Origin of the sequence: Alishewanella agri BL06, from assembly GCF_000272005.1 — a bacterium.
Lineage (GTDB): Bacteria > Pseudomonadota > Gammaproteobacteria > Enterobacterales > Alteromonadaceae > Alishewanella > Alishewanella agri.
The window spans coordinates 171,862-287,204 of the sequence record NZ_AKKU01000011.1 but is presented as its reverse complement, the minus strand read 5'-3'; the positions used below and the strand labels follow the sequence as shown (position 1 = coordinate 287,204).

The window sequence follows — 115,343 nt, the reverse complement described above, 5'->3', positions numbered from 1 at the left end:
ATATGCCGTGCGGCATAAAATCGATACTTCTCCCTGAATTTATTTCTCTAAAAAATTGGGCAAGAGCTTTAGAATCGACAGATGTTACACCGCTTTTACTTTCAAACCAGTGAGCGACATCATGGTGATACATGCTGTTAAAATACGAAGCAACATCGAACTGAATACTGTGTTTGAAGTTGGAAGAGCATTCTGCCAATTCTTGTTTATATGTAGAGTAAGCAATGTGAACCGGAATATGTTTTCCTTTCTCGAATCGATAGCCAAAGCTCCTTCTAAACTCACTTACCTCTGGACGAAAAATACCTCGATTTCGATAAACCAAGTCATATAAAAAGTATTCCGCTATTGGGTCGAGCTTTACAGTTCGACGCAGATGTCCTTGTGGCTTCGTCGCAAATACTCTTTGCTGAGGCAAAAAATTATCCGCGGGATGTGAGTCACTTAAAATTTTTTGATAGATGTAATCGGAGATTTCAGTGCTATGTTTCTGCACTAAAAGTAAGTTAGTTTTGAGCGGGAATAATGTTCCCGCGAAATCATCTTCAAAGAATTTCACTGTTGATGTCACTAAACCCTCCGGTTACCACATCAGATTACACCAGCACCTGTTACTTAGAGGCCGACATACCAACAATACGCTGCATGCTTTGCATTAGTGATGACTTAAATGCTTCATCGCCGGCAAACAGCTTGTAGAACTCCAAATCATCTTTACGCCGCTGTAGCATGATTTCTTTAAACAGCTTTTCAAAAGCGAGGTTCTGGCTATGTGGATCGGCATTGTTTTGGTACTTATCTTTGAAATCTGGATGCGCTTTGATTGACTCGGCCATACTTAGCAACCGAACCCGCTGCTCTTCTGGTGTTGCGCTCCAGCCTTGGAACCAGCGCTCGTTGAAGCTTCGTACAATTTCGTCTAGTGGATCTTTTTGCTTATCACCGCCATGAGCACCACGCGGGTTAGGGTTCTGCGGGTCCAGCTCTGTTTCGGCACTATCCAGTTCTATTGTATGACCCAGTTTAACGCGCTGGAGGCCATAGGAGCTTAGGTCAACTGAATCCAGCAGCTCATCCAGCAGCTCTGCATCTGGATCTTCCACTTTAAGCTTGGGAATGAGGAATTTTAGGAACCAGAATAGCTTTTCCCATGCGGCTATTTCATAGGGCATGATTGAGGCCATCTGGCCGTAAATCTTCACAAATTGCTTGGCTTTGATTTTAAAATCAGCCTTTGCATCATTTTCTAATTCTAGCTCAATGTTAAATCGTGCTGCGGCAATATCGATGAGCGGACTAAGCCGCTGTGCATCTTCGTCGTTGAAATAGCGTTTTATGAATTCTTCAACTTCCATCCATTCGTATACACCGACTTCATCCATCTCGTCTTTCAGTTCGTGTAAAACGTTAATATCGGTGGCTTCAGATAAAGAGGTTGAGGTATAAAAATCATCAAATGCGGTTTTGATGTCGTCAACCGAGTTAAAGAAGTCCAGCACAAAAAGGTCTTCCGTCTTTTTACCCCACTTAGGTGCCGCACGATTTAACCGGGATAGGGTTTGCACACAGAGTACACTGGCCAACTTTTTATCAACGTACATAGCGCAAAGTTTCGGTTGGTCAAAACCTGTCAGGTATTTGTTGGCCACAATTAGCAAACGATACTCATCGGTATCAAACTTGTCTTTGGTATCGGCTTCGGAAAATCCGTTTATATCAGCTTCGGTATACTCAACTCCATCAACCTCTTTGGTGCCAGAAAATGCAATTACAGCCTTAAACGGATTGCCTTGCCCAGCCAAAATCCGGGTGATGGCTTTGTAATATCGAATAGCCGTTTCAATGTTTTGGGTGACCACCATCCCTTTGGCTTTGCCTTTTAGTTTCTTGGCATTTACCACGTGCGGGATAAAATGGTCCAGCATTATTTCGGCTTTGATATCGATGGTCTGTTGACTGCGCTCTACATAAGCTCTAAGCTTTTTTTGCGCCTTCTTCGTATCGAACTCCGGGTTATCCTCGATGGACTTTTCAATCTCGTAATAGCTTTTATAGGTGGTGTAATTAGCTAACACGTCAAGGATAAAGCCTTCCTCAATTGCCTGCTTCATGGAGTACAGATCGAAAGGTTTATAGCTGCCGTCAGCCTGCCTTTGGCCAAATTTTTCCAACGTTGTGTTCTTGGGGGTCGCTGTAAATGCAAGATACGACGCATTACCACGCATTTTGCGTGATTTCATGGCCTGTAAAATTTTATCTTGTGCGTCTTCAGCTTCTTCCACTTCAGCACGCCCCATTGCTCTGTTCATATTGTCATGAGCGGAACCAGATTGTGAACTGTGCGCCTCGTCAATGATCACCGCAAACCGCTTGTCACTTAAATCAGCAATGCCATCAATGATGAACGGGAACTTCTGAATGGTGGTGATGATGATCTTTTTGCCGTTTTCCAATGCAGACTTAAGTTCGGAAGATTTGTGTGCAGGCGCGACAATGTTTTTCACCTCAGAAAACTCTTTGATGTTATCGCGAAGCTGTTTGTCTAACAGGCGTCTGTCGGTGACCACAATAACAGAATCAAATAACGGCTGATCCAAGCCACGGCTGCCGGGAACCTTATCGGAAACAGGGTAAGTTTCAATTAGCTGGTAAGCCGCCCATGTAATCGAGTTCGATTTACCTGAGCCTGCTGAGTGTTGAATTAGGTAAGTTTGTCCCACACCGTTCTCAGCGGCATGGCCAACCAATCGCCTGACCACATCCATTTGATGGTAACGAGGGAAGAACAAAGTGCGTTTATTCAGTGGGTCTTTGCTGGTGCCGTCCAGTCTGACGAAATGCTGGATAATGTTCGCTAAGCTCTCTTTCTGGAACACTTCTTCCCATAAATAAGCTGTTTTATGCCCATTATCGTTTGGCGGATTGCCTTGCCCTAAGTTGTGCCCCTTGTTGAACGGCAAGAAGAAAGTGCTTTTTCCTGCCAATTTGGTGGTCATATACACTTCATCGGTATCTACCGCCATATGCACCAAGCAGCGGCCAAAGTTCAACAGTGGCTGGTTGGTATCCCTGTCTTCACGATATTGTTTTTGGCCATGATACCGTGCTGTTTGGTTTGTCCATGCATTTTTAAGCTCCAGCGTTATTAATGGTATGCCATTGATAAACAATACCATGTCGATTTCTTGCAGTGGGTTAGCTAAGGAGTAACGCAGTTGGCGGGTACAGCTAAACAGGTTGGCAGCAAAGTGTTGTTTAACTTTATCACTGCTGCTAGCCAATGGTGCTGGATACATCAGGTTAAAGTGGGCATCATCGACGCTTAGGCCTTTTTTAAGCAAATGCAGAATGCCGTGTTTCTTAATCAGCCTGTCAAAACGTTCATAAATTTTGCGCTGCCAGTCATTGGGGTTATTGCGCTTAACTTTGTCGAGTTCATCTTCCTGTGTTTTTTCCAGAAATGCCCAGAAGAATCGCTCATCCAGCGCAAACTGCATATTAAAGTCGGATGGTTGGCCAATACGATAAAGCCGATTGTTAAAGTCGGGGCTGGCTTCCTGCACGCCAGCTTTTAGCTCTTCCAAGCACGTGCCCGTCAGATACTTTTCAATAGCCGATTCCAGTGCCTGTTCATTCGTTTGGCTAACCATCTTACCTCCTTGTTATGCCACTTTGATTTTGCCTGTAACAGCACTATTGATCAGTGTGGTTTTGTATTCTCTTAGTTTTTCAATCTGTTGTGATAGTATCTTTGACGAGTTTTCTATTTCCACTGATTTACAATTAATATATTCCACTAGAGCTTTTTGTTCATCAAGTGGTGGCAATACAACAGGAATATTAGCAATATCTGACATATTGAAATGCAATACTGTCGAACCTGCTGACAGGAAATCAATATATGTTCTTCCAATTGATGAATATATAAGTGCGACACCAAATTCAGGTACTAATCTAGTTCTATCTACCTTAAGCCATACCATTCTTTGGCCAAGACATAGTTTTAGGTCTTCTGGAACTGTACACGCCTCGCCCGCTGGAGCCTCCCTTGTTAGAAGAATATCACCGGGAGTTGGAATTCCCCGTCTAGTCCATTCTTTATAACCTTTAGCATGGGTATACTTAGCACCAGTTAAGTTAATTTTTCCATCCTTTACATTAGTGGTTCTTACAACAAAAAATTCTTCTTCATCAACAAATGGTGCAGTTTTATGTTCACAATCGACAATTCCTTTTAAAGAATATTTAATTGGCTCATAGTGCCAATGCTTAGGGATACGGCCAATCCACTCCACACCTGAGTCTTTCATTGGCACGTTGGGATCAAGGCCTTGGGTGACTGCTTGCTGGATAATGATCTGCTTACGCTCTTTTAAAAGCGCGATTTGTTGTTCTTTAATGGCAATTGCTTCGTCAATCTGAGCGGTTTTTTGGTCAAGATAATCAGCGACAGCGATTTGAATAGATTCAGAGATATCAAAGACAGGGAGTCGTTTGAAATCGAGAAAACTCAGGTTTTGTCTCAACCCTGAACCAAATTTGTAAATGACCTTGGTAGTGTCGAGAGAGTGCAGGTAATAATGCAGAAAGCGAGAGTTAAATCCGCGCCTAACTTTGAGATTGAGATAAGCACTTGTGATTATACCGTTATCTTTCGCTAAGCCTGTTCTCAAACTTACTTTATCATTTTGAAGATCGGTGCAGCGGACAATAATGTCATTTGGTTCAACTAACTGGTAAGTTTCAAATGACTCAGGAACAAGACCAACGAGCTTTTCTTCAGGCTTAATAACTATCTTGCCGTAACTTAAGGACAGAACAGTATTTTCCTTCATCCCTTTGTTGTTCCGTTTATTTTCGGTAAAAGCAACAAATCCGGGCTTTAAATTCCAGTCACTTGGAATATTGCCAAGCCACTCAACTCCTGAATCTTTGTAAGATGCATATTTAGGCATTGAGTCCATTAGGCCTCTCCCTGAACGTCAGCAACATCAATTCCTAAAATCTGTGCTATTAGGCCTTCGGCCTTTTGCTCAAGTCCAATAATATCCTTGGCGACTTCTTCCAGTGAACGAAGTGGTTTGTGCTGATAGAAGTACTTATTAAAGCTGATCTCGTAGCCTATTTTGGTACTGTCCAGATTGATCCATGCCTCGTCCACATGCGGCTTCACTTCGGCGAGGAAGTAGCGATAGATACTATCCTTTAGGGGGATAGACTCTGCATCTCGTAAATCTGTACTGGCTTCATAGGTAACATACTCGGCTGCTTTGCCTGTAGGGTAATAGCCATAGTCTGGCAGTTGGTCTTTACTGCAACCAAGGTGGTCAAGCAGTTCATCCAGTTTACTGCCTGAAAGTTTCACCACCTTTTTCACGACTTTCTCAGCGCTTTCGTCGTACCAGCTAACGGCATTCAAAATGGCATTTTTTTCTGGGCCTGTGAGTTTAAACTTACTTGGTTTAAGTACCGCATCTACTTTATCTTTAAAAAGGTTAAAGTCGTTGAATTCTTCTGAACCAATCTCCGCCATCAATAGCGCTGCCGCTTCTAAAATTTCACGCAATTTTTGCCAGTATTTTTCATCCAGCAATTTGACTTTTGCTTTGGCATTGATACTGATGTCATTTTCATCACACCATTCAATGATGTCTTTACTGATGGCTTTTAAGAAGCCTTTTTCATAAACTTTATCGCCATGCAGTTCAAACAAGTGCTCCATGACCTCTGACAACGATTTATCGAAACGTAGTGATGCAATAGCCTCTGGCGTGAACTTGGCTTTACGGCGATCAGGCCGTTCAATCGTAACTTTGTAGTAGCCAAAGTCGCCGTTATCGAATACTTGGCTAGCGATACCGATAGGGTCGTTGTTCTCGTCTAACTTACGCTCTATGGCTGCACAATCCAGATAAGTTCGGGTGATTTCTTCGATATGCTCCGGGGCAAATTCACAGTTTTTGTTACCCAGATTCTTACGCAGTTTACGATATAGTAAGCTGGCGTCGATAAGTTGCACCTTACCTTTGCGGTTGGCCGGCTTCTTGTTATTTAACAGCCAGATGTAGGTAGTAATTCCCGTGTTGTAAAACAGGTTGTTAGGTAATTGCACAATAGCGTCGAGCATATCGTTTTCGATGATAAAGCGGCGAATATTGCTCTCACCACCACCTGCATCGCCAGTAAACAAACTGGAACCATTATGAACGGACGCAATACGGCTACCCAGAGGGCTAACATCTGGAGACTTCATTTTGCTGACCATTTCCATCAGGAACAACAACTGCCCATCACTAGAACGTGGCGTAGCATCCGCAGTTTCTTTATTACCCCAGTAATCTTTCAGCTCAACTTTGAAACGGGGATCAATAATCTCGCCGTTATCTTTGATGTTCTTCTGCTCTGACGTCCAGCTTTTGCCATAAGGCGGGTTGGATAACATAAAGTCGAATCGATCTGAGGCGAACTCGTCGGTTGATAGGGTAGAACCCACTTTGATGTTTTCCGGGTTGTTACCCTTGATCATCATGTCGGACTTACAGATGGCGTAAGTCTCGTCGTTGATTTCTTTACCGAATAAATAAATATCACGATTGGACGCTGGGTATTTTTCATCAATAAAGTTTTGCGATTCAGTCAGCATGCCGCCGCTACCGCATGCGGGGTCGTAAATAGAGATAGTTAGCGGTAGTGAATCCTTTATTGGATCAAACACAAGGTGCGTCATCAGCTCTATTACTTCACGGGGAGTGAAGTGTTCACCAGCTTCCTCGTTATTTTCTTCATTAAACTTGCGGATCAGCTCTTCGAAAACGTAGCCCATGCCCAAGTTGGTCAGCGCTGGCAGTTTATTGCCTTCAGGGTCTTCCGCTGGGTTAGGTGTGAGGTTGATGTAAGGCGAGACAAACTTTTCCAACACGTCTAAAAGTACATCTTTCCCAGCCATATGGCGGATTTTTGACTTCAGTTCGAATAGCTCAATGATTTCTTTTACGTTGGCACTGAAACCGTTGAGGTATTCTTCGAAGTTAGCCAGCAAGATCTGTTGGTTATTGGTGGCTGTATCTTTCAGGCTTTGCAGCGTCCATTTCGAAATATTGTAGAACACCTGTCCAGACGCATGCTTTAAAGCCTCGTCATCCAGCTCAGTGGCTTCCATCTCTTCTTTTTGGTACTTAACTTCCTCAAGTACCGCTTCTTTACTTGCTTCGAGCAGTGTATCGAGACGACGTAATACCACCATTGGTAAAATAACATCCCGGTACTTACCGCGAACATAAACATCGCGTAAACAGTCGTCGGCAATCGACCAGATGAAAGACACTAATTTGTTATGTACGCTGTGATCCATTGATTAAACCTCGTGAGCGTCGCTGCTCATTAATGCTGTTCGTGATATTCAGATAGGCCGGGAGCTAAACTTCTGCTCTCAACACCATATAACGTGTGATGATTGTTCAGCCATAGCTGATAATGGAAGCCTTCAAGACTGTGATCTTCAGTACAATCAACGTTCCAATGTCTTAGCCAATAGCCTGCTACCGTAGCCCTGACCGCTATCTTTAATTTGCCGTCTTTCATATTGAAATCGTGAATAATGGTTTCTGGCTTTTTGACGTTTTTACGATTTGGATGTGGCACAAGCTCCAGATCTACCATTCGATTCCACTGATGATCCTGATTTTTCACTTCTGCTTTTACTCGTACATCGTGTTCTATTTCAGCCGACTCAAACCGTGTAAGGGCGTAGACGCGATACTTATCTTCATTGTCATTTTTGTCAGGATCAAATGCTCTTAAATACCAGTGAATGCCGTTATCAAATATGGCTAGTGGAAATAGAAGTTTGTCAGATTGACCGCTTTTCAAAGCATGATACGTTACTCTAAGCGCTACTGAAGAGGAAATCGCACGGGTGACAGCGGATAAGATATCCACCGTTGGATAGGCTAATCTCGGAGGACTCATCACACCGTCAAACTCGGAAAGTCCCAGTGCTTCGGCGACTTTGGTCGTGCGTAACTTTGATAACGCGCTTTGAATAGAAAAAGCAAAAAGAGGTTCGAAGGTGTCTTCGTTGATTTCGTACTTCTTCGTTTTTTGATTCAGCGTAAGATTTTGCTCCGCATACTCACGGTAGAGCCTTATATCTCGTGTGGCAGCGGCTTCGCCTAACCCAAAACGTTCGGTTAAATCAGCACGGGAGACCCACCCCCGAAAACGCAGCATAAACTCAAGGTACTCAAGCCTGTCGTGCACATTCTTAGGTAACTCACTGATGTCTTTCATGCATTTCCTACCTGAATTTATAGTTCTAATGAGCACATAGTAAAACAAAAATTATAACTTTACATCATCAAAATGATCAGATATAAAGTAAATAAGTATCGCATGGTGTGATGCTTATGTGATTGGTCTACAGATGCAGGAGTCCTGAAATGGCGACAAATGGCAAATCCGGTGATAACAGAAGACATGGCGCGGTGAGAGATCGCTCGCAAACTCAAACCCCAAGTGGGCACTGGGTGAAGCGGGACACTGATACCGGGCAATTCATGGATGTAAAAACCAGTGACAAGACACCTTTTAAAGGGGTGCGCAAAGAAAAATAGGCATTGGGTAAAACCAATGCCTTTTTTGTGAAACATGCACTAGACCATTGGCAGATGGTTTGATGCAGGCTGAGCTTTGAGTGATTAGCCCTTTAGATAAGCTCGTAAACCGATATACATCTCGTTTATGAGCTTATCTGCTGTTGTTTTGCAATTCAATACTTCCCTCTGAATTTAAACCTTATTGCGCCAATAACAGCGCTAATTAATTATGGAGGTGCGTATGCACCCAGTATTTGAAGTATTTAGAAGTAACAGCAACAACCAATACTATTTTCGCCTCAAAGCGGAAAATGGCCAGATAATCTTATCCAGTGAAGGCTATACGACCAAAGAGAATTGTCTAAATGGTGTTGCCTCTGTGAAGTTGAATTCCCCATTTGACTCAAATTATCTCAGGCTAACCGCTAATAATGGTCAGTATTACTTTAACCTTAAGTCTATGCACAACAGCCAGATTATCGGCACGAGCGAGCTATATGTTTCGCAACAAGGCCGTGAAAATGGCATCGACTCGGTGAAGCGGAATGCACCATTAGCAAATGTCGTTGATCTTTCAATTCAACAGGCTAGAGCGTAATGCTCTAGCTTTTCACGGAGATTATGAATGACAACGAGAATACCTTTTACAGAAGACATTCGAGCTAAGGTGCTAGAGAAAACAAATACGCGCTGCCACATTTGCCATAAAACATTAGCCAAGAAAAACTATGGTGTTATTGGCATGAGGGGCGCGTGGGAGATAGATCATTCTATCCCCATTTCCAAAGGGGGGACTAATCACCTAAATAATCTATACGCTGCATGCATTCCATGTAATCGTAAAAAAGGCAATAGCAGTAGTATGGTTGCCAGAAAGCCACATGGCTTATTAGTCGCACCGCTATCAAAAAAGGCCAAAGAGCAACGCCAAAATAGCAGGGCTTTGGCAGGCTTTGCCGTGGGTGCAGGATTTGGCTCAATCTTTGGCCCTTTGGGTATTGTCATTGGTGGTTCGCTGGGCTCTTTGGTAGGAGGTGCCAATGACTAAATTTGCCGAAGTCGCTGACGCTTTGAGAATTGAATATAAAACACACAAGTGGAATTACCTCTCTTTTATCCTATTTACGTTTGCGTGCTTTGCTATTGCTTATATAGCTGAATCCTTAGGTATTGCGGCTATGATCAATAACCTTGTGGGGAGTGATTTCAGTTTGTCACGACAGATTAGGCTAGCACCGCTGGAGCATTTTGCGCCAACTACCATAGTTTATAGTGTGGCATTACTTTTCTTGCTTGTATCTTGCTGTCGGTTAGTTTTTGGCACCAATGAGCGTGTTGCCGGCTTCGTTAAGCAAAAGTTGTTGAATCCAATTGTGGCTTTTTTTTCATCGCTCTGTCGGGCGATGATCGGCGTTTTACTGGCTGTCACACTACTGAATCTGATGTTGGATTTTGATAGCTTGCTTTGGATATTTTTTCTCTTTTCACTCATCTTTCCCATATTAGTAATGTCGGCTAATCAGTCGATGGGGAAGTTGTTACAACCAATAGAAGGTTTGACTTTCGATACAGGATTTTGGGGGACGAGAGCGGTTGGACTATTGATGATTACAATAGCGTTACTCTCCAGCCTTGGGGTTTATGGACTCGAATTGATCGGAAATAAGCTCTTTTGAGAGCGTTTCCGACCGCAAATCTTTGGCTGAAATCTCTTTTCGTAACAAGTCGCGACCATCTTTTGTTTCTAGCAGTTCCAGTGCGCTGGACACCTTAAGCCATTTTGAAAATACCGATGCATTTTTATACTTCAATGACAATCCTGACGCTTTTAGACGTCGCGTTTTTGATAAATACCTTTGGATATCCATTGCACGAAAAAATGGCCGCGTAATTGATAATTCAGGTTATCTAAATTTCGTAAAATTTCTATGAGATCACCTATGTTGAGAGATAAGTTAAGCGGGTTAATTAAAAGCCCAGACCTTGAACGAATGTCGTTAATCTTATCAAAACACAATATTTTCAGGCACAGCGTCCTTAATTTACCAATATTTACCAGTTTGGTGACGGGGAAATAGCCCAGAATTTTTTATCAGCTACTCAGATCTGAGTGGTTTCAGCCTGATTAAAACTTTTACCTCAAAGCATCACGAATGAATATCGGCTTACTCCTAAAAACGGACTTTAATGCCTGTATAGTTAATTGTCTGCAATTGGCACAAAGCAGCATTACTTCACAACTGAATTGTTTACATACCACGCCCAAGGCTTCTAACCCACTATCGCAGGACCGACTCCGGTACGCAAGCATACCGGAGTCGAGGGATCGTGTAATGACAAAGAGTGCGGCTAGCGCCAATGATTGGGATAACTCTGATATTAGCGAGTAACTCTGGTCGAGTAGCGTCAGTTAATGCTATACCCCGAGTTAGATCCTGAGGGGGCTTTTGAATTTTTCTGGAATTCCGGCTCGAAAGGTGTACTATGTACCTTGTTTGACTTGCAAGGAGGTAGGTCGTGGCATGGCATGCTATCGAGTTTATTGAAACAACTCTCTTTACTAAGCAGATAAAGCAACTTGCTACCGATGACGAGTTAAGGGCGCTACAGGAAGAACTGATAGCTCAGCCGACGAAAGGCGATTTGATCGCCGGTACCGGCGGGCTACGAAAGGTTAGAATGGCAACGGATAACCAAGGTAAAAGTAGTAGCGCCAGAGTGATCTATTTTTTAGCTACGGCTGAGGTTATCTACTTGCTACTAGCCTATGCGAAGAATGAAAAAGAGAGCCTTACCGCAGCGGAAAAGGCGGAGTTAAAGCAGTTAACCCGGATACTTAAAGGCGAGGTGTAGTATGAGTATCTTTAATGAACTAAAGGATTCTCTGACTGAGGCAGTGGACATTAAACAAGGCCGCAAACCGGCGAGCCGGGTGACCCGCTATGAGGTGGCCGATGTCAAAGCCTTACGAGAGCGTCTGGCTATCACGCAGGCGCAATTAGCACAGGCACTGGGTACCAGCGTTGATACGATTAAAAGCTGGGAAAGCAAGCGGCGTAACCCAACGGGTCTGGCGGCGAAAGTGCTGGCGACGATTCAGGATAACCCGGAGTTTTATCGCCAACTGGCTGAGCATTAAATTTGTTATCTCCCGGATCCAAGCCATCGTTGGCCTTACTGTAATATCGCGATCCAAGATTGCAACGCCGGCTTGGCAAGCAAACCGGCGTTGCTGTTAGGTCACTAAACTGCTAGTCAGCGTATTTCTTGGCTTTAAGTGACGTTACCGACTTAACCAGCTTACTAAACTGCCGCTCTTTTTCACGGCGTTCATGCAAAGATGCCGCATTACGTGCTTGTTCGGCATTAAGTTTCTGGTAGTTGGCGAGCCGTCTGGCGTCTAACTCCCCCCGCGCGATAGCCTGTTGTACCGCACAGCCTGGCTCAGTCTGATGCTGGCAGTTGCTAAAGCGGCACTCGCTGGCCAGGGCATCAATGTCGGCAAAGGTGCGGCGAATACCGGCATCGCAGTCTGTCAGTTGCAGTTCGCGCATACCGGGCGTATCAATGAGTACCGCGCCGGCGGCAGTAAAGTGCATCGAGCGGGCGGTGGTGGTATGCCGGCCTTTGCTGTCATCAGTGCGGATAGCCGCGGTTTTTTGTGCCGTATTGCCGGTCAGGGTATTTACCAGGGTTGATTTACCCACCCCAGACGAACCTACTACCGCCAGCGTATTACCAAGTCGGCACCAGTGCTGTAATTTGCTACTGCAACTGCTGTCGAGGGCATTCACAACCTCGACCAGCAGCATAGAGTCAAGCTTAGTAACCTGCTGGATATAGGCGTCCACATCGGCGCAAAGATCTGCCTTGGTCAGCACCAATAATGGCTCGGCACCGGCTTCGTGCGCCAGTGCCAGATAACGCTCAATACGGCTTAAGTTAAAGTCGTGGTTTAACGAGCAAACGATAAGCAACGTATCAACGTTGGCGGCAATCAGCTGTTCGACCAGCTGGCTACCAGCGGCTTTACGTTTAAACAGCGACTTTCGTGTTAATAAGCGGATAAAATTGCCAGCTTGATCCAATAGCAGCCAATCGCCAATCGTCATCGCAGGTAAGGCCGGGCTGGTGGTTAAATGGCCAGGTCCTTGCTGCGTCATTAGCTGATAGCCACTGCGATGATGCGCTGTGACGCGGGCGATTAGCGCCTGTTCAAATTCTGCCAGCGTCAGTTGTTGTTGAAAAAAGGCTTGCCAGCCCAGTTGTGGTAAAGTTAAGGCTAAGTTCATTGCATTTCCTTCTGCGCACAGCTAAGCACTGCGCACACAGTAAAAATGGTGAGGAACTCTGGAAAAGTTAAGGTAACCCGAATGGGCTTTCAGAGATCCCGGTCAGCAAACACCGGGCTAAGGCAGGTGAAATTAAAAAGCGAAAAGTTTAACTTACGCCGCAGCCTTCGCCGGGTGGGTAATTACTGCAATCATCAAACTCTCCTTCTTAATTTAGAACACGGTGAAATTATAGCAGCAGTAAAGTGATATCGCTATTTGGTGGTGGGTGTCTTGTAAGCTGTTTTATCAAGCTTATTGCTGAATAATATTCGATCTGGAAGAAAGTTTCTGATCCTATTGCTTTAACAGTTTGAGAGTTGAGCGATTTTGACCCCCAAAATTGACGTGTTCTGTCCTTGCGGTTGTGTAGATGTTCCCTAGTATAGGAGCAACGACAAGGTAAGGAATATGTTATGAAACTACAACAACAAAAATATCGCCTTAAGCTGTGCCAACCCGCAATACTCCCTTTGGCTGTTTTGACTGCGCTGACGGCATCTCCGATATTAGCTGACGAAACAGACGCTGAAAAGGAGAAAGCCAGAGTAATTGAAGTTATTGAAGTAACAGCTACGCGGCAAACCGAGAATCTGCAAAGAGTTCCGATAGCGGTTACCGCACTATCTGGTGCAGAGTTAGAGCAATATCAAATTCAAAATCTGGGGCAACTGGAAGCATTAGTGCCAAATTTGAATTTACATGTTGGTGATGCAGCTAATGCGGTTGTTTACATCCGGGGCGTTGGGCAGTTGGATTCTATTTCATTTAATGACCCCGGAGTGGGGATTTACCTGGATGATGTGTATTTAGGACGGGTGCAGGGCGCGTTTTTGGATGTGGTTGATCCACAGCAAATAGAGGTATTGCGTGGGCCGCAAGGTACACTTTATGGCCGTAACACTATTGGTGGAGCAGTAAAATTTACCAGTGCCCGCCCATCAGAGACTACTGAGGGGTACGTAAGTGTGTTGGCAGGCAATTATCAGCAGCGTGGTGTTAAAGCCAGCTTAACCGGGCCACTAATTGACGAGCAGCTTGCCGGACGCTTCGCTATTGCCAAAAGCAGCCGCGACGGTTTTAGCTTTAACCAATACACTGGGAAGAATGATTACGATAAGGACTCCTTAACTTGGCGCGGCAGTTTACTGTTTACTCCGGTATCAGAGTTTACTGCGTATTTAGTGTTAGATGGTTCAAATCAGAATCCTGATTACTCAAGAACGCCACACCGAGAAACGCCGATCTACTCCTTGCCTAGCGGGGATTTTTTGCCAGTAGGGGAGGACCCTTTTGTCGTCAACGCAAATTTTAACGACCGCGAAGAATTACGCACCAAAGGTGTTGCACTAACGCTAGACTATCAATTGCAGCAATCTACCCTGAAGTCGATAACGGCTTATAGGGAGATGAACTATCGTACTCACCTTGATTTAGACGGTACGCCAGATGCCAGCTTTGGTATTTACAGTTACGAAGATCAGGATCAGCTGAGTCAGGAGTTGCAGTGGTTATACCGAAGTGAATCTCTGTCATTGGTTTCGGGATTATTTTATTTTAGGGAAAATTCCTGGAGTCTTGGTGGTGCCATTGCTCCAGACTTCTTTGTACCTTTAGGGAATGGTGTATTCTTCCCATTTCCAGTGATCAGTGCCGGGTTACGTGACCAAACCAATACCAGCTATGCCGTATACAGCAATATGAGTTGGCAATTAAGCGAGCCGCTCAGTATCACTCTGGGAGCCCGTTGGACCAGCGAAAAGAAACAAGTATCTAATAGTGGAGAGGAGTTTTTTGGTACGGGTATTGATACCCCCCAAGGCATGCAGGCGGTATTCGGTACCGGTATTGGTCATAGTTTAACCGGATATGATGCGAGCCAGCGTTGGAATGATTTTTCACCACGCGCCGTACTGAACTACCAGTATTCCAGCCAAACCATGCTCTACAGTAGTGTGAGTAAAGGGTTCAAAAGCGGTGGTTTTAATGGTCGGTTAACTTCGTTCGCACAACCTTACGATCCTGAAACGCTTTGGAGCTATGAAGCCGGAGCAAAATCCTTATTGCTTAACCAGCAATTACGTTTGAACACGGCATTCTTTTACAACGATTATAAAAACTTTCAACTTAGCCGTTTTTCTATCGATCCTGATACTGGTGCCTTTCTCTCACTTTTCGAAAATTCAGGTAAAGCAACAACTTATGGTGCAGAGCTTGAGCTGCAGGCGTTACTAACCGACAGCCTGACACTGAATATGAATCTGGGCTATTTAAACGGTGGTTACGATAAATTGATAGGTGATTTCGAACAGGAAGTCAGCGATGAGCGCGAGTTGGTAAATGCGCCGCGTTGGAATGGCCGCCTTGGGTTGGATTACTGGTTTGATCTGGGCAGTCGGGGCACTTTGTCAGTGAATGCTGGTGCGAGTTTTAAAAGTAAAACTTATCTGACAGTTAGCAGCAGCGATTTGTTGGCGCAGCCAGGGTTCACCCTTTACGACCTTTATGTCAATTGGCAGAGCCAAGACGAGCGGTGGCAGCTTAACTTATTTGGTAAAAACCTTACCGACAAACGCTATCGCCAACATGGTTTTGATTTGAGCGCCTCGCCTGGTGTGCAGCTTGGCTATTACGGCGATCCCCGTACCTATGGCCTACAACTTACTTACAGGTATTTCTAATGACTATAGATTTAGCAACCGAAGCGTTATTAACGCAATTTAATCAGCAGTCTGCCACCATGCAACCACATAAACCCACTATCGAGGAATCACGGATAGGGGCGAGGGCGATGTTTTTGTCGTTGGCCGGTGACAATGAGCCGGGTTGTCAGGTTGAAGCCTTGCGACTGCCTGCGGGCACACATGATATTCCGGCACGTTTGTATCATCCGCAACAACTGCTGGTACCTGATGCCATAGTGCTCTTCATCCATGGCGGGGGCTGGAGCCTTGGCGATCTTGATTGTTATGATGGGCTGGTGCGTTCTTTATGTCAGCAAAGTGGTGTGCGTTTTTTAAGTGTTGAATATCGGCTGGCGCCTGAACATCCATATCCTGCAGGGTTAGATGATGTGAGTACCGCTCTGAGCTGGCTGCATCAGAATGCTGCTGCATTATCCATTACGACTGACAAAGTTGCTTTAATGGGCGACAGTGCTGGTGGAAATCTGGCGATAGCATTAAGTGTACGTGCTGCCCGGATGTTGAAGTTGCCAGTGGCCGCACAATACCTGATTTATCCGGTGCTGGATGTGCATCAACCACATGATGTTTATCCATCCCGAATGCAGTTTGGTAACGGTGATTATCTTCTTGCGCGCTCTGCCATTGATGATACGCGCAATTGGTATTTAACGGCGGATGAAACCAGCGACAACTCGGAAGTGTCACCGTTATTGTTGTCTCATCTCGATGACCTGCCGCCTACCAGCATATTGCTTGCCGACTTTGACCCACTTTTCGATGAGGGATACATACTGGCCGAGCGTCTAAAGTCGGTAGGATTATTGCGGCGTTTAGCTCGCTTCCCCAGTATTCACGCATTTTTTTCGTTTGGTGTATTGCCGATTTCACAGCAAGCCAGAAGCCAGTTGGCGCGACAAATTCGTGAAGATCTTTTAACGTGAAAATGCAGCACTGCAGTATCGTGCAACCGGAGGTCAAAATGTGTTTCATTAACAAACTGATAAGCTTTGTACTTTGTTCGATACTGATGTGTAGTGTTTCTAGCAGTTATGTTGCTGCGAATCCAGTACATGAAGCTTCATTTACTACTGGCATTTCGAATGGTTGGAACCGGGTAGAGCGCTGGCGGGATACCAGTGGAAACCTCTCTGCAGAGGACTTTCCAACAGATGGTAGAGGTGATCAAACCGGACAACGCGCCACGTTTTTCGGTACGTCTAAACCAAGCTCTGCGCGTTTTCTTCTTTATCACGCACCGGGCTGGAGCAGCAATACTAAGTCCGTCCCGGTGTTGTTGGTTCATGGTGCAAATCAGGACGCTGATATCGCCTGGGCTAACCCGAATGATGCCGGCGGTTATGGCTGTGGCCAGCAAACTTGTCCAAGCACTGGTTTGATGCAGTCGTTGGCAGCAGACAATTTTAAAGTGTTTGCATTATCTTTAGCTCATAAAAATGGTGATGGTTATTTCTGGGCCGAGCAAATTGCCAATGCGATAACAGTGATAAAGACAAAAACGGGTGCAAGCAAAGTGGATGTTATCACCTGGTCAAAAAGTGCATTTAATGCCCGAATGTATATCTCTTCTGTTACTCGCCCCTGGGGTACTCGTTATCGTGGGGATGTAAGACGCTTAATTATGCTTGGTGCGCCAAATAACGGTATTGACTGGTCGTTTCGTCATGGTTGGACGCATACCTTTGCGGTTTATCCCGGGTGCGGTGGTGTTATAAATGGTCCCACTGCACATACCAGCATCATGTGTTACGGTGTTTGGAATACTGGCCCGCAGTGGAGTTATGCATCAAGCTTTTTCCCGGGATCTGTGCAAATGTTGAAACGTTGGGACGCGACTTATCCGCTACCTAGTTATGAGCAAGACTGGTACACCACCTATTATGGTGGGCAGGGCTTTTATAGTGGTGGGCAGGGTATTCAAGCCTTTATGCATTTATCTTTGGTGGATCAGCTCAGGGCTGCCGGTACACCTGCCGATGTCAGAGTACATAATCTTTGTGGTGACAGAGCGAATATCGCACTGATTCATAACGAGCATACCGGGCCATCGGATGGTGTTGTTTTTGTCGCGAGCTGTAATGACAGTACTGGCATCAGTAATCACGGCGGTTCAGCGGTGTTATATTTGAACCATTTAGCTTTAGGTTGGCAGAGTTCAGGGATGACGCAAATCAGAAATTGGTTAAACGCTATCTGACCGCAACGTATATTTAACCCAAACTGTACTTTCGTACTGTTGCCAGCTGTTCTGCGCTGTGCTTTATTCATGTAATAATTCAGCACGTGCAGAGACGTTATGGCAACAGTTAACCAACGTTGCGGTGTTAGTAGGCAGATATTAGCCGAAATGATGGCCTCGCAGGGGATTTCTCTTGATACGCTAACTGCAATTAATGCAGGCGAAGAGACGGAAGATCCGGCGAACTTGCTCAGACTGCTCGAGAGATTTGCCATCGAGGTTCAGGATGAATCGCTGCATTTATCGGCCAGGCCTTTGATGCCGGGTACCAATGACTATGTACTCTCAAGCCTGAGTCACTGCCGTACAATTGAAGGGGCATGTCGGCAACTGGCTAACGCCTATAACTTTATTCATGGAGGAAATTACAATCAGGTTGAAAAAACCACAGATGCCCTCGTCTATCGAATTGATGACCGAACCTTCCCGTATGCGGCTGAGGCAGGGCAATATGTAATGTTCAACCTGGATATGGTGTTGATCTTTATTCATGCTATCGTCACCACCCTCTCTGGAGCTCCTGTCGCGCTGTTAAAAATAAAAAGTCGTAACACAGAGGCCGGGCAGTCGCCTTTGAGCACTGCCTTTCCCGAAACAGCAATTAGCTACAAAATGGGTTGTTTTGAGCTGCATTATCCTCTGACGCTGGCGGAGCTTGAAACAACACAATCATGCAATAACACGCTGAATACTGCGATGGTTTATAGTGAACTACAGCGGTTGGGAACGGTACCATCAACTGATGCCTGTCAGAGCTTTCTGGTCAGAGTTCGAGGCGCATTAGAGGCAGGCTTGCGAGACCAGCAAAGTGTTGCAAGGAGTCTCGGGTGCAGTGTCGCGACACTAAGACGCAGACTCTCCGCTTATCGCACCAGCTTTCGTCAATCCAGAGAGTTGGTACTTAACCAAGAAGCGAAACTGTTATTGACCCAACACCTGTCATTAGAGGAGATCGCAAGCAAACTGGATTTCTCAGACGTCAGAAGTTTCAAACGCGCTTTTCGAAACTGGAACGGAGTAAGTCCAAAGCAGTATTCGCTGATGAAGTTTCGCCAGCATCACCGGATTTCGGAAAGTAAACAAGTTTGATTAATAACGTTAATATTTCAGAACAAAGTAGTCTCGATTGTTAGATGTTCTTTGATGTCTGTGATTGCGACTTTGGATATGCAAGTAAACCAGAGTCGTGGAACTTTGTAATAGATTTTTAGTGTCTTAATGATAATCCTTTGGCGAGTGCGTTTTAAGCCAATCGCGCAGCGCAGCGTTCATTCGGGTTTGCCAGCCTTTGCCGGTTGGATTGAACGCCGCAACTATTGGATCTCCTGATTAGCTTATATTAATCATGCTACTTGCAGGCCTAAACGGGCTTTATGGCGCAAAGCACTAGGAACTTATTCGGCTTTGGTTTAGCGTATCGTTATCAATAAACCCACCCGGTGGCAACATACCGGTGAGATAACTGTGATGCCTATAACTTTTAAACATCTAACCGCTAAACATTCGGCATTATTGTCGCCTTTAACGGTCCTGCTAAGCTGCCTGTTACTTAGTGCGTGTGTTAATCATACGGCGCAGCGTCCTGAGACTCAGCCTGAGCCTCAGTCGTTGTCGCAAGTGAGTTACAATAGTATCTTGGCGTTGCCTGTGGCGGGGAACGGCAAAACGCTCGCCTATGGTGAAAATCCACTGCAATTTGGTCAGTTATATTTGCCTGACATAACGGCAAACTCCCCATCTCAAAAGGTGCCGTTGCTTATTTTTATTCATGGCGGTTGTTGGCTTAATGCCTTTGATATCCAGCATACGCAGGCATTTAGTGAAGCGGTTGCCGCAGCCGGTGTTGCCGTGTGGTCGATAGAATATCGTCGGGTGGGTGATGAGGGCGGCGGTTGGCCTGGCAGCTATCATGATGTGTTAGCCGCCGTTGCGCATGCCCAAACGGCATTACACCCTTATCCCATCGATGTTAATCAAGTGGTGTTAGCAGGGCACTCAGCGGGTGGGCATTTAGCGTTATTGGCGGCAGGGGCATCTGTTCAGTCGTCTAACACCGGTGCGCACGGCACGGCATTAAAGCCGATAAAAGCTGTGATTGGTCTGGCGGCGATTACGGATTTACCCAGTTATCAAAGTGATGCCACAGGCTGTCAGCGGGCTGCCCGTCAATTTATCGGCGGCAACTACCCGGATCTTGCTGAGCAATATCAAGCGGCCAGCCCCACGCAACAGCCTGCACATCCTGCCACTTTCTTACTGCATGGCGGCGCTGACAGCATAGTGCCATTGTCTCAGGCTACCGACAGCGGCCTGCCGCTTTACCTGTTAGATAACGCCGGACATTTTGATTGGATCCATCCGCAAACCGACGCCTTTCAGTATTTTTTGTTAACGCTGCAAGCATTAATCGCTAAGTGAGCCGCCTGATGTTCCAATTACCCGATTTAACGACAACGACCTTAGCTTTACTGGATGCGACAGATCCTTTGGCGGCTAAACGTGAAGAATTTGTGTTACCCAAAGACACCATTTACTTGGATGGCAACTCGCTAGGTGCGATGCCAAAGGTGGCAGCGTTGCGAGCGAATCAGGTGCTGACTGAGCAATGGTCGCAAGATTTAATTAAAAGTTGGAATAATCATAACTGGATTGATCTGCCCCATACCGTGGGTGAAAAAATCGCGCCTTTGCTGGGTGCTGCGCCGGGTCAGGTAATTTGTTGTGATTCTACCTCGGTAAATTTATTCAAAGTGTTAAGCTGCGCCATGCTGATGCAGCCGGGGCGCAGCAAAATATTATCGCAAGCGGGTAATTTCCCAACCGATCTTTACATGGTGCAGGGCTTAGCCAGTTTATTGGGCGAGCAAAATTGTCAGTTAGTGCTAGTGGATGATAGCGAAGATCCTGATGCGCTTGAGCGCGCGATCACGGCAGAGATTGCGGTATTGCTGCTAACGCAAGTCGATTTTCGCAGTGGCCGCTTACTGGATATGCAACGCTTAACCGCGCTGGCTCATGCGCAAGGCGTGTTAGTGATTTGGGACTTGGCGCACAGTGCAGGGGCCTTGCCTATTGAGCTTGACGCCTGGCAGGTAGATTTTGCGGTGGGCTGTGGCTACAAATACTTGAACGGCGGCCCCGGTGCGCCGGCGTTTTTGTATGCGGCCAGTCGTCACCATACCCATTTAACGCAACCCTTAACCGGTTGGATGGGCCATCAGGCGCCTTTTAGCTTTACAACCACCTATCAAAAAGCGCCCGGCATAGCACAATTTCTGAGTGGCACTCCGGCGATTATTGCGATGAGCGTGTTAGACGCGGCCTTAACGGTATTTGCTGATATTACTATGCAAGATGTGCGGTATAAATCGCTGGCGCTAAGTCACTGCTTTCATCAGTTAGTCGAACAACAGCCTGCTTTAGCATCCCTTAATTTAATTACGCCACTGCAACCCCACGCCAGAGGCAGCCAATTGGCTTATCAGCATCCACAGGCTTATGCACTGTGCCAAGCTTTGATCAAACGGGGTGTTATTGCTGATTTTCGGGCACCCAATATTTTACGATTAGGTTTTACGCCCTTGTATTTACGCTACGCGGATATGGGTAATGCGGTTGCGATTTTGGCCGACATTATGGATTCGCAGGAATATTTAAAGCCAGAGTATGCCGTAAAACAAAAAGTCACCTAAGGTGGTTTAAACGGCAACTCATTGCCAGATAAGCCGCTATTGAGGGGGCTACACCGCTGCTATTTTATCTGCCGCCTCTGGCTGCGGCATTGGCCGGCTAACAAACCAGCGGCCCAGCTGCCACAGCAAATACATGGATAACAGCGGAAATAGCAAAGTTTTCAGGCTGTAGATCACAATCAGTTGGATTAACTTTTCTACCATATTGTCGGAGAAGCTGCGCATTGCACCCAGCATATCACTGGCTTTGGCGGCCATTTGCCGCAGCCAGCTAACTGAGCCATCCTCTGTATTGCTCATGGGCTGATCAATTTGCTGCAAAGCAGCCGTTTCTTGGTTAAGTGCCGCTTCGGCGGCTTCGCGTTGTGGCGTAAGTACCCAATCCGACAGTTCGGCCACACCATAGGCCGTCAGAGGAATACCGATACGGATAATCAGCAACAGCGCCACAAAAAGCCGCAGCAGATAGCGGCAACTGTTGCGCCAGCTGGCAGGCCCGCATAACAGCAATGCTGCCGAGGCCAGGATGCCGCTGCCAAAGAGTGGCAAGGCGGCCAGCTGACCAAAGTGCAGTAAAAAGAGCTGCAACCCAACCGAAGTCATCGCAATCACCATCACATCCGAGTAGCGCACGGCCATATCCTGCAGTGGCTTTAATAGTTGGCCCGGTTTTACGCTGGCAACACCGACGCCAACCTCGGCTTCAGAAACAAAAGCGATACCGCGGTCAATCAGCCGCGCCGTGGCATAGGAGGCACTGCTTAGCAATAAACTTTGTTGCAAAGCCTGCTCGGCTTTTTGATCCAGTGGCGCCAGTGCCGGGTTTACTAACCGCTGTTGCAGCACACCGCTATAGAGACCAGCGGCCAGTGTAAGTAGGCAGAGCAGTAGCACCAATAGCCGCTGCCCGGTACTGAGTTTGCTGAAAAAACGCATGCTGTTCTCCGCTAAATACACTTTGGCTCAGTATTCACGATATCAGGGCTGAGATAAAGCCGTTGGCGCCACAGTAGCTTAAGTTCGTTGAGAGAGATTAACAGCAGACGGCAAATCTGCCGTGATCCTGAGCCTTACCGCGATTTCGACTCGGGTATGGTTAACCTAAAAAAGCGTAATATTTCATTAAAAAAACATGCCTGCTTATTTTGTTTTACAGCTTTTCCCGGTTGTAGTAAGGTCTGGCCGATTAGCGTTAATGGCAGTTAACGCTGTGGATTGGGAACTTTTATAACTAAGGAGCTGTGATGACTATGTTACGGACACTTTCCCGTCTGCCTTCACCAAAATTCGATCAACAGTTGGCCACCGGTGACACTCACCTTGACCAGTATCTGCAGGCTCTGGACGCTGAGTTGGTGGGGGCCAAAACGGTACGTAACCATACTTTGGCTGCAGTTCGGGAACAGCTAATCGCACAAAAAACGAGCTCAATTGCAGATGGCACGGAGGCAACAACTGCCAGTTTGGCCGCAGTACAGCAGCTCGGCCCGGCAGCAGCACGAGGTCAAGCTCAGCGTCAGGAGCGTCGTGCATTTTACGTTAATATGATGCTGAGCACCGGGCTGCCTTATGCGGTATTTATGACGCTTTTTAGCTTTAGCTCGGAGACAACGCAGGAAAGCTCATGGTCCGGATATATAGCGATGTTTATGTTTTATTTTTTGTTTTTCGGCAATGTTATGGCTGCTTATTTAACCTTTGGTCAGGCACCGGCAAAAACAACACAACGTATCGAGTCCCTTGAGCCGGGTGAGACATTAGAGGTTTTCTCGCCGCCCGCCAGTAAAGCTGCCGCCGCAATTTTGATGCTATTGATGCTGTTTGTCGGTAGTGCCGCTTTGCTTGGGATATTTAATATAGGCTTTATGGCGAGTACCCATCTTGCTGTCAATCTGTTTATGGTTTATATCGCCTGTACCGGGATCCTCGGCGCAACCATAGTAAACAACCGGCTGTTGGTACAAGGAGATACCTTGATCAAGCAAAGCTTATTCTCCAGGCAGGTAATTCCGCTTACGCGGTTAGTGGCCGTTGAGCCAGCCCCTGGCTGGCAAGCCTGGTTTCGGATTGGGTTTGGCCAGCGTTATATTTTGCATTTTTGCGATGCCGGCGGCGGCAGTATTAAAACCTCGTTGATATTAAATCATGAAATGCACAATAGTGAGCAGTTACTGACCTTGTTACAGCAGAAAGTTAAATAAGTTAGCTGATTATTTTTGTCGGATAAGGAGATGATGGGGGTTTTAAAAGGCGTGGTGTGTTGGCCGGAATAGATTTTAGTCTTTACATTGCTTAAGACCTGCGTCAGGCATAGGAAAGTATCGACGCTGAACTATATCCCGAAAATTGCCTGTTTATGCACCTTTGTTATCTGGCCGCGCTACGAATCGCAGTATCGTGTGACTCAGCCGCAAAGCCTGTCGAAGTCCGTTGCGGATTGGCCTGTCAACTTGCAGTATAGTGTTTATTGTCATTTGCTAATGCGTTAAGGGAGCCTACAGTGCGTTTAACTGCTGCATTATTATTATTACTGGCGTTGCCACTGGCCGCCGAGCCTTATTATCCGCCGGCGGGGCAGTGGGCAACGGCAGCGCCGGCGTCATTAAATGTGGATGAGCAAAAACTGGCGGACGCGGTGGCTTATGCCATTGCGAGTGAAAATCCGGCGTCGAAAGATCAGGCGATAGTGCAGGCGACAACCTTTGGCGCCAGAGAGCCCTATGATCAGATTATCGGCCCGATGGGGGTGCGCGCAGCAGCGAATGGCCTGATTATTTATCGCGGCAAAGTCATCGCGCAGTGGGGCGAGGTGGACAGCGTTGATATGACGCACAGCATCGCCAAAACCTTTTTAACCACGGTAACCGGCCTGGCCTGGCAGCGTGGGCTGATCCGCGATCTGCAGGATCGGGTTGGCCCTTATATGCCGCATGGTGTGGCTTTGTATCAGGGCGAACACAACAGCCAAATCCGTTGGGATCATCTACTGCGGCAAACCAGTGATTGGCAGGGCACGCTGTGGGGGAAACCGGACTGGGCTGATCGTCCGGAAGGAAAAACGCCGGCCGACTGGCCAAACCGCCCGTTGCGAACGCCAGGCAGTCACTATAAATACAATGATGTGCGGATAAATCTGTTAGCGCTGTCAACGCTTTACGTCTGGCGCAAACCCTTACCCGAAGTCTTAAATGAGCAAATTATGCAGCCCATTGGGGCTTCGTCTACCTGGCGTTGGTATGGCTACGATAACAGCTGGATTGAGCTGGATGGCCAGCGGGTGCAGTCGGTGTCCGGCGGCGGGCACTGGGGCGGCGGGATCTTTATTAACGCCTGGGATCTGGCGCGTTTTGGTTATTTGTTTTTACGCGATGGCCAATGGCAAGGGCAGCAACTGGTGAGCCGGGAATGGATCAGGCTGGCCAGTACGGGCGGCGTTAACCCGGAATATGGTTTTGCCAACTGGTTTTTAAACCCGGGGCGCAAAGCATTGCCCAGTGCACCTGAGACGGCGATAACCTTTCAGGGTGCCGGGCGTAATATTATTTATCTCGATCGTGAGCACGATCTGTTACTGGTTGCGCGCTGGATTGGTAATGGCGATGAGTTGAATCAACTGGTTGCTAAGGTGTTAGCGGCGCTACCGCAATAAAACCGGGTTAAAACAGTGCTGATTTTGCACAGCAAAACCTGAGATAAGTTATTTATCTCAGGTTTTGGCGGCTATCTTCTACACTTACAGGTAGAATACGCCTTTATTTGCGCGTCTGCCGTCTTTGTTCAGCGCCCACCTGTAGGATCTGTTATGAAAAAAACCTTTGCGTTAACTCACCCCAAGCTGCAACCGGCGCGTTTGGTTGACGCTATTAAACACGAAATTCGCAAATATCTGGCGCGCGAACGGCGTAAAGCGGTGCCAGCCGATAAAGACTATTGGACCTTTGATTGCCGCTTTGGCGCCTCAGAGGCGGAAGCGAAACCGATGTTCACCTCTGAAATCAATCAACATATCGATGCAGCGGCTGCGCAGCAGTGGCCGCAGTTTTATATCGAAATTCTGGCTCGCGCCTGCAATCATAAGCCGCGCCCGGATAGCGATCTTGAGTAAGCTTCACTTATAAGCTGCAGCCAGGCTGCAGAGGAATTCTTATGCAATTTTCAGCTTTAAATTTGGCACCAGACTTACTGCGTGGCTTAACGGCATGTGGTTTTAGTGAGCTTACGCCAGTGCAGGCGCAGGCGATAGTGCCGGCGCGGCGCGGCAAAGATTTACAGGTTACTGCGCAAACCATATTGATACAGCGTGACCTTTTCCTGAACCCCTTTTGCAATCAGATTTAACCTTGCAGTAACCGCATCACTAATGCGCTTTGCTTGGGTTTGTTGTTGCTGTTCTACCATTGATGTTGCCACAAAGTAGCCAATAACTAATAGCCCTAACGGTAGCCATAATGACATCAACCAACTGCGTAATGAAAACTTGGGAACTGAGATAAGTGACTTCATTTAATGCTTAGGAAGCTCCGATTGATATAAAAAGGATGGGGCTGATAATTTAGGTGGAAAGCCAAAATCAAATTTGGAAAAAAAACCACAACCGATTTGCCTGTTGGACGCGAACATCAGGAAACTGTCGCACCAGTGCGCCTGTTCTGAACTAAGTCGAGCCAACCAGTGAATTAGATACTTTTAAAATATCACTCTAAGCTCAAAAAACAAAATGCTCAATTTGGATTGTCCTATTTTGCTGAGGTATCCCCAGAAATTCTGCATTTAAAATAAAAAGTTAGGCGATTAGGGAACATTCATGGCCGTTCCCGATCTGATCTTTCGCCAAAAAAATTCAAATTGAAGTAACGCCATGAATGTTAAAACCATGCTCGCTGATTTCCTCCGATTTGTCACCCCCAAAACCATGCATAAAGCACGATTTTCTGTCTTGTTAGACGCGGTTACTGCGCTTACTAAAGACGCGCGCTGTACTGTGACCGCCATTGGGCGGGCTATGCCAGGCTCTTCTGACAAAGTCAGCATTAAGCGCGCAGACAGATTACTCAACAATGCCAATCTGCAACGGGAACTGCCTCTTATCTATGCGGCAATGACTCAGTCTATCGTGAGTAGTAAATCTCAGCCGCTCATTTTAGTTGACTGGAGCAACGCTGATACCGCGAAACGGCACTTTATACTGCGAGCCAGCATGGCCGCAGATGGCAGAGCACTGACGCTATTACAAAAAGTGGCGGCGGCAGAAGATTATACTTGCCCACATTTACACCGCGCGTTTTTAAAACAACTCAAGGCCATGTTACCCAAAGACTGCAAGCCCGTTATCGTCACCGATGCTGGCTTCAAAGTACCTTGGCTTAAACAGGTACGCAAATTAGGCTGGCATTATGTCGCCAGAGTCAGAGGCAACGTGAAACTTAAGCTTACAGAGCAAACAGAATTTATAACCGTGAATGCACTTTATAAAAAAGCTCGCGCTACACCCAAACACTTAGGCACAATCGTGCTGACTCAGACGCAGCAATATGAAACCCGCGCCATTCTGGTAGGTAAAGGCTATAAGCTATTGAAGCGCGATAGAAATAAATCTTACAAAGAACCCTGGTTATTGGTGTCATCGTTACCTGAGTGTCTTGACTATGCGGATAAAATCGCCAAATGCTACAGCAGCCGGATGCAAATTGAAGAAAGCTTCCGAGACCAAAAAAGCCCGCGCTATGGCTTAGGGAGTGACTTGCACGGCACCAAATCCAAGTCACGTTTGAACTTATTAGAGTAGCGCTTCGTTGCAATTTGATGGTCTGATGCAGGCTATGCGGGTTTGCTTCAAAACTGAAACAGGTAGACCACCATCTCAACAAAAGCGCACAACCAGGCCATGCGCTTCCTCCCAGGGGGAAAGGACCACTAAATCGGTTGGGCGAGAGCTTGAAGAGAGCTGCGCATAATTTGTGTGTGCTCCTCTTTGTTGCCACCCTCAATTTCAATTTGTGCTAAGCGACCAGAGTTTTCGACCACCATTTTACAGCGCTCATAGCGTCTTTTCTGAAAGCTGGCTAAGGCGAGTTCTGCGGTGTGCTTTGTAGCTAACTCTTCAGCAAGCACCAATGCATCCTCGATGCCAATACAGGCACCTGAAGCTAAATGAGGTGTTGTTGCATGAACTGCATCGCCGATTAGCACGATCCGATTTTTGTACCAAGGCGCCGGCATTAGCACACGTTCCAGTGGTCTATACTGGATTAACGAAGTTTCATTTAACATCGAAGCCATTTGTTGCACCAGCGGGGCAGGGAATGCTTTTAAGAGTTCTTTTAGCCCAGACAAAAAAGTCGACGGTTCGATAAAATCGTTATTTACGCGATTTTCTGTCAGGAAAAGATACATAGAATCAGCTGACATTGGATTAACGCCAACCTTTAGATGCTGACTTACCCACATCATGGTGTTGTTTACTTCTGGCAGCCGAGGCAAAACTGCCCGCCACACACCTTGTCCAATGTACTCGGGCGGCTGAGCGTTCGGAAATACAGCTTTGCGCACCTGCGATAGTAGGCCGTCTGAACCGACAACTAGATCATAGTTTGCGCTGGTACCATCAGAAAAGGTGACAACAACGCCATTCTCTGAGTTTTCAAGTTTAGAGAATGTGATACCGAGTTTAACATTAGTACCAGCCTGCCGGGTCTTCTCTGCAAGAATTTTCGCCAAAGCCGGTCGCATAATAGCGCCTGAGCCCGGTAATTCATCTCCGCCAATCGGAGGTGTAGGGATGTGAGCCAAATGCACACCGTGTGGTGCATGAATGTCCACGCCGCTATGTGCGCTGCCGGTTTTGTGAGCAGCTTGCTAATGGTCAGTTGATCAGACTGTTAGCTGATGTCACTGCGCTCCCTGAACCTATTTCAATCCTGTATCCGCAAAGCCGCCATCTTTCTCCGGCTATTCGTGCTTTTATTGACTGGTGTACAGAGATCATCAGAAATGAAGCCTATGGTTGGTGAGTCTGGCACAGAAGTGCTGGTATGCGGTAATACCTGATATTTACACATGCTATATTCTTGGGTAGAATCTGCAGCTTCTCTTTGGGGAGTAGCCGGCTTTCGAACGTTGTGTTGAAAGCGCCTGTATCAACATACTCGGTATTACCGTGGTGCAGGCAACCGAATTGGTAGGCGAGACCAACGGGCAACCCGCGCCGTCAAGGCCGGACGCATGGGCTGTTCGTTGTATGTCTTATCGGCCGGAGTAACTTCCATGAATCCTGTTTCAATTCTTTTACTTGGCCTTGCCATGTCTACCGATGCTTTTGCCGCTGCTTTGGGTAAAGGTGCGGGAATGCTTAAACCACGACTTTCAGAAGCTCTGCGTATCGGTTTGATCTTTGGTGTAGTTGAAGCCATAACTCCTGTTATCGGATGGCTGCTCGGCTCTGCAGCTTCCAGCATTATTGAAAATATCGACCACTGGATTGCCTTTGGATTGTTGTCTGCTCTTGGTGTTCATATGATTTATAAGGCCCTTAAGGCTGATGACACCGCTGAAGCAGAAAGCATGGAGAAAAAGGGATTACTACCTATTCTGCTGACAGGACTTGCAACCAGTATTGATGCTATGGCGGTAGGTGTCGGCCTTGCTTTTATCGAGGTAAACATTTTCATCATTGCAGGGGTAATCGGATTTTGTACCTTTGTGATGGTTACGATAGGCATTATGGCCGGAAGAGTTCTTGGATCGTTAATAGGAAAGCGTGCCGAAATTGCCGGAGGCATCATTCTTGTCTTAGTCGGCACGACTATCCTTTATGAACATTTGAACGCAGTATCGTAGCCAGTCATGCTGTTACAGCCAGCGGCGCACACTGGCTGTATAGCGGGTGTATTCACTACCAAACTGAGTTGTTAATATTTCTTCTTCAGGTTTAATCTGAAACATTGTCAGATACCAGATGAATACCGGAATACAGGCAAAGGCAGATAACTTACCCAGGAAAAATGCCCAGGCCAGCAACAGTAACAGAAAACCTAAGTACATAGGGTTACGGGTATAGTGATAAATCCCTGTGACAACCAATGAACTGGCTTTTGCCGGATCTGTCGGATCGACAGTAGTTCTGGCCAGCCGGAAAGCCAGAACACCTGCCAAGCAGATTATGATACCAAGCAGTGCCAGTATGGTTGTGAGCAAAAAAGATAGCGCTATGCCAGGAAGATACATTCCGGCAGGAACGGCCCACATCATACCGGCAATCAGCAAGGTTAGGGCAACTGGCGGCACTTTCAGAGCCAGTTGCTGAGAGCAGGAATGCCATCGTTTTTTATATTGAGTCATGTTATTCCGCTATGTTTTTGGCTGGAGTATAAGCCAGCAGACGCAGGGCGTTAAATACCACAATCAGTGTTGAACCTTCATGTACAGCCACCGCAGCACCGATGCCCAGCCCCATTATGGTTGCTGGCACCAGTAATGCTACGATACCAAGGCTGACAAATACATTCTGCAGAATAATGCGGCGGGTACGACGGCTTAAATCTACCGCAAAAGGCAGATGGCGCAGGTCGTCTGCCATCAGGGCAACATCTGCGGTTTCCAGTGCAACATCAGAGCCGGCTGCGCCCATGGCAATGCCGACACTGGCATTCGCCATAGCCGGTGCATCATTAACACCATCACCCACCATCGCAACCTGGGTTGTTTCGCGTAATTTACGGATAGCAGTGACTTTATCCTGTGGCATTAAATCGCCCCAGGCTTCATCCAGGCCAACTTCTTTTGCCACAGCTTCTGCAACCTGCTGGTTATCACCGGAGATCATAATCATTCTTGAGATACCCAGCTGCCGTAAGGTCGCTAACGCAGCTTTAGCGGCAGGGCGGGGGGTATCCATCAGGCCAATAGCGCCTAAATCGCGCTCTCCGTGGCGTATTGCCATAACAGTACGGCCACTGTTGCGCAAATCATTGATGGCTTCTGTTGTCTGCGGGTTTAGTGGCGCGATAGCTTGACCGGTTTCTTCATTACCAAACATCTTGGCTTTGCCAATCCAGACCGTTTTTCCATCCAGTTGTGCACTTACTCCCAAACCGGCATAGCTTTGCAGGTTTTCTGCCTGGGCTGGTTCTTTACCGGCCAGCCGTTTGCGGCCATCACGGGTGATTGCTGCGGCCAGCGGGTGGTCACTCAGTGCTTCTACTGCAACGGCTACACGCAGCAGTTCTTCTTCTGATACACCTTGTGCCACAACAATATCGGTAATATGCGGGCGGCCTTCAGTCAGCGTGCCGGTTTTATCAAACGCCATGGCGGTTAGTGCGCCCAGCTCTTCCAATGGTGCGCCGCCTTTAATTAATACGCCGCCACGGGCAGCTCTGGCAATACCGGATAATACGGCACTGGGGGTGGCAATGGCCAGTGCACAGGGGCTGGCGGCAACCAGTACCGCCATGGCACGGTAAAAACTATCGCGGAAAGGCTCGTCAATAACGACCCAGGCAAACAGCAATATCACGACCAGTCCCAGTACGGCGGGCACAAAAATACGCTCGAATTTATCGGTAAAGCGTTGAGTAGGGGACTTGCGTATCTCTGCTTCGCTCACCATCTTGACCGCACGGGCCAGAGCGGAATCGCTGGAGCGGCTGGTCACTTCTATCTCAATGGCTCCGCCACCATTTATGGTTCCGGCGAACACTTTGCTGGCAGCTTCTATAGAATCCGGGCGCTTGCGGGCAAACTCCGGATCATCAACCGGGTGTTTATCAACCGGAATACTTTCCCCGGTAACCGGCGCCTGGTTAATGCTGCTGGTGCCTTTAATCAGAAAACCGTCTGCAGGCAGGCGTTCGTTGGGGCGAACGACCACAATATCGCCCACTTCCAATGTTTCTACCGGAATTTCCAGCAGTTGCTCATTACGGCGAACCATCGCTGTTTTAGGGGCCAGCTCCGCCAGTGCTTCGATAGCCCGTTTAGCTCTGCCCATGGCGTAGTGTTCCAGCGCATGTCCCAGACTAAACAAGAACAATAACAAGGCACCTTCAGCCCAGGCACCCAAAGCAGCCGCACCAGCCGCCGCAACCAGCATCAAGGTGTCAATTTCAAAACGTTTATGGCGAAGGTTTTCAATGGCTTCACGCAGGGTAAAAAAGCCACCGAAAAAATAGGCGCTAAGGTAACAGATAAAAGGTAGCCAGGCAGGCGTACTTGCTGACACTTTACCGATAATAAAACCAGCCGCCAGCATAAAACCACTGGCAAGTGCGAACAAAAGCTCTGTATTGGCGCCTAAAAAACCGGCATGTGAATGGGGTTCTGTCTCAGAATGAGAGTGATCTTTATGTTTATCGCTCATATCGGCTCCTTATATCTCACCTTTATACTATACCCCAGTATAGTAGTTGCTGTTTTGAGCAGGATCAATTGCTGAGCAGATTTTATTTATACGCTGATAGATCATTCTGGCACTGGCTAAACAATTCAAGTTGTGTTTCTCGCATCGTGGTTTGTACGTTAAATATTGCCAGCAGGGTATGAAAAAGGTTGTCGTGGCTGGCTTTCTGTTCTGTCTGCTGCTGTATACATGAGGTGTTTACCTTTTGACCTGTGATGTAGTTTTCGGACATCCACCATAGCAGTGGTATATGTGTCTGAGCTGTGGGAGCCATCCAGTACGGTAGCCCATGCAGGTAAATGCCATTTTCGCCCAGAGATTCCCCATGATCTGAAACATATAGCATGGCGGTTTGATAGTCCTTGGCCGCTGACAACTGCTTGATAACGGTAGCCAGCAACTGGTCGGTTGCAATAATGCTGTTATCATACGCATTGATCACATCTTGCTGTGAACACAACGGTAGTTGCTTGTTTTGACATTCCGGCACAAAAGCTTTGTCGGTTATTGCACTGCGCCGGTAATACTCCGGGCCATGACTGCCCAGTTGATGAAGCACGATCAGGCGGTCTTTTGTGGCGGTATTAGCCTTGCTAAGGTAAACCGGTAGCCGCTCGGTGAGTACACTGTCCAGACACTGGCCTTTGTCACAGCTGGAGTGATTTTGTTGCTCAAATAAAAACTCTGACGGTACACGGTTGCACACGCCTTTGCAGCCTGAGTTATTATCAAGCCAAGACACTTCAACACCGGCGTGTTGCAGTATATCCAGAACATTACTGCTGTTTTTGGCAGTGCTTTCTATATAGTCGGTACGCGACAGAGCCGAAAACATACAAGGTAAAGAGTGAGCCGTAGCCGTACCGCATGATGACGCTTGTTTAAAGCTATATACAGGCAGTGCACTGAGCAGCGGGGTGGTATTTCTGACATAACCATTTAGCCCAAAGTGATCGGCCCTGGCTGTTTCTCCGACCACCAAAACAATCAGCTTGGGTTTTGTCGAGGACGTTGCCGCAGGTAGCTGTTTGGCATCGAGACCAAGCTGATTAAAACTGACCGGAAATGCCGTTTTACGGATGTTATTGGCCAACGATACTGTGGCTGACAGGGTGCTGACGGGCAGTGCCAGATAACGTACTTCGCGGAAGTTGCGAAAAAAAGGCGCTAACTGTGAGTAATTGATTGTAACAATACTGAGCAGCGTTAGTATAATCAGCAGTATTGCCGCCAGCCAGTGCAGTAAAAAGCGTTTGCTGCGCACCATTTTGGTTCGGATAACGGTAACCGCCAGCAATGGAAACAGCATCAGCTTGGTCAATTGCCACAACATCCCGCCAGACAACAACCCTTGTGCTTCAGCCGGATCGGTTTCCAGTGCATTTTGCAGCATACTTTTATCAATGACGACACCGTAACTGGTATTAAAATACAGTGCGGTTGAGCCCAGCAGAAAGAGCAATAAAAATACCGGCTTTTGTACAGGCCGGAAGCTGAACAAGGTGAGTAACAGAAAATTCAGTAAAAATAATAATGATACAAGGCTGAGTTGTAATGAATACTGGCCTGCTGCCCTGGCTTGTATGGCATCGAAAAAGGGCGTGTTCAGTAGTAGGGTCATTGCCAAAGCGCCGACAAAAGCAAACCAGAGCGGATGCCATAGTGGCGAGCTATGGTTAAATGCTATGGTTTGCCGGGGCAGGGGTACTGTTTGCAAATGTGCGGTGGGCGTTAGGTCTGACATAAGCTTTCCATAATCTACTGATATGCAACGCAGCTTATGGGGCGGTGCTTAAGAAATGCTTAAATTCCTGTGGATCCTTAACAAACTATTGCTGCTACCTATAGCAGAAAGCCCTTTAAGGGCTTTCACAAGGGATATCATCGTTGTATTTACGTTCACGATACAGGTAAGAAGGAAGTTGTACCTGTGCTAAAGCCTGCTGTTGTTGCAAGGGGCTTACCGCTTCTTCAGAGAGCGTTAATTGCTGGTGTTCACGATTATAGTTGGCACTAACCGCCTTACCATCGGGTTTCAGAATAGTAAGTTTATCCTCTGTCATCAGGGCAAACAGATTGTCAAACTGTATCAGAGCCCGCCCAGAACTGGTACTGTCCAGCAACAGATCACGTCCCGTCATCGGGTGACAGGACGATATCCCAGCCATGCTAAGCAGAGTGGGAGCCAGATCAATCTGACTACTTAAGGTTGTGAGTATTTCAGGCTGAGTGTCTGCGCCCAGAATTAGTCCTGGAATGCGAAACTTTTCCACCGGGATCAGGTTACTGCCATATACCCTGTTATCATGATCTGCTACTACCAGAAACAGCGTATCCTGCCAATAAGGGCTTTTCATTGCTTGCTCAAAAAAGCGGCCCATTGACCAGTCTGCATATTTCACTGCATTGTAAGCCGTATTTTTAGGCTCTTGGTATAGTGAAATCCGGCCGTCCGGGAATTCGAAAGGTTCATGATTGCTAGAGGAAAATATCAGGCTGAAAAACGGTTGCTGCTGTTGATGCAGGGCCAATAACTGCTGATGTGCAGTTCTGAACAAGTCTTCATCGCTGGCTCCCCAACTACCTACCAGCACCGGATTACTGATTTTAGGTAAATCCACAATCTCCTGAAAACCATTGCCGGTAAAAAAGCTACGCATATTATCAAAGTGTGCTTCGCCACCATAAATAAACTGAGTGTGGTAGCCCTGTTTTTTTAAGATGGATGCCAGAGTGGTAAAACCTTGCTGACTGTTTGACAGCTTTACCGTGCTTTGGGCCGGTGTCGGCATAAAGCCGGCAACAACCGCTTCAATACCGCGTACTGAGCGAGTACCGGTAGCATACAGATTGTCAAACCAGATGCCTTGCTGTTTCAGCTGTTCCAGCTCTGGAGTGACCGGTGCGCCGCCAAGTGATTCAACAAAGGTGGCGCCCTGGCTTTCCATCAACACTATTACTATGTTCAGCGGTTTATTACGCTGTTTTACGGCTTGTTGCCAGTGTAAGGTTGGGTATTCTGCATTATTAAAATCATATTGCTGCAGCCAGGGCCAGTTAAGGCTTAAATTCAGCATTTGTGTCTCTGGCAGTTTACCGTATATTTCGCTGGAACGGGCTTCATGTTTGAGGTTATACAAGGCAAATAAAACCGAATAGCCCGAGTTGATGACGAGAGAATTCACCATAGCATCAGAGGTAATTGCAAACAGCGCCGGGTTAGCAGGGCGGTGTGCTGTAGTGGAACGGATGCCGGCAAATACCATAAAAACCACCAGGGGCCACAGTAGTAAATGCTGGCGCAGTGGCCATACTTGCAATGTGTGCTTCGGTAGCCTTAGCGCCCGGTGCAGCAGTAGAGCGGCTGCGACAGTTAACACGGTTCCTGCCACCAGTGGCAATCGGAAGCCATGCCATAAGGTAGAGAAAACTTCTTTCGGGTATTTCAGATACTCAATGTACAAGCGGTTTGGCCGTATATCGTATTGCTGAATAAAGGCAGGGGTGGATAGTTCGATAAATGCAATAAGGATTAAACCCGTCAGGCACCACCAATAGCTAAAACGAAACCAGCTGTGCTGTAATCCGGGACGCGCCCAGCACAGCGATAACAGAACGGGTATTGCAGACCAGATACAAAGTAGAATCAGGTCGGCCCGAATCCCCTGCAGGAATATCATGCCCAATTGGTCTGTAGGTGCTACCCTGTCATATAGCCATAGCACCAGACCAAGCCGGGCCGCACTTAATAGTACCAACCCGATAAGAATCATACGTAGTAAGTAGGTGTAGGGACCGCATGTTATTTGTCGTAATACCGGGAATTTTACTGCAGAAACTTTAGTCATAGAGGCTCGCCGTACTGCCAGATAGAGTGGCTGCAAGGCTAACGAACAATGCTTAAGACTTTCTTAAGACTGTGCTTTTATACTGTTATCTCCAATCATAGGGGGGTATATGAAATCAGAGGCTAAAGGGGTTAAACGGATCATGCTGGCCGGAGTCAATTCGTGGCAAGGGCTGGCCAGTAGCTGGAGATCAGAAGCGGCAATACGGCAGGAAATTATCTTATTACTGGTATTGCTACCTGTAGCCTTGTGGGTTGATGTATCTGCGGCCGAGCGTGCGCTATTGTTATTGAGTGCATTACTGATTCTGATCGTGGAGCTATTAAATACCGGCATTGAAGTGGTGGTGGATCGCATTGGCAGTGAATATCACGAGCTAAGCGGTAAAGCGAAAGATATTGGGTCGGCAGCTGTATTAATAACGCTCGTTGCCAGTGCCGCCGTCTGGTTATGTATTTTACTCTAAGCTAGCTGGAAAAAGCCTTTATGAGATTGTTACTGGTTGAAGATGATAGCCTGCTTGCGCAGGGGTTAATTACTGCATTATCACGTATGCATTACCGGACAGAACACTGTATTACCGGTTCGCAAGCCATAGTGGCAGCAACCAGTAGCGGGTTTGATGTGATTATTCTGGATCTGGGGTTGCCAGACGGGTTGGCATTACATGTAATTAAAACCTTACGGGCTAAAAAGGTTACAACACCTATTCTGGTGCTGACGGCATGGGATCATCTTGAAACCAAGGTTGAGGCATTAAATGCCGGCGCTGATGATTATGTGCTGAAACCCTGCGATAGCAGAGAAATTGAAGCCCGTTTAAGAGTATTACTGCGGCGTTATCAGCAACGACAGCAGGACATCCTGACTTGTCAGGAAGTAGAAATGAATATGCAGCAGCATCTTTGCCGCTATCAGGGGCGGGATATAGTACTGACTTCACGTGAGTTTTTGATCCTGAAAGAGTTTATGTTACATCCGGATAAAATTCTGAGTAGACAGTATCTGGATGAACTCAGTTCGGGCTGGACAGGCGAAACAGAAAGTAACTCCATAGAGGTGCATATTCATAATATCCGTAAAAAAACTACAGCATCGCTGATAAAAACGGTCAGAGGAGTCGGTTATATGCTGGTGAGTCATCGTGAAAATTAACAGTATTCGCCGGATGCTGTTGCTCAGTGTTAATGCGGTTATCCTGTTAATGTTACTGATTACCAGCCTGAACACATGGTTTAATGTTCATCATGAAATTGACGAGTTATTTGATGCTCAGTTGGCACAGTATGCACGGTTAGTTCGTCATTTACTGGTAGAGCCCAATACTCCCCTGACTGCAGATAGTGATCACGCCATTGAAATGCCATTTTTGCTGGACGATGGCATAGAGCGTACTTCTGCAGAAGAACGGTATTCCGAGGGGCATAAGTACGAAAGCAAAATTGCAGTTCAGGTCTGGCATGAAAATGGTCAACTGTTAATCCGTTCCGGTAATGTCGGCAAAACGCCATTGTTGCCCAAACAGTCAGGTTTTCACGAGATCCGGCATAATCAATACCTGTGGATTGGCTTTAGCTTATATGTGCCTGATGAAAAAGCCTGGATCTTTACTGCGCAACGGGAAGATGTTCGGGACGAGTTAAGCTGGCATTTAACACTGAATCAGTTGTTACCGCTGGGGATAGCGATATTGCCAATAATATTACTGGTTTGGCTTGCTGTGGAATGGGGCACGAAGCCGGTGCGGGAATTATCGAAAAAGCTGGCAGAAACCAACCCTACTGAATTACAACCTATTGAGATGCCGTTGCCGCGAGAGTTAAAGCCATTCAAGGACGCTGTGAATAAACTAATGGCTGAGTTAAAAGCTTATCTTAAAAAAGAAAAAATGTTTATTGCGGATGTATCTCATGAATTAAGAACCCCGCTTAGTGTTTTACAAGTGCATACCGATAATCTGGAAAAAGCGACCGATAGCCAAGAGCAACGTACAGCGATACAAGCCATTGGAAAAAGTACACGCCGTCTGGCACACCTGGTTAAGCAGTTAATGGAAACAGAAAAACTGGAGCATAATATTGTACTGCAATATCAGGAAATTCAGCTTCTTAGGCTAACAGAAGATGCTTTGGCGTCGGTTGATTTGCCGCTAATTGATCGCGTAATTTGGGTGGTCGATATACCAAAGCAGCTACAGGTTCGTGTCGATCCTGCATTATTTCATGCTGCATTGCGTAATTTACTGGACAATGCGGCTAAGTATGCACCTGCTCAAAGTGAGGTCAGTATCAAGGCGCGTATAGAACAGCACGCTGTAGTGATAAGTGTGAGTAATGCAATTAATGGTGATATTACGCTTGAGCTAGCCCGATTGGGAGAGCGCTTTTTCCGGAGTTATGGTCATCAGGATGTTGCAGGAGCTGGCCTTGGATTATCGATTACCCGCAAAATTGTTAACTTACACGGCGGAAAGTTAGTTTTTTCACAAGACATAACCGGGCGTTTTGTAACAGAGCTCTTTTTGCCACAAACAACATAAAATAAGAGACAGCTTTTATAGCTACAGACTTGAGAAAGATTAAAACTGACTATACTATAGGGGAGTATAGTTACGGAGTACGGTATGACTCATTCAATTACCAATAAACCCAAGTTACTGACGCGGGTACGGCGGATTAAAGGTCAGGTTGAAGGGCTGGAAAAACAGCTGCTGGCCGAAGGTGATTGTAGTAAAGTACTACAGCAAATTGCTGCGGTGCGAGGTGCTATAAATGGCCTGATGACTGAGATACTGGAACACCATATTCGTGATCATCTGGCAGGCGATAACCTGGAGCCTTTACAGCGCGACGCGGATGTAGAACAGGTTATTAGCGTATTGCGCTCGTACCTTAAAAGCTAACTTCGTTAAATTAGTAAGGCGGTCATTATTTTGATAAGCAACTACGCACTGACTAAAACACCACTAAGCAGAATGTTGATGGCATTACTGCTGGTGGTGCAATTGTTATGCGTAGTTTCCAGCGCTTTCGCTGTTGAACATTCTGCTGATGATATTCATCATCAAATATCATGGTCTGACACCAGTACGGTTGTAGCCGCAGAACAATCATCATTAACTGATGCCTCACTTCATGCAGGTTGCGACCATTGTAGTCATTGCCATGCCGCACATATTGGCTTGTTTAAACCAGCTCCGGCTTTGCCGGTAATTGGTAATGAATTGCTGGTGTCTTACTTAAATTATCTACCCTCTTCCCCTAAACGAAGCATTTACCGCCCACCCATCAGCTGATTCTGTTTTTTTGGTTTTTACATTACCTATAACAGGATTTTGCTATGTTCTTAAAAATGAATTGCAAACGCTTTGCAGCGTTAGGTTTATTGGCTGCTGGCAGTGTGCTGCTGAGCCTGACAGTAAATGCCGCTGAACCTGCAACAGCAGAGTTAACGCTGCAACAGGCAGCAAAGCGGGTGTTACAACAACATCCACAGCTACACGTATTTGATTGGCGCTTAAAAGCAGCGGCGGGTCAGCAGCAATTGGCAGAGCTAACGCCAGGCTATGAACTCGGCGTGCAGGCCGATAATGCCTTTGGCACTGGTGATATGTCGGGTGTTAAAAGCCTCGAAGTTACGGTGTCGTTGTCTTCCGTTATTGAGCTTGGCGATAAGCGCCAGGCCCGGATGGCGGTGTCCAGTGCAAGTCAGGGATTATTGCTGGCGCAGCGCCAGGCCGCGAGCCTGGATTTACTGGGCGAGCTGACCCAGCGTTTTGTAACTGTGCTGACATTGCAGCAAAAAACGGCGCTGGCGGCACAAACCGTCAGTATGACTGAGCAGGCTTTAACGCTGGTGACGCAGCGGGTGCAGCGTGGTGCAGCACCGGAGGCCGAGCAACTAAGGGCGAAAGTGGCTTTTAAGCAAGCACAGTTGCAGCATGGCTTACTGCAAACCGAGCTGGATAGCAGCAAGTTGGCGCTGGTCAGTTTATGGGGGGCGGAACAAGCCGATTTTAATCAGGTTAGTGGTGATTTATTTCAGCTGGCGCAAAGCCCCTCCTTTCAAACACTTTATCAACAAGTGCTGGCAACCCCCACCGTAGAGGTCTTTGCAGCCCGGCAACGCTTGCGTGATGCTGAGCTGACACTGGCGCAAAGTCAGTCGGCGGGTGATGTACGCTGGCAGATTGGAGCCATGCGTTCACAGGAAAGCCGGGATTTTGGTTTGGTTGCCGGCGTGTCAGTGCCTTTGTTTAGTAAACAGCGTAATCAGGGTGCGATAACTGCGGCGCAGGCAGAGTCTCAGGCGGAACAGTTTGAAAAAGAAACTGCCTTGCTGGATTTACGCGCCCGCTTGTATCAGGCCTGGCAAACTCACCGTTACAGCAGTATGGCTGTGAAAGATATGCAGCGCGATATTCTGCCGGTGTTGGAGCAGGCACTACAACAAACTGAAGACGCATACCGCCGTGGCCGTTATGGCTATGCAGAGTGGATTTCTGCTCGTCAGGCACTACAGGACGCTCAGCTTGAGTTGGTTAATGCTGCCAGTACCGCACTGAGCAATCAGGTACTGATTGAACAGCTTGCCGGTGTTGCGCTTGCGGCATCACCTCTGGCGATAAAGACACCCACTCAGCTTATCACTACTGAATCAGGATCTTCCAAATGAAATATTCCGCGTTATTCCTTGCATTACTGATCGCTCAGGGTATGGCTGTTGCACCTGCTCAGGCCGGGCCGGGCCATAGCCATGATGAAAAACCGAAAACGGCACAAACAAACAGCGCTCATGCCCATGATGATAGCGGGCACGATCATGGCAGCGACCATGATGATGATCACGATGAAGCCGCAACGATTGATGCCGACATGGCAAAAAGGGTAGGGATTGAAGTGGCGACGGCAGGTGCTGGCACCATTGAACGCCATATTCCGTTATACGGTGAGCTTGTCATCCCACCTAACCGTCAGGCACAGGTGCGAGCCCGTTTTCCCGGCATGATTACCCAGATCAGGCCTACCGTGGGCGACACAGTGAAAAAAGACGAGGTGCTGGCGCTGGTGGAATCCAATGACAGCCTGCGCACTTATCCGGTTACCGCGCCGATAGCGGGGGTGTTATTACAGCAATATGCCAGTCAGGGCGAATACACAGCCGGTGAAACGTTATTTTCACTGGCAGACAGCAGCATATTGTGGGCTGAGCTGAAAGTATTCCCAGCGGCAATGGATGAGATAAAAACCGGTTTGCCGGTGCATATTGAAGCTCGCGGTGGCAGGGTTGATAGTCAGATAAGCCATATTTTGCCTGCCTCCGGCCAGCCTTATGTATTGGCGCGGGTTGCACTGGATAACAGCAACGGCCGTTTTTCTGCCGGCGAGCGGGTCAGTGCGCTGGTGGATGCTGAAATCATAGATGTTTCTCTGGTTATAGATAACAAGGCCTTACAGGATCTGGAGGGTAAGCAGGTGGTGTTTGTGCGCGAAGGCAACCGCTATGAACCGCGGCCACTGCAGCTAGGCCGCACCGATGGGCGTTATACGGAAGTGCTGTCTGGTCTGCATGCTGCTGAAGAGTATGTGGTGGTAAATAGTTATCTGATTAAGGCTGAGATCGAAAAAGCCGGCGCAGCTCACGAACACTAAAATTTGCCTGGCTGCGCTTTGGTTCTGCGGCGTTAAAAACCGGCTCAGCATGCTCATTTACCGCATGTAAACTGCGCTGCTTCGCCCGTTCTTGCCTTGCGTAACCTTTGCTCGCTCAGGCAGATGAAAAGGAGATAAACATGATTGAAGCTATCGTTCGTTTCTCGATTGAGCGGCGGTATCTGATGCTGGGCCTGATCTTGTTACTGATTGGCGCCGGGCTGTGGAGTTACCAGCGATTACCTATCGATGCAGTACCTGATATTACCAACGTACAGGTACAAATTAACACTGAAGCGCCTGGCTATTCACCTTTGGAAGCCGAGCAACGGATTACCTTTGTGGTGGAAACGGCGCTTTATGGCTTGCCAAAACTAAAATATACCCGTTCGTTGTCACGTTACGGGCTGTCACAGGTTACGGTGGTGTTTGAAGAAGGCACCGACATTTATTTTGCCCGTAACCTGCTTAATGAGCGGCTTGGCAGTATCAAGAATGCACTGCCTGCCGGACTGGAACCACAAATGGGACCCATTGCTACTGGCCTGGGTGAAATATTTGTTTATACCGTCGATGTTAAACCCGGCGCTACTGATGCAAATGGCAAACCGCTTGATGCCATGTATTTGCGTGAAGTACAGGACTGGATTATCAAACCGCAACTGGCGCAAGTGCCCGGTGTGGTTGAGGTTAATACCATCGGTGGTTATGACAAACAGTACCACGTGATGCCTGATCCGGCAAAAATGCTGGCCATGGGTGTGACATTGCCGCAACTGTCAGAGGCGCTGCTTAGCAATAATGCTAACCGTGGGGCAGGTTATATTGAGCGTAATGGCCAGCAATTACTGGTGCGTTCGCCCAGCCAGCTCAGTACTATCAGCAGTATTGAAAATGTGGTGGTAGCGCTAAATGGCTCAGTACCTATCCGGATAAAAGATGTGGCAGAAGTAGGGCTTGGTAAAGAGTTACGTACCGGTGCCGCCACCCGTGACGGCCACGAAACCGTAATGGGTACGGTGATGATGCTGCTGGGTGAAAACTCGCGGACCGTTGCCCGCGATGCTGCTCAAAAGCTGGAAGAGATAAAAGCTTCCCTGCCAGAAAATGTGATTGTTGAAGCGGTATATGACCGTACCACGCTGGTAGATAAAACCATTGCGACTGTGCAAAAAAATCTGCTGGAAGGGGCATTACTGGTCATTGTGGTGCTGTTTGTGCTGCTGGGGAATATCCGCGCGGCACTGATTACCGCCGCCGTAATCCCGCTGGCAATGTTGGCCACCATTACCGGTATGGTACAGCAAGGCGTATCAGCTAACTTGATGAGCCTGGGAGCGCTGGATTTTGGCCTGATTGTCGATGGTGCGGTGATTATTGTCGAAAACTGTATCCGGCGCTTAGGAATGGCACAACACCAAAATGGTGGCTTGCTGGCACTGCGCGAACGCTTAAACGTGGTGTTTGCTGCAACGACCGAAGTGATTAAACCCAGTTTGTTTGGGGTAGCGATTATCACGGTAGTGTATATCCCGATTTTTGCCCTGACCGGCGTTGAAGGCAAAATGTTTCACCCAATGGCCGCTACAGTAGTAATGGCATTACTGGCCGCTATGGTGCTGTCACTGACTGTGGTTCCTGCCGCCGTTGCCGTGTTTATGAGCGGTAAAATCAACGAACAGGAAAGCCGGGTTATTGTGGCTGCAAAATCACTGTATCGTCCGGTGTTGCATGCCGTAATCAAGCTGCGTTTGCTGGTTGCTGGTTTGGCAACGCTGCTGGTCGCGGTTTGTTTATGGCTTGCCACCACGCTGGGATCGGAATTTATCCCACAATTGGATGAAGGCGATATTGCCTTGCATGCGATGCGGGTAACCGGTACCGGGCTGGAGCAGTCAGTTGCAATGCAGGAAGTACTGGAGCAGCGGATTAAGCAATTTCCTGAAGTTGATAAGGTTTTTGCCAAAATTGGTACGCCGGAAGTAGCAACTGATCCGATGCCGCCGAACGTTGCAGACAACTTTGTTATTTTAAAACCGCGCAGCGAATGGCCGGATCCGCGTAAAACCAAAGCGGCGCTGGTAGCTGAAATGGAACAGGCACTGGAACAACTGCCTGGTAATAACTACGAGTTTACCCAGCCGATTCAGATGCGTTTTAACGAGCTGATTTCTGGTGTGCGTTCGGATGTGGGCATTAAAGTGTTTGGTGATGACCTGGATGTGCTGTTAAGCGTAGCAAACAGCATTGAGCAGGTTGCCAACAGTATTAGCGGCGCGGCAGATGTGAAAACAGAACAGGTATCCGGTTTACCGGTACTGTCGGTAATGCCAAAGCTAACGGCTTTATCCCGTTACGGACTAACAGTCAGCCAGTTTCAGGATATCATCGCCATGTCGATTGGTGGCGAAGAGGCGGGGCTAATCTATGAAGGTGATCGCCGGTTTCAGCTAATAGTTCGTTTACCGGAGCAAATCCGCAGTGATATTGATAGCCTGTCATGGCTGCCTATTCCAACGCCGGATGGAGGCTATGTACCGCTAAATGAAATTGCTACGCTGGATATTCAACCGGCACCGGCACAAATCAGCCGCGAAAATGGTAAGCGCCGTATTGTGGTATCGGCTAATGTGCGCGAGCGCGATCTGGGTAGCTTTGTTGCCGAACTGAAACAGCGGATTAGTGCCGACGTCACTCTGCCAGCCGGTTACTGGCTGGATTATGGCGGTACTTTTGAGCAATTGGAGTCGGCCAGTAAACGGCTGGCAATCGTAGTGCCGGTGACCTTATTGCTGATTATCGCCTTGTTGGTGATGGCGTTTAATTCGCTCAAAGATGCACTGATTATCTTTACCGGTGTGCCACTGGCACTGACGGGGGGCGTACTGGCACTGTGGCTGCGCGATATGCCGCTGTCTATTTCAGCCGGTGTCGGCTTTATTGCCTTGTCTGGTGTCGCGGTGCTGAACGGTCTGGTAATGGTATCGTTTATGCGCCAGCTATGGCAGGAAAAAGGCGATTTACTGTATGCCGTGGTTGAAGGCGCGTTGATCCGGTTACGTCCGGTATTGATGACAGCGCTGGTGGCCAGCCTGGGGTTTGTGCCAATGGCGTTGAATACCGGCACCGGGGCAGAAGTACAGCGCCCGCTGGCAACAGTAGTGATTGGCGGTATTATCTCGGCTACTTTGCTGACATTAGTAGTACTGCCGGCGTTATACCACTGGCTGCATCAGAATGACCAAAGGTTAGCTGATTAGATCGTTGTCATCCTCAATTCAATAATGTGGCAAGCGTTACCGCGGGATGACCCTATCGGTTATCCCGCGCATGCTACAACCGTATAAGGTAAAGTGTTCTGCCCTGAATTTCGTGAACTGGTGCGTAATTACCAATTACTAGTGAGTTGGCTACGCAGCAGCTAGCTTTTCTGCCGCCTCTGGCTGCGACAGCGGCCGGCTAACAAACCAGCGGCCCAGCTGCCACAGCAAATACATGGATAACAGCGGAAATAGCAAAGTTTTCAGGCTGTATACCACGATAAGCTGGATCAGCTTTTCTACCATATTGTCGGAGAAGCTGCGCATCGCGCCCAGCATATCAGTGGCTTTGGCGGCCATTTGCCGCAGCCAGCTAACTGAGCCATCCTCTGTATTGCTCATGGGCTGATCAATTTGCTGCAAAGCAGCCGTTTCGCGGTTAAGTGCCGCTTCGGCGGCTTCGCGTTGTGGCGTAAGCACCCAATCTGACAGTTCGGTCACACCATAAGCCGCCAGTGGATTACCGATACGGATAATCAGCAATAGCGCTACAAAAAGCCGCAGCAGATAGCGACAACTGTTGCGCCAGCTGGCTGGTCCGCATAACAGCAATGCCGCCGAGGCCAATATACCGCTACCAAAAAGTGGCAAGGCGGCCAGTTGACCAAAGTGCAGTAAAAAGAGCTGCAACCCAACCGAAGTCATCGCAATCACCATCACATCCGAGTAGCGTACGGCCATATCCTGTAGCGGCTTTAACAGCTGGCCCGGTTTTACGCTGGCAACACCGACGCCCACCTCGGCTTCGGAAACAAAAGCGATACCGCGGTCAATCAGCCGGGCAGTAGCAAAGGAGGCACTACTTAGCACTAAACTTTGTTGTAAAGCCTGTTCGGCTTTGTGATCCAGTGGCGCCAGGGCCGGGTTTATTAACCGCTGTTGCAGCACACCGCTATAGATCCCGGCAGCCAAGGTAAACAGGCAGAGTAGTAGCGCCAATAGCCGCTGCCCGGTACTGAGTTTGCTGAAAAAACGCATGCTGTTCTCCGCTTTCGGTCAGGATGTTCAGTATTAATGATATTCCGGCCAAGATAAAGTTCGCTCAGGCATATCGCTGCTCGTCAAAAAGGAGCGGTGAGCCAAAACCTGCAGCTCCTGACATCTTGATACTTACAGATTGCAGAGTGGACTTGCCGTATAGTACTTTCACTATTTGCTAAGGTGTTAGCGGCGTTACCTGATTAAGACGTCAGAAAATAGTATTGATTTTAAACAGGATAACCTGAGATAAGTGATTTATCTCAGGTTTTGGCGGCGATCTTCTGCACTTACAGGTAGAATACGCTTTTATTTACGCGTCTACCGTCTTTGTTCAGCGCCCACCTGTAGGATCTGTTATGAAAAAAACCTTTGCGTTAACTCACCCTAAGCTGCAACCGGCGCGTTTAGTTGACGCTATTAAACACGAAATTCGCAAATATCTGGCCCGTGAACGGCGCAAGGCGGTGCCAGCCGATAAAGACTATTGGACCTTTGATTGCCGCTTTGGCGCCTCAGAAGTGGAAGCGAAACCGATGTTCACCTCTGAAATCAATCAACATATCGACGCAGCGGCCGCGCAGCAGTGGCCGCAGTTTTATATCGAAATTCTGGCTCGTGCCTGTAATCACAAGCCACGCCCGGATAGCGATACCGAATAAGCTTCACTTATAAGCTGCAGCCAGGCTGCAGAGGAATTCTTATGCAATTTTCAGCTTTAAATTTGGCACCAGACTTACTGCGTGGCTTAACAGCATGTGGTTTTAGTGAGCTTACGCCAGTGCAGGCGCAGGCGATAGTGCCGGCGCGGCGCGGCAAAGATTTACAGGTTACTGCGCAAACCGGTACCGGTAAAACCGCGGCCTTTGCTATTCCATTATTACAACGCTTAGTAGATACGCCGCAAGCCGCGGTTGAGCGACGGCCCCGGGCGTTAATTTTAACGCCAACCCGGGAGCTTGCCGAGCAGATTGCCAATGCGATTAGTGCCTATGCCCAATTTTTGCCACTTAGCGTCACTGCGATTTATGGCGGCGTTAAAATGGGCGGGCAGGCCAGTAAATTACAGAACGGCGTTGATATCGTGGTCAGTACGCCGGGCCGCTTAATTGAGCATATGGCGCTGGGTAACGTGATCTTAAGTGACGTTGCTTTTGTGGTGCTGGATGAGGCTGATCGTATGCTTGATATGGGCTTTAGTACTGATGTGCTGAAGTTAGTGGAGATGACCGCAGCCAGCCGGCAAACACTGCTGTTTTCTGCGACCACGTCGCCGGCAGTGAATGAACTGTCTCACAAGATTTTGAAAAATCATCAGCAAATCCGGGTAGCGAAAACCAACAGCACTGCCGACACGGTGGAGCATGTGGTGTATCCGGTAGAAGAAAGTCGCAAAATCGAGTTATTTGAGCAACTGTTAGCTGAGCACAACTGGTTTCAGGTGCTGGTTTTTACCAGTACCAAAGAGCAGGCCGATCGGTTACTCGCCGATCTGCAAAAAGCTAAAGTCAATGCTGCGGTTTGTCATGCCGATAAAAGCCAGGGCAGTCGTCGCCGCGCACTGGCCGATTTTAAATCAGCCAAACTGCAGGTACTGATTGCTACTGAAGTTGCCGCCCGGGGTCTGGATATCCAGGGGCTGGATTATGTGGTGAACTTTAACTTGCCGTATTTACCGGAAGACTATGTCCACCGCATTGGTCGTACCGGCCGCGCTGGCGCCAAGGGGCAGGCGATCTCCTTTGTCAGCCGTGAAGAAGAGCAGAGCCTGGAGCGCATTCAAAAGCTGATTGGCAGTACTATTGCGCGGGTGGTGAAACCCGGCTTTGAAGTCAGCAACCGCGGCAGCTTGTTAAAAAGCATTTCGCGTAAAGTGCTTGGCACCCGCGCCAATAAAGCCAGCGCGACCCAAATTGATGTTGCCACCCCGAAAGCAAAAGCAAAAAAGCCAGCCGGCAGCGCAGCGGTAAAACCTGGTAAAGCCCGCCGCAGCTAAGCTCAATACATTCTCAGCACGCAGCGCAAACCGTTATCGTGAATGGCGGTTCTGCGCTGGCGCACCGTGCTACTTTAGTCGATAGCTTAAAGCTGTCGCACTTACAGCAGAATGCCGTTATTACAAGCAGTTACACTCAATAGTGCGGCCTGGTCAGTGTGCGGGGAATGGCATAAAAATCACGATGAATAACGCTTAGCGCTTTACTTCCTACCGCTAAGGGTTAGAATACGCGCGCTGTTCTGAGCAAAGACTACACCGCTCTGGTTATATAAGGTAATTGCAATGCATCCGATGTTAAACATCGCGGTCCGCGCTGCCCGTTTCACCGGTAACGTCATCATTTTCGTCGGTATTATGCTGGCCGGAATCCTCTGTCTGGTTTCGCAACGCCGTGTCTGTAAAACGCCCGTCCTTATGTTATCTGCCAAGCTCTTGCCTCAGTCTCAACCTCTTTATTTGCTGCGCTGTTTTATCACCCGCGTCCGCCATCTTACGGTGTATTGCCACCATGCCGGACACCCTGATAACAGCCGGCACGCCAGGGTCGGCCCAACGTATTCCTGCCTCCCTGCCAACCGCTTTTCGTTTACTACCGCTGTTTTGTCGCTGTTATCTGTCGCCCTGAGCAAGCCAGCCTTTGCTGCCTCAGGGATGCAGGGCGCTTATGGTCACTCAGGCTAAAAGACAAAACACAGTTCAGTTAACGGCAAGGTTCACTCACTTTTAATTTAAACCGTGCAATATCTAGCGGAGAGCTTTGGCAATGGTACTGACTCTGACATCCACACTGGCACTATTTGTATTAATAGCGCTGTCGACCGTGGTTTTTTTCGCAGCTAAACGTTTTAAAATGCCTTATACCGTGTTGCTGGTGCTGGTTGGCTTGCTGCTGGTGCCGATTGTCAGCTTGCCCTATGTCAGTACGGTTTTCGGCTTTATCAGCGAGATGGCGCTGACACCGGAGTTACTGTTCTTTATCTTCCTGCCGGTGCTGATTTTTGAATCCGGCTTTAATATGAACTTCCGCAAGATGGTCGATAACGCCTGGGCCATTTCGTTACTGGCGGTGGTGGGTCTCTGTATCTCGTCAGTGATGATCGGTACCTTGCTCTACTACCTGTTACCGCTGATTGGGATTGAAGTACCCTTTATTCTGACGCTGATGTTCGGTGCCATTATCTCTGCCACCGATCCGGTCGCGGTGCTGTCGATGTTTAAAGAATTTGGCGTGCCTCGCCGCTTAGGAATGATTTTTGAAGGTGAAAGTTTGTTTAACGATGGTACCGCCGTCGCCTTATTTTTTGTGTTCTTTGCCATAGCTACCGATGGTTTTAATGGCAGCGCTACGGTACTGCACGGTATCAGCGAGTTTGTCATTATGCTGACCTCGGGTGTGGTGATTGGCCTGGTGTTGGCAGGACTGTTTTCCAAAGCACTGCACTTTACCAAAAGCAATGAATTTGTAACTGTCACCTTGTTAGTGATCTCGGCCCACCTGGTGTTTATCCTGACCGAGTTGATTAACAGCCTGGGCTATTTCCACGTCTCGTCGATTATTGCGACGACTGTTGCCTCCTTATTCCTTGGTAATTACTCGCGTAATATCCTGGCGCCGAAGGTCGATGAGTACCTGAGTAAGCTGATTGAGAACATGGCTTTTATCGTTAACTCGCTGGTGTTTCTGATGGCGGGCTTATTGTTCGCCAGCCTGGGCGTTAATTTTGCTGAGCTGTGGTTACCAATCTTGCTGACAGTGGTTGTGGTGGCCGTAACCCGGATCGTCGCGGTTTATGCGGTGATGGTGCCACTTAACTGGAGTAAGGTAGAAGAAACTATTCCCGCATCGTGGAATAAGTTATTGGCCTGGGCCAGTTTGCGCGGTGCCTTGTCGATTATTATCGTGTTGATTATCCCGGAAGACTTTACGCTGGAAGGCTGGAGCCTGCCATATTCGCCACGCGATTTCCTGCTGGCACTGACCATCGGCTGTATTCTGGCGACCCTGTTTATTAAAGCGCCGATGATTGGCCCTATGATGCGCCGCTACAAAATCAATGCCGCCGAGCCACTGGAAACCGCACATCGTGCCGATCTGGGTATTTACTATCTGCTGATGGAGCGGTCACGCTTACAGGAACACCGCGCGAAAGGCTTTTTCAGTGAAGAAAAATACCAGTTTTTATTGGCGCAGGTAGAGAAAAAGCTCGGCGAAGCCAAAGCAGAACGTGAGGCTCTGATGCAGCGTTATGGCCGGACCATCTTTGTGCAGTCGCTACATCTGGCGATGGTCAATATCGAATTTACCATCCTGAAACGCTTGTATATTAATGATGAAGTCAGTTTACGGCCTTATCGCAAAATCTATAGCAAGTTGTTCTTACAGAAAGAAAAAATTGAGTATGCGCAGCATAGCCATATCGATCCGGAAGCCTTTAAAGAGCGAAAGGATATCTTTGAATGGCTGGCCAATATGATGCACACCTTGTTCAGCCGCAAGGTCAGCGAGCAGAAGTTACTGGAAGAAAAATTAGAGTATTATCGCAGCCAGATGATTGTTGCCCGCAAAGCGCTGATTATTATTGGCCTGATGCAGGATAATTTCGACGAGCCGGTATTCCAGGCAGATATTTATGCCGAAGTCACCGAGTTGTACCGGCAATATCAGGAGCGCAATGCCGGCAAACAGGCTGCCTTGACCGCACAGCACCCGCAGGTCTTATCAGCACATCTGGAGCAACTGGCGAACCGTTCGTTGGCGCAATCCGGTCAGCGGGCACTGAACTATTTACATGAGAATGGTCTGGTAACGGAAGCGGCCGAAGAAGATATCCGCCACCGGTTTGATACCAGTAATCATAGTGCCTAGCGCGGTGTTTTCGCAGCGCAGCGGCATTTAACGGGCCAGCCTGTTAAAAGCGGGTCCAACGGGTAGCAACAGGCGCGGGGTAATCAGCCGCGCCTTGTTTTTACATAGCGATCAGCAGACAGCAGAGGAGTTGTCTTTGTCTGAATTAACCAAGTCAATTGCTGCTGCCGGCACGCCAGCATCCGCCAGCTTTTCCCCCACAGTGTTAGTCTTGCCGGTGGTTGGCGCGGTCAGTTTTGTGCATTTGCTGAATGATATTATTCAGGCCATCTTGCCTGCCGTCTATCCGATGTTAAAACTGGATTATGCGCTGAGCTTTACCCAGATTGGCTTAATTACGCTGATTTTTCAGCTTACCGCATCATTATTGCAACCGGCGGTCGGCCTATACACCGATAAGCATCCCAAACCCTTGTTACTGCCACTTGGTATGGTGTTTACGCTGCTTGGTCTGGTGTTACTCAGCCTGGGGCAAAGCTTTGTCATGTTGTTGCTGGCTTCGGCACTGATCGGGTTAGGCTCGTCAACTTTTCATCCGGAAGCGTCGCGGGTAGCCCGAATGGCGTCGGGTGGTCGTTATGGCTTTGCGCAGGGGTTATTTCAGGTCGGCGGTAATGCCGGCTCGGCCCTGGGGCCATTGTTAGCGGCACTGATTATTATTCCGCGGGGCCAGGGAAGTATTGGCTGGTTTTGCCTGTTAGCAATAGTTGGCATTATGGTGCTGTTGCGCGTCAGTCGCTGGGTGGTTAGCAGTAACGCCCGTCTGCAATTGCGTGGCGCGGCAAAAAATGGCAATGGCTTAACAGTGCAGCAAACCCGGCAGGCGCTGCTGGTACTGGCGCTGCTGGTGTTTTCCAAATACGTCTATATGACCTGCCTCAGCAACTTTTACACCTTTTATCTGATTGAAAACTTTGCTGTATCCGTTGCAGATTCCCAGCTGTTTTTATTTTTATTTCTGGCTGCAGTGGCAGTGGGTACAGTGGCAGGTGGGCCTATCGGCGACAGGATAGGGCGTAAGCCGGTGATCTGGGTGTCTATTGTTGGTGCGGCGCCGTTGGCGTTGCTACTACCCTATGTCAATTTAGCCGGGGCTGCCGTGCTGACCGTGTTGATTGGCCTGATAATGTCATCGGCGTTTTCGGCTATTATCGTCTTTGCCCAGGAGTTGATGCCAGCCAAAATCGGTATGATTTCCGGCGTATTCTACGGCATGATGTTTGGCATCAGTGGCATTGCCGCCGCCTTGCTCGGCATGCTGGCCGATGCCACCAGTATCAGCACCATCTTTAAGCTTTGTGCCTGGTTTCCGCTACTGGGGATGCTGGCGTTTTGGTTACCCAGGATCCCGCGACCACAAACCTAGCACGCATAATCAGCTTTTGGTTAACCCCAGTGCTGAGCGGATAGAGTTGGCAAATTCGGTAAAGCGTTCCTGTAAGGTGCGTTTTACACTGATACTGACCGAGCCCAGTACTGAGATACCCTCAACCCGGATAAAGTGCGTTTTGGCTTGCCCCGGGCCGCCGCTGCTGACGTTATTGCTGCTGGAAGAGGCGATATTGTTCACATCGCTAATTACTGCAACGTGTTCAGGTACCTTGATCGTGACGCTGCCCAGCCAGTTTTGCACTTTTATCGTTAGCTGCGTATGGTCAAACTGCGCTTCAGAAAAATCCAGCTCAACTGAGGATAGCGCGTTAATGATGGTCAGATGTTGTGGTACCCGCCATGGGCCACTGCGCTCATCACTGCTTAATACTGAAACCAGACGATCGCAGTCAGTCGGCGCGCTTTGCGGGTGCGCCTGATTATGGCGACCCGGCGAGTTAAAATTTTGTGCCCACATAGCACGGTATTTGGCATCGGGTAATAAGGTAAGGTCAGCAACCTGTTCGGCCAAGAGCAGGTGATCATCAGAATTGGTGGCAATGTCCAGCCGCCGTTCAAAGGCTTGCTCGGAAATGACACCATGGCTGTAGTTCATAATCAGTTGATCAATGACTTCTTCCCTGATTTGAGCAACAGGCCGGTCTTGCAGTTTTACGCCTGTGGTATCAATTGCCATCTCGCTATCCTCTTGCTGGTTGTCGCCGGAGCCGGCACACAGTACTGATTGAATAGCGATCAGCATGGCCCAATTTTAGCCGTTCGAACAGGAGAAAATTGTAAGCGATTTTAACAGCCAGAAAACATCGGCCTTCTGGCTGTGGTCTACTGCCGGTTAGTTCGCGCCTGTCAGGTAAGCTTTAGTGCCAGCGTTGCAACATGCTGCCCCTGAAAGCGCGCCATATTCAGTTCTTTTGGCGAGGGTGCGCGTTTCCCATCTGCCCCGGCTATACAGGCTGCACCCAGTGGTGAACCCCCTTTAAGCTCTGAAATATCGGCCAATTCCGGACAGCTGTAAGGCAAGCCAACGATAATCATGCCATGGTGCAATAGCGTGGTATGAAAGGACTGCACTGTGGTTTCGTTGCCACCACCGGTGCCGGTAGAGGTAAAAACGCTGCCAATTTTGCCAATCAGTTTGCCTTGCGCCCAAAGCCCACCGGTTTGATCAAGAAAATTGCGCATTTGCGAGGCCATATTACCGAAGCGGGTTGGGGTACCGAAGATGATCGCATCGTAATCGGCCAGCTCAGCAGGCTTAGCTATTGCGGCTGCCTGATCCAGCTTCACACCGGCTGATTTCGCCACTTCGGGGGGCATCAGTTCCGCCACCCGCTTAATATCCACCTGCACGCCACTAACTTGTCGGGCGCCTTCGGCAACCGCATTCGCCATGGTCTCGACATGACCGTATGATGAGTAGTACAGCACCAGTAGTTTTTTCATAAGATCCTCATAAGTATATATGGCATCAAGCAGTTTAAGGTTCTGCCACAGGCCGCTGTTATCACGCCTTTGGCGACCGGCGCCGTGCCGGTGACAGTCTGGGCAGGTGCAATGTCAGCAATAAGCTTAGCTGCAATAGCCACTGCTTGCCTTATGACTCTGCCAGTTGTTTGGCATGTAACACGGCATTTTTAATGGTCTCTTGCCAAAAACTGTCGGGCTGCGCTGCTGACTTACCCGGTTTCAGCGTCCAATTCAGGGTGTAATCAAGATAAACGCCGTCGTCTTCTTCAAAGATGGTATTAGTGACAAAGCCGCTATACACCTCATCCTGATAAGATTTAAAAATCACCGTCAGGGTTAGCGGTTCGGCCACAATCAGCTCTCTGATTACTTTGCCCTGTGCCGTCTCCATTTCCCGCTCAATACAGTTGGCACTGTGTTCCCGTAGTATTGCGACCCGGACTATCCCGGGTACATATTTGTCAGGACGCCGCATTTTATCGAGCATCATGTCCCAGAGTTTATTCGCACTTGCATGCACCTTTACCCGATAGTTCACTAATGGCATAGCGGCCTCCACTGTTGGTTCTGCTACTAAGCTTAGAGGGTGTGACCGCCGTGCACTAGCGCGAGATCTGAAACAGCTGCGTTTCAAAATAGCTAGCTATAGGATAGGGGCGTTTGCCCGGGCGTCCGCGGCAAACTCTGTTGCTCACAGTTTAGGAGCTGGTTTTGCGCTGTTGACTGAGCCAGACACTGCCCAGTACCACCACAATACCGAGGATTTGCAGTACCGACAGGGCTTGCCCCAGGATCAGCCAACCCAGCATTACGGCACTTAGCGGGCTTAAAAAACCCAAAGGTGCCACCAGATTGGGACTTAGCCGGGCAATGCCCCGAAACCAAATAATGTAGGTAAAGGCGGCACCCAGCAGCCCCAGATATAAAAAACCGGCGATATTGACCAATGTCAGGGGCGGCAGAGCTGGCTCGAAAAGCCATGCCGCAGGCACTAACAGAATGCCGCCAGCCGTGAGTTGCCAGCTGGTAAAGGTCAGGGTGCTGACCGCCGGTTGCCAGCGCCGGCTCAAGACAGTGCCCAAAGCCATGGCAACGGCACTGCCGATCCCGGCTGCAATGCCCACAGGATCGAGTTTAGCCGCCGGTGTCAGAATCAGCAGGGCGACCCCGAGCATGCCAGCCACGGCAGCGATTAGTGCGCTGGTGTGAATCTTGGTGCCCAGCAATCCTCTGGATAAGACGATAACAAACAAAAACTGCATTGCCCCCAGGGTTGCAGCCACGCCTCCGGGCAAGCGGTACGCCGCGATAAATAATAACCACCAGAACACTGAAAAATTCAGGGCGCCGAGCAGAAAAATCCGGCCCAGCCAGTGTCTGTCGGGAAGTTGCCGCACCAACAGTAACAGCAGGATACCGGCCGGTAAGGCCCTTAGCATTGACGTGGTAAGCGGGTAGCCCTGTGGCAACATCTCGGTGGTGATCAGATAAGTGCTGCCCCAGATCACTGGTGCCATGCCAGTGATCAGCACGTCACGGGCGTTGCTTTCACGGTTCATTAGTTAGTCCTGTGGCTATTATTGCGCTCAGATTATCCTGTTGTCTGCTGTGCCACTAGTACTAAAATTGGCCGGGCGCTGTTTCGTTTTTACACGCTATCCGTTACCGTCGTGGCTTGTTCCGCCGCGGAACGGCGATTTAAACGGCGAGCCAGAATAGTTGGCACTATAGCTGGGTTTAAGATCTAAGCTGAACTATGCTGTGTAACGCTAATGCCCGCTGCCGGGCACGTTTTGCCAGCCTGAAGATGAGCTAGTCATGGATTTAAATGCGACCCGGTATTTCGTAAAGATTGTGCAAATGGGCAGTATCTCTGCCGCAGCCAGGGTACTGAATTTGCCGAAGGCAACCCTAAGCCGGCAATTATCAGCTCTGGAGCTGCGACTTGGCAACCGGCTACTAAACCGCTCCACCCGGGCGTTGTCGCTAACCGATTTGGGGCAGGAATACTATGCCAGCGTTGTCAGCTTAATTGACGAATTTGAGCTGGCAGAGCAGAGCTTGCTGCAGCAACATGCCGAGCCTGCAGGCCTGATCCGGATTGGTGCCACCACTGGCTACTGTCAGCATCGGATTACGCCGCTGCTACCGGGCTTTCTTACTGCGTATCCCAGGGTCCGGATTGAATTAAAGCTAAGTGAGCAACGCAGCCACATTGTGCAGGATGGGCTCGATCTTACCATCAGAATGGGGGAGTTGGCTGACTCTGAATTGTTGTGCCGCAAAATTGGTACTGTCAGACGGATCCTCTGTGCTGCTCCCGCTTATCTTGCAAAATCGGAAACGCTGGTCACTCCGGACGATCTGAGACGGCAGCAATGTGTGGTATTGTCTGCCGCGCTGGATAAATGGCAGTTTGAGAATAATATTTCGGTCAGCGTAAATTGGCAGATCGCAGCCGGTAATATGTCTAACGCCTGTCAGTTAGTGCTGGCTGGGCAAGGGATAGGGTTGCTACCTGATTTTATGGTGGCGGAATATCTTGCCACAGGGCAACTGCTCAGCTTATTGCCGGATTATCCGGCCAGCCAAACGCCGGTGAATGTGCTGTATGCCAACAGTAAAGCCAAAACAGCTGCCGCTATGGCCTTTGTTGATTATCTGGTTGCTGCGCTTTAACCTTTATATCCAACCTACGCCTGGAACCTTTAAATGACAGCTGATATTAAACAACAGATTGCCTGCATTGCCTTGCTGGTAGCCGATTATGATGAGGCGATAGCATTTTACACAGAAAAATTGGCTTTCAGCCTGCTTGAAGATACCGACTTAGGAGGCGGTAAGCGCTGGGTACGGGTTGCGCCACCAGGCTCAGGCGGTACCGCATTATTGTTAGCAAAAGCCAGTAATCCGCAACAGTTGCAGCAAGTCGGCGACCAGGCTGGCGGTCGCGTGTTTCTGTTTTTGCAAAGCAACGATTTTTGGCGGGATTATCAGCAAATGCGCGCCAACGGGGTGACATTTTATGAGGAGCCACGCGAAGAATCTTATGCGACCGTGGTGGTGTTTTCCGATTTGTATGGCAATAAGTGGGATCTAATTCAGCCCAAATGAGGTGCGCTGTCATAAAATCTTAATTTCAGGGTCACAGCAATGTCATCTGTTTTCCACACACTCAGCTTCAGAATGTTGAGGAGACTTTGCAATGGCCCGACAACTGATAGCCTCAATTCATGCGCTGGATGTGAGAACTTTTATCTGGTGTATGAGTTTAAAACAACGTGAGCGTCTGACGCGGTTTAGCCGCTACTTGTCTGCGTCAGCGGATGGGCCCTGGTACGTTATTTTAACTGCCCTGTTATTTATGCTGGAAGAAGAGTTGCCAGCGGGGCTGTTACAGGCGATGTTATTGGCCGTCAGTATTGAGCGCGCCATCTATCTGCTGGCCAAGAATTTATTTAAACGTAACCGGCCGCAGGACGCACTTGGTGATTTTCACAGTTTTATCCGACCGTCCGATCGTTTCAGTTTTCCCTCCGGCCATACCTCCTGCGCCTTTTTATTCGCGTCTTTTATGGTGTTGCTATTCCCGCAAGCGCTGCTGTTCTGGTTTGGCTGGGCGGCAGCAATTGGTATGTCCCGGGTATTTCTGGGCGTGCATTTCCCAACGGATACTTTGGTCGGCGCAATATTAGGCTTAACGGTGGCTAATTGGGCGCAAGGGACTATGGGTTTATGAAAAGTGGCTTTATGAAAAGTGGGCTTATGAAAAATGAGTCTATGAAAACTGGGCCTATAAGAATTCTGTATGGCGTACAGGCGACCGGCAATGGCCATATTACCCGGGCCAGAGTGATGCAACAGGCGTTGGCGCAGCGCAATATTGAGGTAGATTACGTTTTTTCCGGTCGTGCTAAAGATAAGTTATTTGACATGGCTCAGTTTGGCGATTACCAGGTACTACGCGGTCTGACCTTTGCCACTGAAGCCGGAAAGATCAATTACGCCAAAACGGCTATAGAGGCCAGTTTGTTAACCTTGTGGCGCGATATCAAGCAGTTGTCGCTACAACACTATGATTTAGTGATTACCGATTTTGAACCTGTTACCGCCTGGGCTGCGCGTCGTGCCGGCGTACCTTGTATTGGCCTTGGCCATCAGTATGCGTTTCAATACGCGGTGCCAAGAGCGGAAGATAACTGGGTCGCCAGTATGGTGATGCGCTGGTTTGCACCGGCCAGTATTGCGCTCGGCGCGCACTGGCATCATTTTAATGCACCGATCCTGCCACCCCTTATTCATGTTGCCGCGCCAGAGCGGCCAGTGCAGCCGGAGCAGGTATTGGTCTATCTGCCATTTGAAGACCCTAATACCGTATTGCAGCTATTGGCGCCGATTAAAGATTATCAGTTCCACTTTTTTAGTGATGGTCTTAAAGCCGGTCAGTATGGCCAAATCCAGGTGCATCCTTTTGGGCGCGAGAGCTTTCAATTGCAACTGCAAAGTGCGGCCTCGGTACTGTGTAATGCCGGCTTTGAATTAGCCAGCGAAGCTCTGCATCTGGGCAAACGCATTTTAGTGAAGCCGGTGTTTGGCCAGATGGAGCAAGCCTCGAATGCTTTGGCATTAAGTCAACTGGGTTACGGTCAGGCCTGCCGGCAACTTAGCACAGAGCGGATTGCCCAATGGCTGGCAATCGCGCCTGTGGTACAGGTGGTTTATCCGGACGTCGCTGCCGCCGTCGCAGACTGGTTACTGGCTGGTAACTGGCAGCAACCCGGGTTACTGTGTGACGAGCTGTGGCAGCAAGTGGTAGCTTCGACCCGCTAAGCTCGTCACCCCAGATGCGCTGCGGCAGTGACCCTGAGCAGTCACCCCCGGCCTGGTTGTAATGCGTTACCAGCTGTAGCGAAACAAGAAGCGCTGCTGCTGCGGGTTAGTCAAACTTACCACAACCTTGGCACCATCAGGCAGGCTTAGCCCGGCACTGAGTGTCTGCCCCGTTACAACCAGCGGTATGTCCCGTTTTTCACCGGCGGCAAGTACTGTAACTTGCCCCTGCCAGCCTGTTGGGTCAATCGCATCGCCGTGATCTGTCAGATGCAACTCTATACTCTCGCTGTGCCGGACCAGCTCCACTGCTAAATCGTGCCGGCTTTGGATCTGACCACCATGTTGTGCTTTGGCTTCGCCGTGGCTAAAAGCAGGTGTTGCCGGTAACAGGGTGACCATAGCCACGACCATTGTCATGCTCAGAATGCAGCCCGTTTTTTTCAATAACGTTAATCTCATCAGTTATACCTCAGTGTGCTGTTGTAACAGTTGTTCGGTTGCCGACCGGCCATACAGCCAGTACAGCAGGGGGGTCAGTAAAATATCCAGCAGCGTAGAGCTGAGTAAGCCGCTGAAAATTACCACGGCCACCGGATACAGAATTTCCTTGCCGGGAGCTCCGGCCGATAACAGCAGTGGCAATAACGCAAAAGCCGTTACCAGCGACGTCATTACAACGGGCGCCAAACGCTCGGCGGAACCCCGGATAATCATTTCCTGACTAAAATGCTGCTGTTCATGCCGGCACAGGTAAATATAGTGACTGATCTTGAGAATAGCGTTGCGTGCCGCGATGCCGGTGAGCGTAATAAAGCCAACAACCGACGCCACGGACAGCGATAAGCCGCTTAGCCAAATCCCCAGCACACTACCCAGTAGGGCCATTGGCATGGTGCAAAACACGATGGCAGCCAAGATCCAGGACTGGTAGCGCAGATACAGCACCAGTGCAATCAGCAGGAAGGAGACTAAGGCTAAAACAGCCACCAGCTGCATGGATTGCTCCTGCGCTAAAAACTGACCTTCGAGGCTGATAAAGCTGCCCGTAGGCAGGCTGAGGCTAGCCACTTGTTGCCGGATCTCGGCCAGTAAGGTTTTAACATCAGTGCTGTCGGCGTTGGCGTACACCACAATCCGACGGCGGCCATTTTCCCGCAGGATCTGATTCGGGCCGTCACTGGCACTGACTTCTGCCACTGCCGCCAGCGGCACCGGGCCGGCAGGGGTATCCAGCAACGCCCGGCGCAGCGCTTCCGGGCTACGTTCAGTGTCTGCCAGGCGTAGTACTACATCAAAACGTCTTACCCCGTCGATAATTTCCGCTACGACCTCGCCGTCAGTCAGTAGTTGTAGCTGCTCGATCGCCGCCCCGGGCGTTAAACCGTGTTGGGCGGCGCTGCGCTGGTTAAGTTGTACCGACAGTTGCGGGATCAGCACCTGCTGTTCCACGTTAATATCAACCAGCCCGGGGATCTCAGCCAGACGTTGTCGCAGTTGCTCAGCCGTCAGGCGCAGCTCGGCTAAATCATCACCAAAGATTTTCACCGCCAGCTGCGCCCGGACACCGGATAATAAATGATCCAGGCGGTGGGATATCGGTTGGCCGATCGCAACTTGAGCGGGCAGCACCGCGAGCTTATCCCGGATCTCCGCGAGTACGGCGTCGCGACTGCGGGTGGAAGGCGTTAAATCGATATCGATTTCACTGGAATGCACGCCTTCGGCATGTTCATCCAGCTCTGCGCGACCGGTTCGACGGCCAACCTGGCTGACCTCCGGGATTTCTAATAGCAAGCGCTCGGCCAGTAAGCCCAGCCGGTTAGCTTCCGACAAGGCAGTGCCGGGCTGATATATTACTCCCAGCACCAGGGAGCCTTCGTTAAAGGCGGGTAAAAATGCTCTTGGCATCTGTGTCAGAGACGCCAGTGCAATCAGCACCGCGCCAGCGGTCACGGCGAGTAGGCTTTTCGCGTGCGCAAAGGCCCAACGCAGCCAACGCTGCTGCCACTGTTTCAGTTGCTGGATCAGCCAGCTATCCTGGCGCTGCAGCTCTGGCCGGCCCGGTAGCAGGTAATAGCAAAGCACAGGCGTAACGGTGATGGAGACCAGCATCGAAGCCAGGATGGCGACAATATAGGCCACACCCAGCGGGCTAAATAACCGGCCTTCAATACCCGGCAGCGCAAACAGCGGCAGGAATACCAGCACTACGATCAGCGTGGCGTACAAAATGCCGGAGCGCACTTCCATGCTGGCGCGCCAAATCACGTCTAATACCGATTCTTTGCTGTCTGCCGCTCGCTGTTTCAGCCGGCGCAGCGTATTCTCAACCCCGACCACCGCATCATCGACCAGCTCACCCACAGCGATAGCCAGGCCGCCAAGCGTCATCACGTTGATGGTCATGCCGAACCAACGGAACACCAGGATGGTAACGGCAAAAGACAGCGGGATCGCCAGCAGTGAAATAAAGGTGGTGCGGCTGGACAGTAAAAACACAAACAACACGATCAGCACCATAATGGCGGCATCACGCAGCGCTTCGGTGACATTACGCACCGCGGCACTGATAAAGTCGGCCTGGCGGAACAGCACTTGCGGCGCTGCCAGTCCGGCAGGTAAACCACTTTGTAGCCCGGTCAGTGCCTGCTCGATGGCGGCGGTTACCGCAACGGTATCGGCATCAGGTTGTTTTTGGATGCTGAGGATCACGGCGCTTTGGCCATTAAAGCCGGCATCACCACGTTTTACCGCGGCGGCATAGCTGACCTCTGCCAGTTGCTGTAACAAGATGGGTTGACCGGCATGCCAGCCGACAGCCAGTAATTGCAGATCTGAGAGCTCAGTGGTCAGCGCCTGATGGCGTAACAGATATTCGCGTTGATTTAGCTCCAGAAAACCGCCGCCAGCATTACGGGCAAAGCCCTGCAGCGCTGCTTTGAGATCGGCTAAGCTGACGCCGGCAGCCGCCATTTTCGGCAGATCCGGGATCACCCGGTACTGACGCACTTCGCCACCAATCGGGATCACCTGAGATACACCCGGAATAGCCTGCAGGCGCGGGCGCAGCACAAAGTCGGCATACTCGCGGGCCTGCATCGGACCTTCTGCTACGCCGGCTTTAAGCGGCAATGCCAGCAACATAATCTCGCCCATAATAGACGATACCGGCCCCATGACCGGCGTAAGCTGTCGCGGCAGTTGTTGCTGTGCCAGGGTCAGGCGCTCTGCCACCAGTTGCCGGTTACGGTAGATATCGGTATCCCAGTCAAATTCGACATATAACAGCGAAAGTCCGATACCGGAGGTGGAACGGATCCGGCTGACGCCGGTAACACCGCTCAGCAGGTTTTCCAGTGGAAAACTGACCAACTGTTCCACTTCTTCCGGTGCCATACCTCCGGCTTCCGTCAGGATAGTGATAACCGGCTTATTCAGATCCGGGAACACATCGACCGGCAGCGATTTGGCGCTGAACAGGCCGTAAATTAATAGCAGCAGGGCAGCCAGCAGCACCAACAGCCGCTGCTCCAGGCTGCGGCGTACAATAATGTCAAACATGGTTCCTCCCGCTTAGCGGATCTGATTCAGCAGGTTGGCACCTTGTACCACCACGCGATTGTCCGCTCCCAAACCGGCGGTAATCAGCACCTCTGTGTCATTCAGCGGCATATAACGCACAATTTGCGGTAAAAAGCGCTCGGCACTCAGTTTGATCCAAACCTGCGGCAGATTCTGACTGCTGCTGACCACAGCGCTGGCGGGCAGGCGAATACCACTGAGCTGCCCGGCTTGCGCTACGACCAGCGTCACGGGTTGGCCGACAGCCAGCGGTGCCTGGGTTAGCTTAAACTGCAAACTGAGGCTACCCTGCTGGTATTGCCCAGTGCTGCCGATATATTCCAGCGTCGCTTGCGGCCAGCCTTGCAGATAGGCGTGCCCGATTTGATTGAGCAGCGCGGGCTCAGTGGTGCGGGCATCCAGCAGTAACAAAGCCGGATCAAGGATTTCAAACAGCGGTTGCCCGGCAGCCAGCCACTGGCCGCTACTCAGTTGATGCGGCTGAATAATGCCACTTAGCGGCGCGGTAAGCACTTCTGGTTGCTCCAGACCACCTTCTAACTGCCGGATTTGTTGTCGCAGGCTGTTCAGCTGCAACTGCAGCTGTTCCAGCTGTTGTTGCGCCACTAAATCGGACAACTGCTGCAGACGCTTCACATCACGCTCGGTCTGGCTGGCACTGAGGCGCAGCGCAGTTAGCTCTGCCAACTGGCTGGCCTGCTCGTAAGCCGTATCCTGGTAATATAAGTAGCCAAGAATTTGCCCGGCCTGAACGCGTTGTCCGGCAACGGGCAGGCCATTTGCCGGCGGCGCTAAACGGCCGGCACTGTTGGCTTGCACCAGGCCCCGGCCAGCTGGATGACTTTGCACTACAGCATGCAATTGCCGGGTTGGTGCTGCGGTACTGCTAACTCCCAATTGAGTGCGGATCTCAAACAAGCGTTGCTGTGCCATCGTTAACACCACACTGCCATCCGCCTGTCGGCCCAGCGGCGAATGAGTTTCGGGCGAAGTGGTTAAATGCTCGCCATCAGGACCATGCGCCCCCGGGGCGGCACTGGCAGCGGCGGCCTGTAGCCCTGCTGCGAACAACATGCTGAGATAAAATCGATTAAGCCTTTGCATTATAACCTCCGCGCCGCACGGGTTAGACCAAGCCAGTAGCCGCTGCCAGCGGCCAGCGCCAGCAGAACCAGGGCCGCTAACCAGCTACCATAGTGGCTATGTTCATGATGGTCATGCTCATGTTGATGATCATGATCATGCTCATGCTCAGAGGCATGCGGAGTGGCTGGTTGGGATGGCTGAAAACTGGCCAGCAGCAGATCAGCGTGTTCCGCGGTCAAAACGGTCAACACCAGCTCATGTTGCTGTGGTTGTTGTAGCAGCTGTAACAGTGCCGGCTCGGTTATTTCATAGTTACCTGCCTCACTGTCATAGCGGGCTTGAGCAGTTAAACCAGCACTTTCCAGCTCCAGGCTGGCATCAGCGACGGGCTGATTGCTGGCATAGTGGTGCAAATGTAACACCAGGCGATCGTCGTAGAGTTCGGCCAGCAGTTCAAACTGCTCGCTAAAGGTTTCAAAACGCGGCGCCAGCTGGGTGTTAGTGACAACGGGCCCGGCAAGGTGTTCGCCATTGGGGCCATGTGCCCCGGGTGCGGCTAACGCAGGCAAAACAGCGAGCAGCACGCTTAACAGCAAGCCGACAGTCAGCTGCTGTAGTTTAAAGCTAAACATAACAAATCCTCTGCTAAATACAGTGAAGTAAAAATTTAATCAGCAGAGTCAGGGGCGGGGAGGCCGCCATAGCAGGTTTTGCGGTGAACGCGGCCACCAGCCGGAGAAGGTTATCAGTACCAGATCCGGACGCAAATCGAGCGCTACCTCGGGCACTGTTTGCCATAGTAACTGCGCGCTGTGACAGAGATCGGCAAACACATGCCAGCGGGCTTCGGCAGAGTTTTCCAGACTAATTTGCTCGGCATCAGCGTGGTGCAGGTGCGCCTTACCAAGAAAATGCAGCAGGTCATGCCAGGATAAAGCCGCGCTGGTCTGGTGTTGATGCTCAACGGCGATACCGGCGTTATCGTTATGCAATAGCCAGTGACGTCCAGACAGCTGGACAAATAAGCTTAGCATTAACAGGCAAACCAGTATCTGGCGGAGCACGGCGAAACTCGGTGAGAAATGATAGAGGCATCACTTTAGCATGGCCATTTTACTGACACAATCTATCGCTGGCTGACGACACCCTGTCGTTTAACGTGATCTGAGAGCGAAGTTAGCCCATACTGCAAATATCAAGCATAATCAAAAATGAAAAGGGAATGGTAGCATGATAAGCCGTGGCATCTATCTGTATTGGCTGGCGCTAACGATATCAGGCTTATTGGTACCGGCTGTTGCCGATGAGGCGGTACCGGTACAGGTTGTTCAACCGCAACAACAGGGGTTAGCCGAGCAGCTGCAGTTAAGCGGCAGTCTGACGGCGCAGCAAAATGCCCAGTTGTCGAGCCGCACTGCCGGCCTGGTGGCTGAATTGCTGGTGGATGCCGGCACTGAGGTCAAGGCCGGGCAGCCGCTGTTAAAGTTAGATCCGGCGCTGGCTGAGCATGAATTGGCACAACAGCTTGCAGCGGTTAATGCGGCCCGGGTTATGTTAGCCGAGCGCCAACGTCTGGTGGCTGAAGCGGAACAACTGACCACACAACAACTGTTTCCGCAAACCGAGCTGGCAATTCGGCGCGCCCAATTAGCTGAGGCCGAAGCCTTGCTGCAACAAGCCAATGCCCGCTTAGCGCAGCAACGGGAAATTATCAGCCGGCATACCTTAACTGCACCTTTTGCCGGTGTGATTGCTCGGCGCGATACTGATCTGGGCGAGTGGTTAGCATTAGGCGCACCGGTGTTTCAGCTGGTCAGTTTATCGCCGTTGTTACTGGATATTCAGGTGCCGCAAGAATATTTTGCCAATCTTGCTAATTTGCGCCGCATCGAAGTGCGCTCGGATCTGGCGCCGCAGCAGGTGCTGAGCGGCCGGTTACTGGCCACAGTGCCGGTGGGCGATAGTAATGCCCGCAGCTTTCTGGCCCGCCTTGAAGTGACTACCGCCGATACTCCGTTACTGCCCGGCACCTCAGCCCGGGCGACCTTATATTTTGAACGTGAAGACAGCCAGGTGCTGGTGGTGCCACCCGATGCACTGTTACGTCATCCGGATGGTAACTTCAGCGTCTTTGCGATCCGCGATAATCAGGCTGACCGCTTTAATGTGCAGCTTGGCCGCAGCAGTGAGCGCGGTGTGGAAATTTTATCAGGCTTACCTGCCGGTTTACCGGTGGTGGTGCGGGGTAATGAAACCTTGCGCGCTGGCCAGCAGGTACGGATCCTGAATACCGCGCCAGCTGGTGCCAATCGTCAGGGAGCAAACTGATGCTGGATGCAGGTATTCGTCGCGGTACCATCCTGACGGTAGCCGTATTAATGGTGTGTGTGCTGGGGATAGTGGCAGCGCTGCGTATACCGGTGCAAATGATCCCTGATCTGGAAGTCCGCACTATCAGTGTGGTAACCGGTTGGCCCGGGGCGACGCCGCAGGATGTCGAAAAAGAGATCCTGATTGAGCAGGAGCGGTATTTACGCACCCTGCCAAATCTGAAACGCATGGTGTCACGCGCCAGCACCGGCTCGGCGCAAATTGAGCTGGAATTCCCGTTTGGCGTCGATGTGAATGAAGCGCTGATCCGGGTCAGCAATGCGTTAAGTCAGGTTTCCTCCTATCCGGAAAATGTCGATCAGCCGCGGCTGTTCAGCAGTTCTTTTTCCAATAACGCCTTTATGTACTTCCGACTGATGCCACTGGCCGGTAATCCGCTGAACCTTGATATGGATATGCTGCGCGACTATGCGGAGGATTTTGTCCGGCCGCAGATGGAGCGGGTGCCCGGGGTATCGGAAGTCGGGGTAAGTGGTGGTGCCGAGCGGCAAATCCAGGTCTTGGTCGATCCGGCGCGTCTGGCGCAGCGTGGCATTAGTTTAACCCAGGTGCGCGATACGATCCGTGCCCGCAACCGTGACAGCTCAGCGGGGGATATTGATAGCGGGAAAAGGCGCTATTTGTTGCGGGTAGTCGGGCGTTTTGAACAACTGTCTGAGCTGGAAAATTTGATCCTGACACAGCAGGGCGATAATCAGGTACGTCTGAAAGATGTGGCGACTTTGGTGCTGGATCACTTTGAAGTGCGGGAGTTGTCGTTTGCTGATGGTGAGCAAACACTCGGCCTGTCGGTGCGGCGCGAACCCGGCTCAAATGTCATTGCCATTAAAGAGGCGATGTTACAGGTTGTGGCCCAGATTAACCGCGATATGCTGGCCAGTAATGGTTTGCAACTGATGTTAATCAGTGATGATGTGCGCTATGTCGAAGACTCTATTAGCAATGTTTGGGTTAACCTGGCGCTGGGGGCCGCGCTGGCTACCGGGGTGATGTATCTGTTTTTACGTTCGGGTAGCGCAACCCTGGTTGGCGTGATTGGCGTGCCAATCTGTACTATTGCTGCCTTTATTGGTTTGCTCGCCTTTGGCCGTACCATTAATGTGATTTCCCTGGCCGGTATTGCCTTCGCGATAGGTATGACGCTGGATAACACCATCGTGGTGCTGGAGAGTATCGAGCAGGCGAAGCAGCGCGGTCTGGACCGGATTGAGGCCGCGATCCGCGGCGTGCGTGATGTCTGGCCGGCGGTGCTGGCGTCCACTTTGACTACCGTGCTGGTTTTTATGCCCATTCTGTTTATTGAACAGGAAGCCGGTCAACTGTATTCCGATATCGCCATTGCCATTGCGGCGGCGATTATTGCTTCTATGCTGGTAGCGGTCTTTGTGGTACCGCCGGCGATTGCCCGCTTAGGCTTTCGCAGTAACGGCAGCAGCACGACCCTGCAGGGTGCTGCTGCCCTGCCAGGCGCTAACGGCCTGATCCTGCCGTTGCTGGCAAAGCTGTTGCACTCGACACTGGCACGACGGTTAGTATTAAGCCTGACGGTCATTCTGACACTGGGTGCGGCCTGGCTATTTATGCCACCTGCCGAATATCTGCCTGAAGGTGAAGAACCGAAAGCCTTTTCGTCAATGATTGCACCGCCCGGTTATAACTTATCGGAAATGGCACAGATTGCGGAGGAGCTAAAAGCCATCTTAACCGCTCAGGTTAATGCCGATCCGGCTGCATTTGACCGGGGTGACACGGCGATGCCGCCGCTAAAGTACTATTCATTAAGTGTCTCTGTTGGTCGGATCCGGGTGTTAAGTGAGCCGGTACGACCACAGGATATTACACCGATGATGGATGCGATGACGGCATTATTCCGCCAGTATCCGGGGATGCGGGCGTTTTCATCACGTGGGTCGATTATCAGTAGCAATGACGGTGGTACCCGGGCGGTTGCGCTGGATATTTCCGGGCCGGATTTAGCGAGTTTATATGCCACTGCCGATGCGGCCTATGTTGCCGCCGGCGACTTGTTTGACCGGCCACAACTTAACTCGGAGCCGGCTTCGTTGTCACTGGATCAGCCGCTGATAGAAATCCGGCCGAATTGGCAGCGCCTGGCTGAGCTGAATTTTAGTGCCGCCGACTTTGGCTACGCGGTGTCGGCATTGAGTGATGGCGCCTTTGTCGATGAGTTCTTTTTAGCCGATGATAAGGTGGATATCTTTTTATTCAGTCAGGCCGGTGCCGGGCAGAGCCTGGCGCAACTGGCGCAAACGCCGGTGTTAACCCCCTCGGGGGCGGTGTTACCGCTAAGTAGCCTGGCGGAGCTGGTTGAAGTGGCGGATAGCGATACGTTGCGGCGGGTAGATGGCCGTCGTACGGTGACCTTGTATATTATCCCGCCGCGCTCGGTGGCGTTAGAAACCGCAGTGGACAGGGTGCGACAACAGTTAGTACCGGCATTACAGCAGCAGGGGGCTATCGCGCCCGGCGTAATGCTGGATATTTCCGGTGCTTCGGATCAACTGGATGAAACCAAAGCCGCATTAAGCAGTAATTTCCTGATTGCCGTGGTGCTGATTTATTTACTGCTGGTGGCAATTTTCAGCCACTGGGGTTATCCGCTGTTCATTCTGGCGACAGTACCACTCGGGTTAGCGGGGGCTTTGGTCGGTCTGGTGGGGATTAATGGCATCAGCGGTCTGCTCTCAACTATCGGCCTGGGCGGTTTTTATCAGCCTTTTGATATGATTACTATGCTGGGCTTCCTGATCCTGCTGGGTACAGTGGTGAATAATCCGATCCTGATTGTCGATCAAAGCCGGCATAATTTACAGCTCCCCGGCGTGTCTGTTACTGAGGCGGTGCTGCAAGCGGTAGCGACCCGCTTAAAGCCGATTTTAATGTCAACCACAACCACGGTGTTTGGTCTGGCGCCTCTGGTATTGCTGCCTGGCGAGGGCACCGAACTGTACCGCGGTGTCGGTATTATCGTGTTATGCGGCCTGATCTTTTCGACGCTGATTAGCTTAATCTTCCTGCCTGCGCTGCTGGTATCGGTATTAAAACGGCGGGAATTGTTGCGAAGCTGAGTGAGATGAGTGAATAAAAAGCGGGGAAAAATCCGAAAAACCTCCTCGCTTTTGTTTTTCGCACTGATATACTGCGCGGGTCGAGGCAAAAAGGAGTGTTGTAACCAACCTGTATGAGTTTATTAATCGCTTTTGTGGTGTTATCCATTGCGGTATCTTTTGTCTGCTCCATTTTGGAAGCTGCCCTGTTATCTATCACCCCCAGCTATATCGCCCAGCAAAAGCTGGTGCAGCCCAAGCGCTACGAAAAACTAAAACAGCTGAAAGAGAAAATTGACCAGCCGCTGGCGGCTATTCTGACCCTGAACACTGTGGCCCATACCGTGGGTGCCACTGGTGTCGGCGCACAGGTCACTATCGTCTTTGGCGACGGCTATCTGGGTATCGCGTCTGCGGTGATGACCCTACTGATTTTGGTCTTGTCAGAAATTCTGCCTAAAACCATTGGTGCCCGCTACTGGCCAAGTCTGGTGCCGGTATTGCCTGCCATGTTGAACACCATGATATTGCTGCTAAAGCCCTTTATCTGGATGTCAGACCAAATTATGAAGCTATTCGGTGGCGGCCAGCACGATCATGATTTACGTCAGGAGATAAAAGCCCTGACCATTTTAGGCCGTGAGCTGAATAAACTCGACGAAGATGAACAGCGGGTGATTGGCAACATTCTGGATCTGCACGATATTAAAGTGCGGGACATTATGACGCCGCGCACCGTCTGTGAGTATGCTAAGCCGGATGAGCCGCTGGCTGAACTGGTGGAGCGGGTTAAAAAAGATCAGTATTCGCGTTATCCGGTACTGGATGATGACGAAGCGCCTTTGGGTATCGTGTTTCGTTACGATATGTTGGAGTTTGCTGACGGCCAAACCGCAGCTGATATTATGAAGCCGGTAAAAATTATTCCGGATAAACTCAGTGTGGAACAACTGATGTCGCAGTTGATCCGCGAGCGCCAGCATCTGGCTTTGGTATACGATGAATACGGTAGCTGGATGGGCTTGGTGACCATGGAAGATGTGATTGAAGCCATTATCGGCCAGCCGATTATGGATGAGACCGACGATATCCCCAATATGCGCCGCTTTGCCAAGCGCCGCTGGGAGCATAAGCAGAAACAACTGGAAGATGTAAAATCCTGATCTTGTTGCTCAGGCAAAGCTTGAGCAACAACAAGGTTTCAGGCTAATCAAATCCAAAGTCGCAGCACCATGACTGATTCCACCCTCCAGGCTGCTGCTGGCTTTGCTACGACAAAGATATCCGCCATAGCTGGCGGCCGAGCCCAGAGTAAAAATACCCAACTCGCTGATTTGACCAGCGCTGTTATTCTGCAGCAGTTCGCCATGTTTTAGGCTAAAGACATTTTCACGGCGAATGTTAGCATTAATCGGCGCCATCAGCAGATCGGCGCTGTCATAGTGCTGATAGCGTTGCCAGCCTTGCGCGTAGCGCGCCACATTGCCACCGCCTTCTTGTTGAGTCTTGTACCAGTAGCCGGCGGCTAGTTTGGCGCGGACTGCCTCCGCTGTTAAGTCGGCAACGGCAAAGCTGGGCACGATGAGTTGTTGCAGCAGCTGCAATTGTGCCGGGCTAAGTCCAAAGCGCTGAGCGAGCTGTTGCCGCCCGCTAGGCTGCTGCAGCAAGAGTCCCAGTTGATGCTGTAACCATTTGCTGCCGCTTAACTGTCCTGCCAGATTAGGGCATTGCAGAAGATTCGTGTGCTCAAGACTCGTCCGAAATGCCCAGTAATCAGCTGCCTGTGGCAGTGGGTTATAGCCGGTGCGCCAGTACAATAAGCTTACCCGCCGTCCATCTGTCAGATAGAAACCTTTGTCTCCCCGCACCTGGCCTTGTTGTAACTGGTTTAGGGTCAGCCGTTCGGTCGCCACGCCGTGCTGGCGGACGGCTTCAGTGAGCAATTGCTGATCAAAGATATTTTGCTCCTGTTCCGCGATGACCATAACCAATAACGCGGGCTGTCCGGCAGCATTGGCAATAGCGGTTTCTGCTAACAGCTTCGCTTGAGCGGCCAATGCCGGATTATCGACATAAGGCAGTGGCAATAAGGGCGCCAATAGTTGTTGATAGCGTGCACTAAGGGGGCCCATGCCGGCGGCAATCGGATTAGATTCGACCCAACGCCATCCGCCTGCAGTTAACAGCAAATCATGCCGGCTTAAGTTGAGATTCCGGCTGGTTAAGCGAGCTGGCTCTATCGCAGACAAGGTTCGCCAGATCTCGCCTGGCACTGATGCCGAGTCTTGAAGTGCCCGGGTTTGTTGCAGTAACCAACAGGGATCACCAGCGATCCTTTCCAGCAAACGTCCAAGTAGCGTAGCCGCTGTCCTTGCCTGTTGCCACTGCGAGCTACTGAGTTGCCAGGGCGTCAGTGAAACCGGCGCCGGTACAAAACCCTTGGCCTGTTGCAAACCCAGGCGGGCGTTAATCAGCAAAGGTTGCAGTGTAGTAGCCAGTTGCTGAGGTGTGGCGATTGTTCGCAGCGACTGTGCCATCACAGACTCCTTACCGGTAACAGCAGATCAATAGCAATACCGGTGCTGCAGGCAGTAACAAGCACCACACCAATAAATGCCAACAGCAGTGGCCATTGAAAGATCTTTTTCAGGATAATCAGCTCGGGCAAACTGGCACCGGCACCACCGATTGTCAGCGCCATAACGCTGCCATAGCTCATTCCTTTACCCACTAAACTGAGGGCCAACGGGATCATTGAACTGGCGCGAACATACAGCGGAATGCCAATCACAGCGGCCAGCGGGATCAGGTACAGGCTATTGCTACCACTTAAACTGGCAAAGAATTCGGCTGGTACATAGCCATGGATCACCGCACCCGCCAGTACACCAAGTATTAAATGTGGCAGAAAGCTGCGGGTATCTTTAATTGCCCGCAGCCATAAGTGGCTCCAGTACTGCCATGACCAATACTTTATCGCTACTATGGCCTGGGAGCTATTACAGCAAGACTGCTCTGCTGCAGGTAGCCTAACGTAACGGGAAAAGCCCAGTTGTGATAACAGCAGGCCAGACAAGACCGCAATACTAAGCACGCCCGTTGCGTATAGCAGAGTGAGTTTGGCGCCAAACACGGAAAACAGCAGGGCAACCAGGATTGGATTAAGCAAGGGGGAGGTGAGTAAGAAGGTCATCACCGGGCCAAAGGCTGCATTGGCACGCAGCATACCGACTAACATCGGCAGAGTGGAGCAGCTGCAAAAGGGTGTAATAGCGCCCAGGGCAGCGGCGGTAAAGTAACCTTTGCCACCGGCTAATAAGGCCTGGATCCGCTGTGCCGGAAAGCGATCCTGCAGCTGGTACACCAGCATACTAATCAAGACAAAGAGTATCAGCAGCTCGCTAAGGGTACCGATAAAAAATTGCACACTGACATAAAACGCATCTGACATAAAACCTCCACAGGTTAGTTAGCACACACAGATATTTCCGTGATTGTGGAAATATATTATTTCTACAAACATGGAAATGTCAAATGATATTTCCAAGTTTGTGGAAATTATTTCGGGAGGGCGTTACACTAGCGCTGTTAGCAACTCAGGACCTGGAGTAAAGATGAGTCTGGAATTGGAGCAGGCTGCAGCGCAGTTGGCAGAATTGGGGCATCCAACCCGATTAGGCATTTTTCGGATTTTGGTGCGTGCTGGTCATCAGGGCGTTGCGGTTGGCGAGATCCAGCAGGCTTTAGATATTCCAAATTCAACGCTGTCACATCATTTAAGCCGGATGACCAAAGTCGGTTTAATGGCACAACGCCGGGATGGCCGCACCTTATATTGCAGTTTGCTTTTTAACAACGTCGAGACCTTGTTAGCATTTTTATATGATGAGTGTTGCCTCGGTTTGCCCTCGGCTTCAGCTTCACAAAGCAGTTGTTGTGACTAATACTGGCTAGCACCGCTGTAAAAAGTGGCGATAGACGGTAGCACTTTGCTTTGGGATCTCCAGCATCGGTAAATGACCAATCCCTTCAAAAACCTGCAGTTGGAGTTGCGGTAGCTGTTGCTGCCAAAGTGCTACAGCACTGATATCGATCAGTTGGTCTGCTTCGCCCCAACATAATAAAACCGGTACCTTAATCTGCGCCAGCTCTGCCGCTGTTAAGCGGGAATCGAAAAAATCAGCAAAGATAGCAGCAAGTAATGCCCGTTGTTGCTGGTAGCGGCAGGCAATGCCTTTTAGCATCAGCTGTGGAATATAGGGTGGCCTGGCCATCGATAGGGCGTAGAATCGCCTAAAGTCGGCAAAATCCAGCTGTAAAAAAGGGTTTAAGCCCTGGCGTACTTGCTGTTCTAACTGACTTGGCGTAGCGGAGCTAAGCCCAGCAGGATCTTGTAGTGCCAGGGAGAGCACCTGCGCCGGATAGCGGCTGGCAAAGACGGTGGCTAAAAAACCGCCCATCGAATTCCCAATCAGATGCACCTGTGGCAGGTGCAGCGTCGCCAAAAATAATGCCAGTCGCTCTGCTTGTCTGGGCATACTATGATTGGCATCAGCGGCAAAGGGTGTTTCACCATGACCAGGTAAGTCTGGGATCAATAACTGATAGTGACGCCGCAGCTGACGGGCAAAACGCAGCCAGATACTTTTATCGGCGCTAAAGCCATGTAGCAATACCAGTGTTGGTTTACCGGGGTTGGCATACCAGTAATAGTCGATGGTTAGCTCGCCAATATCAGCTTGCCTGCGGCGCAGGCCATAGCAGTAAGCTTCGGCAGCCATGCTTTGTTTATACAACCATAAACCGAATTGGGCCCGACGGCTGCAGCAAGGGCTGACTGATGATGTCGCGCTGTGACTAAAGTCCATTTTTTTGCCAGGAGTCTAACGGGTGAAAACTCACTTTAGCCGGTCAGTCGCCAGAGGTAAAGCTTTGAAGTACCGCCGGTTAGCCCGGCGGTAGAGGATGCAGAATTAGTTAGATGGCATTACCACGGTATCTAACACATGGATCACACCATTGCTGGTCTCTATGTCGGTAGCGATAACTTTGGCGCCGTTAACAAATACATTGCCGTCTTTCACTTCAATGTTAAGGTCCTGCCCCTGTACGGTCTTGGCGGATGTCAGATTAACCACATCAGCGGCCATCACTTTACCGGCTACCACGTGGTACGTCAGGACATTGGTCAATGCGGCTTTATCGGCTACCAGCGCGTTTAAATCAGCCGCAGGGATCTTGGCAAAGGCGGCATCATTTGGGGCGAAAACAGTGAACGGACCTTTGCCTTTTAAGGTATCAACCAGCTCAGCCGCTTGCACTGCAGTGACCAGCGTAGTGAAGCTACCTGCAGCTACAGCAGTATCGACGATGTCGGCTTTTGCTTTGTGGTTGTGTGCCTGAGCAGTAAACAGTAATGAGCCGGCAAAGAGTGAACAAGCGATCAAGTGTGACAGTTTCATAACGTTTCCTTTTTCAACTTAGGTTGGGTTCGGGCGCATACAACAAGCGTTCGCGCCACAAGGTTCGGGTAATAAAACGCCAGTTGTTGAAAAAAGGATCAGATTTATATTTTTTCGGGACGGGAAAACTAAAACAGAATTAACAACGTAACGCCAGCAACTCCCAACCCGATCACTTTATCCACACGTCTCCGGTACCGGCCCGACCAGTTTATCCACAGGTCTCCGGTACCGGTCTGACCAGTCTGCAGTGCTTAATCCCGCTTAATACAGACAAAAAGCGCATTGCCGGCTTGCTGATCCCAGGGTTGGATCCGCTCATAATCATGCGCCAGAATATGAATCTCAAAGTAGGGGGCAAGTAGCGCTTGCAGTTGGGTAAAACTCACAGCAACCATCGGGTGTTCGTCTTGCTAATATTGATGCTCTGACGCCGTTGTTTTGCTGATTTGTAGTTTAAGAGCTTGTTGTTCGCCGTTACCGCTGTAGTACCAGGCCGACGCAAAGTCGAAACGGCTATCTTGATATGAGGTACTGTGGCTAACCGCACTAAGGTTACAGATTTTATCTTTATCAACGGCATTAAAACAAAATATGCCACCCGCGTTTAATGCCTGCCAGGCTTGCTTGATGCAAGCACTCAGCTGCGCAACGCTACCACTGTAATGGATGGAGTAAAGAAAGCAGGTAATTAAATCAACTGGCTGGCTAAGTTCGAAGGTACACATATCGCCGAGTTTAAATGTCGCTTCAGGGCAGCGTGCCTGGGCTAACGCTAACATAGGTTGATTTAAATCTAATCCTTGCGACGTAAAACCGGCATCTAGGAAATGCCGGATATGTGGTCCGGTGCCACAAGCCAGATCCAGATGTTGAATACCGCTATTGCCAAAGAGTTGCTGTAAGCGGATGATGCCATGACTTTGCTGTAAATAGTTAATATCACAACACATTAAGTCGTAATAGCCCGACAAATCGGTGTAGAGTGCGTTAGTAGCCTGCATATTAAGCGTCGGACGACAAAGGGTGGCGCATTTTATAGCAGTTTTCAGCGATAGCGAAGTGAAACTCTGGTGCGGGTTGAATAAAGTCGGCATCTCGAGGCGGTGTTAATGAATTATTCGGTGTTGCTGGTCCTACCGGTACCGGAGACCTGTGGATAAACTGGTCGGGCCGGTACCGGAGACGTGTGGATAAGTGGGGTTGGGATGGTGTTGCTTGCGTTATTGCCGGATTTTTTGCTGCTCTTAAGTGGTACTGCGCTGCGGCGGGTGCTACCTGTCGGCGGCTGGCAGGCATTGGATACGCTGAATTTTTATTTGTTGTTTCCGGCGTTGATCTTTGTCAGTGCGCTGGGGGCACCACCGGCAGGCGCTGATATCGCGATTCTGGCACCTGGGATCTGGGGCATTATGTTGTTTGCCTGCCTGCTCGGTTGGCTGGTGCGCGGCTGGGGGCCTGGGCGGTTTCTGGATTTTGCCGCACTGTGGCAAACCGCCTGGCGCTTTAATACGGCTTTGGCGATGGTGATGGTGCAAGCGCTGCCCGCCGAGCATCGGGCGCTGATGTCGATCGCGATTGGTTTAGCAGTTCCGGTAGCCAATATTCTCGCCGTTGGGGTGTTATCGCGTGGTCAGGGATTGGGGTTTACGAAATCGGTTAGGTTGATTGCGACAAACCCTTTTCTGTTGGCGAGTCTGGCTGGTTTATGCTGTTCGCTGTTTGCGCTGACACTGCCTCATATTCTGATGTTGGCATTACAAAAACTGGCACAAGCCGCGATTCCGCTAGCGCTGTTATCAATTGGAGCTGCTATGCAGTGGCAGGCGCTGTGGCGGCTGGGCCGGTTTGCAGCTGCGCTAAACAGCATCAAGTTAGTGCTGATGCCGGCAGCTATGTTGGTAGTTTGTTACTGGCTGGCCGTGCCCAGTGGTCCGGCGATGGTATTGATTTTATTTGCCGCCTTGCCTACTGCTTCTGCAGCGCATGTGTTGGCGTCGGTTTATGGTGCCGATCGTCAGCCTGTTGCCACCGTGATTGCTCAGTCCACTATGCTGGGGTGTTTGACGCTACCGCTCTGGCTGTTATTGTTATTTCACTTCTATCCCGCTTAGCCGGTTCGAGAGTTAACAACCCGATACCATTGGGCACCCGGCACCCGAGCTGTTCAAGTCAACGGGCGTTGAGCGCTGGCTGGCTAAGGTTAACTAACTGGTAAAGTTAGATAAAATGTTCTAAGGTAACGGTTACCTTGGTTTTAAGGAGATATGGATGTCAGCTGTTATTACCCTGAGCAAAATAGTTATCAAGCTGGTGTTGGCCCTATTTGTCGTCGGCGGGTTGGGCTACTTATTGTTACTGGCGTTAAACTGGCAAGACGAAGCACCGTCAGTTCCGGCACTGGCGTTGCAACAACAGTTGCTGTCAGAGCCGGTCGCTGGCAATGGCTATCAGCGCTATCAGGCGCAGCAAGCGGCTTTGAAAACCCAGGATAACACTACGCTGCAGCAATTATTTGCCGGTTGTAACCAGGCAGGTTGCCCGGCCTTAGCGGCTGCAGACACGACGCAACTTGAGCAGCTGCTACTGGAGAACACGACTTTATTGGCGTTCTATCAGCAGTTGCTAAGCAGCAACCATTGGCAAGAACCAGTGCTTGCCAGTGCCGATGAACTGCCGGCTTTTCAGCCGCTATTAAATGGGCAGCGCCTGCATTTGCTGCAGATTTATCTATTGGCACAGCAAGGTCACTGGTTGCAGGTTGAGCAGCTGTTAGCGGCCGATCTTAAGTTCTGGCGCAATCTACTGACCGAGAATCGTTACCTGTTAACCAAGATGATTAGTAGTGCCGCCATCGAGCGTCATTTTAATCTGGCGCTACAGCTTACCAACTTACCAAAGCCGGCAGAGACGCCATTTAACATCACGCCCTGGCAGCAACCTTTTACTGAATCTGAACTCAGTTTAAGCAAGGCGCTGGCTGGCGAGTGGCAGCTGACAGAGCAAGGCATTACCGCGGCGCTGCATGATACGTCGGATTTAAACTTTTTAGAGAAACTTGGTTTAACTCTGGTTCGCCCGTTATACCAACCGCAAGCCAGCAGTAACGAGTTAGCCTTGCTGCTAAGCTGTCCGCAAACAGAGGCGGTAGCTGAGCTAAGCTGGTATCAGTGGTTCTATAATCCACTGGGTAAAATGATCAATCGCGTCTCAATGCCACCCTGTGACGATTATCTGCACCGGCTGGCACAACTGGAACAGCAGCGGCAACAACTCCAGGCCCGTTTATAACAGCATAGTACCAGCCAGCGGTTTAGCGGGCTGGTACTATCCCGCCTGCTCAGCTGCACTGAATTCACTAAAAAAATCAGCGCTTGCTCAGCTTTTCCTCATGTCTTTTCGCCGCTAAGACCACAGACTCAGCATGCTTGCTAACTTTCGATTTGGAGTGAACTATGACTATGCTGCAGCACCTAACGCATTTTTGGCGTAACCCCTGGCGGATGATACTTTGGGGAACTGTTGTTTCCTTGCTGCTGTTACCTTTGATAGCGATGCAATTTACGACTGAAGTGAACTGGACCGGATCAGACTTTGTGATTGCCGGGATCTTACTTGGCGGCACCGCCTTGCTGATAGAACTGGGTTGTCGTTGCTGTGCCGATCTGTCCGGACGCGCCGGTTGGGCACTACTGGTGCTGACCTCCTTAGTGCTCATCTGGATTAATCTGGCTGTTGGCATTATAGGCAGTGAAGATAATCCGGCTAATTTACTTTATCTGATCGTGTTGGCGTCGGTAGTCCTTGGCGCGGTATGGGTGCGCTTTCAGGCGCAGGCCATGAGCCGGGTGCTTTATCTGACGGCTGGGCTGCAACTGGGGGTGGAAATTGTTATTCAGTTGGCGGGGTTGGGCGCTGCGCCGGTAATTAATGTCGCCTTTATGTTGCTATGGCTGTTAGCTGCGGGTCTGTTGCGAAATTCTGGCGCCAGCAAGACTGCAACTGAGGCATAATAGTGAAAATGATGGTGCAGCGGTTTTTTGATGGAGTCAAACAGCCTGATGGTGGCACAGTGTTATCAGTTCGCAGAATTTGAATTAGAGCCAGCGCAGCGCCAGTTACGCTGTGCCGGGGTGCCGGTTGAGCTAAACAGTCGTTATTTGGATGCCTTGCAGTTATTACTGCAAAACGCCGGTAAACTGGTTAGTAAACAACAATTTTTTGAGCAAGTCTGGCCCGGCCTGGTGGTGAGTGATGAAGCACTCACCCAGTGTATCCGCACACTACGTCGGGTACTGCAGGATAGCGCCAGTGCGCCGCGTTTTATTGAAACCGTGCCTAAACATGGTTATCGCTTTATCGCTGCCGTAAGCTGGCAAAGCGCCGCTGATAGCAGTGCGAGTCTGTTAGCTGAACAGGTGCCAGTCAAGAAGGATGTCGTCGCCTCACTACAGTTCTGGCAGCATTTAGCGCAGGGATTGGCGGGGGCGGCTATTGCCGGGCTGTTTGGCGGTGCCGTATATGGTTTACTGGCTGCTGCACAATTGTCTTTTGCTGGTCGCGAGGCCATAGCGCTGGGACTGGTTTTACTCAGTATTACGCTATTGCTGGCACTTTTGGCTGGTGGCGCCGTCGCTGCCGCGCTCAGCGCGGCAATGGTGTGGGGGCAAGCCCGGGCAGCCGTTATCCTGCTCAGCGGTGTTAGTGGTGGGCTGCTGGTGGGTAGCTTTGTCAGCTTGTTGTTGCATGAAGTGTTGCAACTGTTTTTTGGCCGCAGTCCGGCACAAATTACCGGCGCCGGCGAAGGCGCGGCGATTGGACTGGCAACCGCGCTCAGTTGCCTGTTGTTACTGCGCTTTCCCGGCAAATGGCATGGTGTATATGCGGTGTTACCGGCGCTGCTTATCGCGTTAATCCTGAGTCAAAATGGTGGTGTGTTACTGGCGGGCAGCCTGGTACAGCTGGCGGCACAGTTTCCTGATGCCGCGCTGGCGACCGTGGCGAGTGAAGCCTTGCTACGAAATCAGGGGCACAATGGGTGGGTGCATCTAAGTGCGATGTTAGAAGCGGCCTTGTTTTGTGCCGGTGTCAGCCTGGCGTTATCGCGCTCCTGGCTGCGTGTTAAGCAGAGAAATTTATGATTGAAATACAACGTGATCCGCTCACTAGTCAGGATATTCAGGATCTGCTGAATGAACATCTTGCTGATATGTATGCGACGTCGCCGCCAGAGAGTGTGCATGCGCTGGATATCGAACGGTTAAAAGCACCCGATATCGTGTTTTGGAGCGCCCGGCAGGGCGGGCAGCTGCTGGGCTGTATTGCGCTTAAGCACCATACTGCTGCTATGGCAGAAATTAAATCGATGCGTACTGCCAAAGCCGCCCGTGGTAAAGGGGTGGCGAAAGCCCTGCTGGCACACTTAGAACAGTTTGCTACAGCAGAGGGCGTTAGTATGCTGTATCTGGAAACCGGCGCTGAGCCATATTTTACTGCAGCGCGACAGCTGTACCTAAGCCATGGTTATCAGGTTTGCGGGCCCTTTGCCGATTATCAGCCGGACCCGCTTAGCGTTTTTATGCAAAAAGCCCTTTAATCCTGTTTTGGTACTGGTGCTGCCAGCTTTTTCTGCTGCGGCTCCGGCTGCTCGCTTAACTGTTGCTGCTGTGCTTCGATAGCCTGCTGCAGCTGTTGCTTGGGTGCATCAATTAGCTGCTGTTTTTGTGCATCAATGGCTTGCTCAAGTTGCTGCTTGGGCGCTTCGATTAGCTGCTGTTTTTGCGCATCAATGGCTTTCTCAAGTTGCTGCTTGGGCGCATCAATTAGCTGCTGTTTTTGTGCCTCAAGAGCTTGCTGCAGCTGCTGTTGCGGCTGTTCAAGTAATTGTTGTTTTTGCTGTTGCAGTAATTTTTCCGGATTGCTGGCCATTTTGGCGTAATCTACCAGCTCATCTGGCCACACTGGCAGCACAGTTTTCGCCTTTTTCTCTACCGCTTCGGCGAAAATCTCTGTAACACCGCCTTTACTGATTAATACCGCCATCTGGTTGGTTTCGGCATTCCAGACAAAGCCCGCTTTTTCAGCCAGCTGCGGTAGCGGCGTATAGTTGGACGCAACATAAAACAGCGGCCCTTGCTGTTTGATCTCATCTGCCGTGTTCAGCAAAGATACTGCCGTTTGGTAATGCTCGCCCAGTAAGGGTTCCAGCCGCTTTTTAATCAGCGGTTGCTCAAATAAATTTACCTCTTTAGGATCGAGGCCCACCATGGGTTTAATCATGGCCCACATCAGCTGGCCCTGAGGTGATAATAACAAGGCTGGCGCAACACAGGCGCTTAACAATAACGCTGCTATTAACAACAAGCTTAGGCGCACGGCAGCGCACTTGTTTACGACATAAGTGAACATAGTTTTTGAATACCTGAATGGTGTTAGGATTTGAGGGTTGAATTGAGCCGGAACCGGATCGCGCGCACTCTAGCACGGCGCTGAATGTTGCGCCAGTCCGCTAAATTCTATTCTTTAGCTTGTTGCTGCAGATAACTGATAAAGCCCCGTGCCGTTGCGCTTTGCGGGGTATCCCGGCGCCAGACTAGGTACCATTGCCGGGCGATTGGGAAGCCGGCGACATCCAGTGTCGTTAGTCCGTTTGTGGTGCTTGACCAGGCCGGTTGATTGACGGCCAAATCTGACAGCACCGCAATACCAAGCCCGGCCGCTACCGCATGTTTAATTGCCTCGTTACTGCCCAGGCTCATCACTATATTCGGCTGAAATTGTTGCTCGGCAAAAAATTGCGCCGTGACTTTGCGGGTACCACTGCCGGCTTCCCGCATTAACCAGCGTTCGCTGCTAAGTTCGTTTAGGCGCAACTTTTTATTGCTTAGCGGATGGTTCGCCGGGGCTATAACAATCAAGTTGTTGGTTTGAAAGGCCTGGCTGTCCAAATCCAGCTCTGCTGGCGGTAGCATCATTACCGTCAGATCGTCCAGTCCCTGGCTTAGTCGCTGCACAATACGATCGCGGTTTTCAACACTGAGTTCAATTTCAATGCCTGGATAGGCGCGCGCGAAAGGGCCCAGCAGATCCGGGACAAAGTATTCGGCTGTGGTGACCGCGGCAATTTTTAGCTTGCCGCGCACCAAACCATGAATTGCCGCCAGCTCGGATTCCAGCCGCTGCCAGCAGCCAGCGAGCTCGCGTACCGTTTGATACAGTAATTTACCGGCCTGAGTTAAACGGATCTGACGGCCACTTTGCTCAAATAGCGGCTCACCCAGGGTTTCTGCCAGCTCTTTCAGTTGCACTGATACCGTAGGCTGGCTAACAAAGAGCTCACGCGCAGCCTGGGTTACCGATAACAAGCGGGCACTGGCTTCGAAGGCGCGCAGTTGTTGCGGCGTAATACGTTGAAAACGGGCGAGGGTACTGGCTGGCATCGGTAAGTTGGCTCCGGCTTGGTAACCTATAGATTTTAAGCTATGGATAAGATTAAAACTAAATATTTTTCTTAATGATTTAACTGCTCTACAGTGCCGGCATAGCAACCACAGTTGGAGAAGTTGAGATGCAAGCTAAGCAACACATGCACTTAGAGGCAATAGAGCAGAGCGAAAAGGTACCGGTAACCGTCGCACTGGGCGATGGCATAGGGCCGGAAATTGTCCAGGCGACGCTGAAAATTCTAACGGCAGCTGGGGCGCGGATCGCGCCGGAATATATCGATATTGGTGAGCAGCTTTATCTCGCCGGCCATAGCTCTGGCATAGCGCCACAGGCTTGGACTTCCTTACGCCGTAACCGGGTATTTCTGAAAGGCCCAGTGACAACACCAAGTGGCGACGGCTACAAAAGTCTGAATGTGACCATCCGTAAAACCCTGGGCTTGTATGCTAATGTGCGGCCCTGCGTCAGTTATGCGCCCTTTGTGGCGACTCTGCATCCGCAGTTAGACATCGTCATAGTGCGGGAGAATGAGGAGGATCTTTACGCTGGTATTGAGCATCGGCAGACTGACGAGGTGTTTCAGTGTTTAAAGCTGATTAGCCGCCCGGGCTGCGAAAAGATTGTGCGCTACGCCTTTGACTATGCCCGCAGCCACGGCCGGAAAAAAGTTACCTGCATGGTCAAAGATAATATTATGAAGATGACAGATGGCCTGTTCTATAAAGTGTTTCAGGAGATATCCGTCGAATACCCGGAGATCGTGGCAGAACGCTATATTATTGATATCGGTGCTGCACGTTTAGCTACCCAGCCCGGGCGTTTTGATGTCATTGTGACGCCCAATTTGTATGGCGATATTCTCAGTGATATCACTGCCGAAATGACGGGTAGCGTTGGGCTGGCACCCAGTGCCAATATTGGTGATAGTATCGCGATGTTTGAGGCAATACATGGCAGCGCACCCGATATTGCCGGCCAAGGCATCGCCAATCCCAGCGGTTTATTACTGGCAGCGGTGATGATGCTGGTGCATATCAAACAAGCCGAAGTGGCAGCGCGCATTCATAATGCCTGGTTAGCCACCCTGGAAGAGGGGATCCATACCGCTGATTTGCACAGCACGAATAGTCAGCGCCTGGTCAGTACTAACGAGTTTGCTGAGGCGGTGATTCAGCGCTTGGGTCAACTACCAGAGAGCTTTAAGGCCGTGAGTTATCAAAATGCTGCTGAGCCAATTCAACCGACTTTCCGATATCAGCGCGCACAGCCGGCGCAAAAAGTGTTATTGGGGGTGGATGTGTTTTTACATGAAAGTCAGTTTTCACCAGAGCAGCTGGCAAGTCGGCTACTCAACTTAACCGATGGGGTGTTACATCTGCAGATGATTACCAATCGTGGGGTCAAAGTTTGGCCACAAGGTTATCCGGAAACCTTTTGCACTGACCACTGGCGCTGCAGATTTATGGCTCAGACGCCAGAGCAGCCGGTGAGTCAGCGCGATCTGATTAAGCTGCTCTCGGTGTTGACTGAGCTGGGGTTAGATGTGATAAAAATTGAAAATCTGTTTAGCTTTAACGGTGAGCGCGGCTTCGCACTGGGGCAGGGGCAGTAGTCGCGCCTTATTGCCTACTTAATGTTATAAAAGCGGCGCCATGCAGAGCAGATGCTGGCGTCGCAATTTATTGCTGTAATGGGACCTGCAGCATGATGCTGAATGTTTGGCCGACTTGCCGGGTCTGATATGACCACTGATGTAGCTCCAGGATCCGCTGCACAATCGACAAGCCCAACCCTGAACCTGTCAGTTGCTGGTGCTCCGGAGCTCGGTAAAAGCGCTCGCCAAGCCGGGGAGTATCAAGTATTACCGAGCAGTTGTTGCTTAAAGTCAGTTCCAGTTTCTGCTGGGTCAATGAGGTTATCTTTAGCACCACTTCAGTATCAGCTGGCGCATACTTGGCCGCATTTTCAAACAGGTTACGCAGCGCTACCTGTAACAGTGTCGTGTCAGCCTGCACCTGATAACCCGCAGCCCGGCAAGCATCAAGGTCGGCTAATTGCCAGATCACTTTTTGCAGCAGGGCAGGTGCAACCTGGTGCAGGCTGGCTTCCAGTAAGTCCGCCAGCGGTTGTGAACGTAACGCCAGTTTCGGGTGTTCTAATCGCGCCAGCGCCAGCAGTTGATTGGTCAGATGGCTCATCCGTTCACTGCCTTGTTTAATGGCAGTCACCGCGGCATCCTGTTCCGCAGTAAGTGGTGTTTGTGCCAGATTTTGGGCATGCAAACTGATAATACTCAGTGGCGTGCGCAGTTCATGCGAGGCATCAGCAATAAAACGTTTCTCGCGCTGCATATGTTGCTCAATCGCCTCTAACAACTGGTTAATCGCGGTGACAACCTGAGTCAGTTCAGCCGGCATCGGGCTATTGATCGGTTGCAGCTGCTCCGGTTTGGTATGGCTGAGCTGCTGTTGCAGTTGTTTTAACGGCTTTAAGCCGCGCCGCACCAGATAAAGGGTTAGCAGACTCAGTGGTAAGATCAAAAACAGAACAGGGCGGATCTGGGTTAGGGCGATGCTATAGCTCAGTTCCTCGCGTACCGCTTCGCGTTGGCTGCTAACGATTTGCACCCCCAGCTCATCCAGACGTAGGGTAAAGTTGATCCACAGATCACCATTTTCAGTGTGATATTCGCTAAAACCGGTTTTACGCACCGGCCGCATCGGCTGTTGCAGGTTGGCGGTATGTAAAATCAGCTGCTGATCATTGCGCCAAATTTGAATGGCGATATTACTCTCATATTTGTAGCCGGTAAGAAAGCGCTCACTCAGTTCTGCCTGGCCTTTGACCAGTTCATCCAAATGCGCTACCGGGATCAGTACCGGTGTATCTTGCTGTAATAAAGTGGGATTGGCTTGTAATACACCCGCAGTTAAGCGGGCGCTTTGCGCCAACTGGGCATCAAAAACTTCATCGATTTCATGCAGGCTTTGCTGATAACTGATATAGCCGGTCAGGCTTAATACCGCGATCACCAACAAATTTAGCAGTAAAACTAACCGGGTTTGAATACTCAGTGGCTTCATACTTGCCCCGGCAGCAGATAGCCGATACCGCGCACGGTTTTAATAAGCTCCGGGTGCAGCTTTTTGCGCAGGTTATGAATATGCACTTCAATGGCATTACTTTCGGTATCGCCATCCCAGCCCACACTCAGCTCTTCCAGATGCTGGCGGCTTAAAATCTTATCTTTATGCTGCAGAAAGTCTTTTAACAGTAAAAATTCGCGCCGGGTTAAATTCACGGTTTTCCCGGCATATTCGCAGCTATGTTTCACTAAATCGAGTAGCAGTTCGCCATGCTGCAGCACATCATGCCGCCGCTCGGCTTTGCGGCGTAACAGTACCCGAATGCGCGCTTCCAACTCCCGCACATCAAAGGGTTTTACCATATAGTCATCAGCACCGTCGTTTAACAGTTGCAGCTTGGTGTCAATTTGATCCAGCGCCGTCAGTACCAGCACCGGCAGTTGATGCTGTTGTGCGCGTAGCTGTTGTAAGATTTTACCGGCAAAGCCATCGGGTAGGCCTAAATCCAGGATCATTAAATCAAACTCCGCATTATCCAGCGCCTGTAGGGCTTGCTTACCGGTGCGGCAATGTTCGGTTTGATAACTGGCCCGCGCCAAGGCTGTAACTATGCCCTGTGCCAGCAAGTTGTCGTCTTCTACCAGTAAGATCCGCATGCCATTTATCCGTTTACGGTCAGTCTGTTAACTATAACCAGATTAACCTCACTTACTTAAGAAATTCTTAAGTTTTTCATCCTAAGCTGACGCCAACTTCTTGTTGGAGCCTAGATTATGACTCGCGTACTGCAGCCGATAAAACGCGCCGGCCCTTATTTGCCGTTATTGGTTTTTTTTGTGGTGACGCTACTGCTGTTAAGCGCTAGCCGGCTTGGCTTAGTACTTTGGCAATTCGACCGGGTAACGGCTGTAGCTGATATTGGCATCATATTACTGCAGGGAGTAAGAGCCGATCTGATTTTTATTGGCCTGTGGCTGGCAATACCGTTATTACTTGCCCCCTTACTGGCGCGACAGAGTAGTTTTAAGGTCTGGCTAAAGTTAAATCATCTCTGGTTATTACTGGGGCTGGCACTGGTGCTGTTGCTGGAAGTCTCGACGCCGCAATTTATTATGCAATACGACGTTAGACCAAACCGGCTTTATATTGAATATTTAAAATATCCGAAAGAGGTGTTTGGTACGCTATGGCAAGGTTATCGCGGTATGCTGCTTGGCGGTGTGCTGGCCCTATTAGTTCTATTATGGCTGGGCAATCTGGCGCTGCGGCGGGTCCTAGCGCACACGCAACCTTTTGCCCGCTACCGCAGTTTGCTGCTTAGCTGGCCGCTGCTGGTTTTTTTAACCTTTGCGGCTATTCGCTCGACCACAGAGCACCGCCCAGCTAATCCGGCGTTGTTTGCCATTACCGGCGATGCGATGGTGAACTCGCTGATTATCAACTCGCCGTACTCGGTGCTGTATGCCATCTATAGCCTGAAACATGAAGCCCGCTCCAGTGAGATCTATGGCAAGTTGCCACAGCAGGAGATGCTTGAGTTGGCGCTGGATTGGCCATGGTTAAAACACCTGGAGTTTAACGATCCACAATTGCCTACTCTGGCACTTCGCCAGCCGGCAATGGAACGTGCGCAGCCGCTTAATCTGGTGATTATTCTGGAAGAAAGCCTGGGCGCAACCTTTGTGAAAAGTCTGGGTGGCTTGCCGGTAACGCCAGAGCTGGAACAGCTTAAAAACGACGGCTGGTGGTTTGACAATATGTATGCCACCGGTACTCGCTCAGTGCGCGGTATTGAAGCGGTAGTCGCGGGTTTTCCGCCGACACCGGCGCAAAGCGTGGTGAAACTCTCCGGCGCGCAGCAAAATTTTTATACCCTGGCCAGTACCTTACAACAGCAAGGTTTTCATACCAGCTTTGTGTACGGTGGCGAAGCGCATTTTGACAATATGCGCGGCTTTTTTACCGGTAATGGCTTTAGCGAAGTGATCGATTTACCGAAAATGCTTAAGCCGGAGTTTGTTGGCAGCTGGGGCGCCAGTGATGAAGATTTATTTAATGCGGCAGCTAAACATTTAGCGGAAATGTCCGCTCAGCAAAAGCCATTCTTCAGTTTGATTTTTACCTCGTCCAATCACGAACCCTTTGAATTTCCTGACAATAAAATCGCGCTGTACGATAGCGAGAAAGCGACCGTCAATAATGCCGTAAAATATGCCGACTATGCGCTGGGTAAATTTATTGCACAGGCAAAACAGCAAGCGTATTGGCACAATACGCTGTTTGTTATCGTCGCCGACCACGATAACCGGGTGTATGGTAATAGTTTGGTACCGGTACATAAATTTCAGATCCCGGCGCTGATGTTAGGTGCGGATCTGAAGCCAAAAACTATTAGCAGCCTGGCCAGCCAGATTGATTTAGCACCTACGATCTTATCTTTAATAGGCATCAGTGCACAAACGCCGCTGCTTGGCCGGGATTTTAGCCGCGATGCTGAGTCGCCGGGCCGGGCGCTGCTGCAGTTTGATCAATATTTTGCCCTGTTAGAGCAGCAAAGCGCCAACGAAGCGGCAGTGACGATATTAAAACCGGATGGTAGCAGTGTTGCTGCGCGCTATTTGCTCGATGATAAACAACTGGTGCTGACAGACGCTGCTGCCAAGCCGGCAGCACAGCGCCGGGCACTGGCGCAGGTGTTACTGCCATCCTGGTTATATCGGGAGCAGCGCTATCGCTTAGTAACAGAATGATGGCGGTGGGCCCAAATAAAAATGCCGGCTAAACCGGCATTTTACGTTTTAAGCTACAGCTGATCTTAGTTATTAATATTTTGCCCGCACCGGGTTTAGCTTTTAATTTTGCTACGCGCTTTAGTCAGCGCTTGCTCAATCTCTTGCCGGCGTCCGGCATCGGCGTCTTCACGGCCAGGGCGCGGCGGCGCCAGTAAGGCTTTTTCCAGTACCGCCACGGCGGCCTTATATTCTTTTTGTTGCAGTAAAAAATCACCGTAAAAATAATTACTGTCGATACCGTCAGGGTTAACCTCCAGGCCTTTTAGCAAATATTCGCGGGCCTTTTTATCGCTACCAAAGCCGACAGGCCAACCTGGTACCTGATAATACAGCGAACCCAGGCTGGTATAGGCCGAGCCATCCAGCGCTTTCTCATCCTGCTTTAGCGCCTGTTCAAATAGCTTTTTCGCGGTTTTAACTTCGCTAAGCGCATCCAAACCGCCGACACTGCCGGCATAGGTGGCGCGGATAATACCTTCCCAAATCAGGTAGCGGGCATCCTCAGGGTGAGCTTTTACGGCAGCTTGGGCGGCGCTAACCAGTTCGGCGAAAGCCTGTTCCTGGGTTTTACCGCTTTGCTGATACTTTACGCTGGCCCACTGCTGCTGAATCTGACTCAGTTCGCTTGTTACTGCGGACGGCGAGGTTTCTGCCTGTACCGAACCCAACAGCAAGCTGGCGGTCAGTACAGTCAGGGCTACTAGTGAAGACGATTTTTTCATTTGCATGCTCCTTTAACGCCTGCAGGGGTAGTTTTAATGCTTTGGGTTAACCCGGGAGTTTTACGCCGGGCGAATTGTTTAATAACAGTAAGTTGTTTGCGCAGTGCTTTATCCAGTAAGGCTGGCAGCAGCGCATTGAGCCGGATAAACAGTCGCTCCGGCATACCAAGGTTCTGATCCTGCATCTGTTTTGCGATTAACTGGTTTAGAATTTGGGATGCTACCCAATCTGGTTGATCGGTTTTGCTACCCAGCGCCTGATTCAGCTCCTGTGCTGCCAGGGTGTTCATACTGGTTTGGGTAGCCCGGGGTGCGATATAGCAAAATTGCAGGGCGGTATCGGCCATTTCCCGGCGCAGCGCCTGCACAAAATGCTTTAGCGCGGCTTTGCTGGCACCATAGGCGGCATAGCCCGGATAGCCGATAGCACCCAGTGTTGAGCCGACATAAACTAAGCGTGCCTGAGGTGTCAGCCTGGGTAGCAGGGCGCGGGTGAGTAGTATCGGCAGCAGCGTGTTTAGTTCAAATAGCCGGTGTATCGCTGTTGGATCCTGCTGTTCAAACAACGCAAAATCGTTATAACCTGCGGCGAAGATCACGCCATCCAGCTTATCCGGTAGCGCCAGCAGTAAATGCTCGCGGCCGGCAAAATTGCTGAGATCGGCGGCCACACACTGGGTTTTAGTGGCCAGTTGCGTTGCTAACCGCTGCAGGGGGACTAGATTGCGCCCGCTAATAATCAGGTTCGCGCCCTGTGCCGCGAGTTGCTTCGCCAGTGCGGCACCAATACCGCCACTGGCACCGAGCAGCAGTAGTGTTTGGCCCTGTAGGGCAGCGGCGCTCATGCCGCCACCTTAGCCGCAGGTGCGGCTTCAATACTGCGGAAGATATTGCCATACAGCTGATAAAATACCTTTGCAGCATGCACAATCGCTTGCTGATCGGTTGCATCGCTAATGGTGTCCATCAGTTTTTCAAAAAAGCTCAGATGTTCAATATCCAAACTGCCGTGCGAGCGTAAATAACTAAAGGCTTTGTTGGGTAACTGTAGCTGCTGCTGAATAATCTCAGCGGCACCGGTGGCGAGGTTAACGCTGGTGCCTTCCAGTACCAACACCATGCCAAAGAACGCCAGCGGGTTGCCTCGCAGCACAGTGTCATAGGCGTAGGCAACCATCAGTTCGGTAGCAAGGCGCGGTGTGCCGTGGCGTACTTGCTCTTTGTCGGCGCCGGTCGCTGCAAGATCATTCAGCACCCATTCCTGATGACCCAGCTCTTCTTCGATATATTCAGCAATGGCTTCGCGGTAATATTCCTGGGCACTGCTTAGCCTGCTGCCAACAGCCATCAGCAATGGCACTGTGTGCTTAACATGATGGTAAGCTTCCGTTAGAAACGCCTGATACTCGGCGAGCGTAAAGCTTTGTTGCTTAAGGCAGCGCTGGATCAACGGTGCACTTAACAAATACTCGCGTTCGGCCTGGGTTTGCTCAATTAATTGCTGATAAAAGCTCATCGCGATGCTCCTGGTTTAGCGGCACAAGCACTGGCTCTGCCGTTGTTGGGGTAAGGTGGTAAAGTTGCTCAATAGGTTGTTGGTACCGCGCCAGAATATGTTGGCGGCGCAGCCGGCCGTTATCGGTAAGTTGCTGGTTTTGACTGCTAAAGGGTTCATTTAGCAGCAAGACGGTACGAATTTGTGCATAATCCGGGAGCCGGGCGTTAAGTGCCTGTAGCTGCGTGCTAAGCTCTGTCAACTGCCTGGCCGATCTCGGCACTATCAGTGCACTTAGCCAGGGCTTGGCATCACCGCATACCATGGCCTGGGCGATCGCCGGGCAAAGCTGTAGCTCAGCTTCCAGCCATTCCGGCGAGATATTACGGCCAAAGCTGCTGATCAACAGTTGTTTGCTGCGCCCGTCAATTTTCAGATAACCTTCGCTGTCCAGTTGCCCCAAATCGCCGGTCGCTAACCAAGAGTCGGCGTCGCGCGGTGCTTCACCTAAATAGCCAGCATAAAGCTGACCTTTTACTTCAATCTGGCCCGCGTTAATCCGCAGTTGTATATGAGGTAGCGCTTTGCCGACGCTACCGGGCCGATTCACCGCAGGTAAGTTTAAAGCCAGCACAGAGCCAGCTTCGGATAAACCGTAGCCCTGATAGACAGGTAGCCCCAGCTGTGCGGCCTGTGCCAGTAGTGCCGGTGCACAGTGCGCACCACCAACGGCAATAAAACGAAAACTTGCTGCCAGTGCCGGTTGCTGCTGGCAAATCAACAGCAGCGCCTGCAGCAACTGTGGCGTTAGGATCAGGCTGTGCGGCTGGTACTGTGCCAGGTTTTGTGCCAATTGCGCTAAATCGAGCTTTGAACTGCCGCTCAAACCGCTTAGCGATTCATTCAGCACAATAATTTGCTGCCCCAGAGCCAGCGGTAAATACACACCGGCCTGATTTTCCAACAGGGTAGATAAGGGCAGCAGACAGTAATGTCGCAGTTGTTGCTGTTGTGCCTCTGCACTAAATTCTGCGCCTAGTGCTTTAACTAAGCCGGCTAAGGTCGCCGCTTGCTGTGCCCAGCTTAAACATACGCCTTTCGGGTTGCCGGTAGTGCCAGAGGTAAAGGTAACTTTACCGCTGGATATTGGAAAGGTTGGCACTTCGTGAGTACTTGATTGCGGCACCTGCCGATACCATAACCCTGGCACTGTGCTGGCTATGCTGCCGGCAAGTGGCTCGGTCTCCAGTACGATCTCGATCGCGGCGGTATCAAGCATATAGGCTTGCTGCGCGGCTGAGAAAAAACGTGGTAGTGGAACACAAATTTTGTCGCTCACGGCCAGTGCCAAATCAGCAATAATCCAGCTGATGCTGTTGGGGCCGCTAATGGCAAAGCGCTGTGCCGGCAGTTGTTGTAGCCAGTTGGCCAGTTGAGATACCTGTGCAGCGAGTTGCTGATAACTCAGGCTGTGTTGACCGTCAGTTAACGCCGGGCGGTCGGCAAACTGGCGCAGGCTAGGAAAATCCAAAGGTACTGACTTAGCCATGACCAGCCTCCGTTAGCCGCGCCAATTGCGGTTGCAGCTCAGTCAGCTGTGGAGCCAGTAACTGCTGTAACAACTGATAGCGCGGCAAACGCCGGGCACTGGCTATGGCCGGTAAGGCCATACCTGCCATCACTTGCGGGTGTTTTTGGTAGTACGCGCCCCAGACTTGGGGGTGCTGCAGCTTATCGGCATTGGCTGCGGCTAACAGCATGGGTTGATAATGCAGCTTGCTTAACAGCGATTGCACTTCATCGGTTGCGGTAAAGGTCACCCAGCGAAAGCGGCTAGCGGCAATCAGTTCACTCAAGGCAACCATGAGCAGCAAGCTGCTGCCGGCGCGTGCCGATACCAGATTACCGATTTCCAGAATCTGCCCGCGTTTTACCTCTTGCCCGGATTGTTCTGACAGCAGCTGTTCAATTGGCTGTGGCAGATATTGCTCCAGAAACAGCGGGCCTTGCGCTGCGGCCTGTAACCCGACCGCTGCGGTCAGGGTTCCGGCGCAGCGTAAACTTAGCAATTGTGGCAGAAAGTAGCGGATTTCGGCCTGATGCTTGCGCTGAAACTCGCGGGCGATAAGGGTTTCTGCTTCAGCACGGCCATCGGCTTGTCTTGCCAGCAAAGTCAGTTTACTGGTCATATTTCCCAGGCTACACAGCAGCGGCATAGCGGTAGCGGGTGGTGCCAGTAATAAGGGTTCAGACATAAGACGCTCCGGTTTAACCTCGATACTGGCAGGTTAGGTGGCGAAGCTTAAGAAAACATTAAGCTGATTTTTTTGTTGCAAAAACTGTGTTCGAATTTCTGCATCATTGCAGCCGATATCTTGGGTTGTTGCTGCCGGTCATTCGCAGGCAAACTAGCCGCAGATTTGGATGTGGCAATTTTGGGGGCTTACACATGCTTAAAAACTCGACAACACATTATGGCCAGCTGGCCCGCACCTTACATTGGCTCACCGCACTGTTGTTTTTACTCGCTTATTGTTCGGTGTACTACCGGCAATGGTTTACTGAAGCGCAAACACCTGAAAACTGGACGGCACTGCAGCTACATTTGTCGTTTGGCGTGACTATCGCGGTACTGGTAGTGCTGCGGCTTTACTGGCGGCTGACGAATGTTCAGCCTAAAGCCGAGCCCGGTTCGGCGCTGATGCATAAGGCTGCGCACCTTGGGCATCTGGTATTGTATGGCGTGCTGATTGTAATGCCATTGACCGGCTATTTAGGTACCGGTGTGGCGACCGAGTTTTTCTTTTTATTTGAGATCCCGAAATTTGCCGATACCTGGTTGTTTCAGGCGCTGGTTGCGGATGGTATGGGACTAACCTTTGAGCAATTTGAAGCGCCGATAGATTTTATTCATAAGCAGGGCGGAGCTTATCTGGTGTGGCTATTGATTTTGGGGCATGCCGCGGCCGCGCTTTACCATCACTATCATCTAAAAGATCGCACGCTACTGAAAATGTTGCCACCCCGTCGCTGATGGCGGAAATGTCTGCTGGGTCTGTGAACGTGAATGGCGTATCATACGTAGCAGTTAGCAGTTGATAGTAGTGTAATACGAGGTGACATGGCCAGCCGTTCTAGCGCTGAAATGACCTTACCGGGTGAACAGGATTTGTGGTTTCTGCCACTTGGCGGCTGCGGCGAAATTGGGATGAACCTGAATTTATACGGTCATGCCGGGCGCTGGTTAATGGTGGATTGCGGCATCACCTTTTATAATCCGCTGCAGCCGCAGACACAGCCAGCTCAGCTCACGGCTGACGTGCAGGCGGCTGATCCCAGCTTTATTGCCGCACAACGCGAAAACCTGTGCGGTATTGTTATTACCCATGCCCACGAAGATCATATCGGTGCCTTGCCCTATTTATGGCCACGCTTACAGGCGCCGGTGTATTGCACGCCTTTTGCTGCTGAGGTGCTGCGCCGCAAACTGGCGCGTACCGACCTTATCGAGCAGATGCCAATTATCGAAATCCCGCCCGGCGGCACCTGTCAGATCGGGCCATTTTTGGTCAATTGGCTGAATATCACTCACTCGATCCCGGAGTGTCAGGCACTGTTAATCAGCACCCCAGCCGGTAAGGTGTTTCATACCGCCGACTGGAAAATGGATCCGGCACCTGTGCTGGGCCGGCCGTTCAAACCCCAGGTATTTAAACGGCTGGCGGCGCAAGGTATTACTGCCATGGTCTGTGATTCAACTAATGCACTGAAAAGTGGCTTTTCGTTGTCGGAAACGGCTTGCTTTCATGCGCTGCGTGAGGTGGTCAGTCAGGCACCGAAGCGCGTATTGGTAACCGGTTTTAGCAGTAATATTGGCCGCTTAATTAGCCTGGGGCGCATTGCCCAGCACACCGGCCGTTACCTGGCACTGTTCGGTCGGGCGATGGAGAATATGGTCGGTGCTGCGCGGGCCTGCGGTTATTGGCCGGATGATCTGCCGCTGATTGATAACGCCCATATTGGCTTTTTGCCGCCGGAAGAAGTGCTGGTCGCAGCAACCGGCAGCCAGGGGGAGCCCAGAGCCGCCCTGAGTAAACTGGCTGAAGATCGCCATCCGCAGCTGCTGCTGGCAAAAGACGATTTGGTGATTTTTAGTGCTAACCTCATTCCGGGCAATGAGATGCTGGTCAGCCGGCTGGTGGATAAACTGAAAGCCAAACAGCTGCAGGTGTTGCAAGCGGCGGATACCTTATTGCCAATCCACGTTTCCGGTCATCCGAATCAGGGCGAATTGGCTGAGATGTATCAGGCGGTAAAACCGGCCCTGGCGATACCGGTACACGGCGAAGCAACGCATATGCAAGCCAATGCCGCCATTGCCCGCGAGGTTGGGGTACCGCAACAACTGCTGGGGCAAAACGGCGATCTTTTTGTATTAGCGCCAAAGCCCAGGATCTGGCCGGGCTTTGTCAAAGCGGGCCGGGTACCGATAGCCAATACTTGAGCTTTTTGTCCGCAGACGTTAGCTTATGTCATATGACGTCTCTCCTTACAGGTTCTTTATGCAGCAAGTACTTAGCGCTGCCCAATTTTTTGATGGTTTTGTCTGGCAGTCAAATGTCGAGTTGTTGATTGAAAACGGTCGTATTGCAGACATCCGACCTTGTCGTGATACGCCACAGGCAACCTATTTGGTGCCGGGGTTTATCGATTTACAGGTGAATGGCGGTGGCGGCGTGCTGTTTAATAACGCACCGACTATTGACACGCTACGCCGGATGCGACAAGCCCATAGCCGTTTTGGTACCACGGCACTGCTGCCAACGCTAATCACTGATCAACTGGCGGTGATGCAGCAAAGTGCCGATGTGATTGCTGCAGCCATTGCTGCTGGCGAGCCGGGTATTTTGGGAATTCATTTCGAAGGGCCACATTTATCGGCACCGAAAAAAGGTGTGCATCCGCTGCAGCATATCCGGCCACTGGCAGAGGCAGAAATGCAGCTATATCTGCGTAAGGATCTCGGTCAGGTTTTGCTTACGTTGGCGCCGGAAAATGTGACGCCAGAGCAAATTCAACGTTTAACCGCTGCCGGTGTTAAAGTTTGGCTTGGCCATTCCAATGCCAGCGCTGAGCAGGTCCTGCAGGCACTTGCTGCCGGCGCGCAGGGCTTTACCCATTTATATAATGCAATGTCACCGCTGACTTCGCGTGAGCCGGGCATGGTCGGGGTAGCATTAACCGACAGTCAAAGCTGGTGTGGCTTGATTCTGGACGGTTTACATTTGCATCCGTTAGCTGCAAAGCTGGCTGTATTAGCAAAACCCCGCGGCAAGGTGCTGTTAGTCACCGATGCGATGTCGCCGGTTGGTACCGACGAGACCGAATTTGATTTCTTCGCCGGTAAGGTGACCCGCCAAGGTAATAAGTTGACTGACAGTAGCGGCGCACTGGCCGGCTCAGTGCTGGATATGGCGGCGGCCGTGCGTTATGCCGTGAATACTTTACAGCTTGACCTTGCTGAAAGTCTGCGCATGGCAGCCTTATATCCGGCGCAGGCGCTGGGGCTGACTGACCGCGGCCAGGCACAACCCGGCCATAGGGCTGATCTGGTGCAATTGAACGCGCAGCTACAGGTACAACAATGCTGGATTAACGGCGAAGCGCAACTGGGTTAAGCTGGTAATCTAAGCCGGTAACGACAATAAGAATAACAATAAGGATCCGAAGATGCCTAACACTCCAACCACGCCAGCACCCAAGGTGTTGGTGCCAATGCTGATTCTGGCGGTGCTGTTTTTTCTGTTCGGTTTTGTGACCTGGCTTAATGGTGCACTTATTCCATTTTTGCAGATTGTCTGTCAGTTAAACGAATTTCAGGCTTTATTTGTGACCTTTGTGTTTTATATCGCATATACCGTCATGGCGATACCTATGTCGTTTTTACTGAACTATCTGGGTTATAAAAAGGGCATGCTGGCTGGCTTACTCATTATGGCCTTTGGCGCCTTGCTGTTTATTCCGGCAGCGAAAGTAGCGGCTTATCCGCTATTTCTGTTGGCGTTGTTTTTGTTGGGTACTGGCCTGACGATTTTGCAAACCGCAACTAACCCCTATCTGGTTTGTATCGGTCCGCGCGATAGTGCTGCGATGAGAATCAGCATTATGGGGCTGGTTAACAAAGCGGCCGGAATAGTGGTGCCGATGCTGTTTGCCACTCTGGTGCTGACCAATATTGAACAATATAGCGCTGCAGAGCTGGCAATGCTGCCAGCGGCAGAGCAGCAAGTACAACTGGCTGAGCTGTCGAATAGGCTGGTACTGCCATATGTGTATATGACGCTGATGTTGTTAGTGTTGTCTATATTTATCTGGTTTGCTCCTTTACCTGAGTTAGCAGAGCACAAGCACGAAAAAGGCGTCGAATTTAAGGCGGTAAAAGCGGTATTCGCTTATCCGCAGTTAGTACTGGGGGTGTTGGCGTTATTTTGCTATGTCGGTGTGGAGGTGATTGCTGCTGATACCATCGGTCTATATGGCAAACAACTTGGTGTGCCACACTTTGGCATCCTGACCTCATACACTATGAGCTTTATGGTGTTAGGGTACATTTTGGGGGTGGTGCTAATCCCGCGCTACCTGTCACAAGGCCGTGCTCTGCAACTATCAGCTTTGGCTGGAGTATTACTCAGTATCGGCGTTTTATTTGGCGCAAGCGATAGCCAGCAGTTGTCGGCTTGGCTATTTGGCTGGTTGGGTATTCCTCTGGTACCGGATACAGTGGTGTTCGTTGCGTTGTTAGGGCTGGCTAATGCGCTGGTATGGCCGGCGGTTTGGCCTTTGGCTTTGGAAGGCCTCGGAAAGTTAACCGCGACCGGCTCAGCCTTGCTGATTATGGGAATTGCCGGTGGGGCATTGCTACCACTATATTACGGGTATTTGGCCGAACAGTCCGGTAATAGCCAGGGTGCGTACTGGATTCTCATTCCGGCCTATCTTTATATCTTATTTTATGCGATGAAAGGCCATAAGCTGCGACGCTGGTCATAACAACGGCGGCTAATCACGATTCAGGCGGCGCAACAGCGCCGCGTTTTCCTGTTCAATATGGCGGTAAAATGCCAGTTGCTCTAAGTCACTGGCGGCTTCTTCATCCAGTACTACTGTAGCCTGCTGGTGCAGCTGTAAAGCTGACGCCGGACAGCTGGCACTCAGTGGCCCCTCGATCATCGCTTTTACGACCTTAGCTTTAGCTTTACCCGTTGCCAGTAACAGCACTTTGCGAGCATCCAGAATGGTGCCGATGCCCATGGTAATTGATAGATGTGGTTGATATTCACCGGGCGCAAAGAAACGGGCATTATCGGCGATGGTTTGCTGCGTCAGGGTTTTAACCCTGGTTCGAGAACGCAATCCGGACGAGGGCTCGTTAAAGCCAATATGGCCGTTACGGCCAATGCCCAGCAGCTGCAAATCGATACCACCTGCAGCCATGATTTTTTGCTCATACTGCTCGCAGGCAAGTAATGGATCTGCGGCGTCACCCTCTGGCACTGCGGTATTTTCTGGCTGAATATCAATGTGATTAAACAAGTGGTGTTGCATAAAATAGCGGTAGCTTTGTGGATGCGTTGCCGCTAAACCAATATATTCATCCAGATTAAAGGTTTTAACGGCCTGAAATGACACCTCGCCATGCTGATAGGCAGTAATTAATTGTTGATACAGCAGAATGGGTGTCGCACCTGTCGCCAGCCCCAGCACAGAGGCAGGATGTTGCCTGATTTGCCGGATAATTGCAGCGGCACCATAACGGGCCACGGCTTGTGCATCTGGTTGAATAACGATCTGCACCCTGATACTCCAGTTAACAAATTTGACTTAGCCTACCATAAAACCGTTGTGAAAAACGTCAACACGCCCTAATGCTTTGGCTGTTTTTCTTTAGTTATTGGCAACTTTGCATCAGCTGGCATATGCTGAGAGCGAGAATAACACTTCACGGAGAGAAACCTTGACTGCTGCAACCAAACCCCATCAATGGCGTTTCTTCCGCTCCGGCGGTTTTGACCAGGTCGCGATTGAAACTGCAGGTGATTTACACCATCTGGCCGAACTTGATCCGAAACTCTGGACAGTCTTAAATTGCCCGACTACGGGCCTGGAATTTGACAACCGCACCTTGGCGCTAATGGATGGTGACGGCGATGGCCAAATCCGGGTACCGGAGATCCTGTCGGCAGTGCGTTGGAGTTGCCAGCGCCTGACGGATGCCAGCATTATGTTTGCATCACCTGGCTTGCCGCTTGCTGCGATTGCTGATCAGGACGCCGAAGGTGCCGGCATTAAACATGCCGCCGAACTGGTACTGCGCTATAGCGATAAAACAGCGGAGCAGAGCCTGCAAGTGGCGGATGTGCTGGATACAACACGGTTATTCTCGGCTGATCACTTTAATGGCGATGGCGTGGTTATGCCGGAACTGACCGCCGATGAAAGTTTAAAATCGGTACTGCTGCAGATCGTGGAAACCCAGGGTGGTGTGGCAGATCGCAGCGGTGGTCTGGGTGTAACGCAGGATACCCTGACCGCATTTTTTAGTCAGGCCGAAGCGGTAATCAGCTGGCATGCGGCTTTTGCCGCAGAGCAAAGTCAGCTTTGCCCGCTGGCCGACTCTACTGCCGATGCCGTTGCTGCCTTTGAAGCCGTACAAGCCAAAGTCGACGATTATTTTGTTCGCTGTCAGCTGGCCGCCTTTGATAACAGGGCGACTGATAGCCTTAATCCTGCCCCGGCAGTCTATGAAGTACTGGCGAACCGGGTCGTGGCCGGTGCGGATCAGGATATTGCCGCTCTGCCTCTATCCGTGATTGCTGCTGAGCGGCCACTGGATCTGACACTGGGTATTAACCCGGCCTGGGCTGGCGCTATCGCCAGTTTAAAAGAGAAAGTACTGGCGCCGTTATTGGGGGCAGACTATGAGGTATTAACCGCCGCCGACTGGCAGCAGGTTTCAGCTAAACTTGCTGCCTGGCGCAGCTGGCAGGCCGCTAAGCCGGCTACGGCATTGCATGCGTTAGAGCTGGCGTATCTGCAGCAGCTTCTTGCCAGTGATACTAAAACCCGACTGGAAGCCTTAATTCAGGACGATCTGGCGGCTAGTACCTTTGCCGATAATCTGTTAGCACTGGAAAAATTGCTGCGTTATCAGCGGGATCTGGTAACCTTGCTGCGTAACTTTGTCAGTCTCAGCGATTTCTATCAGGGCGAACATAAAGCGATTTTCCAGGCCGGTACCCTGTATCTGGATCAGCGCAGCTGTGAGTTGGTGATGCAGGTTGCCGATCAGGGCCGGCATGCCACTATGGCACCCTTTAGCGGTTGTTACCTGGTATATTGCAGCTGTATGCGTCAGGGTGAAGCGCCGATTAATATTGTTGCGGCACTAACCGGTGGTGATGTCGATGAGCTGATGGTGGCTGGTCGTAACGGGATCTTTTATGACCGCAAGGGCCGTGACTGGCGAGCAACAGTGACTAAAGTTGTGGCACAGCCAGTCAGTATCCGTCAGGCGTTCTGGTCGCCCTATAAGCGGGTTGCTGCCTTTATTGAAGGTCAGATCCAGAAATTTGCCGCCTCCCGCGATAAAGATATTGAAGCGAAAACCACCAGCGGTGTAGCAGATGCTGCCGCTGCACCTGCCGCGGCCCCCAGCAACTTTGATATTGCTAAATTTGCCGGTATTTTCGCGGCCTTTGGCCTGGCATTAGGCGCCTTAGGCACGGCACTGGCGGCGATAGTGGCGGGCTTGTTTTCGCTGAGCTGGTGGCAAATTCCGCTGGTATTACTCGGGGTAATGCTGCTGATTTCGGCACCATCGATGTTACTGGCGTATCTGACACTACGCCGGCGCAATATTGGCCCCTTATTGGATGCTAATGGCTGGGCAGTGAATGCCCGGGCGAAAATTAATGTGCCTTTTGGTGCCTCGCTGACCGGACTGGCGCATCTGCCGAAAGGTGCCAAACGCTCCTTGCATGATCCTTTTGCTGAGAAAAAACGGCCCTGGGCGTTGTATCTGCTGTTGCTGATCATCGTTGCTGTAGCCGCCTGGTATGGTTATCAGCGCTTTGTAGGCTAACCTGCATTAGAAACGAAAGGGCTGTTAATGACAGCCCTTTTTTATGCCTGCGCTCTGACCAGCAAGGCCGATTTGCTACGACTAACCAGCATCCCATTCAAAGCGGGTGGGCAGGGCAGTAAAGGCCCCAAAATGCTGACAGGTAAGGGAGCCGGCTTTAATGGCTTTTTGTAATATCAGCTGCTGTAACACCTGATCGGCCAATAGACTTTGCCAGTCTTGATAGATAAGAGTTTGGCTAAGCTGATATAACCAGGCACCGACAAAGGCGTCGCCGGCGGCAGTGGTGTCGACCACTTTTACCGGCGGCACCGGTATGCTCAGGTTAAGTTTGCTATAACTCTGTACAGCTTCACTCCCAGCGGTAACCACTATCCAGCGCTGCTTGTGCGCATTTAACGCGCTTAACCAGCTTTGCTCATCGCCATCCGCGGCCAGATAACGCAGTTCATCGTCACTGAGTTTAATGATGTCAGCCTGTTGTAGCAGTTGTTGCACCAGCTCGCGGTCGGCTAGCCCGGTTGGCCAGAGGTTATGCCGCAAATTGGCATCGATAGAAATTAACCAGCCGTGGCGTTTGGCCTCGGCTAACAGCGCCAGGCTGGTATCGGCAATGGCGCTATCGGTCAGGCTATTTGAGCATAAGTGCAAAATAGATCGCTGCTGCCAGAAATCCACCGGCAAATGGCTGAGCCGATACAACAAATCTGCTGCCGGTGGCCGGTAAAATGAAAAGCTGCGATCGCCGTCGGCATTGAGCGCGACAAAGGCCAGCGCGGTTTTTGCCTCTGCCGTGCGCGCGCAGGCGCTGACATTAACGCCATAATGTTCCAGCTCGGCTTGCAGAAAATCCCCGAACATATCGGCCCCCAGCATGCCGACAAAGCGGCCATCGCCACCCAGTTTCGCTACGGCTACAGCGACATTCGCCGGTGCGCCGCCAGCGAAGCGGCGAAAGACACCGGCTTGTTGCGGATCCTGTAAGAAGTCAATTAAGACTTCGCCAAAACAATAGACTGGTAGCGACATTAGGGTACCTGTGAAGATTAACTTAAATGTTTAAGCTTAAGCTAGCCTATTCGCCAGCTGTTGTAAATTAGACGCTGGCTAAAATTGCTTAAATTTTTAGCAAAGGCTTGCAATGCAGCAAAAATAAAGCAAAGATAGCGGATAAAACTTTGGTTTGGACCCTTGCTTATGCCACAGTATCTGACCCGCTCCATGACAGCTGATCCTGCACAATTAGCGCATTTTTCTGATATTTTACTTAAACGTTATAGTTCGTCGCTAAAAACGCTGGCGAAGGGGCGCTGGCCGCTGCTGGCAGAGCGCTTACGACAGCAGTTACCGGCGTTGCTGGCACTGTATCTGCCGCTTTATGGCGCACGCTTTGACGCCTATTATCATTTGGAGCAGCTGCTAAAAATTCTGGCCAAAGCGATAGCGCAGCGGCCGGATTATCTGCTGGCCGAAGATGCTGCGCCGCAAGATTGGCATCAATCGGAGCAGGCGCTTGGCTCGGCCTGTTATGTCGATCTGTTTGCCGGCGATTTTCAGGGGTTAAAGCAGCGTATTCAGTATTTACAGCAAACCGGGATTAATTATCTGCATCTGATGCCGCTGTTTAAAGCGCCCGAGCCAAATAGCGATGGCGGCTATGCGGTATCAGATTACCGCGCCACCATGCCTAAGCTGGGCACTATGACTGAGCTGGCAGATCTGATGCAGTCGCTGCATCAGCATGGCATCAGGCCGGTGCTGGATTTTGTGTTTAACCATACCTCAGATGAGCACCGCTGGGCGCAAAAAGCCAAAGCGGGCGACTCTGAGTATCAGGATTATTATTTCTTTTTTGATGAAGCCGAACGCGATCGCTATGCGCCTTATTTACGGGAAATTTTTCCGGAAATCCGCCGCGGTTGTTTTACGCGGGAAGCCAATTCCGGGCGCTGGGTCTGGACCACCTTTAACAGTTTCCAGTGGGATCTGAATTACGCTAACCCGGCGGTATTTAATGCGATGGCGGAAGAAATGCTATTTTTGGCCAATCAGGGTGCTGCCGTACTGCGCCTGGATGCATTAGCCTTTGTCTGGAAAGAGGCCGGCACTAACTGCGAAAACCTGCCGTTGGCACACACCTTGATCCGCGCCTTTAATCAGGTGGCACGGCTAGCGGCACCGGCGCTGCAGTTTAAATCAGAAGCCATAGTGCATCCGGATGAGGTGGTAAAATATATCGCCCCGGAGGAATGTCAGCTGTCATATAACCCGCTGTTAATGGCTTTACTGTGGAATAGTCTGGCGACCCGTAAAACCCGTTTGCTGACCGAGTCGTTACAGCGACGCTTTGCCATTGACCCGCATTGTAGCTGGGTTAACTATATCCGCTGCCATGATGATATCGGCTGGACCTTTGACGACAATGTTGCCTGGCAGCTGGGGATTAACCCCGAGCATCACCGGCAGTTTTTAAATCAGTTCTATACCGGGCAATTTGCCGGCAGCTTTGCCAGCGGGGTGCCGTTTCAGCAAAATCCGCAAACCGGCGATTGCCGCGTCGCTGGCATGCTGGCGTCATTAACCGGTGTTGAGCAGGCTCTGAAAACCGGTAATAACGCCCATTTACAGCATGCGTTGGCCCGTATTTACCTGCTTAATAGCGTGATCCTGAGTATCGGCGGTTTGCCGCTGCTGTATATGGGCGATGAGCTGGGCCTGTTAAATGATTACAGCTATCAGCAGGATGCAGCGAAAAAAGACGACAGCCGCTGGGTGAACCGGGTGGCAGTTAACGAGCAGCAACTTGAAAGCGCCACCGACAATACTAAGCTGTCCGGTAAAATTTACCAGCAACTGCAGCAGCTGCTGGGCGTAAGGCGGCGCTTGCCGCTGCTGGGGCAGGGCAAAACCGAAATTCTGGCCAGTGCCAATCCACATCTGTTTAGCTATCGTCGTTATCAGGATCAGCAAAGTTTGCTGTGTGTGGTCAATTTTAGCGAACATAGTCAGACGCTGGCGATGCCGGCCGGTAGCCAGTGGCGGGATGAGTTAAGCGGTAACCTATATCAGGGCGCCCGGCTTGAGCTGCAGCCTTATCAGGTACTGTGGTTAACGGCGTTGTAAACTGTGTTATAAGGGGGCTTCCGCATAAATTGCGCTGCCCCATGGTGTTTGAAAGACGATATCACCACTTTTGTTCGCCTGAGCGGGTTAAGTTTGAAAGGCTTTATCTGACTTCGGCAGCGCTTGTTAAAGGTTGCTGTATGCTTTAGCCATAGCAATAAAACTTTGCAGGTAATCCACATCAAGATCGGTTTCCCGCACACCCAGATATATGTGTTTGTGAATGCCGTTCTCGCCAAGTCGCACACTGCGGATGGCGTACTGTGTTGCGGACTCCTCCGCTAACCAACGAGGAAGTGCGGCAACACCGCGATTACTTGCCACCATTTGTAGCAGGATATCGGTGTCTTCAATGGTCTTATGTTTCTTCGGCGCAATACCGGCGGGCGTCAGGAACTGGCTAAAAATGTCCAGACGATCGGTACTGACCGGATAGGTTATCAATATCTCCTGACTGAGATCAGAAGGCATGATTCGGGTTGCATTAGCCAAGCGATGCTGCGTTGATAGCACCAGTACTTGCTCATAGGCAAACACCGGTTGGTAATAGAGGCCTGGTTTAAAAAGAGGATCTGGCGTTACCAGCAGGTCAATTTCAAATCCAAATAAAGCCCCAATACCACCAAACTGAAATTTTTGCTTCACGTCGACATCCACTGCCGGCCAAGCTGCCAAGAAGGGTTTCACTAATTTCAGAAGCCATTGATAACAAGGGTGGCACTCCATACCGATGCGTAATGTACCTCGTTCGCCACTGGCAAATTGGGACAGTCGTTGTTGTGCGTGTTCCAGCTGTGGTAACACACGATTTGCTACGGCTAAGAGATATTGTCCGGCTTGCGTGAGCTTAAGGCGGCGGCCTTCACGTAACCAAATGGATGTACCGAGTTGTTGTTCCAGTTTCCGCATTGTGTGACTCAGCGCCGATTGCGTAAGGCAAAGCTTGCTGGCGGCTGCGGTTAATGAGCCTTGTTGCTCAACGGCCCTGACGATAGCAAGGTGATGTCGTTCCAGCATATGATGATTTCCTTTCATGGTTTAATGAAAAAATACCATTTTTCTTCATCAATAACCACGTTTAGCATTGCAGACATCTAAACATCTATTAAGAGTTTCCGCAAAGCTAAGGTGAACATCATGCGTAACCCCGCACTAAGCTACAGTATCCGAACTATTACATTTGATGACGATTATCAGCCAGCAGCCAATACACGCTTAACAACGAACTTTGCCAATTTAGCCAGAGGCCCGGGACGTAAGCAGAATCTGCGAACCGCTTTAGATATGATTAATCAGCGCTTTAACTCGTTGGTGAACTGGGACAATCCACACGCCGATCGTTACCGTGTTGAGCTTGAAATCGTTTCCGTTGATTTGCATATCGCAGGCATTGGTCCGGCGTTTCCTGCCATCGAAGTGCTGAAAACACAGATCGTCGACAACCTGCGACAGCAACGATTTGACGGCGTAGTGGGGAATAATTTTTCGTCCTATATTCGAGACTATGACTTTAGCGTTTTACTGGCGCAGCACAACAAAGATCGGCCAACGTTTCAGGTGCCTGAACATTTTGGTGAGTTACACGGCCAGCTGTTTCAACACTTTGTACGTTCTGAGGCTTACCAGCGGCATTTTTCTAAGTTACCGGTGATTTGCATCAGCGTATCTGAAAACAAAGTATATCAGCGAAATGGTAATCAACACCCCATACTGGGAGTAGAGTATGTGCCAACAGAACCATCGTTAACCGAGCAGTATTTCCAAAAAATGGGGCTGCAGGTACGCTATTTTATGCCCGAGCAAAGTGTGGCACCACTGGCGTTTTATTTCTTTGGTGACTTACTTAACGATTACACCAACTTGGAGTTAGCCAGCACCATCAGTACTATGGAAACCTTCCAAAAAATTTACCGGCCGGAAATTTATAATGCGCTTCGCAGAGCCGATGTCAGCTACTGCCCACGATTAGCATCCAACGCGTATGTGTCGACCTCAGTCGAGTATGACCGCGATGAACGGCGCGCGTTGGCATTAAGTCAGGGGCATTATGTCGAACAGCATCTGCTGAAACCCTATCAGCAGACTTTGGCGCAGTGGGTGACGCAGGTGGAGTGTTAATGATGAACCAAAACTATGCAGCTAATCCTGATTTTGCAGCAACACCTCTGTTTCCTACTTCGACGGCAGGCAGTTTACCTAAGCCTGGCTGGCTGGCAGAGCCCGAAACTTTATGGTCGCCCTGGAAATTGACGGGTGATGATTTACTGACTGCACAGCAAGATGCGCTCAGAATTACGTTACAGGAGCAGCAGCAAGCGGGTATTGATATTGTTAGTGACGGTGAACAAACCAGACAACATTTTGTCACCACCTTTATCGAACATCTGGCGGGGGTTGATTTTCAGCAGCGTCAGACAGTACGGATCCGTAATCGTTATGATGCCAGTGTCCCGACAGTCGTGGGACCAGTAGCACGCTTAGCTCCTGTTTTTGTTGAAGATGCCCGCTTTTTGCGTCAGCAAACCTGTCAACCCATAAAGTGGGCCTTGCCGGGCCCGATGACAATGATTGATACGCTGTATGATGCGCATTATCACAGCCGGAAACAGTTAGCCTTCGAGTTTGCCCGCATCTTAAATCAAGAGGCGAGAGATTTAGTCGGGGCCGGAGTGGATATCATCCAGTTTGATGAACCGGCATTCAATGTGTTTTTTGACGACGTCAATGATTGGGGCATTGAGGCACTTGAGCTGGCTATCGAGGGGCTAAGCTGTGAAACCGCGGTGCATATTTGTTATGGCTATGGAATTCAGGCCAACACAGCATGGAAAAAGACGTTAGGTGAGCAATGGCGCCAGTACGAAAAAATCTTACCAAAGTTAAAAGAATCAAATATTGATATCGTTTCTCTGGAATGTCACAACTCTCGCGTCCCATTGGAGTTACTCGAATTGGTAAGAGGTAAAAAAGTCATGGTAGGTGCCATTGATGTTGCTAACCATCAGATTGAAACGCCTGCCGAGGTTGCAGCGACTTTACGCAGTGCCTTGCAGTATGTTGATGCTGATAAGCTATATCCATGCACAAATTGCGGTATGGCACCTTTGCCGCGTCATATTGCCCGGCAAAAGCTAGCTGCGCTTAGCGCCGGAGCGGCGTTATTGCGCCAGGAGTTACAGCGTCGCTAATGTCCCGCCTTTGATAGCGGTTCAAGCACAGCAGGGGGGCGTTTTTGCGGCGTCGGTTCGGGTTGCAGAATTAATTGCCGCTAACCCGCCAGCCTTGTTCGGCTTTGCTGATGCATTTGGGGTTACCTTCTGCTACCAGCGACTCGGCAAAAAACCATTCTTTAAATAGCTGCCAATTGGCCGTGATCGGACTTTGGCACTGGCCATTGGCCGTTTCGGCAAAGCGCTCTTCGCTGCAAGACGGCACCTCAGGTAACTGGCCGCGGTAGGCATAGGCATAAACCGCCTGACAATGTTCGGTCAGATAGGTATTAAACACCACCAGCCAGCCTTGCTGATAGCGCACTATACTAAAGCTGGGCAGGTTATTGGCCACCGCGGTGGCAATGATTTCAGGCGCTTCTGCCTCGGCCAGTAACTGCAGCTCGCCCTGTTGTTCCCCCTCAGTCAGACGCTGGCGGATCTGGATCCGTTCGCCGCGCCGCCAGGCGAAACCATCATAGGTGGTGTTATCTGCGGCTGCGATCAACGCATCCAGACCCCGTTCGTTACGTTTAACTTCCTGTTGAATGCTGCGCGCGATCTGCTCGGCTTCGGTCAGGGTTTTAAATTGATCGCAACCCGCAACAAACAGGCTGGCAAGTAGCAGAATAGTAGCAAAGGGTCTGGACATCATATCTACCTGATCAGAGTCATAGCGCGGCGCTACCTTACTGCAAGGCCGGGAGCCTTGCAACTTTGGTGCTGGCTTTAGCAATAAAAAAAGCCCCGGTAAAGCGGGGCAACAGCACGAGAGAAAATCAATAAGAGCCCCTAGTCGGACATCGCCTGTAATTGAGCCTCAGCCGGATTAAACAGATGATTCCACCACATGGCCGCTGCCAGCAGTAGCGCAAAGCCGGTTGCCAGATAAAAGCCGTAGCGCACATCGCCAAACCAGTCACCGACTATACCCATCAGTAGTGGCCCCAGCGCGGCCGCCAGAGCGGTAAAGGCCAGGATCAGGCCTGCCGCTGCGCCATGTTGTTTGCGTGGGAAACAGCTGATGCCTTTAGAGTTCAGCGTCGGGTACATCATCGACATAAACAGACCGGATAAGGGCATCAACCACAGCGCCCAGGCTACGCCATGCCACATACTAAGGACAAAACACAGCGCGATAACACTGCTAAACCAGGCCAGCAGAATGGTCCAGCTAAAGCGGGTCAGTAACCATTCCGCCAGAAAGCGGCCGATAGTCCGCAAAATAAAGAATACGGTAATGGCATGTGCGGCCAGTAAGGTCCACTGACCCTCATATTGCTGTAACAGAGTAGGTAACCAGACAAAGACCGCCACTTCAGTTGCGACATAGCAGGCAATGGCCAGCGAGAAGCCCAGCGCATAAGGATTTTTCACCAGAGCCAGAGTTTGCCAGATCGAGGCTTTAGGCTGTGGTGAGTAAAGCGGATAGTCCATACGGTAGGCAATCAGCAGTAACAGCGCACAAATAAAGCCGGCCACAAAATACAGCTGCTCCCAGGCCATATCAAACATCAGCAGCACTGCCACCAGGGCCGGGCCAACGATGGCGCCCAGGCCAAAGAAACCCTCGACCCGGTTCATCAGCCGGGTATGGCTGGCAGAATTAGGGCTGATATCGCCAATCAGCGCCAGGGCGCCGGTTTTAAATAAGCCGATACTCAGGCCACATAGCCCCAACAATAAGTTATAAAAGTAAAAACTTTGCCCCAGCGCAAAGGCGAAGCAGGCCAGGGTATAGATCAGTAAGCCAAACAGAATAATTTTCTTCCGGCCAAGCTGATCGGCCAGTTGGCCCAGGAATAGACCGGATAAGCCGATAAAAATCATCGGCACATAATGAAAGGCGGCTGCTTGCGTCAGGCTAAGGTCAAACTGCTTGACCACTTCGGGAATAATCACCCCCACGGCATCCGTGGTCATGGCGAAGACGAAGAACATCAGGCAGGTCATCCATTTAACCTGGGTATAGGTGTGCGTCGGCACGGCGGTTGCCGCTGCGCTGCTGAGCTGTTGCATAGTCTAACCCTGTCTTATCGCTGTCATCAGTGCAGCGTTTTATTAGTGTGGCAGTCTGCGCTATGCGCAGCTAACCTTAGCCGCAGGTAGCATCAGTGGCTCAGGGGACTGCTTATCGGCAGACACTGACCATTTACGCTAACCCTGCTGTAATCGTTGTTACGGCTTAAAATTACACCTTAAACGTTTAAGTTGCAAGCTAAGAACCCACTTTCTGGCGAAAAATACAACGTTTTTTAACAGCTATCGCGCAGGCGTAGCTCGCAAGGTAAGAGCACATTTTCAGCGGTATTACCCGCCAGCAGCATTCTGGCGGCAATACGGCCTTTTTCATCGCTGTGCTGGGCGACGGTAGTCAGCGCCGGATAGCTACGCTCGGCCTCTTCAATGCCATCAAAACCGACAATCCGCAGATCTTGCGGGATATTAAGACCTAGTTGCCGGGCGACACTAATAGCACCAAGCGCAATCCGATCGCTCATACAAAGCAGCAGCGTTGGGCGGGGATGTTGCGTCAGAGCCTCACGGGCGGCGATTTGCGCGTAATGATGGTTATTAACCGGAATATGCCAGATTTGCTCCGCGTTTAATTCGCGTTGCTGCTGCGTGGCGGCGGCCAGATAGCCCTCGAGCCGGCGGCGGGAAATCGCTTCGTTCGCATCGTACAGCTCATGTTGTTGCAGCCGGCAGACCCGATCGGAATCTATCAACCTAAGCCCTAACACTGCGACCTTGCCAGGCTGTTTTTGCAGCGCATACTCAGCAATATCATAGGCATATTGATAGTTGTCGATATTAACCGAGCCGATACCACTGAGATTACAGTCGACACAGAGTAGCGGTTTGCCGCTTTGTTTAACCCGCTCCAGTTGCTCCGGATTTTTTGGGCTGCCATAAATAATAAAGCCATCGGGCAGGGCTTCGGCGGTGCTGTGTACCGCTTTGGCACCGGATAACAGCAACATATCCTTGCCGGCGTCCTGCAGCACCTCGGCGATGCCTTTAATCAACTGATTCGCAACCGGATCGCTAACCGAATACTCCAGCGTATCCGACAGTAGAATGGCAATCATATCGGAGCGGCCGGTACGCAGGCTGCGGGCTGTGGCATTAGGGCCGCTAAAGCCGAGCTTTTCACTTTCCTGCAGAATATGTTTGCGCAGCTCTGCCGAGAGCTGATCCGGGCGGTTAAAGGCGTTAGATACAGTCGCCACCGACACCCCAAGGTGTTTGGCCAGCGCTTTAAGGGTAACTTTTGGCATCAGGTTTTCCGGGTTTTGTGCGTATTAGCAGACAGAGCTGACAGATAAAACCACTCTAACTCAGTTTATCTTAAACGTTAAGATAAATTGTACTTTGGTTTTAGGGCGTGCTTGCCGGAGTGGAGGTGGAGCACAGGTTCCGGTACCGGGCTTAAATCTGGCTGGTATAAAAAAGGCGACCGCAGTCGCCTTAAAGTATAAAGCAGCGGTCGCTTAGAACTGATAGCGTAAGCCAACTGAGGCAGTACGACCGTTAATGGTGCGGGCGGTAATAATGCCATTGGCCGGCACACTGCCTTGCTCAGCTTCCGTTAAACCGACCTTATCGAACAGATTATTGATATTCAGTGATACCGTCAGATCCCTGGCCAGCTCGTAACTGGCAAAGGCATTGATCTGGGTATAGGCACCGAATTTCAAGTCGTTATTATCCTGAGCATAGGCGGCACTGGTGCCAATTAAACTGACACCAAATTGCGCCTGATCCAGAGTATAACGGGCTAACAGGTTATAAATTACATCGGCCTGACGCCTTGGCGTATTGCCGACTAACTCAGGATTCAGCGCATCTTTGCTGATCTCGGCATCGGTCCAGGTAATAGAGCCGCGCAGGTCCAGATCGCCGATGCGGTAGCTACTTTCCAGCTCAATACCCTTGGCCTGATAAACGCGGTCAAAGAAGCGCTGGGTAGTGGCTTCAAAGTTCTGCTCATCCGTTTCAGCAAAGAACAAGGTCGCAAATAGATTCAGGTTGCCATGGCGGCTTTTGCTACCCAGTTCATATTGTTTCACCTGGTCAATGGCATCTTCGCGGGCGACTGAGCCATCGGCGTTAACCTTACCAAACAACAGACGGTCGGCATTAGCACGGCCACCTTTACTGACGCGGCCAAACATGGCCCAATCGTTATTAAACTGGTAGTTGGCGCCGACTGAGTACGAGTTGTAAGCCCAACCGTAGTTCACCAGTTGCGGATTGGCCAGATCAATACCGGACACACTCTGCTCGATAATACTGATCACCCCGTCGCCGTTCATATCACGGCTACTTTGTACCGCGCCGGCATAGCTACCGCTGGCACTGCCAATATCGCGGCGTACACTGGCTTCCAGCGACCAGTCGCCAAAGGCCCAACTGGCTGAAGCGTAAGGTGCCTTAATGCTGTAGTCAGTATCATAATTGCGCTGACAGCAGTTGCCCCAGAACGGCACGCCATAGGCCAGCTGGCCCTGTTCGGAGAAGGCGGTGCCGTTAGCGGCAAACACATTTAGCAGCTCAGCATTATCACCTTTTAACGCCATCAGATAGGAATTCCACAGCCAGGACATGCTGATGCTCTGATCAGCCAGGTAGTAGCCAAAGCTGACATCCACCTCGCCAAAACGGCGTGACAATTTCAGATCGTTAACGATGGAGCCAAAGTCATGCAGTTCGACATCAAAGGTATGAATACGCATCGCATTGCCGTTGCCGTACAAGTCGCCAGCTTGTGGGCCTACCGCATAGCGCACGGTAGCGCCACTGCCGGCAATGCTATTGGCAATCGACTGGGCGCTGTCGACTTCGGCCGGAAACAGCGTAATAAAGTTGCCACTGACTTCACTGATCCGAAAGCGGTTATCCAGGGTCCAGTTATCATCCAGGTCAAACTGCGCTTCGATACCAAAACTGTTTACTTCAGGGTTCATACCATCGCGAATGTCACCGCGTGAGATCTGGTTGTCGCCATTTAGCCGTACGGTCTGAGTTAAGTATGCTGATTGCAGCGTATCTTTTTTGGCATCGTAGCCGGGAACTGAACTGCCATCAGCATACATCGGCATCGGCATATAGCTGGTTACCCGGTCATTCAGATGTTTGGCGTAAAGCCGCACATAACCGCTGTCAAAGTCTTTGGTCAGGTTAGCTTTGAGCTGATAGCCACGCTCACCCTGATAACCCGGATCCCTTACGCCTTCGCCCTGGCGCACAAAGCCGCCAATATGAAAGCGCATATCGTTGTTAATATCGCCGCCATACTCAAAGTCGGTACGGAATTGATCATAATTCAGGCCGGTGGTCAGCGCGACGCTGCCGCCATTATCAAGCCCGGTTTTACTGATAAAGTTAATGACGCCACCCGGTGAGTTGCTGGCGAGGGTGCTGGCAGAGCCACCGCGAATCACCTCGAGCCGTGCCAGGGTAGCGTCAGCGCGGACAAAAATATCGGCGTTACCAAAGGCAATATCACCAAACTGGATCACCGGCAGACCATCTTCCTGCAGGGTTAGAAATTTGGCGCCACCAGCAGCCACCGGCAAGCCACGCACTGCGATATTGGCATTACCCTCACCACCACTGGCTTCACTGCGCACACCCGGCAGCATACGGAACACTTCAGCAGTAGAGCGGGGCGCGGACGCATCGATATCTTCAAAGGTCAGGGTACTCACTGAGACGCTGGATTGCATTACGGTTTGATTGCGCGATACCGCACCCGTTACCAGAATACGCTCAAAGCCGAGGCCACTGGGGGCAGCGTCTGCGGCCGCGTCAGTTTGCTCTGCAGCCGTTGGTTCAGGCGCAGTTTCCTGCGCAATAAGTTGTTGAGAAGTTAAAGCGAGAGTAATGGCCAGCGCCAGGCTGGATAACGCAGGTTGCTGTTGCATCTTGGGTGTCTCCCTTGTCGATCTGGAATAGTATTTTTTATAAGCTGAAACGTTTAAGTTTCCTACCGTTAAAAAAATGCCAGTGGGCATTTTAAGTAGGGCGACCGACCAGTGCAGCGTGATAACAGCTAGATGACACGCTAAAGCTGCTGGCTGGTTCAGGTACAACTCTTATTATTTGGGTAAAACTTTATCAGTTAAAATTGTCTTAAACGTTTTACCTCTAAATTTTGTGGGCGTCAAGACTGTTTAATAACTACACAATAATTTTTTTATCATCAACTAGGAATGTCAGGGTAAACTACAACAAGCCTTGGTATTGGAGTAACGAGTGAATTATCTGGCGCATGCGGCGCTGGCGCAGCCACAGCCGCAATCTTTAGTGGGCAATTTATTAGGCGACTTCTGCAAAGGTGTTGCCATCGATACGCTGCCGCGGCCAATTCAGGCCGGTTTGGCCAATCATCGGGCGGTGGATCGTTTTACCGATAGTCATCCGCTGGTGCGCGAGGCGCGTGCCTGTTTTAGTACTGAGCGCCGTCGCTTTGCGCCGGTGGCATTGGATGTGCTGTTCGATCATTTCTTGATCCGGCATTGGCAGCAGTTTTATGCCACACCGTATCCGCAAGCCAAGTCAGAGCTTTACCTGCAATTGGCGACAGCGGAGCCCCTGATGCCGGAGGCGATGGCGGTGGTAATGCGCAAGGTGCGCCAGCAAGACTGGTTGGCGGCCTATCAGCAGTTAGAGGGTGTAGCAATGGCGCTGGACCGCATTGCGCAGCGCATTCGTTTTGCTAACCGTTTTGGCGGTGCCGGACAGGATATCGAGCGCCATTATCCCAGGCTGGAACAGGCGTTTTTAAGCTTTTATCCCGAATTGCAGGCGCATGTCGCGGCATTAGAATTAGAACGGCCGTCCGGCAGCCTGGATCCGGATTAACGTAAAGCCCGCCGGCATGCTTTAAAACGGCCAGCTGTAAGCGATATTCAGAAAATCCATACCGGGATTGCGGCTGGATAAACCGGCGTTAGAGTAGTGCATATAGCGCAATTTAAGCTTGGCATTGTTTGGCAAATCTAAAATCAAGCCCAGCCGGTCTTCAAACTGGAAATAAGATCCCAGATCTTTACCGGCAAAGCGGCGTTTGTTCAGCACACTGACCCCAACACCAAACTCCCAGGACAGCGCGCGGCCGCCCAGCGTGGTAAATTGTCTGCTTATTACTGGCGACAGCGCGACGGCAAAGTTAGTTTCATACTCTGCCGGCTGGTTATAGCGCCAGAAGTTAGTACTGGCTTCAAATGTTAGCGTTAAATCAGTGGGTAACTTTAAAGCGGTGATTGAAACCTGAATAGGCTGTACAGCCAGACGCAGGCCATGTACCCGCCCGGGACCTTTCAAATATTCTGCTGAGACTTCTTGTGCGGCGACAGGTGATAAACCGACACTAAAAAGCAGTAAAAAAAAGTATATTTTGGCCATTGCCATCCTCCGACTTGCTGGATGGCGGTATTATCTTAAATCAGAAACGACTGAATAAAGGCACTCGTAGTGATAACATTGTTCATGCAGATGAACAATAACAGCCTTGTTTTCGTTACTAATAAGCCCTATATGGCGCAAACGCCTGTTGCAGCCAATTAGCAAAAGCCTGAAAGCGGCCACTAAGATGCCGGTTTGGCATATAGACCAGATATAGTGGAATCGGATTGGTATGCCAGTTTGTCAGAATTGGCTTTATTAAACCCTGAGTCAGTTGTTGCTGTACCATAAACTGTGGGAGCTGGCCGATACCTAAGCCCAGTAGAATCGCATTACGGTGTGCTGTACTCTCATTTAGTATCAACCGGCTATTCGTTAGGATCTCCAGCGAATGTGAACTGCAAGTAAAGCGCAGAGGACGTAGTTGCTTGGCTTTTCCAGCGCGATAAAGAACCAACTGATGGCCGTTTTGCAACTGTTCGGGATGTTGTGGTTCGCCGTAAGTTGCCAGATAAGCCGGTGTGGCACATGTTAATACCGACAGATCGGCAATTTTGCGGGCGATCAGCGAAAGGTCGGTAAGAGCACCACCACGCAGAACGCAGTCAACATTTTCACTGAGCAAGTCCACATTGCTATCTGCGACCCCAAGGTCCAACTCGATCTGCGGATAACGTTGAAAGAAATCAGGTAATAATGGCAATAAAATATCATTAGCCACACCGGAAGCGACATCAACCCGCAATCGGCCGCGAGGTATTGCCTGCTCACCACTGATTTGACTCTCTAAATCGTCAAGCTCCGACAGGAGTTTGCGGACTTGCTGATAATATTGTTGTCCTTCAGTGGTTACAGTGAGCTGACGGGTTGTGCGGTGCAGTAGTTTGACTTTAAGGTGGCTCTCTAGCTGCTGTATCAGTTTAGTCACTGTCGATTTGGGTAGATCCAGCAGCAACGCGCTTTTGGTAAAGCTACCGCTTTCGACTACCTGGCAAAATACTTTTATGGCCTGAAGATGATCCATTTGTTTTCCTGCTATCGTCGTTACTCTTAACCTTTAGCAATCTTAGTGGTTAAGCGCTTTGTTCAAATTCCGCACTGAAAAAAAGCAAGCTGATTAAGCCCAGATGGGGATGGCCACAGTGCCACTGTAACAAAGTTGATATTGTAGCTGGTAAAATGTCAGCAGTCTGGTTCGCTCACTGATTTCAGCTTCTCCGTACTGATATTAACCAGAGCTCTCCTGTAAGTCTTTTGCTGCTTAGGACTATGCTGCCAGTTAAAACAACCAGCTCAGGACGTCAGATTAGCGCCAACCCAACGCCAAAACGCCGTCACAGCGCTTTTTTTCGGCAACTGACGGCACAGCTCTTTACAAAATAGCCAAAGCCGGTAGGCTGCCACTATTTTCGCACTGACCAGAATAACAGCGAGGCACTATGCAACCTTTTATCTATCATATCGGCACTCAGGGCCAGCCTTGGGGTGAAGCAGAAAAACAACAATGGCTTGCCGAGCAACGCATTAAGCGCAGCTATCAGAGCGATGTGTTAAGTCAGTTGAGTGAACTGGAGTCGCAGTTTGAGGTCGTGCAATACGGTGAGCTGGATTATCAGGCGCAGGGTTTTAGTCGCTACCCATTATTTTTGCTAAAAAGCCGTAACTGGCAGGCCGATAAACCGCTGGCGCTGATCACCGGCGGTGTGCATGGCTATGAAACCAGCGGGGTGCATGGCGCGCTGCGGTTTGCTAAAGACCATGCGGCAGCTTATGTTGCCGACTTTAACCTGTTAATTGCGCCCTGTATTAGTCCCTGGGGTTATGAAACGATCAATCGCTGGAACCCGCTGGCAGTCGATCCAAACCGTTCTTTTGTGGCCAATAGCCCGGCGGCAGAAGCCGGATTATTGCGTGACTATGTGCTGGCATTGGATGTTACACCGTTGGTGCATATCGACTTACATGAAACGACCGATTCAGATAACAGCGAATTTCGCCCAGCCAAAGCGGCACGGG

The 115,343-nt window shown here is 50.3% G+C and carries 100 protein-coding genes, 3 pseudogenes and 1 riboswitch (2 of these 104 only partly in view); of the genes and pseudogenes, 56 read left to right on the top strand and 47 right to left on the bottom strand.

What is annotated here, in order from left to right; translation table 11 throughout:
• The 5 genes in view from drt5 to AGRI_RS05820 are tightly spaced (at most 40 nt apart) and all read right to left on the bottom strand, a layout consistent with a single transcriptional unit that may run on beyond the window.
• On the bottom strand, window positions 1-571 hold the 5' end (the start) of the coding sequence (gene drt5 / locus AGRI_RS05840) for an antiviral reverse transcriptase Drt5 (protein WP_008984071.1). It extends 917 nt beyond the left edge of the window; 571 of the gene's 1,488 nt are visible here — the first part of the coding sequence; its start codon is at window positions 569-571; its stop codon lies beyond the left edge, outside the window.
• Window positions 572-611: 40 nt separating this feature from the next.
• Window positions 612-3,650: a type I restriction endonuclease subunit R gene (locus tag AGRI_RS05835; protein ID WP_008984070.1), complete on the bottom strand. Its 3,039-nt coding sequence runs from the start codon at window positions 3,648-3,650 to the stop codon at window positions 612-614.
• 12 nt (window positions 3,651-3,662) lie between these two features.
• Window positions 3,663-4,964 (bottom strand): restriction endonuclease subunit S, encoded by a 1,302-nt coding sequence (locus AGRI_RS05830; RefSeq protein ID WP_008984069.1) that lies wholly within the window; start codon window positions 4,962-4,964, stop codon window positions 3,663-3,665.
• Window positions 4,964-7,351, bottom strand: a complete 2,388-nt coding sequence (locus AGRI_RS05825; RefSeq protein WP_008984068.1) for a type I restriction-modification system subunit M — start codon at window positions 7,349-7,351, stop codon at window positions 4,964-4,966. The genes AGRI_RS05830 and AGRI_RS05825 overlap by 1 nt, the downstream gene beginning before the upstream one ends.
• Window positions 7,352-7,380: 29 nt before the next feature.
• Window positions 7,381-8,289, bottom strand: coding sequence for a helix-turn-helix transcriptional regulator (locus tag AGRI_RS05820; RefSeq protein WP_008984067.1), 909 nt, complete (start codon window positions 8,287-8,289; stop codon window positions 7,381-7,383).
• Between the two features lie 149 nt (window positions 8,290-8,438).
• Here AGRI_RS05820 and AGRI_RS16575 point away from each other — a divergent pair, with 149 nt between their 5' ends.
• The 6 genes from AGRI_RS16575 (at window position 8,439) to nadS (ending at window position 11,733) form a co-directional block, all read left to right on the top strand.
• Window positions 8,439-8,612 carry a hypothetical protein gene (locus AGRI_RS16575; RefSeq protein WP_008984066.1) on the top strand — a complete coding sequence of 58 codons (174 nt, stop codon included), beginning with the start codon at window positions 8,439-8,441 and terminating at the stop codon, window positions 8,610-8,612.
• 223 nt (window positions 8,613-8,835) lie between these two features.
• Window positions 8,836-9,192, top strand: a complete 357-nt coding sequence (locus AGRI_RS05815; RefSeq protein WP_008984065.1) for a YegP family protein — start codon at window positions 8,836-8,838, stop codon at window positions 9,190-9,192.
• 27 nt (window positions 9,193-9,219) lie between these two features.
• Window positions 9,220-9,642: an HNH endonuclease gene (locus tag AGRI_RS05810; protein WP_008984064.1), complete on the top strand. Its 423-nt coding sequence runs from the start codon at window positions 9,220-9,222 to the stop codon at window positions 9,640-9,642.
• Entirely contained in the window at window positions 9,635-10,270 is a 636-nt protein-coding gene (locus tag AGRI_RS05805; RefSeq protein ID WP_008984063.1) for a hypothetical protein, read from the top strand. Before AGRI_RS05810 ends, AGRI_RS05805 begins: the two co-directional genes overlap by 8 nt.
• 841 nt (window positions 10,271-11,111) lie before the next feature.
• Window positions 11,112-11,447, top strand: coding sequence for a type II toxin-antitoxin system RelE/ParE family toxin (locus AGRI_RS05800; RefSeq protein WP_008984062.1), 336 nt, complete (start codon window positions 11,112-11,114; stop codon window positions 11,445-11,447).
• Window position 11,448: 1 nt separating this feature from the next.
• Complete coding sequence (nadS, locus tag AGRI_RS05795) at window positions 11,449-11,733, top strand: NadS family protein (RefSeq protein ID WP_008984061.1); 285 nt, start codon at window positions 11,449-11,451, stop codon at window positions 11,731-11,733.
• 112 nt (window positions 11,734-11,845) lie between these two features.
• On the opposite strand, the gene rsgA is transcribed toward nadS, so the two are convergent.
• Entirely contained in the window at window positions 11,846-12,886 is a 1,041-nt protein-coding gene (gene rsgA / locus AGRI_RS05790; protein WP_008984060.1) for a ribosome small subunit-dependent GTPase A, read from the bottom strand.
• A 455-nt stretch (window positions 12,887-13,341) separates the two neighbouring features.
• Between rsgA and AGRI_RS05785 the strand changes: the two genes are divergently transcribed.
• The 4 genes from AGRI_RS05785 (at window position 13,342) to AGRI_RS05770 (ending at window position 18,958) form a co-directional block, all read left to right on the top strand.
• Complete coding sequence (locus AGRI_RS05785) at window positions 13,342-15,606, top strand: TonB-dependent receptor (protein ID WP_008984059.1); 2,265 nt, start codon at window positions 13,342-13,344, stop codon at window positions 15,604-15,606.
• Window positions 15,606-16,553 (top strand): alpha/beta hydrolase, encoded by a 948-nt coding sequence (locus tag AGRI_RS05780; RefSeq protein WP_008984058.1) that lies wholly within the window; start codon window positions 15,606-15,608, stop codon window positions 16,551-16,553. The genes AGRI_RS05785 and AGRI_RS05780 overlap by 1 nt, the downstream gene beginning before the upstream one ends.
• Before the next feature lie 38 nt (window positions 16,554-16,591).
• Window positions 16,592-17,827 carry an esterase/lipase family protein gene (locus AGRI_RS05775; protein ID WP_040291578.1) on the top strand — a complete coding sequence of 412 codons (1,236 nt, stop codon included), beginning with the start codon at window positions 16,592-16,594 and terminating at the stop codon, window positions 17,825-17,827.
• 99 nt (window positions 17,828-17,926) lie between these two features.
• A complete protein-coding gene (locus AGRI_RS05770; RefSeq protein ID WP_008984056.1) occupies window positions 17,927-18,958 on the top strand; it encodes a helix-turn-helix transcriptional regulator in 1,032 nt (343 codons plus the stop codon).
• Between the two features lie 126 nt (window positions 18,959-19,084).
• Here AGRI_RS05770 and AGRI_RS16780 read toward each other — a convergent pair whose 3' ends face one another.
• Entirely contained in the window at window positions 19,085-19,186 is a 102-nt protein-coding gene (locus tag AGRI_RS16780; RefSeq protein ID WP_156411263.1) for a BrnA antitoxin family protein, read from the bottom strand.
• Between the two features lie 150 nt (window positions 19,187-19,336).
• On the opposite strand from AGRI_RS16780, the gene AGRI_RS05765 reads away from it, so the two are divergent.
• Together AGRI_RS05765 and kynU are read left to right on the top strand one after the other, a co-directional pair.
• Window positions 19,337-20,287, top strand: a complete 951-nt coding sequence (locus tag AGRI_RS05765; RefSeq protein WP_008984055.1) for an alpha/beta hydrolase — start codon at window positions 19,337-19,339, stop codon at window positions 20,285-20,287.
• 8 nt (window positions 20,288-20,295) lie between these two features.
• Window positions 20,296-21,561: a kynureninase gene (gene kynU / locus AGRI_RS05760; RefSeq protein ID WP_040291575.1), complete on the top strand. Its 1,266-nt coding sequence runs from the start codon at window positions 20,296-20,298 to the stop codon at window positions 21,559-21,561.
• Window positions 21,562-21,609: 48 nt separating this feature from the next.
• Here the strand turns inward: kynU and AGRI_RS05755 are convergent, their stop codons facing one another.
• Window positions 21,610-22,497 carry a hypothetical protein gene (locus tag AGRI_RS05755; RefSeq protein ID WP_008984053.1) on the bottom strand — a complete coding sequence of 296 codons (888 nt, stop codon included), beginning with the start codon at window positions 22,495-22,497 and terminating at the stop codon, window positions 21,610-21,612.
• A gap of 308 nt (window positions 22,498-22,805) precedes the next feature.
• On the opposite strand from AGRI_RS05755, the gene AGRI_RS05745 reads away from it, so the two are divergent.
• The 3 genes from AGRI_RS05745 to AGRI_RS05735 all read left to right on the top strand — a co-directional run bounded on the left by AGRI_RS05745 (window position 22,806) and on the right by AGRI_RS05735 (window position 25,666).
• On the top strand, window positions 22,806-23,762 hold the full coding sequence (locus AGRI_RS05745; RefSeq protein ID WP_008984051.1) for a hypothetical protein: 957 nt from the start codon (window positions 22,806-22,808) through the stop codon (window positions 23,760-23,762).
• Between the two features lie 299 nt (window positions 23,763-24,061).
• Window positions 24,062-25,210: a serine hydrolase domain-containing protein gene (locus AGRI_RS05740; RefSeq protein WP_008984050.1), complete on the top strand. Its 1,149-nt coding sequence runs from the start codon at window positions 24,062-24,064 to the stop codon at window positions 25,208-25,210.
• Between the two features lie 153 nt (window positions 25,211-25,363).
• A complete protein-coding gene (locus AGRI_RS05735) occupies window positions 25,364-25,666 on the top strand; it encodes a DUF6172 family protein (protein ID WP_008607708.1) in 303 nt (100 codons plus the stop codon).
• A 161-nt stretch (window positions 25,667-25,827) separates the two neighbouring features.
• Here the strand turns inward: AGRI_RS05735 and AGRI_RS16335 are convergent, their stop codons facing one another.
• Complete coding sequence (locus AGRI_RS16335; protein ID WP_202800789.1) at window positions 25,828-26,016, bottom strand: hypothetical protein; 189 nt, start codon at window positions 26,014-26,016, stop codon at window positions 25,828-25,830.
• Between the two features lie 403 nt (window positions 26,017-26,419).
• Here AGRI_RS16335 and AGRI_RS05725 point away from each other — a divergent pair.
• Window positions 26,420-27,340, top strand: a pseudogene (locus AGRI_RS05725) (IS4 family transposase); the annotation flags it as partial.
• Window positions 27,341-27,474: 134 nt separating this feature from the next.
• Here AGRI_RS05725 and AGRI_RS05720 read toward each other — a convergent pair.
• A pseudogene (locus AGRI_RS05720) lies at window positions 27,475-28,395 on the bottom strand (FAD-dependent oxidoreductase); the annotation flags it as partial.
• Between AGRI_RS05720 and AGRI_RS16775 the strand changes: the two are divergent.
• A complete protein-coding gene (locus AGRI_RS16775) occupies window positions 28,362-28,571 on the top strand; it encodes a LysR substrate-binding domain-containing protein (protein ID WP_083847130.1) in 210 nt (69 codons plus the stop codon). The pseudogene AGRI_RS05720 and the gene AGRI_RS16775 sit on opposite strands and share 34 nt — an antisense overlap.
• A 71-nt stretch (window positions 28,572-28,642) precedes the next feature.
• Window positions 28,643-28,817: riboswitch (yybP-ykoY riboswitch) on the top strand.
• Window positions 28,818-28,824: 7 nt separating this feature from the next.
• Window positions 28,825-29,397 carry a manganese efflux pump MntP gene (locus AGRI_RS05715; protein ID WP_008984046.1) on the top strand — a complete coding sequence of 191 codons (573 nt, stop codon included), beginning with the start codon at window positions 28,825-28,827 and terminating at the stop codon, window positions 29,395-29,397.
• A gap of 12 nt (window positions 29,398-29,409) precedes the next feature.
• Here AGRI_RS05715 and AGRI_RS05710 read toward each other — a convergent pair whose 3' ends face one another.
• From AGRI_RS05710 to AGRI_RS05695, 4 genes are all read right to left on the bottom strand, one after another.
• Entirely contained in the window at window positions 29,410-29,898 is a 489-nt protein-coding gene (locus AGRI_RS05710) for a methyltransferase family protein (protein ID WP_008984045.1), read from the bottom strand.
• 1 nt (window position 29,899) lies between these two features.
• Entirely contained in the window at window positions 29,900-31,918 is a 2,019-nt protein-coding gene (locus AGRI_RS05705; protein WP_008984044.1) for a heavy metal translocating P-type ATPase, read from the bottom strand.
• 82 nt (window positions 31,919-32,000) lie between these two features.
• Window positions 32,001-33,701, bottom strand: a complete 1,701-nt coding sequence (locus AGRI_RS05700; protein ID WP_008984043.1) for a phosphoethanolamine transferase — start codon at window positions 33,699-33,701, stop codon at window positions 32,001-32,003.
• Window positions 33,702-33,816: 115 nt separating this feature from the next.
• On the bottom strand, window positions 33,817-35,805 hold the full coding sequence (locus tag AGRI_RS05695; RefSeq protein WP_050979281.1) for an LTA synthase family protein: 1,989 nt from the start codon (window positions 35,803-35,805) through the stop codon (window positions 33,817-33,819).
• Window positions 35,806-35,914: 109 nt separating this feature from the next.
• Between AGRI_RS05695 and AGRI_RS05690 the strand changes: the two genes are divergently transcribed.
• The 8 genes from AGRI_RS05690 to AGRI_RS05655 all read left to right on the top strand — a co-directional run bounded on the left by AGRI_RS05690 (window position 35,915) and on the right by AGRI_RS05655 (window position 44,716).
• Window positions 35,915-36,271: a diacylglycerol kinase gene (locus AGRI_RS05690; RefSeq protein WP_008223741.1), complete on the top strand. Its 357-nt coding sequence runs from the start codon at window positions 35,915-35,917 to the stop codon at window positions 36,269-36,271.
• 20 nt (window positions 36,272-36,291) lie between these two features.
• Window positions 36,292-36,960 (top strand): response regulator, encoded by a 669-nt coding sequence (locus tag AGRI_RS05685; RefSeq protein ID WP_008984041.1) that lies wholly within the window; start codon window positions 36,292-36,294, stop codon window positions 36,958-36,960.
• Window positions 36,950-38,344 (top strand): ATP-binding protein, encoded by a 1,395-nt coding sequence (locus tag AGRI_RS05680; RefSeq protein ID WP_008984040.1) that lies wholly within the window; start codon window positions 36,950-36,952, stop codon window positions 38,342-38,344. The genes AGRI_RS05685 and AGRI_RS05680 overlap by 11 nt, the downstream gene beginning before the upstream one ends.
• A gap of 84 nt (window positions 38,345-38,428) precedes the next feature.
• Window positions 38,429-38,707 carry a metal/formaldehyde-sensitive transcriptional repressor gene (locus AGRI_RS05675; RefSeq protein ID WP_008984039.1) on the top strand — a complete coding sequence of 93 codons (279 nt, stop codon included), beginning with the start codon at window positions 38,429-38,431 and terminating at the stop codon, window positions 38,705-38,707.
• Between the two features lie 78 nt (window positions 38,708-38,785).
• Window positions 38,786-39,100 carry a hypothetical protein gene (locus AGRI_RS05670; RefSeq protein WP_008984038.1) on the top strand — a complete coding sequence of 105 codons (315 nt, stop codon included), beginning with the start codon at window positions 38,786-38,788 and terminating at the stop codon, window positions 39,098-39,100.
• 44 nt (window positions 39,101-39,144) lie between these two features.
• The gene (locus AGRI_RS05665) at window positions 39,145-40,479 is read left to right on the top strand and encodes a TolC family protein (RefSeq protein WP_008984037.1); all 1,335 of its coding nucleotides are present in this window, start codon (window positions 39,145-39,147) and stop codon (window positions 40,477-40,479) included.
• Complete coding sequence (locus AGRI_RS05660) at window positions 40,476-41,456, top strand: efflux RND transporter periplasmic adaptor subunit (RefSeq protein ID WP_008984036.1); 981 nt, start codon at window positions 40,476-40,478, stop codon at window positions 41,454-41,456. Before AGRI_RS05665 ends, AGRI_RS05660 begins: the two co-directional genes overlap by 4 nt.
• 140 nt (window positions 41,457-41,596) lie before the next feature.
• Window positions 41,597-44,716, top strand: coding sequence for an efflux RND transporter permease subunit (locus AGRI_RS05655; RefSeq protein WP_008607707.1), 3,120 nt, complete (start codon window positions 41,597-41,599; stop codon window positions 44,714-44,716).
• 150 nt (window positions 44,717-44,866) lie between these two features.
• On the opposite strand, the gene AGRI_RS05650 is transcribed toward AGRI_RS05655, so the two are convergent.
• Window positions 44,867-45,754: a hypothetical protein gene (locus tag AGRI_RS05650; RefSeq protein ID WP_008984035.1), complete on the bottom strand. Its 888-nt coding sequence runs from the start codon at window positions 45,752-45,754 to the stop codon at window positions 44,867-44,869.
• A 359-nt stretch (window positions 45,755-46,113) separates the two neighbouring features.
• Between AGRI_RS05650 and AGRI_RS05645 the strand changes: the two genes are divergently transcribed.
• The 5 genes from AGRI_RS05645 (at window position 46,114) to AGRI_RS05625 (ending at window position 51,985) form a co-directional block, all read left to right on the top strand.
• Window positions 46,114-46,416 carry a DUF6172 family protein gene (locus tag AGRI_RS05645; RefSeq protein WP_008984034.1) on the top strand — a complete coding sequence of 101 codons (303 nt, stop codon included), beginning with the start codon at window positions 46,114-46,116 and terminating at the stop codon, window positions 46,414-46,416.
• Window positions 46,417-46,457: 41 nt separating this feature from the next.
• Complete coding sequence (locus AGRI_RS05640; RefSeq protein WP_008984033.1) at window positions 46,458-47,750, top strand: DEAD/DEAH box helicase; 1,293 nt, start codon at window positions 46,458-46,460, stop codon at window positions 47,748-47,750.
• Window positions 47,751-48,035: 285 nt separating this feature from the next.
• Window positions 48,036-48,434 carry a hypothetical protein gene (locus tag AGRI_RS05635; RefSeq protein ID WP_008984032.1) on the top strand — a complete coding sequence of 133 codons (399 nt, stop codon included), beginning with the start codon at window positions 48,036-48,038 and terminating at the stop codon, window positions 48,432-48,434.
• Window positions 48,435-48,516: 82 nt separating this feature from the next.
• Window positions 48,517-50,619, top strand: coding sequence for a cation:proton antiporter (locus AGRI_RS05630; protein ID WP_008984031.1), 2,103 nt, complete (start codon window positions 48,517-48,519; stop codon window positions 50,617-50,619).
• Window positions 50,620-50,755: 136 nt separating this feature from the next.
• Window positions 50,756-51,985 (top strand): MFS transporter, encoded by a 1,230-nt coding sequence (locus tag AGRI_RS05625; RefSeq protein WP_237713030.1) that lies wholly within the window; start codon window positions 50,756-50,758, stop codon window positions 51,983-51,985.
• Between the two features lie 9 nt (window positions 51,986-51,994).
• Here AGRI_RS05625 and AGRI_RS05620 read toward each other — a convergent pair whose 3' ends face one another.
• The 4 genes from AGRI_RS05620 to AGRI_RS05605 all read right to left on the bottom strand — a co-directional run bounded on the left by AGRI_RS05620 (window position 51,995) and on the right by AGRI_RS05605 (window position 55,037).
• Window positions 51,995-52,753, bottom strand: a complete 759-nt coding sequence (locus AGRI_RS05620; RefSeq protein ID WP_008984029.1) for a LiaF domain-containing protein — start codon at window positions 52,751-52,753, stop codon at window positions 51,995-51,997.
• A 104-nt stretch (window positions 52,754-52,857) separates the two neighbouring features.
• Window positions 52,858-53,454: an NAD(P)H:quinone oxidoreductase gene (gene wrbA / locus AGRI_RS05615; RefSeq protein WP_008984028.1), complete on the bottom strand. Its 597-nt coding sequence runs from the start codon at window positions 53,452-53,454 to the stop codon at window positions 52,858-52,860.
• A gap of 151 nt (window positions 53,455-53,605) precedes the next feature.
• Window positions 53,606-54,025: an AtaL-like protein gene (locus tag AGRI_RS05610; RefSeq protein ID WP_008984027.1), complete on the bottom strand. Its 420-nt coding sequence runs from the start codon at window positions 54,023-54,025 to the stop codon at window positions 53,606-53,608.
• A 151-nt stretch (window positions 54,026-54,176) separates the two neighbouring features.
• Window positions 54,177-55,037: an EamA family transporter gene (locus AGRI_RS05605; protein ID WP_008984026.1), complete on the bottom strand. Its 861-nt coding sequence runs from the start codon at window positions 55,035-55,037 to the stop codon at window positions 54,177-54,179.
• A gap of 259 nt (window positions 55,038-55,296) precedes the next feature.
• Between AGRI_RS05605 and AGRI_RS05600 the strand changes: the two genes are divergently transcribed.
• The 4 genes from AGRI_RS05600 to AGRI_RS05585 all read left to right on the top strand — a co-directional run bounded on the left by AGRI_RS05600 (window position 55,297) and on the right by AGRI_RS05585 (window position 58,308).
• Window positions 55,297-56,157 (top strand): LysR family transcriptional regulator, encoded by an 861-nt coding sequence (locus tag AGRI_RS05600; protein ID WP_008984025.1) that lies wholly within the window; start codon window positions 55,297-55,299, stop codon window positions 56,155-56,157.
• Between the two features lie 33 nt (window positions 56,158-56,190).
• Window positions 56,191-56,592: a VOC family protein gene (locus AGRI_RS05595; protein ID WP_008984024.1), complete on the top strand. Its 402-nt coding sequence runs from the start codon at window positions 56,191-56,193 to the stop codon at window positions 56,590-56,592.
• 91 nt (window positions 56,593-56,683) lie between these two features.
• Window positions 56,684-57,217: a phosphatase PAP2 family protein gene (locus AGRI_RS05590; protein ID WP_008984023.1), complete on the top strand. Its 534-nt coding sequence runs from the start codon at window positions 56,684-56,686 to the stop codon at window positions 57,215-57,217.
• A 26-nt stretch (window positions 57,218-57,243) separates the two neighbouring features.
• The gene (locus tag AGRI_RS05585; protein ID WP_202800787.1) at window positions 57,244-58,308 is read left to right on the top strand and encodes an MJ1255/VC2487 family glycosyltransferase; all 1,065 of its coding nucleotides are present in this window, start codon (window positions 57,244-57,246) and stop codon (window positions 58,306-58,308) included.
• Between the two features lie 66 nt (window positions 58,309-58,374).
• On the opposite strand, the gene AGRI_RS05580 is transcribed toward AGRI_RS05585, so the two are convergent.
• Genes AGRI_RS05580 through AGRI_RS05560 form a run of 5 tightly spaced genes read right to left on the bottom strand, consistent with a single transcriptional unit; the run spans window position 58,375 to window position 64,013 of the window.
• On the bottom strand, window positions 58,375-58,770 hold the full coding sequence (locus tag AGRI_RS05580; protein ID WP_008984021.1) for a hypothetical protein: 396 nt from the start codon (window positions 58,768-58,770) through the stop codon (window positions 58,375-58,377).
• A gap of 3 nt (window positions 58,771-58,773) precedes the next feature.
• On the bottom strand, window positions 58,774-61,872 hold the full coding sequence (locus tag AGRI_RS05575; RefSeq protein WP_008984020.1) for an efflux RND transporter permease subunit: 3,099 nt from the start codon (window positions 61,870-61,872) through the stop codon (window positions 58,774-58,776).
• A 12-nt stretch (window positions 61,873-61,884) separates the two neighbouring features.
• On the bottom strand, window positions 61,885-62,997 hold the full coding sequence (locus AGRI_RS05570) for an efflux RND transporter periplasmic adaptor subunit (RefSeq protein WP_008984019.1): 1,113 nt from the start codon (window positions 62,995-62,997) through the stop codon (window positions 61,885-61,887).
• On the bottom strand, window positions 62,997-63,611 hold the full coding sequence (locus AGRI_RS05565) for a hypothetical protein (RefSeq protein WP_008984018.1): 615 nt from the start codon (window positions 63,609-63,611) through the stop codon (window positions 62,997-62,999). The genes AGRI_RS05570 and AGRI_RS05565 overlap by 1 nt, the downstream gene beginning before the upstream one ends.
• Window positions 63,612-63,659: 48 nt before the next feature.
• Complete coding sequence (locus AGRI_RS05560) at window positions 63,660-64,013, bottom strand: hypothetical protein (RefSeq protein WP_008984017.1); 354 nt, start codon at window positions 64,011-64,013, stop codon at window positions 63,660-63,662.
• A 196-nt stretch (window positions 64,014-64,209) separates the two neighbouring features.
• Between AGRI_RS05560 and AGRI_RS05555 the strand changes: the two genes are divergently transcribed.
• From AGRI_RS05555 to AGRI_RS05545, 3 genes are all read left to right on the top strand, one after another.
• On the top strand, window positions 64,210-65,307 hold the full coding sequence (locus tag AGRI_RS05555) for an efflux RND transporter periplasmic adaptor subunit (protein WP_008984016.1): 1,098 nt from the start codon (window positions 64,210-64,212) through the stop codon (window positions 65,305-65,307).
• The gene (locus AGRI_RS05550; protein ID WP_008984015.1) at window positions 65,307-68,459 is read left to right on the top strand and encodes an efflux RND transporter permease subunit; all 3,153 of its coding nucleotides are present in this window, start codon (window positions 65,307-65,309) and stop codon (window positions 68,457-68,459) included. The genes AGRI_RS05555 and AGRI_RS05550 overlap by 1 nt, the downstream gene beginning before the upstream one ends.
• A 113-nt stretch (window positions 68,460-68,572) precedes the next feature.
• On the top strand, window positions 68,573-69,601 hold the full coding sequence (locus AGRI_RS05545) for a CNNM domain-containing protein (RefSeq protein WP_008984014.1): 1,029 nt from the start codon (window positions 68,573-68,575) through the stop codon (window positions 69,599-69,601).
• Between the two features lie 9 nt (window positions 69,602-69,610).
• Here the strand turns inward: AGRI_RS05545 and AGRI_RS05540 are convergent, their stop codons facing one another.
• Entirely contained in the window at window positions 69,611-70,975 is a 1,365-nt protein-coding gene (locus AGRI_RS05540; protein ID WP_008984013.1) for a glutathione synthase, read from the bottom strand.
• Window positions 70,975-71,889: a permease gene (locus AGRI_RS05535; protein WP_008984012.1), complete on the bottom strand. Its 915-nt coding sequence runs from the start codon at window positions 71,887-71,889 to the stop codon at window positions 70,975-70,977. The genes AGRI_RS05540 and AGRI_RS05535 overlap by 1 nt, the downstream gene beginning before the upstream one ends.
• A gap of 163 nt (window positions 71,890-72,052) precedes the next feature.
• Between AGRI_RS05535 and AGRI_RS05530 the strand changes: the two genes are divergently transcribed.
• Complete coding sequence (locus AGRI_RS05530) at window positions 72,053-72,382, top strand: ArsR/SmtB family transcription factor (protein WP_008607744.1); 330 nt, start codon at window positions 72,053-72,055, stop codon at window positions 72,380-72,382.
• A 6-nt stretch (window positions 72,383-72,388) separates the two neighbouring features.
• Here the strand turns inward: AGRI_RS05530 and AGRI_RS05525 are convergent, their stop codons facing one another.
• From AGRI_RS05525 to AGRI_RS05515, 3 genes and pseudogenes are all read right to left on the bottom strand, one after another.
• The gene (locus AGRI_RS05525) at window positions 72,389-73,234 is read right to left on the bottom strand and encodes an alpha/beta fold hydrolase (protein ID WP_237713029.1); all 846 of its coding nucleotides are present in this window, start codon (window positions 73,232-73,234) and stop codon (window positions 72,389-72,391) included.
• A 177-nt stretch (window positions 73,235-73,411) separates the two neighbouring features.
• A complete protein-coding gene (locus AGRI_RS05520; protein WP_008984010.1) occupies window positions 73,412-73,900 on the bottom strand; it encodes a fasciclin domain-containing protein in 489 nt (162 codons plus the stop codon).
• 254 nt (window positions 73,901-74,154) lie between these two features.
• Window positions 74,155-74,904, bottom strand: a pseudogene (locus AGRI_RS05515) (class I SAM-dependent DNA methyltransferase).
• A 204-nt stretch (window positions 74,905-75,108) separates the two neighbouring features.
• On the opposite strand from AGRI_RS05515, the gene AGRI_RS05510 reads away from it, so the two are divergent.
• From AGRI_RS05510 to AGRI_RS05490, 5 genes are all read left to right on the top strand, one after another.
• Window positions 75,109-76,014, top strand: a complete 906-nt coding sequence (locus AGRI_RS05510; RefSeq protein WP_008984007.1) for an AEC family transporter — start codon at window positions 75,109-75,111, stop codon at window positions 76,012-76,014.
• 157 nt (window positions 76,015-76,171) lie between these two features.
• Complete coding sequence (locus tag AGRI_RS05505; RefSeq protein WP_008984006.1) at window positions 76,172-77,191, top strand: hypothetical protein; 1,020 nt, start codon at window positions 76,172-76,174, stop codon at window positions 77,189-77,191.
• Between the two features lie 164 nt (window positions 77,192-77,355).
• The gene (locus tag AGRI_RS05500; protein WP_008984005.1) at window positions 77,356-77,913 is read left to right on the top strand and encodes a hypothetical protein; all 558 of its coding nucleotides are present in this window, start codon (window positions 77,356-77,358) and stop codon (window positions 77,911-77,913) included.
• A gap of 30 nt (window positions 77,914-77,943) precedes the next feature.
• The gene (locus AGRI_RS05495; protein ID WP_008984004.1) at window positions 77,944-79,041 is read left to right on the top strand and encodes a winged helix-turn-helix domain-containing protein; all 1,098 of its coding nucleotides are present in this window, start codon (window positions 77,944-77,946) and stop codon (window positions 79,039-79,041) included.
• Entirely contained in the window at window positions 79,038-79,496 is a 459-nt protein-coding gene (locus AGRI_RS05490; protein WP_008984003.1) for a GNAT family N-acetyltransferase, read from the top strand. Before AGRI_RS05495 ends, AGRI_RS05490 begins: the two co-directional genes overlap by 4 nt.
• Here AGRI_RS05490 and AGRI_RS05485 read toward each other — a convergent pair.
• Window positions 79,493-80,308, bottom strand: a complete 816-nt coding sequence (locus AGRI_RS05485; protein ID WP_008984002.1) for a hypothetical protein — start codon at window positions 80,306-80,308, stop codon at window positions 79,493-79,495. The genes AGRI_RS05490 and AGRI_RS05485 overlap by 4 nt on opposite strands.
• A gap of 107 nt (window positions 80,309-80,415) precedes the next feature.
• The gene (locus tag AGRI_RS05480; RefSeq protein WP_008984001.1) at window positions 80,416-81,339 is read right to left on the bottom strand and encodes a LysR substrate-binding domain-containing protein; all 924 of its coding nucleotides are present in this window, start codon (window positions 81,337-81,339) and stop codon (window positions 80,416-80,418) included.
• Between the two features lie 128 nt (window positions 81,340-81,467).
• Between AGRI_RS05480 and AGRI_RS05475 the strand changes: the two genes are divergently transcribed.
• Window positions 81,468-82,958, top strand: a complete 1,491-nt coding sequence (locus AGRI_RS05475) for an NADP-dependent isocitrate dehydrogenase (RefSeq protein ID WP_008984000.1) — start codon at window positions 81,468-81,470, stop codon at window positions 82,956-82,958.
• A gap of 67 nt (window positions 82,959-83,025) precedes the next feature.
• Here the strand turns inward: AGRI_RS05475 and AGRI_RS05470 are convergent, their stop codons facing one another.
• Complete coding sequence (locus AGRI_RS05470) at window positions 83,026-84,429, bottom strand: sensor histidine kinase (RefSeq protein WP_008983999.1); 1,404 nt, start codon at window positions 84,427-84,429, stop codon at window positions 83,026-83,028.
• Entirely contained in the window at window positions 84,426-85,088 is a 663-nt protein-coding gene (locus tag AGRI_RS05465; protein WP_008983998.1) for a response regulator transcription factor, read from the bottom strand. Before AGRI_RS05465 ends, AGRI_RS05470 begins: the two co-directional genes overlap by 4 nt.
• A gap of 117 nt (window positions 85,089-85,205) precedes the next feature.
• Here AGRI_RS05465 and AGRI_RS05460 point away from each other — a divergent pair, with 117 nt between their 5' ends.
• Window positions 85,206-87,182: an LTA synthase family protein gene (locus tag AGRI_RS05460; protein WP_008983997.1), complete on the top strand. Its 1,977-nt coding sequence runs from the start codon at window positions 85,206-85,208 to the stop codon at window positions 87,180-87,182.
• Between the two features lie 95 nt (window positions 87,183-87,277).
• On the opposite strand, the gene AGRI_RS05455 is transcribed toward AGRI_RS05460, so the two are convergent.
• Genes AGRI_RS05455 through AGRI_RS05435 form a run of 5 tightly spaced genes read right to left on the bottom strand, consistent with a single transcriptional unit; the run spans window position 87,278 to window position 91,696 of the window.
• Window positions 87,278-87,946, bottom strand: a complete 669-nt coding sequence (locus AGRI_RS05455; RefSeq protein ID WP_008983996.1) for a tetratricopeptide repeat protein — start codon at window positions 87,944-87,946, stop codon at window positions 87,278-87,280.
• Window positions 87,943-88,791 carry an SDR family oxidoreductase gene (locus AGRI_RS05450; protein ID WP_008983995.1) on the bottom strand — a complete coding sequence of 283 codons (849 nt, stop codon included), beginning with the start codon at window positions 88,789-88,791 and terminating at the stop codon, window positions 87,943-87,945. The genes AGRI_RS05455 and AGRI_RS05450 overlap by 4 nt, the downstream gene beginning before the upstream one ends.
• Complete coding sequence (locus AGRI_RS05445; RefSeq protein WP_008983994.1) at window positions 88,788-89,462, bottom strand: iron-containing redox enzyme family protein; 675 nt, start codon at window positions 89,460-89,462, stop codon at window positions 88,788-88,790. The genes AGRI_RS05450 and AGRI_RS05445 overlap by 4 nt, the downstream gene beginning before the upstream one ends.
• Window positions 89,437-90,990: an AMP-binding protein gene (locus AGRI_RS05440; RefSeq protein ID WP_008983993.1), complete on the bottom strand. Its 1,554-nt coding sequence runs from the start codon at window positions 90,988-90,990 to the stop codon at window positions 89,437-89,439. The genes AGRI_RS05445 and AGRI_RS05440 overlap by 26 nt, the downstream gene beginning before the upstream one ends.
• A complete protein-coding gene (locus tag AGRI_RS05435; protein WP_008983992.1) occupies window positions 90,983-91,696 on the bottom strand; it encodes a thermostable hemolysin in 714 nt (237 codons plus the stop codon). The genes AGRI_RS05440 and AGRI_RS05435 overlap by 8 nt, the downstream gene beginning before the upstream one ends.
• Window positions 91,697-91,890: 194 nt before the next feature.
• Here AGRI_RS05435 and AGRI_RS05430 point away from each other — a divergent pair, with 194 nt between their 5' ends.
• From AGRI_RS05430 to AGRI_RS05415, 4 genes are all read left to right on the top strand, one after another.
• Window positions 91,891-92,475: a cytochrome b gene (locus tag AGRI_RS05430; RefSeq protein WP_008983991.1), complete on the top strand. Its 585-nt coding sequence runs from the start codon at window positions 91,891-91,893 to the stop codon at window positions 92,473-92,475.
• An 87-nt stretch (window positions 92,476-92,562) separates the two neighbouring features.
• Window positions 92,563-93,945, top strand: coding sequence for a ribonuclease J (locus AGRI_RS05425; protein ID WP_008983990.1), 1,383 nt, complete (start codon window positions 92,563-92,565; stop codon window positions 93,943-93,945).
• Window positions 93,946-94,003: 58 nt separating this feature from the next.
• On the top strand, window positions 94,004-95,119 hold the full coding sequence (gene nagA, locus AGRI_RS05420) for an N-acetylglucosamine-6-phosphate deacetylase (RefSeq protein WP_008983989.1): 1,116 nt from the start codon (window positions 94,004-94,006) through the stop codon (window positions 95,117-95,119).
• Window positions 95,120-95,171: 52 nt separating this feature from the next.
• On the top strand, window positions 95,172-96,491 hold the full coding sequence (locus AGRI_RS05415; protein WP_040291493.1) for a sugar MFS transporter: 1,320 nt from the start codon (window positions 95,172-95,174) through the stop codon (window positions 96,489-96,491).
• Window positions 96,492-96,500: 9 nt separating this feature from the next.
• On the opposite strand, the gene nagB is transcribed toward AGRI_RS05415, so the two are convergent.
• Entirely contained in the window at window positions 96,501-97,295 is a 795-nt protein-coding gene (gene nagB, locus AGRI_RS05410) for a glucosamine-6-phosphate deaminase (RefSeq protein WP_008983987.1), read from the bottom strand.
• Between the two features lie 160 nt (window positions 97,296-97,455).
• Here nagB and AGRI_RS05405 point away from each other — a divergent pair, with 160 nt between their 5' ends.
• On the top strand, window positions 97,456-99,582 hold the full coding sequence (locus AGRI_RS05405) for a hypothetical protein (RefSeq protein WP_008983986.1): 2,127 nt from the start codon (window positions 97,456-97,458) through the stop codon (window positions 99,580-99,582).
• An 81-nt stretch (window positions 99,583-99,663) separates the two neighbouring features.
• On the opposite strand, the gene AGRI_RS05400 is transcribed toward AGRI_RS05405, so the two are convergent.
• On the bottom strand, window positions 99,664-100,611 hold the full coding sequence (locus AGRI_RS05400; RefSeq protein ID WP_008983985.1) for a carbohydrate kinase family protein: 948 nt from the start codon (window positions 100,609-100,611) through the stop codon (window positions 99,664-99,666).
• Window positions 100,612-100,779: 168 nt separating this feature from the next.
• On the opposite strand from AGRI_RS05400, the gene AGRI_RS05395 reads away from it, so the two are divergent.
• Window positions 100,780-102,705, top strand: a complete 1,926-nt coding sequence (locus AGRI_RS05395; RefSeq protein ID WP_040291491.1) for an alpha-amylase family glycosyl hydrolase — start codon at window positions 100,780-100,782, stop codon at window positions 102,703-102,705.
• A gap of 126 nt (window positions 102,706-102,831) precedes the next feature.
• Here AGRI_RS05395 and AGRI_RS05390 read toward each other — a convergent pair whose 3' ends face one another.
• Entirely contained in the window at window positions 102,832-103,722 is an 891-nt protein-coding gene (locus AGRI_RS05390; RefSeq protein ID WP_008983983.1) for a LysR family transcriptional regulator, read from the bottom strand.
• A gap of 120 nt (window positions 103,723-103,842) precedes the next feature.
• Here AGRI_RS05390 and AGRI_RS05385 point away from each other — a divergent pair, with 120 nt between their 5' ends.
• Window positions 103,843-104,823, top strand: a complete 981-nt coding sequence (locus AGRI_RS05385) for a putative oxygenase MesX (RefSeq protein ID WP_008983982.1) — start codon at window positions 103,843-103,845, stop codon at window positions 104,821-104,823.
• Window positions 104,823-105,893 carry a methionine synthase gene (locus AGRI_RS05380; RefSeq protein WP_008983981.1) on the top strand — a complete coding sequence of 357 codons (1,071 nt, stop codon included), beginning with the start codon at window positions 104,823-104,825 and terminating at the stop codon, window positions 105,891-105,893. The genes AGRI_RS05385 and AGRI_RS05380 overlap by 1 nt, the downstream gene beginning before the upstream one ends.
• A gap of 70 nt (window positions 105,894-105,963) precedes the next feature.
• Here AGRI_RS05380 and AGRI_RS05375 read toward each other — a convergent pair whose 3' ends face one another.
• From AGRI_RS05375 to AGRI_RS05360, 4 genes are all read right to left on the bottom strand, one after another.
• The gene (locus AGRI_RS05375) at window positions 105,964-106,569 is read right to left on the bottom strand and encodes a hypothetical protein (RefSeq protein WP_237713027.1); all 606 of its coding nucleotides are present in this window, start codon (window positions 106,567-106,569) and stop codon (window positions 105,964-105,966) included.
• 137 nt (window positions 106,570-106,706) lie between these two features.
• Window positions 106,707-107,933: an MFS transporter gene (locus AGRI_RS05370; RefSeq protein ID WP_008983979.1), complete on the bottom strand. Its 1,227-nt coding sequence runs from the start codon at window positions 107,931-107,933 to the stop codon at window positions 106,707-106,709.
• A 236-nt stretch (window positions 107,934-108,169) separates the two neighbouring features.
• A complete protein-coding gene (locus AGRI_RS05365; RefSeq protein ID WP_008983978.1) occupies window positions 108,170-109,195 on the bottom strand; it encodes a LacI family DNA-binding transcriptional regulator in 1,026 nt (341 codons plus the stop codon).
• A gap of 213 nt (window positions 109,196-109,408) precedes the next feature.
• Complete coding sequence (locus AGRI_RS05360) at window positions 109,409-111,844, bottom strand: TonB-dependent receptor (RefSeq protein ID WP_008983977.1); 2,436 nt, start codon at window positions 111,842-111,844, stop codon at window positions 109,409-109,411.
• A gap of 331 nt (window positions 111,845-112,175) precedes the next feature.
• On the opposite strand from AGRI_RS05360, the gene AGRI_RS05355 reads away from it, so the two are divergent.
• Complete coding sequence (locus AGRI_RS05355; RefSeq protein WP_008983976.1) at window positions 112,176-112,784, top strand: acyl carrier protein phosphodiesterase; 609 nt, start codon at window positions 112,176-112,178, stop codon at window positions 112,782-112,784.
• A 21-nt stretch (window positions 112,785-112,805) separates the two neighbouring features.
• On the opposite strand, the gene AGRI_RS05350 is transcribed toward AGRI_RS05355, so the two are convergent.
• Complete coding sequence (locus tag AGRI_RS05350) at window positions 112,806-113,327, bottom strand: acyloxyacyl hydrolase (protein WP_008983975.1); 522 nt, start codon at window positions 113,325-113,327, stop codon at window positions 112,806-112,808.
• A gap of 118 nt (window positions 113,328-113,445) precedes the next feature.
• Window positions 113,446-114,351 carry a LysR family transcriptional regulator gene (locus AGRI_RS05345; RefSeq protein WP_008983974.1) on the bottom strand — a complete coding sequence of 302 codons (906 nt, stop codon included), beginning with the start codon at window positions 114,349-114,351 and terminating at the stop codon, window positions 113,446-113,448.
• 415 nt (window positions 114,352-114,766) lie between these two features.
• On the opposite strand from AGRI_RS05345, the gene AGRI_RS05340 reads away from it, so the two are divergent.
• On the top strand, window positions 114,767-115,343 hold the 5' portion of the coding sequence (locus AGRI_RS05340) for a M14 family metallopeptidase (RefSeq protein WP_008983973.1). 365 nt of this gene lie beyond the right edge of the window; 577 of the gene's 942 nt are visible here — the first part of the coding sequence; it begins with the start codon at window positions 114,767-114,769; the stop codon falls past the right edge of the window.

Bases quoted from the DNA above. Each gene is read 5' to 3' on its own strand.
- AGRI_RS05370 (WP_008983979.1), bottom strand. From the start codon at position 107,933: ATGCAACAGCTCAGCAGCGCAGCGGCAACCGCCGTGCCGACGCACACC.
- AGRI_RS05450 (WP_008983995.1), bottom strand. From the start codon at position 88,791: ATGAGCGCCGCTGCCCTACAGGGCCAAACACTACTGCTGCTCGGTGCC.
- AGRI_RS05550 (WP_008984015.1), top strand. From the start codon at position 65,307: ATGCTGGATGCAGGTATTCGTCGCGGTACCATCCTGACGGTAGCCGTA.
- AGRI_RS05360 (WP_008983977.1), bottom strand. From the start codon at position 111,844: ATGCAACAGCAACCTGCGTTATCCAGCCTGGCGCTGGCCATTACTCTC.
- wrbA (WP_008984028.1), bottom strand. From the start codon at position 53,454: ATGAAAAAACTACTGGTGCTGTACTACTCATCATACGGTCATGTCGAG.
- AGRI_RS16575 (WP_008984066.1), top strand. From the start codon at position 8,439: ATGGCGACAAATGGCAAATCCGGTGATAACAGAAGACATGGCGCGGTG.
- nagA (WP_008983989.1), top strand. From the start codon at position 94,004: ATGCAGCAAGTACTTAGCGCTGCCCAATTTTTTGATGGTTTTGTCTGG.
- AGRI_RS05365 (WP_008983978.1), bottom strand. From the start codon at position 109,195: ATGCCAAAAGTTACCCTTAAAGCGCTGGCCAAACACCTTGGGGTGTCG.
- AGRI_RS05505 (WP_008984006.1), top strand. From the start codon at position 76,172: ATGTCAGCTGTTATTACCCTGAGCAAAATAGTTATCAAGCTGGTGTTG.
- AGRI_RS05435 (WP_008983992.1), bottom strand. From the start codon at position 91,696: ATGTCTGAACCCTTATTACTGGCACCACCCGCTACCGCTATGCCGCTG.
- AGRI_RS05835 (WP_008984070.1), bottom strand. From the start codon at position 3,650: ATGGTTAGCCAAACGAATGAACAGGCACTGGAATCGGCTATTGAAAAG.
- AGRI_RS05755 (WP_008984053.1), bottom strand. From the start codon at position 22,497: ATGCGTTTTTTCAGCAAACTCAGTACCGGGCAGCGGCTATTGGTGCTA.
- AGRI_RS05690 (WP_008223741.1), top strand. From the start codon at position 35,915: ATGAAATCAGAGGCTAAAGGGGTTAAACGGATCATGCTGGCCGGAGTC.
- AGRI_RS05495 (WP_008984004.1), top strand. From the start codon at position 77,944: ATGGAGTCAAACAGCCTGATGGTGGCACAGTGTTATCAGTTCGCAGAA.
- AGRI_RS05465 (WP_008983998.1), bottom strand. From the start codon at position 85,088: ATGCGGATCTTACTGGTAGAAGACGACAACTTGCTGGCACAGGGCATA.
- AGRI_RS05390 (WP_008983983.1), bottom strand. From the start codon at position 103,722: ATGCTGGAACGACATCACCTTGCTATCGTCAGGGCCGTTGAGCAACAA.
- AGRI_RS05500 (WP_008984005.1), top strand. From the start codon at position 77,356: ATGACTATGCTGCAGCACCTAACGCATTTTTGGCGTAACCCCTGGCGG.
- AGRI_RS05395 (WP_040291491.1), top strand. From the start codon at position 100,780: ATGCCACAGTATCTGACCCGCTCCATGACAGCTGATCCTGCACAATTA.
- AGRI_RS05775 (WP_040291578.1), top strand. From the start codon at position 16,592: ATGTGTTTCATTAACAAACTGATAAGCTTTGTACTTTGTTCGATACTG.
- AGRI_RS05820 (WP_008984067.1), bottom strand. From the start codon at position 8,289: ATGAAAGACATCAGTGAGTTACCTAAGAATGTGCACGACAGGCTTGAG.
- AGRI_RS05700 (WP_008984043.1), bottom strand. From the start codon at position 33,701: ATGTCAGACCTAACGCCCACCGCACATTTGCAAACAGTACCCCTGCCC.
- AGRI_RS05440 (WP_008983993.1), bottom strand. From the start codon at position 90,990: ATGGCTAAGTCAGTACCTTTGGATTTTCCTAGCCTGCGCCAGTTTGCC.
- AGRI_RS05570 (WP_008984019.1), bottom strand. From the start codon at position 62,997: ATGCAAAGGCTTAATCGATTTTATCTCAGCATGTTGTTCGCAGCAGGG.
- AGRI_RS05685 (WP_008984041.1), top strand. From the start codon at position 36,292: ATGAGATTGTTACTGGTTGAAGATGATAGCCTGCTTGCGCAGGGGTTA.
- AGRI_RS05660 (WP_008984036.1), top strand. From the start codon at position 40,476: ATGAAATATTCCGCGTTATTCCTTGCATTACTGATCGCTCAGGGTATG.
- AGRI_RS05745 (WP_008984051.1), top strand. From the start codon at position 22,806: ATGACTATGTTACGGACACTTTCCCGTCTGCCTTCACCAAAATTCGAT.
- kynU (WP_040291575.1), top strand. From the start codon at position 20,296: ATGTTCCAATTACCCGATTTAACGACAACGACCTTAGCTTTACTGGAT.
- AGRI_RS05695 (WP_050979281.1), bottom strand. From the start codon at position 35,805: ATGACTAAAGTTTCTGCAGTAAAATTCCCGGTATTACGACAAATAACA.
- AGRI_RS05585 (WP_202800787.1), top strand. From the start codon at position 57,244: ATGAAAAATGAGTCTATGAAAACTGGGCCTATAAGAATTCTGTATGGC.
- AGRI_RS05675 (WP_008984039.1), top strand. From the start codon at position 38,429: ATGACTCATTCAATTACCAATAAACCCAAGTTACTGACGCGGGTACGG.
- AGRI_RS05545 (WP_008984014.1), top strand. From the start codon at position 68,573: ATGAGTTTATTAATCGCTTTTGTGGTGTTATCCATTGCGGTATCTTTT.
- AGRI_RS05630 (WP_008984031.1), top strand. From the start codon at position 48,517: ATGGTACTGACTCTGACATCCACACTGGCACTATTTGTATTAATAGCG.
- AGRI_RS05415 (WP_040291493.1), top strand. From the start codon at position 95,172: ATGCCTAACACTCCAACCACGCCAGCACCCAAGGTGTTGGTGCCAATG.
- AGRI_RS05620 (WP_008984029.1), bottom strand. From the start codon at position 52,753: ATGCTGATCGCTATTCAATCAGTACTGTGTGCCGGCTCCGGCGACAAC.
- AGRI_RS05655 (WP_008607707.1), top strand. From the start codon at position 41,597: ATGATTGAAGCTATCGTTCGTTTCTCGATTGAGCGGCGGTATCTGATG.
- AGRI_RS05715 (WP_008984046.1), top strand. From the start codon at position 28,825: ATGAATCCTGTTTCAATTCTTTTACTTGGCCTTGCCATGTCTACCGAT.
- AGRI_RS05455 (WP_008983996.1), bottom strand. From the start codon at position 87,946: ATGAAAAAATCGTCTTCACTAGTAGCCCTGACTGTACTGACCGCCAGC.
- AGRI_RS05780 (WP_008984058.1), top strand. From the start codon at position 15,606: ATGACTATAGATTTAGCAACCGAAGCGTTATTAACGCAATTTAATCAG.
- AGRI_RS05825 (WP_008984068.1), bottom strand. From the start codon at position 7,351: ATGGATCACAGCGTACATAACAAATTAGTGTCTTTCATCTGGTCGATT.
- AGRI_RS05375 (WP_237713027.1), bottom strand. From the start codon at position 106,569: ATGATGTCCAGACCCTTTGCTACTATTCTGCTACTTGCCAGCCTGTTT.
- AGRI_RS05610 (WP_008984027.1), bottom strand. From the start codon at position 54,025: ATGCCATTAGTGAACTATCGGGTAAAGGTGCATGCAAGTGCGAATAAA.
- AGRI_RS05590 (WP_008984023.1), top strand. From the start codon at position 56,684: ATGGCCCGACAACTGATAGCCTCAATTCATGCGCTGGATGTGAGAACT.
- AGRI_RS05430 (WP_008983991.1), top strand. From the start codon at position 91,891: ATGCTTAAAAACTCGACAACACATTATGGCCAGCTGGCCCGCACCTTA.
- AGRI_RS05555 (WP_008984016.1), top strand. From the start codon at position 64,210: ATGATAAGCCGTGGCATCTATCTGTATTGGCTGGCGCTAACGATATCA.
- AGRI_RS05830 (WP_008984069.1), bottom strand. From the start codon at position 4,964: ATGGACTCAATGCCTAAATATGCATCTTACAAAGATTCAGGAGTTGAG.
- AGRI_RS05650 (WP_008984035.1), bottom strand. From the start codon at position 45,754: ATGCGTTTTTTCAGCAAACTCAGTACCGGGCAGCGGCTATTGGCGCTA.
- AGRI_RS05670 (WP_008984038.1), top strand. From the start codon at position 38,786: ATGGCATTACTGCTGGTGGTGCAATTGTTATGCGTAGTTTCCAGCGCT.
- AGRI_RS05665 (WP_008984037.1), top strand. From the start codon at position 39,145: ATGTTCTTAAAAATGAATTGCAAACGCTTTGCAGCGTTAGGTTTATTG.
- AGRI_RS05815 (WP_008984065.1), top strand. From the start codon at position 8,836: ATGCACCCAGTATTTGAAGTATTTAGAAGTAACAGCAACAACCAATAC.
- AGRI_RS05350 (WP_008983975.1), bottom strand. From the start codon at position 113,327: ATGGCCAAAATATACTTTTTTTTACTGCTTTTTAGTGTCGGTTTATCA.
- AGRI_RS05640 (WP_008984033.1), top strand. From the start codon at position 46,458: ATGCAATTTTCAGCTTTAAATTTGGCACCAGACTTACTGCGTGGCTTA.
- AGRI_RS05770 (WP_008984056.1), top strand. From the start codon at position 17,927: ATGGCAACAGTTAACCAACGTTGCGGTGTTAGTAGGCAGATATTAGCC.
- AGRI_RS05805 (WP_008984063.1), top strand. From the start codon at position 9,635: ATGACTAAATTTGCCGAAGTCGCTGACGCTTTGAGAATTGAATATAAA.
- AGRI_RS05460 (WP_008983997.1), top strand. From the start codon at position 85,206: ATGACTCGCGTACTGCAGCCGATAAAACGCGCCGGCCCTTATTTGCCG.
- AGRI_RS05705 (WP_008984044.1), bottom strand. From the start codon at position 31,918: ATGAGCGATAAACATAAAGATCACTCTCATTCTGAGACAGAACCCCAT.
- AGRI_RS05735 (WP_008607708.1), top strand. From the start codon at position 25,364: ATGAAAAAAACCTTTGCGTTAACTCACCCCAAGCTGCAACCGGCGCGT.
- AGRI_RS05710 (WP_008984045.1), bottom strand. From the start codon at position 29,898: ATGACTCAATATAAAAAACGATGGCATTCCTGCTCTCAGCAACTGGCT.
- nadS (WP_008984061.1), top strand. From the start codon at position 11,449: ATGAGTATCTTTAATGAACTAAAGGATTCTCTGACTGAGGCAGTGGAC.
- AGRI_RS05520 (WP_008984010.1), bottom strand. From the start codon at position 73,900: ATGAAACTGTCACACTTGATCGCTTGTTCACTCTTTGCCGGCTCATTA.
- AGRI_RS05595 (WP_008984024.1), top strand. From the start codon at position 56,191: ATGACAGCTGATATTAAACAACAGATTGCCTGCATTGCCTTGCTGGTA.
- AGRI_RS05510 (WP_008984007.1), top strand. From the start codon at position 75,109: ATGGTGTTGCTTGCGTTATTGCCGGATTTTTTGCTGCTCTTAAGTGGT.
- AGRI_RS05765 (WP_008984055.1), top strand. From the start codon at position 19,337: ATGCCTATAACTTTTAAACATCTAACCGCTAAACATTCGGCATTATTG.
- AGRI_RS05565 (WP_008984018.1), bottom strand. From the start codon at position 63,611: ATGTTTAGCTTTAAACTACAGCAGCTGACTGTCGGCTTGCTGTTAAGC.
- AGRI_RS05385 (WP_008983982.1), top strand. From the start codon at position 103,843: ATGCGTAACCCCGCACTAAGCTACAGTATCCGAACTATTACATTTGAT.
- AGRI_RS05425 (WP_008983990.1), top strand. From the start codon at position 92,563: ATGGCCAGCCGTTCTAGCGCTGAAATGACCTTACCGGGTGAACAGGAT.
- AGRI_RS16335 (WP_202800789.1), bottom strand. From the start codon at position 26,016: ATGTCATTATGGCTACCGTTAGGGCTATTAGTTATTGGCTACTTTGTG.
- AGRI_RS05445 (WP_008983994.1), bottom strand. From the start codon at position 89,462: ATGAGCTTTTATCAGCAATTAATTGAGCAAACCCAGGCCGAACGCGAG.
- AGRI_RS05470 (WP_008983999.1), bottom strand. From the start codon at position 84,429: ATGAAGCCACTGAGTATTCAAACCCGGTTAGTTTTACTGCTAAATTTG.
- AGRI_RS05490 (WP_008984003.1), top strand. From the start codon at position 79,038: ATGATTGAAATACAACGTGATCCGCTCACTAGTCAGGATATTCAGGAT.
- AGRI_RS05485 (WP_008984002.1), bottom strand. From the start codon at position 80,308: ATGTTCACTTATGTCGTAAACAAGTGCGCTGCCGTGCGCCTAAGCTTG.
- AGRI_RS05540 (WP_008984013.1), bottom strand. From the start codon at position 70,975: ATGGCACAGTCGCTGCGAACAATCGCCACACCTCAGCAACTGGCTACT.
- AGRI_RS05785 (WP_008984059.1), top strand. From the start codon at position 13,342: ATGAAACTACAACAACAAAAATATCGCCTTAAGCTGTGCCAACCCGCA.
- rsgA (WP_008984060.1), bottom strand. From the start codon at position 12,886: ATGAACTTAGCCTTAACTTTACCACAACTGGGCTGGCAAGCCTTTTTT.
- AGRI_RS05345 (WP_008983974.1), bottom strand. From the start codon at position 114,351: ATGGATCATCTTCAGGCCATAAAAGTATTTTGCCAGGTAGTCGAAAGC.
- AGRI_RS05475 (WP_008984000.1), top strand. From the start codon at position 81,468: ATGCAAGCTAAGCAACACATGCACTTAGAGGCAATAGAGCAGAGCGAA.
- AGRI_RS05605 (WP_008984026.1), bottom strand. From the start codon at position 55,037: ATGAACCGTGAAAGCAACGCCCGTGACGTGCTGATCACTGGCATGGCA.
- AGRI_RS05600 (WP_008984025.1), top strand. From the start codon at position 55,297: ATGGATTTAAATGCGACCCGGTATTTCGTAAAGATTGTGCAAATGGGC.
- AGRI_RS05560 (WP_008984017.1), bottom strand. From the start codon at position 64,013: ATGCTAAGCTTATTTGTCCAGCTGTCTGGACGTCACTGGCTATTGCAT.
- AGRI_RS05480 (WP_008984001.1), bottom strand. From the start codon at position 81,339: ATGCCAGCCAGTACCCTCGCCCGTTTTCAACGTATTACGCCGCAACAA.
- AGRI_RS05400 (WP_008983985.1), bottom strand. From the start codon at position 100,611: ATGTCGCTACCAGTCTATTGTTTTGGCGAAGTCTTAATTGACTTCTTA.
- AGRI_RS05575 (WP_008984020.1), bottom strand. From the start codon at position 61,872: ATGTTTGACATTATTGTACGCCGCAGCCTGGAGCAGCGGCTGTTGGTG.
- AGRI_RS05645 (WP_008984034.1), top strand. From the start codon at position 46,114: ATGAAAAAAACCTTTGCGTTAACTCACCCTAAGCTGCAACCGGCGCGT.
- AGRI_RS05530 (WP_008607744.1), top strand. From the start codon at position 72,053: ATGAGTCTGGAATTGGAGCAGGCTGCAGCGCAGTTGGCAGAATTGGGG.
- AGRI_RS05580 (WP_008984021.1), bottom strand. From the start codon at position 58,770: ATGAGATTAACGTTATTGAAAAAAACGGGCTGCATTCTGAGCATGACA.
- AGRI_RS05810 (WP_008984064.1), top strand. From the start codon at position 9,220: ATGACAACGAGAATACCTTTTACAGAAGACATTCGAGCTAAGGTGCTA.
- AGRI_RS05635 (WP_008984032.1), top strand. From the start codon at position 48,036: ATGCATCCGATGTTAAACATCGCGGTCCGCGCTGCCCGTTTCACCGGT.
- AGRI_RS05380 (WP_008983981.1), top strand. From the start codon at position 104,823: ATGATGAACCAAAACTATGCAGCTAATCCTGATTTTGCAGCAACACCT.
- AGRI_RS05535 (WP_008984012.1), bottom strand. From the start codon at position 71,889: ATGTCAGATGCGTTTTATGTCAGTGTGCAATTTTTTATCGGTACCCTT.